Origin of the sequence: Nocardia pseudovaccinii (assembly GCF_050942345.1) — a bacterium.
GTDB classification, from domain to species: Bacteria; Actinomycetota; Actinomycetes; order Mycobacteriales; family Mycobacteriaceae; genus Nocardia; species Nocardia pseudovaccinii.
Genome location: NZ_CP192074.1, coordinates 2,925,024 through 3,040,366, shown reverse-complemented (window position 1 = coordinate 3,040,366; position 115,343 = coordinate 2,925,024). Strand labels below are relative to the sequence as shown.

Annotated in this window: 50 protein-coding genes (2 of these 50 cut by a window edge); 14 read left to right on the top strand and 36 right to left on the bottom strand. The window is 64.3% G+C overall.

From position 1 onward, the window contains the following. The 4 genes from eccCa to ACQPZ2_RS13500 form a co-directional block, all read right to left on the bottom strand. Nucleotides 1–2,014, bottom strand: the 5' portion of a protein-coding gene (eccCa, locus tag ACQPZ2_RS13515) for a type VII secretion protein EccCa (RefSeq protein ID WP_433525835.1). 1,997 nt of this gene lie to the left of the window's left edge; 2,014 of the gene's 4,011 nt are visible here — the first part of the coding sequence; it begins with the start codon at nt 2,012–2,014; its stop codon lies off the left edge, out of view. Next, on the bottom strand, nt 2,011–3,567 hold the full coding sequence (gene eccB / locus ACQPZ2_RS13510) for a type VII secretion protein EccB (RefSeq protein ID WP_433525834.1): 1,557 nt from the start codon (nt 3,565–3,567) through the stop codon (nt 2,011–2,013). The genes eccCa and eccB overlap by 4 nt, the downstream gene beginning before the upstream one ends. Before the next feature lie 4 nt (nt 3,568–3,571). Then, on the bottom strand, nt 3,572–5,326 hold the full coding sequence (eccA, locus tag ACQPZ2_RS13505) for a type VII secretion AAA-ATPase EccA (protein ID WP_063047744.1): 1,755 nt from the start codon (nt 5,324–5,326) through the stop codon (nt 3,572–3,574). A gap of 530 nt (nt 5,327–5,856) precedes the next feature. Beyond that, nucleotides 5,857–6,825, bottom strand: coding sequence for a C40 family peptidase (locus ACQPZ2_RS13500; protein WP_433525833.1), 969 nt, complete (start codon nt 6,823–6,825; stop codon nt 5,857–5,859). 208 nt (nt 6,826–7,033) lie between these two features. Between ACQPZ2_RS13500 and ACQPZ2_RS13495 the strand changes: the two genes are divergently transcribed. After that, nucleotides 7,034–8,239 (top strand): hypothetical protein, encoded by a 1,206-nt coding sequence (locus ACQPZ2_RS13495; protein ID WP_433525832.1) that lies wholly within the window; start codon nt 7,034–7,036, stop codon nt 8,237–8,239. Nucleotides 8,240–8,544: 305 nt separating this feature from the next. On the opposite strand, the gene ACQPZ2_RS13490 is transcribed toward ACQPZ2_RS13495, so the two are convergent. Next, nucleotides 8,545–10,455 (bottom strand): hypothetical protein, encoded by a 1,911-nt coding sequence (locus tag ACQPZ2_RS13490; RefSeq protein WP_433525831.1) that lies wholly within the window; start codon nt 10,453–10,455, stop codon nt 8,545–8,547. Here ACQPZ2_RS13490 and ACQPZ2_RS13485 point away from each other — a divergent pair. Beyond that, nucleotides 10,454–10,705: a hypothetical protein gene (locus ACQPZ2_RS13485; protein WP_433525830.1), complete on the top strand. Its 252-nt coding sequence runs from the start codon at nt 10,454–10,456 to the stop codon at nt 10,703–10,705. The two genes, ACQPZ2_RS13490 and ACQPZ2_RS13485, sit on opposite strands and share 2 nt — an antisense overlap. 102 nt (nt 10,706–10,807) lie before the next feature. Here ACQPZ2_RS13485 and ACQPZ2_RS13480 read toward each other — a convergent pair whose 3' ends face one another. Beyond that, nucleotides 10,808–12,724, bottom strand: a complete 1,917-nt coding sequence (locus ACQPZ2_RS13480; RefSeq protein WP_433525829.1) for a type VII secretion target — start codon at nt 12,722–12,724, stop codon at nt 10,808–10,810. 187 nt (nt 12,725–12,911) lie between these two features. On the opposite strand from ACQPZ2_RS13480, the gene ACQPZ2_RS13475 reads away from it, so the two are divergent. The 3 genes from ACQPZ2_RS13475 to ACQPZ2_RS13465 all read left to right on the top strand — a co-directional run bounded on the left by ACQPZ2_RS13475 (nt 12,912) and on the right by ACQPZ2_RS13465 (nt 73,450). Beyond that, nucleotides 12,912–14,555, top strand: coding sequence for a hypothetical protein (locus tag ACQPZ2_RS13475; RefSeq protein ID WP_433525828.1), 1,644 nt, complete (start codon nt 12,912–12,914; stop codon nt 14,553–14,555). 54 nt (nt 14,556–14,609) lie between these two features. After that, nucleotides 14,610–15,041, top strand: a complete 432-nt coding sequence (locus ACQPZ2_RS13470; protein ID WP_433525827.1) for a YbaB/EbfC family nucleoid-associated protein — start codon at nt 14,610–14,612, stop codon at nt 15,039–15,041. Between the two features lie 146 nt (nt 15,042–15,187). Further along, nucleotides 15,188–73,450, top strand: a complete 58,263-nt coding sequence (locus ACQPZ2_RS13465) for an MFS transporter (protein ID WP_433525826.1) — start codon at nt 15,188–15,190, stop codon at nt 73,448–73,450. Between the two features lie 48 nt (nt 73,451–73,498). On the opposite strand, the gene ACQPZ2_RS13460 is transcribed toward ACQPZ2_RS13465, so the two are convergent. Both ACQPZ2_RS13460 and ACQPZ2_RS13455 read right to left on the bottom strand, forming a co-directional pair. Beyond that, complete coding sequence (locus ACQPZ2_RS13460) at nt 73,499–73,687, bottom strand: hypothetical protein (RefSeq protein WP_433525825.1); 189 nt, start codon at nt 73,685–73,687, stop codon at nt 73,499–73,501. Between the two features lie 93 nt (nt 73,688–73,780). Continuing rightward, nucleotides 73,781–74,527 carry a hypothetical protein gene (locus tag ACQPZ2_RS13455; protein ID WP_433525824.1) on the bottom strand — a complete coding sequence of 249 codons (747 nt, stop codon included), beginning with the start codon at nt 74,525–74,527 and terminating at the stop codon, nt 73,781–73,783. 224 nt (nt 74,528–74,751) lie between these two features. On the opposite strand from ACQPZ2_RS13455, the gene ACQPZ2_RS13450 reads away from it, so the two are divergent. The 3 genes from ACQPZ2_RS13450 (at nt 74,752) to ACQPZ2_RS13440 (ending at nt 76,732) form a co-directional block, all read left to right on the top strand. Beyond that, the gene (locus tag ACQPZ2_RS13450) at nt 74,752–75,636 is read left to right on the top strand and encodes a helix-turn-helix domain-containing protein (RefSeq protein ID WP_433525823.1); all 885 of its coding nucleotides are present in this window, start codon (nt 74,752–74,754) and stop codon (nt 75,634–75,636) included. Then, a complete protein-coding gene (locus tag ACQPZ2_RS13445; RefSeq protein ID WP_433525822.1) occupies nt 75,626–75,835 on the top strand; it encodes a DUF397 domain-containing protein in 210 nt (69 codons plus the stop codon). The genes ACQPZ2_RS13450 and ACQPZ2_RS13445 overlap by 11 nt, the downstream gene beginning before the upstream one ends. An 84-nt stretch (nt 75,836–75,919) precedes the next feature. After that, on the top strand, nt 75,920–76,732 hold the full coding sequence (locus ACQPZ2_RS13440) for a Uma2 family endonuclease (RefSeq protein WP_433525821.1): 813 nt from the start codon (nt 75,920–75,922) through the stop codon (nt 76,730–76,732). On the opposite strand, the gene ACQPZ2_RS13435 is transcribed toward ACQPZ2_RS13440, so the two are convergent. From ACQPZ2_RS13435 to ACQPZ2_RS13375, 13 genes are all read right to left on the bottom strand, one after another. After that, on the bottom strand, nt 76,671–77,045 hold the full coding sequence (locus ACQPZ2_RS13435; protein ID WP_063047626.1) for a PIN domain-containing protein: 375 nt from the start codon (nt 77,043–77,045) through the stop codon (nt 76,671–76,673). The genes ACQPZ2_RS13440 and ACQPZ2_RS13435 overlap by 62 nt on opposite strands. Beyond that, nucleotides 77,042–77,287 (bottom strand): hypothetical protein, encoded by a 246-nt coding sequence (locus tag ACQPZ2_RS13430; RefSeq protein ID WP_063047625.1) that lies wholly within the window; start codon nt 77,285–77,287, stop codon nt 77,042–77,044. Before ACQPZ2_RS13430 ends, ACQPZ2_RS13435 begins: the two co-directional genes overlap by 4 nt. A gap of 39 nt (nt 77,288–77,326) precedes the next feature. Continuing rightward, nucleotides 77,327–77,704, bottom strand: coding sequence for a hypothetical protein (locus ACQPZ2_RS13425; RefSeq protein WP_433525820.1), 378 nt, complete (start codon nt 77,702–77,704; stop codon nt 77,327–77,329). After that, nucleotides 77,701–78,876 carry a PLP-dependent aminotransferase family protein gene (locus ACQPZ2_RS13420; RefSeq protein WP_433525819.1) on the bottom strand — a complete coding sequence of 392 codons (1,176 nt, stop codon included), beginning with the start codon at nt 78,874–78,876 and terminating at the stop codon, nt 77,701–77,703. Before ACQPZ2_RS13420 ends, ACQPZ2_RS13425 begins: the two co-directional genes overlap by 4 nt. Before the next feature lie 76 nt (nt 78,877–78,952). Then, on the bottom strand, nt 78,953–79,405 hold the full coding sequence (locus ACQPZ2_RS13415; RefSeq protein ID WP_063825072.1) for a cupin domain-containing protein: 453 nt from the start codon (nt 79,403–79,405) through the stop codon (nt 78,953–78,955). Between the two features lie 306 nt (nt 79,406–79,711). Next, complete coding sequence (locus ACQPZ2_RS13410; protein ID WP_433525818.1) at nt 79,712–82,279, bottom strand: hypothetical protein; 2,568 nt, start codon at nt 82,277–82,279, stop codon at nt 79,712–79,714. 7 nt (nt 82,280–82,286) lie between these two features. After that, nucleotides 82,287–82,598 carry a hypothetical protein gene (locus ACQPZ2_RS13405; protein WP_433525817.1) on the bottom strand — a complete coding sequence of 104 codons (312 nt, stop codon included), beginning with the start codon at nt 82,596–82,598 and terminating at the stop codon, nt 82,287–82,289. A gap of 29 nt (nt 82,599–82,627) precedes the next feature. Next, nucleotides 82,628–82,981 carry a hypothetical protein gene (locus ACQPZ2_RS13400; RefSeq protein ID WP_433525816.1) on the bottom strand — a complete coding sequence of 118 codons (354 nt, stop codon included), beginning with the start codon at nt 82,979–82,981 and terminating at the stop codon, nt 82,628–82,630. Between the two features lie 9 nt (nt 82,982–82,990). Continuing rightward, nucleotides 82,991–83,728, bottom strand: coding sequence for a hypothetical protein (locus ACQPZ2_RS13395; RefSeq protein ID WP_433525815.1), 738 nt, complete (start codon nt 83,726–83,728; stop codon nt 82,991–82,993). After that, the gene (locus ACQPZ2_RS13390) at nt 83,725–84,075 is read right to left on the bottom strand and encodes a YbaB/EbfC family nucleoid-associated protein (protein WP_433525814.1); all 351 of its coding nucleotides are present in this window, start codon (nt 84,073–84,075) and stop codon (nt 83,725–83,727) included. The genes ACQPZ2_RS13395 and ACQPZ2_RS13390 overlap by 4 nt, the downstream gene beginning before the upstream one ends. After that, a complete protein-coding gene (locus tag ACQPZ2_RS13385) occupies nt 84,072–85,568 on the bottom strand; it encodes a PE domain-containing protein (protein ID WP_433525813.1) in 1,497 nt (498 codons plus the stop codon). The genes ACQPZ2_RS13390 and ACQPZ2_RS13385 overlap by 4 nt, the downstream gene beginning before the upstream one ends. Nucleotides 85,569–85,596: 28 nt before the next feature. Beyond that, on the bottom strand, nt 85,597–87,288 hold the full coding sequence (locus ACQPZ2_RS13380; protein ID WP_433525812.1) for a hypothetical protein: 1,692 nt from the start codon (nt 87,286–87,288) through the stop codon (nt 85,597–85,599). Between the two features lie 14 nt (nt 87,289–87,302). After that, a complete protein-coding gene (locus ACQPZ2_RS13375) occupies nt 87,303–87,917 on the bottom strand; it encodes a hypothetical protein (RefSeq protein ID WP_433525811.1) in 615 nt (204 codons plus the stop codon). Nucleotides 87,918–88,350: 433 nt separating this feature from the next. Between ACQPZ2_RS13375 and ACQPZ2_RS13370 the strand changes: the two genes are divergently transcribed. After that, a complete protein-coding gene (locus ACQPZ2_RS13370) occupies nt 88,351–89,844 on the top strand; it encodes a C40 family peptidase (RefSeq protein WP_433525810.1) in 1,494 nt (497 codons plus the stop codon). An 18-nt stretch (nt 89,845–89,862) separates the two neighbouring features. On the opposite strand, the gene ACQPZ2_RS13365 is transcribed toward ACQPZ2_RS13370, so the two are convergent. From ACQPZ2_RS13365 to ACQPZ2_RS13315, 11 genes are all read right to left on the bottom strand, one after another. Then, nucleotides 89,863–91,038 (bottom strand): transglycosylase SLT domain-containing protein, encoded by a 1,176-nt coding sequence (locus tag ACQPZ2_RS13365; protein ID WP_433525809.1) that lies wholly within the window; start codon nt 91,036–91,038, stop codon nt 89,863–89,865. Between the two features lie 17 nt (nt 91,039–91,055). Next, nucleotides 91,056–92,327: a DUF4226 domain-containing protein gene (locus ACQPZ2_RS13360; protein WP_433525808.1), complete on the bottom strand. Its 1,272-nt coding sequence runs from the start codon at nt 92,325–92,327 to the stop codon at nt 91,056–91,058. 260 nt (nt 92,328–92,587) lie between these two features. After that, the gene (locus ACQPZ2_RS13355) at nt 92,588–93,505 is read right to left on the bottom strand and encodes a hypothetical protein (protein ID WP_433525807.1); all 918 of its coding nucleotides are present in this window, start codon (nt 93,503–93,505) and stop codon (nt 92,588–92,590) included. Nucleotides 93,506–93,538: 33 nt separating this feature from the next. Continuing rightward, nucleotides 93,539–96,097, bottom strand: a complete 2,559-nt coding sequence (locus tag ACQPZ2_RS13350; RefSeq protein ID WP_433525806.1) for a hypothetical protein — start codon at nt 96,095–96,097, stop codon at nt 93,539–93,541. A gap of 14 nt (nt 96,098–96,111) precedes the next feature. After that, a complete protein-coding gene (locus tag ACQPZ2_RS13345) occupies nt 96,112–98,640 on the bottom strand; it encodes an ATP-binding protein (protein ID WP_433525805.1) in 2,529 nt (842 codons plus the stop codon). After that, a complete protein-coding gene (locus ACQPZ2_RS13340) occupies nt 98,640–99,176 on the bottom strand; it encodes a hypothetical protein (RefSeq protein WP_433525804.1) in 537 nt (178 codons plus the stop codon). The genes ACQPZ2_RS13345 and ACQPZ2_RS13340 overlap by 1 nt, the downstream gene beginning before the upstream one ends. Then, nucleotides 99,173–99,445, bottom strand: a complete 273-nt coding sequence (locus tag ACQPZ2_RS13335; RefSeq protein ID WP_063044592.1) for a hypothetical protein — start codon at nt 99,443–99,445, stop codon at nt 99,173–99,175. The genes ACQPZ2_RS13340 and ACQPZ2_RS13335 overlap by 4 nt, the downstream gene beginning before the upstream one ends. Nucleotides 99,446–99,461: 16 nt before the next feature. After that, nucleotides 99,462–100,472, bottom strand: a complete 1,011-nt coding sequence (locus ACQPZ2_RS13330) for a conjugal transfer protein (protein WP_245721140.1) — start codon at nt 100,470–100,472, stop codon at nt 99,462–99,464. A gap of 69 nt (nt 100,473–100,541) precedes the next feature. After that, on the bottom strand, nt 100,542–101,657 hold the full coding sequence (locus ACQPZ2_RS13325; protein ID WP_063044590.1) for a GAF domain-containing protein: 1,116 nt from the start codon (nt 101,655–101,657) through the stop codon (nt 100,542–100,544). A gap of 446 nt (nt 101,658–102,103) precedes the next feature. Next, nucleotides 102,104–103,015 carry an ROK family protein gene (locus ACQPZ2_RS13320; RefSeq protein WP_433525803.1) on the bottom strand — a complete coding sequence of 304 codons (912 nt, stop codon included), beginning with the start codon at nt 103,013–103,015 and terminating at the stop codon, nt 102,104–102,106. A 29-nt stretch (nt 103,016–103,044) separates the two neighbouring features. Next, a complete protein-coding gene (locus ACQPZ2_RS13315) occupies nt 103,045–103,521 on the bottom strand; it encodes a hypothetical protein (RefSeq protein WP_433525802.1) in 477 nt (158 codons plus the stop codon). A gap of 265 nt (nt 103,522–103,786) precedes the next feature. On the opposite strand from ACQPZ2_RS13315, the gene ACQPZ2_RS13310 reads away from it, so the two are divergent. Both ACQPZ2_RS13310 and ACQPZ2_RS13305 read left to right on the top strand, forming a co-directional pair. Next, on the top strand, nt 103,787–104,488 hold the full coding sequence (locus ACQPZ2_RS13310) for a MerR family transcriptional regulator (protein ID WP_063044586.1): 702 nt from the start codon (nt 103,787–103,789) through the stop codon (nt 104,486–104,488). Between the two features lie 278 nt (nt 104,489–104,766). Continuing rightward, entirely contained in the window at nt 104,767–107,037 is a 2,271-nt protein-coding gene (locus ACQPZ2_RS13305) for a hypothetical protein (RefSeq protein ID WP_433525801.1), read from the top strand. Between the two features lie 222 nt (nt 107,038–107,259). Here ACQPZ2_RS13305 and ACQPZ2_RS13300 read toward each other — a convergent pair whose 3' ends face one another. After that, the gene (locus tag ACQPZ2_RS13300) at nt 107,260–108,714 is read right to left on the bottom strand and encodes a class I adenylate-forming enzyme family protein (protein WP_433525800.1); all 1,455 of its coding nucleotides are present in this window, start codon (nt 108,712–108,714) and stop codon (nt 107,260–107,262) included. A 338-nt stretch (nt 108,715–109,052) separates the two neighbouring features. Here ACQPZ2_RS13300 and ACQPZ2_RS13295 point away from each other — a divergent pair, with 338 nt between their 5' ends. The 3 genes from ACQPZ2_RS13295 to ACQPZ2_RS13285 all read left to right on the top strand — a co-directional run bounded on the left by ACQPZ2_RS13295 (nt 109,053) and on the right by ACQPZ2_RS13285 (nt 112,122). Beyond that, nucleotides 109,053–109,649 (top strand): TetR family transcriptional regulator, encoded by a 597-nt coding sequence (locus ACQPZ2_RS13295; protein WP_433525799.1) that lies wholly within the window; start codon nt 109,053–109,055, stop codon nt 109,647–109,649. 106 nt (nt 109,650–109,755) lie between these two features. Beyond that, nucleotides 109,756–111,012: a cytochrome P450 gene (locus ACQPZ2_RS13290; protein WP_433525798.1), complete on the top strand. Its 1,257-nt coding sequence runs from the start codon at nt 109,756–109,758 to the stop codon at nt 111,010–111,012. Nucleotides 111,013–111,228: 216 nt separating this feature from the next. After that, nucleotides 111,229–112,122 (top strand): IS982 family transposase, encoded by an 894-nt coding sequence (locus ACQPZ2_RS13285; RefSeq protein ID WP_433523944.1) that lies wholly within the window; start codon nt 111,229–111,231, stop codon nt 112,120–112,122. A gap of 21 nt (nt 112,123–112,143) precedes the next feature. On the opposite strand, the gene ACQPZ2_RS13280 is transcribed toward ACQPZ2_RS13285, so the two are convergent. The 3 genes from ACQPZ2_RS13280 to ACQPZ2_RS13270 form a co-directional block, all read right to left on the bottom strand. Next, complete coding sequence (locus ACQPZ2_RS13280; protein ID WP_433525797.1) at nt 112,144–113,502, bottom strand: wax ester/triacylglycerol synthase domain-containing protein; 1,359 nt, start codon at nt 113,500–113,502, stop codon at nt 112,144–112,146. Nucleotides 113,503–113,638: 136 nt separating this feature from the next. Then, nucleotides 113,639–114,568, bottom strand: a complete 930-nt coding sequence (locus ACQPZ2_RS13275) for an aldo/keto reductase (RefSeq protein ID WP_433525796.1) — start codon at nt 114,566–114,568, stop codon at nt 113,639–113,641. 10 nt (nt 114,569–114,578) lie between these two features. Further along, a protein-coding gene (locus tag ACQPZ2_RS13270) for an amino acid adenylation domain-containing protein (RefSeq protein ID WP_433525795.1) crosses the window boundary here: on the bottom strand, nt 114,579–115,343 show its final stretch. It continues 13,245 nt past the right edge of the window; 765 of the gene's 14,010 nt are visible here — the last part of the coding sequence; its start codon lies off the right edge, out of view; it ends in the stop codon at nt 114,579–114,581.

Here is a 115,343-nt window from a genome sequence, read left to right as displayed (position 1 = left end):
TCTTCGGCAGATGGTAGGCATCCGCGGTGCCGATGGCATCACGGGAGTCGGCGGTCTGGTTGGTGCGCAACGCGATTCGATACGACAGATGCGCCTCGAGCTCACCCATCCGGTTGGCGGGCACCTTCTGCGACGCGAGTAGCAAATGGATGCGCAGCGACCGGCCGAGTCGGCCGATGGCCACGAACAGCTTGGAGAAATTCGGATGCTGTTCGAGGAGTTCCGCGAATTCGTCCAGGATGATGAGCAGTGTTGGCAGCGGCGGCAGTTGTGCGCCCTGTTCGCGGGCCCGCTCGTAATCGGCGACGCTGGCGAAATTGCCCGCGTCGCGCAGAATCCGCTGCCGCCTGGCCATTTCACCATTGATCACGTCCTCCATACGAGTGACGAGATCGGCTTCCTCTTCCATATTGGTGACCACGGCGGTGACGTGGTGCAGCCGGTCGAAGCCGAGGAAGGTCGCACCACCCTTGAAGTCGACGAGCAGCAGGTTCAGCACATCCGGCGAATGCGTCGCGACCGCCGAAAGCACCAGTGTGCGAAGGAATTCCGACTTTCCGGAACCGGTGGCGCCGATGCACATACCGTGCGGGCCCATACCCTCCTCGGCCGATTCCTTGATGTCGAGGAAGACGAGCTGGCTGGTCGGATCGTGGCCGAACGGGATGTTGAGCCTGGCGCGGTCGCTGTCGCGGCGATTCGGCCAGTGCAGATCGACCGAGATATTGCCCGGATCGGAAATGTCGACCATGTCCTCCCAGGAGGTGCCGCCGCTGGCCTGTTCGGCGGCCACCGCCTCCACCACGGTCGACAGACGGTGCGGAGAGATGTTGCGCGCCAACGCGATTGCCGCGGGCACCGACATGGAATCGGACGTGCCGACCCGGCGCGGCCCACGCGCGGTGATCTCGTGCAGATCCCGGTTCTCGCTCACCGAGAACTTCAGCGCCCGCGGCAGCGTCTGTTCGGCCGCGCCGAGCCGCAGCCAGGTGCAGCCGTCCACACCGGAGATATCGCGCTCATTGGCCGCGCCACCCACATCCACGATCAAGATGTAGTGCGTGCGGTCGAGTGTGGGTTGCGAGTTGGCCGAGAACGGGCCGCGATTCAGACCGGCGAGAACCTTTGTGCGCAATTCCGATACGGACCGGTACACCATCCGGCTCGATCCGATGGCGTCGGTCTCACTCGGATGCTGCGTGTGCGGCAACCACTTCAGCCAGGACCAGTCCTGTCCGTCCGGATCCGACAGCACCGCGGCGATGGCCACCTGGTCGGGTCCGTGTAGGACCGCGATCTCGGCGATCATCGCGCGCACGAGCGCCGCCACCACGTCCGCGTCACCGTCGAATCCGACCTGTGGCGCCGAAAGCAGATTGATCGCGACGGGCATACCGCCGACGGTCGAATAGGCCTTCGCGAACCGGGTCACCTCGACAACGCCGACCGGATCCAGGTCCGAGGTGGGCGCCGCCTCCGGCACGATCACCCGCACCTGGTTGGCGATCCGGCCCCGGCCCACTCGCACCCGCAGGAACTGCGGACTCGCGACCTGCACCTCCCACATCCGGGTGCCGCCGACCAGCCGGGAGATCTCCGCGGGGCCGGGATGGGTGTATCGCAGGAAGGCGAAAAGCTCCGATTCCGCCGCATGAACGGTCTTGCGGTTATCGGCGATAGAGCGCAGATAGTCCTTGCGCTCCTCGTTGAGCGAGGCCGCGTTGCCACCGCCACCGCCCGCCATCGATCCGCCCATCATGCCGAACATCGACACCAGCATCATGACCGGGAACATCATCATCATCGGTGACATCTGCCCGCCGTTGCGGAACATCATCACCATCATTCCGCCCATACCCGCGACCATCACCACGGGCATGATCATTTTGATTCTGGACGGCGGCACCGGTTTGGGCAGCTCGGTGGGCGGCTGCAACCGCAACTCGGTTACGGCGGGCGCCTTGGGACCGCGGACGGCGCGCGCCGGGCGCACGAATCGACGCGTGGTCGTCATGACGTACCGCCGGTCTTCAGGCCGGTGGCCGATTTGTCGGTGGGAATCCCGTCGTGCTGGACGCGGGCATCCTTCTGCGACAGCACCGGACCGACCGCGAACAATGAGACGATGCTCCACGGCGCGGGCACCGGGCTGCGCAGTCCCAGTGCGGTCAAGGTCTGGTTACCGTTGTCACCGGTGCCGACGTCGATGCCGTAACGCACTCCGCTGTCGGAGATCCAGTACAGCGATTCGCGCAGCGGCGACGTGGGATCGGCTCCGGTGACCTGTACGAAACGACCGCTGCTACCGGGCAAATAGGCCGAATCCGCAGTGGCGCCACCCGAACTCGGCGCGGTCACCAGGTCGACGACGCGAACCTGATCCCCGGTCGTCAACGGCAGCTGCCTGCCGACCAGCAGCTCGGTGCGGGCATTCGGATCACCGTTATCGCGTGACCAGTGGTAGCAACTCACCCCGAAACGAGTGGGGTCGACGATCTTGACCGGGCGAGCCGGGTAATCGGCCGTCCCCGGCCAGGCCCCTGGCCGCATATTGGCCGTGATGATATCCGGCCCGACCGCCGTCGTCGCGGGCATACCGTGTGAGTCGGCATTGCGGACAATCGCCGCCAATACCGCGCTGACCTGGACCAAGCCCGATTGGGATACCAGGTAGTACGAGGCGCCGCGATCCGGTGTCGACATGCTCAATACCGATCCGACCGTGACCGACAGTCCCGAACTCAAGGTCGTCGAACCGCCCGCGCCCGGTACATCCGGCACTCGCACCGGGGGCACCTCCGGCGTCGCATCGATGAGTCCGCTGGACGCATTGGGCACCGGCGTGGTCGGGTCGATGCCGAGTGCCAATGTCACCGCGGAGTCGGCGAGGCTGATCGCCGCGCGGACCACACCCTTCTCACCGTCGTTGTACAGCAACCAGGTGTCGTTGCCGTTGCGCACCAGCCGGGCATCGTCGGCACCGAGCGTGCGGATGCTGTCGCCGTCGACGGTGAGCGAGCCGCCGATCGCGGTGGTCCGGACCGCGGAGGAGGCGGTGGTGGGCAGCCCGGTCGACTGATTCACCGGCGCGGCCGAACCGATGAACGTGGTATCGCAGATCGTCCACGACGAATCCCGGGTACCACTGTCGACGATGGTGCCCGGCGCCCCGGGGATACCGACCCACGGTCCGCGCGGATACTTCGCCAGCACGTCACGGGAGACCGGCACCGGATTCTCGGCGGTACCGAGGATCAATCGCGCCGAAGTCAGATTCAGTGCCGGATACAACCGGTTGTTGAGGCGCACGAATAGTGCGCCGCTGTCCTTCTCCGAGACGATATTCGAGTTGCCGACCTGTTTCGCGGGCTTGAAAAACGCCAGCACCGCCGCACCGGCCACCATGACACAGGCCAGTGCGATGCCGATCGACAGTGCGGTGGATCGCCCGCGTTGCGGGTCGTCGACCATCGACGCATCGCGACGCACCAGGGCATGTTCGATACGGCGCAGGAGGAATCGCCAGCCGGATATCTGGTGTTTGGTCACCACCCGGAAACGCGCCACCGGCTCAGCCTGTCGGCGCCAAACCTGCCAGCGCGGCCGTAATGTCGAACGCGTCGATGGTCATCAATTCTTCGTTGCTCATCGACGCGACATCCACATTCTCCTTGGTGAAGCGATAGTCGCGCTCGGCCTCCGCGGCCTCGACGACGTTGCGAATGAAACGACCGTTGCCCGCCAGGTCGATCAGCAAGCGACCGTTCTTGGTCTGTCCGGACAGCTGCTCGCAGCGATCCCGCAGGATCTCCCGCGCCGATTCCGACAGCAGCGAATCCTTTTTGCGCGCAATATGATCGGCGATCTGCGTCAGCTCGTCGGCGCCATAGCTGGAGAACCGGATCCGCTTGGTGAAGCGCGAGGCGAGGCCGTCGTTGGAGGCCAGGAACCGGTCGATCTGGTCCTCGTATCCGGCGATGACCACGACCAGCTTGTCGCGGTCGTTCTCCATCCGTGCCAGTAGTGTGTCGACGGCCTCCTTGCCGAATGCGTCGCCGCCGGACAGACCCTCCTGGATCAGTGTGTAGGCCTCGTCGATGAAAAGCACCCCGCCGAGCGCGGAGTCGATCAACGCATTGGTCTTCGGTGCGGTATGGCCGAGGTGGGTGCCCACCATATCGTTGCGAGAGACCTCGATCACCTCGGAATTCTTCACCACACCGAGGCCGGCGAAGATCTTCGCGATCACCCTGGCGATGGTGGTCTTGCCGGTACCGGGCGGTCCGGAGAAGATCAGATGCTGCGACTTGGATTCCACGGCCAGACCGCGCTTGGCCCGCACCTGGTCCATCAGCACACCCGACTTCAGCCGGTCGACCTGCTCCTTGACCGAATCCATGCCGATCTGCGCTTGCAGTAGCTCCGAGGCCTCCGTCAGCAGCGTCTCCCGCTCCTCGCGCGCCGCCGATGCCGCGGCCTCGGCGGGATCGGCACCGGTCTTCGGATCCCATTTGTCGGTGCGCGAGGCGAGCAGATCCGGCGTGGTGATCTCGAGCCGATACGACTTGTCCTTGACCGCGCGCTGCCACTCTTCCCGCTCGGTCCACAGGCCGGATCCCTGCAGCCCCTTGAGGATTCGGTCGGCGTTCTCGTGATCGCCGTTGTGCCGGTACAGCATGCCCAACAGGAAGTGCGCATCCGCCCAGAGGTAGGACAGATTGCCCGAAGCGGCATCCTCGGCGATGCGCTGTGCGCGCGGCATGGCCTCGCCCATCCGCCCCAGATGCGCCAGCGATTGGGCGGTCATCAGCTCGGCCGCGATATCCAGCAGTCCGTCCTCGAGCACCGGCTTCGCATTGCGCGCACTGAGTACATCCAGCCACTGCTTGGTCCGGAAGAACAACGACATGCGGACGAAATCGGCCACATCGTCGCTGGGCACCTGATCGAGAATCGCGGCGGCCTCTTGCCACTCGCCGCCCTCGGCGTATGAACATGCCTGCGCGATCGCGATCTGATCGCGATCGGCCATCGCTACCCGCAGCCCGTACATGCCGATCTCGACCTGACACCACAGTGAGCGGTCGACCAGACCCGCGCGCTGCTGGTCCCGATAGAGGTTGTGCACGGAGCGGTAGGCACCGTAGATCACCTCGGAGGTGACTTCACCGGCCATGGCACAGCCGAGCCAGGCATCGCACATATCCGGATCAAGATCGGTGGCGGCCCGGAACGCGGCCACCGCTTGCTGTTCGTTTCGCACTCCCCCGGCGACCAATCCCAGTGATTGAACACCTGTATAGAACGCGTCCTCGGCCGCTGACACCTGGACATCCCTTCCGCCACTCTCGCCTGCGGGAACCATAGACATTTCGCGACTGCCGCCGTTTCCACCCAATTCCCAACACTGGGAAGCCTCTTGGGCAGGGGAAATGCATCCCTCTAGACAAGTAGCCGTTATCGATAGTGCCATCATTTAACGGCAATATCAACGTGAGCGCTCCCCGAGCACACACCTTCAGGCGCAGTTGATCCGACCCGCCCCAGGTACCGGCCGCTGTCGTTCACGGCTATCAATCATCGACCAGACAGGGACCTACAGATTCAACGGCACACTATTGATCGCACCGCTATTTAGCGGTATAGTTAACAGCGGGCTGGCGGTCCTCATCCTGGCAGCCCACAACCTCGAGCGGCGGCCTGGAGTCGCAACCCGGCAACAGGCCGCCGTGCACAACGGATTCCCCACATCCGTGGTGAGTCGCCGAACCCCCATCCCCGACGGCTCCCCTGGCGGCCGGTGGCACTCAGGCAGCCACCGGCCGCTGTGATGTTCGCCTGAGGTGTTCGCACACTTCAGATCACTCGCACAACGACGGCGTCGCTGGACATGCGCGACCATTTGACCGTCGAACCCGAGTACGGCGCCTCGATCACCAGCCCGTTGCCCGCCGCGAGCTGGACGTGCTCCGGCCCCCGCGCGCTGAACGAGCTCGCCGGGAAAACCAGGTCGCCTGGCCGCACGTCGTGCGGAGAAATTCGAACACCGGAGTAGATCTGGTCATAAGTGGTGCGGGGCAGTACGACTCGGCCGTCGGTGGCCTGCGCGACGGCATACTGGGTCAGCCCGGAACAGTCGAAGCCGCCGCCGGTCGGACCGCCCGCACCGCCGCCGCCCCAGATGTACGGCGTGCCCAGCCAGGCACTGGCCGCGCTGACCGCCTTGCCGCCGGCGGTTCCGTCCGACGGAACGGGATGCCCGGCGATGGCTTGCAGTCGAGAGGTCGCGCGGCCCGTGGTGCGCGCACGACTCCGGCGCCGACGACGGCTCCCACCGCCCGTCACGCGACCGCGCGTGACCTGTGGTGCGGCTGGCGGCATGATCTGAGCCGCCTGGTGCCGCGCCGCCGCGACATCGGCGTCGACCTGCTTGGCGACCTTGGTGATGGTGTTCTGGGCGGCATCGAGCAGCGCCGGACCGCTGAAGCGGGTATCGCCGACCGTCGCGATCGCCTGCAGGCGAGTCTGCAGATCGGCGATCTGATTGTTCACCATGTTCCGGCCGACCATGGTGCCGTCACCAGCGGACGCCACCGCCCGGTTCACGATATTGTCCTTGCCCGCATGGGATTCGGCGACGGATTGATGCATACCGCGCATGTCGCCGTAGCCGACCATCAAAGAACCGCGATGACCGTCCTCGGTGCGGGCGGCAACCGACGACACGGCGGTCGCCATCGTGCTTGGGCTCGGTTGGCCCGAACCGTAGAGTCCGAGTAGGGAGTTCAGGACCCCGTTGAGGTCGAGTGTGAGTTGCGGCGTCATCCGACCGACTCGCCATCGCTCATCATCGACCGCCTTCCGAATCGACGCAGCTGTCGTGTCGCCGACGAAATGTAGAAGCTTCTCGAACTACGAAGTCGCACACGACTATGCGGCAATCGCGGCGGGAAACGGAAACGATCCCACTTCCCAGTTGCGGGAAGGCTGGACAATGGTGGGCGTCGGGTGGCGGGAAAGGATCTGATCGCATATGGCGGACGGCAGCACGGAAATCGACCCTGGCGTATTGGGTCCGCTGACGAACCAGCACCACCAGGTCGCGGCCGATACATTCGCCTGGGCCAGTGCGCCGACCAGCACCACCGATCACACCACCGGTACCGACAAGAAGCTGCCGCCCGATCCGCAAGGCCCGCCCCCCGGAGGGCAGAACTCACCCGACGGTAAGAATCCGCCCGACGGAAAGAATCCACCGCCGGATAAGGACAAGCAGCCTGATTGCCGCGACAAACCGCCCACCGCCACGAAACACTATTGGCCCGTCGAACTGGATCCCCCGCCGGGCGCGTCAACGGCGCTGAAATCGTTTGTCGCCATGGCGGAGGCCGCAATTCAGTCCGCGGTCGATCTGCTCGGGCGCGGCGTTCCAGAACCGCCGCCCGAGGTCGGTGATCTGCTGCGAACCGTGGTGTACAAGGCGCTCGGCAAGGGCGAAACCACCGTCGCCTACCAGCAGGCCCTGTCGGCCGTGCAGGCCCGGCAAACCTCACTGCTCAGTTACGACAACGAGGTCGCCAAGACCGCGATCGAAGTGGCCGCGAAGAAGGACGAGACGCTCGCAGCCATCAAGGAAATCGTGCACGCCCTGCAGACCGACCTGAAGGTGCCGATCACCGGTAAGCACAAGGCCGAGCAGGAAATGAAGCTCATGGAGAAGATCGCCACCGCGGTCGAGCAGGTGTACCGGAAGGTCGAGGCGGTCTACCAGAACAATCAGAACATGGCCGGAAACGGCAACGACAGCTCTGGTAGCGGCAGTTCGGACAAAGATTCCTCCGGCAACGGCTCCTCCGGCAGCAGTTCATCGGGTGGTGGTAGTAGTTCCGGTGGCGGCGACGGCGGAATCGGCCAGATCTTCCAGACGCTCGCGATGTTGGTCCCGGCGGGGGTGATGGTGGCCAGCACGCTGTGGCAAAGCGAGCAACAGCGCAAGGAACGCGAAGAGCAAGAGAAGGCCAGGTCCGAGCACGCGGCGCCTGGCACACCCGTGCCTGGCACACCCGCGCCTGGGGAGCCAGCCGCCACCGCACCCGCGACGACCGATCCCAATGCGACGGCCACCGCGCCGCCCGCGGCTGCGCCAGGAGTGACCGCACCTGCGACCACCCAACCTCCTGCCGCGACACCGAGCGATCCGAGTGCACCTGTGGCCGTCACGCCCACAGCCCAGACCTGACCTGGCGCCTTGGATGCCGCGTCGAGATAGCTTGTGAGGTATCGAGATCCGTCGAGCGCAGTCTTATGGCGGTGCTGCGGGGCGTGTGGTGCAGCGTTTCGGCTGCGCTCGGCGAGCGAGTCGGACCTGATAGCGCGGCAACCTATCTGGACGCGGCACTAACACAGGGCCGGGCGCGGGTTGCCAACCGATCGGGTGCAGCCCGAAACATGTTCTGGCAGAGTCGTTCGCCATCACGATGCGGACGTGCGGACTCCTGAGTCTCGCGGCGGAAGTGGGCCCCACCCCACCGCGAGATGAGGTTCTCAGGCCTGGGCCGTGGCGGCGGAAACCGGCGGCGGCGACGACGGCGCCGTTCCTGCGGTGGTCACCGGTGGCAGCGCGGCCTGTTGGGTGGCATTGCCGACGCCATCGAGTCCGGTGGGGTGCTTGAATGTCATGAAGCTGCCGAAGCTGGCATCCGGTGGAGACGCGGTGTCGAGCGGTATCGCGCCTCCGCCCACAATGGCGAATATCTTATTGTGCTCGTCGACATAGACCAGCGCGCTTCGGTGTTCGAATTGCACCACATCCCCGGTTCTTACTTGGCCCTCTCCGATATTCGCCCACGGGCGAGTGTCGGTTTCCTGCCCGGCCGTGCCCGTATACGCCGCGTGCGCGTCGGCACCGTTCGGATCGTTGATCGCATGGTTGAAGGCTTCGGCGAGCGTCCCCGCTGGCAGCTTCACATCTCCGAGACCGGGTATTTTCGCGTCGACCATCGCGTTCGGATTCGCTGATACCGGTGTGGCCGTTGCCGCGGAGACCGCGCTGTTCGCCGCATTCGTCAAGGTCTGCGGATTGGTGGCAGCCGCCGTCGCCGCCGTGGCCGGATTATTCCCGGCCAGCTGCGAGTAAGGGTTCGTGCCGTTCTGCACCTGTTGCGGCAGATTGTACGGATTCATCATCGAGGACAAGGGGCTCGACCCACTCCCGTACGGATTACTACCCATACCGTACGGATTGCTCATGCCACTCGAGCTACCACCGGACCCACCGCCGCTTGTCGACCCACCACCGGTAGCCGCGCTTTGGATCTGTGCGATGGCGCTATCGATCTTCGATGCGATATCCGAACCCGTGCCGGTGGATCCGGTCGTGTCGGTGGTGTCCGTCGTGCCGTCGGCACCGGTGAGCTCGTCGGAGGTGGTCAGACCGTCGTCATCGCCGAAGGCGCCATCGCCGAGGCCGTCCAGGCCCAGTTCCTTATTGAAGTCGATGGGGTCGGCGTCCGCGGTCGGGGTGGGGGTCGGAGTGGGAGTCGGCGTCGGCGTCGGCGTTGGCGTTGGGCTGGGGGTCGGCTTAGGCGCCGGCGGATCCTTGACGTCATCGCCGCCCTTTTCGTTGGCGTGGTACGTATCGCGGATCTGCTTCTCGATAGCGGTGATCTTGGTGGTGAGCTCTTTTTGTATCTGCTGCTCATAATCACGCCGGATGCGATAGTAGTAGCGGTCTTCCGGGGGCAGATGCGCCCGCATCTGCGGCGTTCCTTCCACCTCTTTCCGCTCATAATTCTCGGGCTTATCGGCACCGTTCAGCAGATCATTCAGCTCGTCCCGGGCGGTAAGGGTATTCCGAAAGACGTCGGTAGATCGGACCTTGGTATCGTACGCCGTAGCGTCGATCTTCTTGTCCAGGTCCTTCAGGTCGTCCTTGAGCTTGCCGATGTCACTGACTTTGCTATTGTACTTTTCGACCATATCCGCACTGTCGTCGAAATCCGGCAGACCGTTGTTGTGCAGCCACTTCGAAAAATCGGGTACATCCTTCGCATCGCCGGAACCCGCCAGATCAACCGCCTTCTGCAAGCTGTCCTGACCGTGGTCGATCAGGAATTTCGATCCCATCGACTGATACTTGGGATGGTGCAGAACAATAAGCTCGAAATGCGGTTTGAGATTTCCGGGGACTATTGTTGCTACATCACTGCCATTGTAGGAAGTTTTTATGCTGCCATTGGCCCCCAGAATTCGATCGAAAGCCATCGATTCCAGGTCACTACCGGCACCCGAGTAGCCCCACATCGGCTTGTCGTTGGCATCGGTCAGGAGATAGTCGCCGTCTTTATTCCGGGAGAGAGTGTAGACGACATTACCGTCATCATCCTTCTTTGTGATCTTATCGCCCGGTAGGAGGGTATACCCGGCATTGATCCGGTCACCCGCCTTTCCATACATGTCCGCGTTTGTCAGAGTGGGTGCGGAATCGCTCGGCGACGTCGAGGCCGACGGCGAACTGGACGACGACGGCGAACTGGTCGTCGTCGGCGAAGGCGAACTGGTCGTCGTCGGCGAAGGCGAACTGGTCGTCGTCGGCGAAGGCGAACTGGTCGTCGTCGGCGAAGGCGAACTGGTCGTCGTCGGCGAAGGCGAACTGGTCGTCGTCGGCGAAGGCGAACTGGTCGTCGTCGGCGTTTTCAACGTCTGATTCGGCACCCCGTTCACGTTCGTGAATGTCGGGTCCGCCGGGCTGTATGTCTTCGGTGTCGATGTCGGTGTCGGTGTATCACCCATGCCCGCGATATCCCTCTCAGGCCGGTCCGGTTACGCCCGGTGGTGCCGAATCGGGCGCGGCGACCGCACCCGTGGGTGGCCCGGCCGTAACGTTCGGGGCGGTAACGGTCGGCGCGGAAACCTGGCCGACGCCAGCCGCCGGACGGGACACCGTATCGTCCACCGACGTCGAAACCGCCGCCGGAATCTCCACGAATCGTGGATGTTTCACGATCTGCTCATGCGCGTAGACCGCGTCGCGCAACTGCTGGCGAGTGGTTTCCTCGGCCAGCAGCAGGACCAGCTCATTGCACCGCCGCTCGAATACCATCGCGCGCAATCCGCCGTCCGCATCGTCGACCCGCAAATCCCCGGGCTCGACCCGGCCGACATCGACGCGGCGCGGCATGATCGAGGCCGCGAGCAGATCGTCGGCGTCGCGCAGTTCGTCCCACCAGGATCTCGGGATGTCGCGTCCGGATTGGATCGCGCCGAGAATGCGCTCCCGCACTCCGCGCGCGCCCGCACCGTCCGGCGGAAGGTCGCGAATCCGGCTCACCTTGGCGTGCGCGTCCGCCGCCAATTCGATGCACCGCGCGCGCAGACCGGAATCCGGTACGGCCGCAATCTTTTCCAGTGCGTCGACGGAGCCGGCGAGCGCGAGCCGATCGGCGGTGTCGGGGGTCGGCACGCGCAGATCGACATCGTAGGACGGTCCGACCATGCCCTCCATCGACACATCGTTGAACCGCGACCGCAGACCGGAATCGATCGGTCCGGACGACACCACCGCCGATAGCGAGGCTCCGGCCTTCGCGCCCCAGGCCAGTCCGAATTCCACCAGGATGCGGGCCGGATCGGATACGCCCTCCCACGGCGATGCCGCATCGGTGGAACCGGCGCCGAGCAGTTCGTCCCACAGCCATGGTGTGGACACCTCGCGCGGCAGATACAGGCCGGCGGGGAACCAGCCACGGCCCTCGTTGGAGGTGATGAATACACCAGCGCCACCCGGACCGCGCATCACGGCCACGGCCCAGTGCAGGCCGAGGACCGACGAGTCCACCGCCGCCAGCACGGCGCCGAGCAGGGTGCGCGCGACCACCAGATCGTTGTCGACGGCATCGCCGACCACGTACGCAGGCGCGGCCTCCTTGTCCTTCGCGGAGGCGACGGCCGATGCGAACGGCGTGGCCATGGGAACGGGCGGCAGATCGCCCGCTGCGGTGACACCGGACGACCGGTCCGCTGTCCGGTCGTCCGGACCGGGGCCGGAAGGTCCACCGCCAGGTCCCGCGGAGACTGGCGACATGACGCCTCCGGGCGGACCGGAGGGTCCGCCACCGGGGGGTCCGGAAGGTCCACCGCCGGGGCCGCCGCCAGGGCCGCCAGGCGGCACAGTGCCCGTCACCGGCGTCGACACACCCGTCCCGTCGGGCCCGGCGGGCGGCGCACCGTTTGTCGTCGGTGCAGTGACGGGTCCGACACCGACCGGTGAGTCGTCCGAGCCGGGGGTGGAGCCAGGCTGCTGGGTACCGCCGGGCACGTTCTCGGACGGACTGGTGTTGACGGGCGCCTGCCCGTTCGGCGAGGTGCCGTTCGGCAGCGGCGAGGTGTGCGGCTGACCATGCGCGCCGGAATCGTCCATGATCCGGCGGATACCCGCGCCGCCGTCCAGGTCGGCGTCTTCGAATGCCCGAGCGGCCTTACGCAAATCGTCCGCGGTCTTCTTGTGCTCGCCCGCAAGCGCGCGACCGGCGCGTTCCCGAGCGTCGTAGTAGCCTTCCAGGGCTTTGTGCACCGGGTGGGCGATCGCGCCGTAGCTGTCCGGAAACGCATTCAACCATGCCTCGGGCTTCTTGGCCCATTCGAGCGTATCGTCATGGACCCGATCGTGCTGATCCGCCAGTTGATACAACACCTGAGGGTCGATTTCCATGCTGCCGTCCGGCATATGCAATCAGATCCTTTCCCGCCACCCGACGCACACCATTGTCGATCCTTCCCACCGCTGGGGATGCCGGACAACGTCCTCGTACTGGGAAGACTCGACAATGGACGGCCGAATGGATTCGGATATACCCCGCGCGCGAGGCGGATTGCACGAGTCCGATCAGCACGAGCACACCTAGGAGATCGACGTGGCCGAATCGCTATGGGCCGATCTCGACGCCATGCGCGCCTCCTCGGCACAGCTCGATGGGGTCGCCGACGAGGTCGCGCGGATGGTGGCGGACCTGAAGGCCGATCTCGCGCGCGAAGGCGAGTTCTGGGGTAACGACGATCCCGGAAAAATGATTGCCGATTCGTATGTGCCCGGCGCGGACCGCGCCATGGAAGGTATGCAGAATCTGGTCGAAGCGGTGCGCGCGATGCAGAGCCAACTCGCAGGCGCGGCCGAGACTTTCGCGCAGCAGGACCTCGGCGGCGCCGAACACATCGACAATGCGAACCCGACCACGCTCACCACAGAACCCGACGGATACGACACGGGTGGATATCGAACTCCGATTTCGGCACCGATCACCGCCCAGCCCACATCGCAAGGGTCGGTACCCGTATCGAATCCCGACCCGACCACCACCGATGGTCCGAAGGTCGACGACTCGGCCGCGCAGCACAACACCGGGCAGTCCCCCTCCGCACAGTCACCATCGGCGCAATCCGCTACGCCGCAGTCGGATTCACCGGCCGATGACAATGGACGTAACCAGGACACGGGCGGAAACGGTGGGACCGATGGCTCCCAGGATCCCACCGGCGATCCCGAATCCACCGGCGATATCGCCACGCCCGGCAGCACCGGCGCAGCCCCCGCCGCGAATACTGCCGCAGCGAATCCCACCGCCAGCGCTGCTCCGCGGGCGAATCCGGTGTCCGCCAAGGAGTCCGGGCCGGCCGCGCGCGCCGCGGGCACACCCTGGTCGGGAAATCCGGCGAACACTCCGTGGTCGAAGTCCCCGGCCGCGTCGTCTCCGACCTCTACCCCGTCGAACGGCGCGCCACCACGGGTTTCCCCGCCGCGCCCCGGCGGTCGCCCGGGTACCGACAAGGATGCGACGGACAAGGGCAAACAGAAGCGCACCGCACCACGGCGCGCCGTGGCACGGCGGGCCGAAACCGATAACGAGGCAATGCGGATCGCCAGTGAGATGGCCGCCAGGCACAATCTCGAGATCCGCGGCTTCGAGACGGCGGGAATCCACGAGACTACGGTGCGCGAGATGGCCGCCGCCCTCGACACCGTGCTCGATCGATATACCCTGCCACTGCACGGGATCGAGATCACCGATCTGGCCGGTGACCCGTCACGTGTCGAGAATCGAAACACGGCAATGGAAACCGATGATCCGTCGCCGTGGATCGTGCTGGATCGAACGGCCGCCGCGAATTCCCACCTGCCGGGCGTCACGGCAGCACCATCGCCGAAAGTTGGCCAACCGGAACGACCGATGTACGCGACGATGATGCGCGCTCTCGGTGGTGTGCTGGATGTCAGCGGCGGATTCCAGGCGCGCGCCGAGGCGCAGCGCGCGCTGATCACCGAGTATCTGCGTATTCACGGTGCAAAAGGCGACACGCTCGCACGGGTCGTCAGCGGATACAGGCAGTGGCGTAGTGCGTTGAGCGAGCACAGCTTCCGCAACGGCGTATTCGCGCCCGCCACGGCGCTCGCGGAGGCCTTCGCCGCCGTCGAGTTGGACGGCGAGGCGGCCAGCGGACCCGCGAAGGCTCTGCATCGACTGCTGGTGACGATGGCGAAGGCATCCATCTTCGACGAGTAATGAGCGGTGGGTGCACCACCAGTGGCAGAACCGGTGTCTAGAAAGGAGATCGGCGTGGACCGATGGAAGAGGGAAGGCCTGCGGTCGGCCAACAGCGGATTGCGCAACCAGATCGAACATCTCCTCGACACCTACGAGCAGCAGCAGCCTCGGCTGGCCGAGGTGTTCCGGCAGATGGAAGCTGTTCGCGCACAAGCGAGCTCACCGGATCAGTCGGTTCAGGTGGTCGTCGATGCCAACGGCGTGCTCACCGATCTCACACTGACCGACGCCGCGGTGCGAAAATCCCCCGACCAGCTCGCCCGCACCATTCTCGATGCGGTCCAGGAGGCGGTCGGCCAGGCCCGTGAACAGCACACGGCGCTGACCAGTCCGGTCGGCACCGAACTCGAGGACATGCCGGATCTTTCCGATATCGCCGACGAGGCGCCGAACCTGCGCGAAGCCCGTGCTTTCTTCCGTGGCGAGGAGAACCGGGCCGACTAGGCGTCACCGCGCGCGGTGACGCAGCGCTATCCCCATACATGGGAACTCACCTCGGAATAGGTCAAAATTGGGCGTGCTGGATCGGTTGCTGGTGGAAAAGGCGGGAGTTTCCTGGGCGCGCGGGGTGTGACGGGGTCAGACCGTAGATGACGCTGACTCTTCCGCCGGGTTTACCCGCACCGGTGATCGACTGTGTCGCCGGGCATTTCCCGCGTGGCGATGAAACCTCAACCCGACGCACCGCCGACTACTGGTCCGACAAAGCCGAACAATGCCGCGGCTACGCCGACCACCACGTGGCCCTCGCCGCACGCACCGACAACGAACTGCGCGGTGACACCGGCACCGCGATCGCCAAGAACCACCTCGACCTCGCGGAGAAGTTCCGCTCACAAGCCGACTTCATCGACACCCTCGTCGAAGAACTCTACGAAGCCGCCAACAACATCGAGAACCAGAAATGGACCGTCATCGGCTTCGCGACGATCCTGGCCTGGCAACTGGCCCGCGCCGCACTCATGTTCTCCCCCGTCGGCGCCGCTATCGAGTTCCGCATCGACCGCATGGCCACCGACACCGCCTGCCAGGTCGCCAAACGCCGATTCATGATCTTCCTGGCCGGGCAGTCCGCCAAATACGCCACCCAGCGCGGCACTATCGTCCTGGCCGGCAAAGCCATGTTCTGGGGAGCAGCGCAGATCGGCGGTATCAGCGCCGCCGTCCAAGCCGGACAGATCCTCGCTGGCAACCGTGAGTCGATGGACTGGAAGTCTGTTGGAATCGCCGCCGCTGCCGGCGGTGTCGGCGGCGGCGCGGGCGCGGTCGCCGGGGCATGGGTCGGTGGACGCTGGATCATCCCGAGCACGGTCGCCCGCGCCGAAGCAGCCACCAGCACCGCCGGGCGGGTGGGGTTCCAACTCGCCGGGACCTCCCTCGTCGGTGCGTCCGGCGGCCTGGTCGGCGGCATCCTCGGCGCCCTCACCTCCATCCTGCTCTCCGGCCAACCCATCACCACCAAAGCCGTCACCGAAACTCTCATCCCCGCCATCACCGGCGGCTTCCTCGGCGCCGCCGCCCACGGCGCCGCCGAAATTCGCAGCAACACACGGACACCGGAGACCGCGGTACCCGAGGTCACCGTGCCCGCCGACACCGCAGCCAACACCGGCACCGGCCAACGCCCACTCACTCAGGCGCTTGTCGACGCACTCGCCGACCACGGCATTATCACCCGCGACTTCGACCCGGCCGACCCGGCCGGGTCCCAGCAACAGCAACTCAACCAACTCGTCACACGGCTGCGGCAACCGGCGAACGACTTCAACACCGCACCCGCGCCGTTCATGCGCGAGGACTACAACATCGGCATCTGGAAGCCCAAGGATCCGCAGAATCCGCTTCCCGATGTCGTCAACAACACCCATGTCGACGAAATCCAGCACCCCGCCGCAGTGGTGGTGGCGAACGAGGCACCGCGTCTCCAGAACGTGTACGCGCCTCACGTCGCTAGCACACCCCCGATAAACACCCAATCACCCAGCGCACCAACACAATCCGCCAATCCGCAAGCTGGCGACGGCCCGGTGAACCATGCCGCTGACGGGGGCCCGCGTCCACGCGCCGCGGATCCGGCGGCGAGTGGCCAGCGGCCGACCCCGCACCCCGCCGACAACGAACCGGTCAACCTCCGTCAGCACTCCGACGAACCAGCGGCGGGCAGCCAGCGGCGGCATCCTGGCGACAGCGGACCGCCCAGCGCCCGCCAACATCCCGACGAGCCGACCCCGCAACCGATTCGCCAGCCCGATCCCGCGCCGAAGGACCCCGGCACCTCGGAGCAGCCGGTTGCCGTCGGCCGCGGCTCGGCGCAGGACCCCGCACCTGCTCCGGTACCGCACCCCGCCGAGGGCCAGTCGGCCAATGTCCGCACCACAGACGAACCAGCAAGCGGATATCCGGCTCAGCAGGACCGTCCCACGCCGGACGAGGCCGCCGCATCAGACAGTCAACGCCCTACCGGCACCGACGGTGCGCGGCCCCATCCCGCCGACAACGAACCGGCCGATGCGCGCGCTCATGCCGACGAACCCGAGGCCCAGCCGGAACCTCGAGACGGTCCGACGCCGGATGAGGCTCTCGTATCCAGCGGACAACACCCAGCCGACTCCGATGCCGCTGACGGCGCACGACCGCACCCCGCGGACTCCGACACCGTGGACGGCCCACGATCGCACCCCGCGGACTCCGACGCGGATAGTGAACAACCACAACCGGTTCCGGCCGCGGCCGCGCCCACCGGCGCTCGTTCCGCCGACGGGGCGGCGGTTGCCGCTCGACCGGCCGATGCCGCGGCCACGCATCCCGCTGATGGCGGTCCGGCCCGGTCCCGCCAGGACAATCCGGCAGGACCGCAGCGACGAGGCCGGGACCGCCAGGCCACGCCGGATATGGGAACACCGCGACGTGGTGGTCGTCGCCGGGTGGTGGCCCCCGAGATCGGCACCCCACCACCGGATCTCGCCATAGCGGTGCCACACGACCAGCACACGAACCCTGCCCTCGTGAATGCGTTCGGTCCGGACAAGGCGGGCTGGGTGGCACAACGCCCCGCCGATTCGCCGTCGAACAGGCCAGCGGTGACGGCCGATGCCGACCCCGCGGCAACCTCGGGGCGCTCCGGCACTACCCACGACCCCAACGCCACCTCGGATCACACCGGCGCCCCCGAGGTGCGGGCCGAACCCATCGATACAGCGACGGAAGGGCAGCGGCCGACCCAGCATCCCGCCGACGACAATCCAGCCAGCGTCCACCTCGACGAACCAGTCGGCGAACAACCGGCTCAGCACAACGATCACGCGCCGGACGATGCGCCCACAACGGTCGGGCAGCACCCAGCCGAACCCGAAACAGCCGATGGCGCGCGGCCACACCCGGCCGACAACGACCCTGCCAACACCCACACCAGCACCGAAGAACCAGCGCCCCAGCACAATCCGACACCCGACGAGACCCACACCAACCACCAACCCACCACACCCGAACCAACCAACGGCACCCCGCCACACCCCGCGGACAACGATCCGGCCAGCGTCCACCCCGACGAACCAGTCGGCGCACAACCAGCTCAGCACAACGATCACGCGCCGGACGATGCGCCCACAACGGTCGGACAGCACCCAGCCGAACCCGAAACAGCCGACGGCGCGCGGCCACACCCCACCGACAACAATCCGGCCAACACCGAAGAACCAGCGCCCCAGCACAATCCGACACCCGACGAGATCCACACCACCGGCAAACAACCCGCTGCAACCGAACCGGCCAACGGCAAGCTTCCGCACCCGGCCGACAACGAACCGGTCAACACTCACACCGAAGAACCAGCGCCCCAGCACAATCCGACGCTCGACGAGGCTCACACCACCGGCAAACAACCCGCCACGCCCGAAGCAACCGACAGCGCGCGGCCACACCCCTCGGCCGCCGATAGCGAGACGACTACAGCGGGCGCGACCGATAAGACCGAAGTCGATGCGGCCGAACCAGCTGCGGGCCGACAGACCGCCGAGGACGCCCTGAAGGACTACGCGGATCGCTGCGCACCGGATCTTCCGGAAGAACAGCGCTTGGTGAACGCCTCCGCGGAAACCTTGGTGGAGATGTTGCGCAGCGGCGACCAAGCCGAGGTGACGGCGGCATTGATCGAGACCATCCGCCGTGGCGAGAACAAGGTGCTGCGCTGGACACAGGTCGCGGCCATGCTGGCGATGCGGGACGGTCCGGTGAATATGGATGCCGGGGAGGGCAAGTCGCTGGTCTTCCTCGCCCACGCGGCCCGCGATGCCATGGAACACGGTGCGGTGCAGGTGATCACCACCCGCGATAACCTTGCCAACCGCGAATTCGTGCGATACCAAGAGGTTCTGGGCCCGCTCGGTATCGATGTGGTACGGATGAATCCGGACACCGCGCCGCCACCTCCCGAGCCGGGTAAACCGACGATCTACATCGGCACCCAGCAGGATGTGGGTTTCGCCGCGCTGCGCGATAACTGGGTGCCGGGTCGGCGCGCCTCGATCGACGAGATCGACGAGGCGCTCGTGCACGCCGATACCCAGTACATCCTGTCCGACGGCGCGGGCCAGCTCGCCGACCCCGAGGTCGCCGCGCAGGTCAGCGATGCCCGCGACTTCCTGACCGAATGTCTGGACCGGGGCGTCCTGAAGGAAGCCGATTTCGGCCGCACAGCGGACCAGCGCGGCGGCCCGGCGAATCTGACCGAGACCGGACGCCAGACCCTGGAACGCCAGCTCGGCCGCGCGCTGACCGACGAAGAGCTGACCCGGCTGAACATGGCGGCCTCCGCCAAGTGGGAATACGTCGAGAACGTGCACTATGTCCGGCACGAAATCGATGGGCAGGAACGGATCTTCATCATCGATCAGACCACCCACAAGGTGATGTTCGATCCGGAAACGTCCACCGAGAGTCGCTGGAACGGCGGCCTGGCCCAGGCGGTCGAGGCCAAACACGACCTGCCCATCCGCAACGACCCGAACAGCTCGAAATCCATTACCGCGCAAAAACTCTTCAGCAGTGAGAACTACGACCACATCACGGGTGCGTCGGGCACCGCCGAAGGCTCCGCGGGCACGCTCAAGAGCCGGTTCGGCATGGGCGATGTCGTCAAGATCGACCGCTTCACCGAATCGAAGCTCGAGGTCAGACAGGACGCGATCTCGTCGGACGAGGCCGCGAAACTGAAGCAGATCGCCGCCGACACCCAGACGATGCAGAAAACCGGCCGCCCGCAGCTGATCCTGTGCGACCGCAACGACCTCGTCGCCGCACTGTCGAACGTCATGAAAACCGAGCACCCCGACGTGGAATTCGTCGCGGTGGACGCGAAATGGTTCCTCGAGCACGGCACCAGAGCCGAGGACGACCTGCAACTGCTCTTCGACGCGGCGGGCCAAGAGGGCAAAGTCCTGATCATCAATATGCAGGGCGCCCGCGGTGTCGACATCCCGATCAGCGCGGCGGCCCGCGACCTCGGCGGCCTGCACGTCGCGGTCACCGGCCGGTCCGCGCTGTCACGCGATATCGATATCCAGGCCGAGAATCGCGCCGCCCGCAACGGCGAACCGGGCAGTGTCCAGTACTACATCTCACCCACCGACGGCCTCTACGCCCCAACCAACAACCCGCTGGTCAAGCAGGTCGTCGTCAAGTACATCAACGAGTACAACCAGGCCGCCGCCGAACATCAGGCGGCGCCGACCACCGAGACGCGAGCACGGCTCACCAAGGCCGAGGAGAACCTGCGCGACTTGGTCACGCCGCTGCAAGAGATGGCGGACGCGCAGCATCAGCTGGCTCGGGGCGGCGGTACCTCCGGTCCGAGCGCGCATGCACCTCCGACAACCCAGTCGGACGATCCGAGCCGAAGACACTCGCCCTTCATAAATCAAATGCCACCGACACTGTCCGGTGGCGCCCTCGACGCGGCGACCGCCGGGCAACAGCAGATCCTCGACGACAAGATCGGCAAGTCCGGCAAGGCGCTGGTCGACGACACAGCCACTGTGCTGCGGCAGGCACAGGCTGGCGACCCTGCCGCGACACAGGTGTTGCAGCAGCGCTTCGGGGACGCGACCTTCGAGCATGTGCTGACCGTGCTCGGCTGGGATCCGGCGCACGGCATGGCGCCCGAGCCGGTGCAGCAGCTGGCGCACGCGATCAACGCGGCCGGGTACCACACCGCGCAACTCAACGGATGGCAGCTCCCCGCAGGCCGTGAGCTCGGCGACTACCTGGGCGAACATTTGCGAAATGCGTTGCTGGACAGCGTAATTCACATGACCGACGGGCAAATCGCCTCGATCGCCGACGTACACGACGCGCTGCGAAACGGCGGCGAGCTCAGCCCACTCCAGGTCGGCGCGATCCATGCGATGACCAAGGCGGTACAGACGCAGTTCCCGACGGTCGCGGTGGGTGCACACACTGCCCCCGGGCAAGCGGAGCACGCACAGCATCGCGACGGCGATCCGGCGCCACTGCACCACCAGGCCGACGAACAGCACGTGAGCGCCCTGCAATCAACGCCGCCGACCTTCAAAACTGCAGCAAGTGGCGCGACGGCCGACGAAACCGGCACAGTTGTGGATTCGGACCCGGTACCGGACTTCAAAGCACCGCTCGCGGCGGAACCTGTCGCCGCGGGACCACAGGCACTCGCCCTGTTCCGGCAAAGGCTTGTAGCGGCTTATACCGATCTCGAAGGTGTTCCGGCATCCGACCCGGTGGCCACGGCCCTCGCCAACATGACAGTTTCCGCGTTCGAGCGGCATTTCAACGCCCTGTCACCAGCCCAGCAGGCGGCACTCACCCTTCGATTCCGGCACGAACAATCGGATGGCCAGACGGCAACGGCCTTGAACAACAGCATGACCATGGCCCGCCCCCTCCGGGCCGCCGCGGTGCGGACCATCACCGCAGGCGCCTTACGCTGCCTGGCCAGATCCGTTGCCACGGCACTCCGCGTGCCCGGAATCGGACAGAACCTGACCGGAGATGAGGTCACCGTTCTGTACGGGACGGCGCAGGGCTTGCTGCCGTTCGAGATCGCGGCGCTGGAGCAACTCGATTGGTCACGGGCGCAAGCGATTGCCGCCGTCAACCAGGTCGCCGACAAGCTCGACACCGCCAACCGGGCCGCATCGGTGGCCGCGGCAGTCCGGCGGGGCGACCTCGATATCACCAACTTCCCGATGGCCGAGCAGTACGGGCCCGTCGAGTTGTCCGCAATCGAACTCAGCGTCCTCGCCTTGGTTGCGAAGGGCCTGACGGACGAGGCCATCTCCGAACACCTGCCCCTGTCGGAGTCGCGGGTGAAGAACTGCCTCGACGCCATCGGCACCACGTTCGGAGTACGCGACCGTGCGGGCATGGTTGCCGTTGGACTGCGCGAGGGCCTGCTCGACGTCAACGGTGCCGCGTGGACGATGTGGGCCGACGTGAGCACCGACGAGCGCACCCTGTCCGGGCGGGAACTCGAGATTCTCGCCCTTCTCGCCGACGGCACGACGAGTGCGGCGATCGCTGCCCGTCTCGGACTGTCCGGGAAAACCGTCCGGACCTACCGCAAGCGGATCCGCGCGAAGCTCGGGGTAGCCGCGGCGGATGACCCGGTCGCGGCGGCATTCGACAGAGGCATCGACCTGCCCGGCGTCGCGCGCGAGAACTACGCGGGCGCAAGGCCTGTCGGCGGCACAATTACGGCGGTCCATCCCGGCGGCAGGCCGAGCGCAGCGCTCGACCAGGACTTCGTCGAGCAGTTGCGTCGACCGTACGGACACGACACTCTCCGGCAGCTACTGACCACCCTCGGCTGGGATCTCCAGGACCACGAACCCGAAATCGATGACAACCTCGACCAACTGACCGTCGCCGACCGCGTCCTGCTGGCAGGCGCGATCGGCATGATGCGCTTCGGCCGAGATTTGACCGAGGAACAATTCGCCTGGATCCACCGCATCACACAGCGTCTGGCTGATCGAACACAGCCGAACAACGGCGGACTGACCGGCACCGAGCTCGCGGTACTCACCGAAATCGCCACCGGAAAGACGTACCGCGAAATAGCGAAACAATTGCAGCGCAGGTACCGCGATGTGCAGAGCGACGTCGCGAACATCTTCACCAAGCTCGGTGCCAGCGACCGGACCCATGCCGTGGTGCTGGCACTGGGCATGGGAATCTTCGAACTGCACGACCTCCCTGAGCCGGAGACCGCGCCGCCGCGTCCGCTGACCACCCACGAGACCGAGATACTCGGTCTCGTCGCCGTCGGCCGTTCGGACGATCAGATCGCCGACGCTCGCGGTGTCTCTTCGGCAACCGCGAGATCCGCAGTGCACGTAATCATGGCAAAGCTGGCTGTTGGCGATCGCACCGCAGCCGTCGTCGAGGCATTACGCCGCGGTGACCTCGCCCTCCCTGGCCTCACCCGAGGGCACACCGCGGACGATGTGCGCGCAATGGGCACTAACCAGTCGCAGTCGACTAGGCCTACCCTCGGACCGAGCACCGAAAATGATTCAGCCGCACCGGGTTCGGATATCCGTGCCGCGCGTCGATATGTCCTGGACTGTGCCATCCGCGTCGCCCGCACAGTGCGGGCCCTCGGTCACGACGAGGCACCCGAGCCGGACGAAAACGATCCCGCCTGGTTCGCCGATGACAACTGGCGCACCCTCGAAGCGGGTATCCTCACCCAGCTTCGAGTCGAGCCGAAACCCGCCGACGGGACCGACCCCATCGCCGCCATCGCCGAACGCATCCGCAGCGGGGAGGGCCCGGATACCGCCGCCATCGTCGTCGACGACGGCGAGAACGCCCACGGCTTCGTCATCACCAGAGTCGGAGACGAGCTCATCGTCTTCGACACCCTCATCGAGGGCGCCGCCCCGCGCGTCCGAAGCTACGACGAGTGGGAATCCACCTACAGCACAGGCACCGTCTATGTCGCCGAGCTGAAAAACGACGGTGGCGTACTCACCGCACTGAACGAACCGCGCGACAACCACGAAGAGGACCCACACCCGAACAAGATCACCGGTCCCCCTGCCGATCGAGAGCCCGCGGGCACCCGGGGCATCAATATCACCGGCATCGCTCACGGAGATTCCGCGAAAGCCGACCTGGTCGAGGAAAACATCACGACCCTGCTGCACGACTGGTCGGACGAGGACTACGTCCGCGCCATCGCAGACGCCGTCTCCGCGTCCGTCCGATGGGGCCACGGCATCGTCGATGTCGTTGCGGAGGTCACCGACGACGCGGTGCATATCGAAGTGACCGACACAACCGGTGCACACAGCCGCACCCGGGCGATCTGGCACCTCGGCCGCACACCCGGCCCGGTCGAACGCGCCGCTCGGCCGCCGAGTACCCAACCACGCCCACAACGTGCTGGCGCGCAAATGGGAGATGACCGCGCAACACCGCTGCTGGCAGAGTCGTCCAGCGATCGGCCCGCTTACCAGCAGCGGATCGGCATCGAGCGACGTGCACTGTCACGACGGCTGCAAGACGAGCACCCGTGGCTCTCCGACGAACAGATCTGGGCAATCGAGGAGATGTTCTCCGAACTGCTCACCAATGCCGAGGCACACCTCTATAACTACGCGGAGACATATGGCCTGAGCACGGAGGCCGTCGTCGATGTCCAGGCGACCGGCACTGTGGGCGAGCTTGTGATTCGAGTGACGGTAAGCAACGACCTCGCGCCGAACCATGCTGAGCGGCTGCCGAAATTCGTTGTAGCCGAACAAGATTCTGATCGGGAAGGAGGACGCGGCACCGAGGTCGTGCTCAAGCAGAGCGATATGTCCATCCGGCAACTCACCTTCTCCGATGGCAAAATCACGATCGAGCAATCATTCGAGATCCGCCAGTCCGCCGGAGGTGTGCGACAGCAGACAGATGCGGCATCGTTCGCCATCGACCTGTCGGACTTCGGCCTCGACGACTTGGGGCTGGACCTTGACGGACTTTCGACCGACACAGCCCAGTCGAACAACCCGGCGACAATCCAGGGATCAAGAGACCCGCTGGCGCATGGATTGACGCCACGTGAGCGCGATGTGGTCGGCATGCTCGCGCAGGAGATGACCAACCTTGAAATCGCTGCGGCTCTCGGCATATCGGAAAGCACGGTTAAATCCCACCTCAAAAGCATTCACCGTAAGCTCGGCACGAGCGGGCGTGCGGGCTTAGCCGCCACCCTGGCAGGCGAGAATGTCACCCCGGTCGGCGGCGACAACGCCGCTACAACCGAACCCGCAATGAGCGACCGCATCACGCTGTCCCAACGTGAGCTCGAAGTGTTCAGCCTGGTCGCACAGGGAATGCCAAATCGAGAAGTCGGTGCGGCATTGGGCATATCTCCCGGGACGGTCAAGGCCCACCTCGGCCACATCGCCGACAAGCTCGGAATCGGTGTGCGAGCAGGTATGGCCGCGTTGGTCGCACATAACGGTGAACAGCGCGAGCGGGAAGATAACCCCACCGTATCCGAAACAATTCAAGAACAACACGGAAGAGAAACCCTCGAATACATATTCAGCCTATTAAATGTCAACCTCTCACCGGGTATACGGCTACCGAGACCACTTCTGCTGTTCGCGCAATCGGTTAATCGGACCGTATTCGATGAAGCCGAGGCACAAGGTTCGACATTTGCCGAGGACGGGAATATCGCCGAGGCTCTGCGTCGGTTGGCGCACGATACCTTGGCGCGGCGCCTGCGTGCACTGAGCCGCATCAACCGGGGTGTAATCGCGGACGCGTTGGCCGAGGCCCGTAACAACGCACAAACACTGGCCCCTGCGGACCCAGAACTTGAATCTGTGCGCCGCAATCTGACCAAGCGCCAGGCGCAGGTGCTCGCGCTGGTCGCCGAAGGCAAAACCAACGCCGAAATCGGTGCCGCACTTGGCATCGCGCCGAGCACGGCAATGATCCACCTCGTCAACATCCGTCACAAACTGAGGGTCAGTGGTCGAGCGGGTATGGCGGTGACAGCCGCACGCGCAGGTGCGCTCCCCGAACAGGACCCCGCCGACATCGAAACCCCGCTGACCGACCGGGAAAAGGAAGTCCTCGCTCTCGTCGCCGCCGGTAAGTCGAACCCCGAAATCGCCACCGCACTCGGCATCTCGGTGCACACCGTGGAGACCCACCTTGCCCGCGCGACAGGCAAACTCCCGGTCGGCGGCCGCGCGGGCATGGCGGTGACAGCCGCACGCGCGGACATCCTTCCCGAACAAGCCCCCATCGACGACCAAGCCCCGCTCACCGACCGCGAGAAGCAAATCCTCGTACTTGTCGAGGAAGAACTCACCAACATCGAAATCGGTGCTGCACTAGGAATATCGCCACGGACAGTCCAGACATACCTGTCCCGCGTACACGCCAAACTCGGTGTCGCCGGTAGAGCGGAAATGGCCGAAGCGGCCCGAAACGCCGACCTACTGCCCAGCCCGAACATGTTGTCCGACGACGAGGCCGACATGCTCGACCTCACGGCAAGCGGGAAAACCGATAAGGCCGTCGCGGAAGAACTCGGGCTGTCCGAGGCCATCGCATCGGACCGGCTGACCAGCATCCTGCACAAGCTGGGTGCGCGTGATCGTGCGGTACTCGTCGAGGCCGCGCGGCACCGCGAGAACAGACTCCCCCGTACCGATAAAGAAACCACCAGGTACCGCCAGCGGACGGGTCTTATCGCAGCCTTCATCGCCGCTCTCGGGATCGGGCCGTCAGCCCCTGTGCGCGTCGCGCTGGCGCAGCTGACCGAGGCGGATCTGCAGCAGCGCCTCGATCAGTTGGATGCCACCGAGCGCACACGAATTACGGAGGCGATGGAGTCGGAAGAGACTCCCACCCCCGCTCAATGCGATGCCGTCAAGTCCTTGGGCGATCTCGTCGTCATGGGACGGCAGCCGAGTTCCGACGATCTGAGCAACCGCGAAATCGAAGTACTCAGCCTGGTAGCAGAGGGCATGTCGAACGTCGAAATCGGCATCGCACTCGAGCTGTCGAGCGCCACCGTGAAGGTGCATATTGCCCGCATCGGCGCGAAGCTCGGCATCAGCGAGCGGGCAGCTATGGCGGTGTCGGCAATCCGTACGGGCAAAATTCCACTCGCGGGAACGTCGCGCACCCTGTCGGCCAAGTTGACCGAGCGCCAGACCCAAATCCTCGGCATGGCGGCAAACGGCATGTCCAACAAAGAGATCAGCGCGGACCTGACCGTGGCGGAGCTGACCGTGAAGGACACCCTGGCGCGGACATCCGGCAAGCTCGGCATCGGCACTCGGGCCGGTATGTCGGTGGCGGCGCTGCGCGCCGGGGCACTCTCCAGCGCCGATCCCGCTGCCGTACCCCGACCTGTCGGCGGACGTTTGACCGCGCGCGAGTCCGAAATCATCGTCTTGCGCGCGCAGGGTAAGACGATCACGGAAGTCGCGGATGCCCTGGGGATTTCGGTGACGACCGTAGGCACCCATTTGGACCGTATGGTCCGCAAACTCGGCCTCGGTGACCGTAGCGACCTCGAGCAGGCCGCCCGGCGGGCGGAGTGCGTGATCCAACTCGTTAAGGCACTCTGGGCACTCGGTCACGACACCACGTTCGAACCCGAACTCGGCGAAAACCTCTGGCCCCATGTGGAAAACGCCATAGCCGCACAGCTCGTCCCGGTCCCACTACCGGATGCCACTACCCAACAACCCGAGAACGCCGACCCGCTGGCCTCGATCGTCGACGATATCCGGAACAAGCGCGGCGGCGCGGACACCGTCGTGGTCGTCGTCGAACGCGGCAACAAGTCCCACGGGTACGTCATCACCAACGTCGACGGCGAAATCGTGATATCCGATTCGCTCGCCACCCCGCAAGTGCGCCACTACGACGAATGGGACCCGCCCTATCCCGTTGTCGACAGGGCATTCGTCGCGTACTTCAAGAACGTCAACGGCAAACTATCGGCCCTCGATGAGCCCATCCCGGACGATATCCCCCGAGCACACCCGCAAAACCCGATCACCGGGCCATCAGACGACCAGGGCGCAAGAGAAACCGGGAATCACCAGGATCCGACTGCGGCCCAAGGCAGAGTAGCGCAATCGAATACGGCACGGCCGTCATCGGAGTCGCCGCGGCTGGATGACGAACAGCGCACACACATCCCGGACAGCGATGCGACAGCAGCGGAGCGACCTGCAGACTCGGATCCAATTGGACTCCAGGAGATCTTGACCCGCATCGATGAGATCGGCATCGATCCGGCGATGGCGGAACAGGTCAAGCAAGTCATCCTCGGCCGCTATGAGGGGCAGCGCCGGAAGATCCCCGGGAGCGGCCCGGCACAGGACGGCATCGCCGCGGAACAGACCGCCCGGTGGGCCGACGACATCATGCTCTTGCGAGCGCTGCGGGATCTCGCATCCTCGCCTGGTCACGAGACCACACAGGCTGCGGCGCCTACCGCGCACCACATCACGGCGCAGGAACTCGCTCATGACACCAGTCAGCTGCCGACCGGCCTGACCGCGACGCTCTCCCAGATCGAGAGCGCCAGCCACGATGCGACGGTCACCGATCAGGCGAACCTTGCCGTTCTCAATATCTACAGCGAGTACCTGCATACAGCCACCCAGTCCGTATACGGCGATCACCAACTGAGCAAGCACGCTGTCGCGTCAGCGGCCGACTTCCCGGAAAACGTCGCGGCAGGATTGGCCAAGACATCGGCCGATGCCTTCATACAGACGCAAAAGGCTCGCGGACTGGCCGTGGATATCGCTATACGCATGACGAACCAGTGGGTCGACAAGACTCGAAGAAGGGCCGGGCGAACCGGCAGCAATCTCGCAGACCTGCTGGCCGATATCTACCGGCGGAATCACCAGCCCCTGTCCGAGGCGCAGCGAGACGAACTCCAGGATCGGACGCGTGCCGTGCGAGCCGCATTCGATGAACTAGTGCCGCGGCGGAACGCGATCCTGGCACGGACACCGAACATGTCGAAGGCGGACGCGGCGCGCTGGCCCGCCGGTTTCCACACCGGGCGCGCTGAGGCCGAACAGCTTTCCAAGGCCGTCGAGGCTTGGATCGCCATCGGGGTACCGATCACTTTCCGCATGGTGAAAGAGATCGCGAAAAGCGACCCTGCCCAGCTCGGCGGAATCAAGGGGGAGATCGGGCTAGCCGAACAGTTCGAAGTGATCCATGCGCTGGGCACTCCCGTCCACCTCGAAATGCCGGATGGCGTTCTGCTCGAGAGCGAGATCGATATCTCGACCGACGAAGGCCGAACGTGGCACGAGGCGAAGGACTACGACCTCGACAGACAGCTTCAAAGGCAGACCAGGCTGGAGGCGCAGGCACGCAAGCAACTCCGCATCGCGTATCTGAATCGCGAGTATTGGGTGGACGGCGTTCCACCACAGATCAAGTGGCATTTCATGAGCGGCGTGCATCCGGCGATCCGGACCGCCCTCGAGGCCATTCGGATCGAGGACGAATCCGGGCGGGTCATCGACTACCGCATCGAGGTGATCGACGGTTCCACCACCGAAACCGACAACATCGCGCCGCATCAAGGCGGCGCGCCATCTGCGACAGGATCTGTTCAGCCCGATGCGCCGAATGGCTCGCCCGCGCAGACCGCGGCTCGTCCGAACGATGCGCCGGATCCGAGCATGGCATCGGACCAGACGCATTCGGATACAGCGGACAACGCACGCCCGAGGACATTGACTCCTCGCCAGATCGAGATCCTGAAGTTGGTCGCGCTCGGCGAAACGAACGTGCGGATCGCGCTGATCCTCGGATTGTCCTACACGACGGTGGACCAGCACGTGGCCAATATCGGCCGCAGGCTCGGTACCGGGGGCCGCCGAGAGTTGATGGTGGCGGTGGCTATGGACGCGGGCCTGCTGTCCCCGTCGGAACCGTCGGCGGTTACCGGAACCGTAGACAATCTCCGAACCGCGCTGTGTGCCGCGCTGAGGACGGGTGCGCAACAGCCCGATCCGGAACAGATCCTCGCCGAGGCGTCCACGGAACAGTTCGATGACGCGATCCTCGGACTCAGCGTCCACCAGCGGAAGGCGCTGCGCCTGCTCCGGCAGGGGGCACCAACTGGTCCGACGATCCGGAACACGGCAATCCAATCCGCCGCCCAACTGGTCGCAACGATTTCCACCGCGTACGAGCAGCGTGAGGCGATATTGAACAGGGCTTTGGCGCAGGCGAGCCCTGAGGAGTTGCGGGAGGCACTCGGTCGGCTCACACCTCTGCAGCAACGGATCGTCGTCGGTCTCTACGCGCGCGGACTGTCGCCTGCCGCCATGGCTTCGGCCTTGGGCTACGACAACGAGTCCACCGTCACGCATTTGGCGCAGGGGGCGGTTCGCCGGATGGCGAAACGCATCGGCTTCCGGCGCGGACAATACCGCCCACCCGCGCTGACGGCTGTGACCGTTCCGGTTGCTGCGCAGCGGACCGACCAACCAGAACTCACCGCTGCGGAGATGGAAGCGCTCATCGAATCCGCCCGCGCCGACGAACCCGAAGTTCTGCAATGGTGCATCGAATGGACCCATCGCGAGGGCATTCTCGATCACGAGGAACTTCCGGTCGCCCGGTTGCTGTTCGCGGCGGGGTCGAGTGTGCCCGAAGCCGCCGCCGCGACCGGTATGACCGAAATGAGAGTCGCGCAGGTGCAGGTGGAAGCGCGGGCGAAGCTCGCGCAACCGCTATCGGCACGGCTGGGTATTTCCGAGTCGGCGCCGTATGAGCAAGCCTTCCAGCACGTGAGTGCGCAGGCAACGCTGCCCTATTCGGCCGACCCGACGGAAAATACGGCACACGAGCTACTTCGTACCGTCCTCGACTGGTTGAACAGACGGTTTCCGATCGATCCCGCAATCCCGTCCCGCCCCGATGCGGGTTCGGCGATGCCAGCCGAGCGCCCTGCAGGACACCGTGCGCTGACCGAACGTGAGGCCAATGTGCTACGCCTCGTCGCAGCTGGTCTGACCTACCGGGAAGTAGCGCAGGCACTGCACATCGCGGAGCCGACGGTCCGCACCCACATGCGCCGTATCCGCGGCAAACTCGATGCCGCCACCCTCGCCGACGCCATACTCGCGGCGCGTAACCACGGCGTCGAAATCGAAATCGGCACAGAAGTCGACCTCCGCGTCGTCGGCACTACGCCGCCCCGTGCCGCAGCCGAAAGTAACTCGGCCACAACGACTTCCGTTAATCCTGGCGAACCAACGGATACGCGGTCGACACAGGCGCGGGCCGCGGCGACGGCCCAGGTTCGGCAGGACTGCATAATCCAGCTGGTCAGAGCACTGTGGTATCTGGGCCACGACAGTGCATGGGTGCCCGGTGAAGGCGAAAACCTTTGGTCCGACCTGGAAGCCGCCATCGCCGCACAGCTCGTCGAAGTGGAACTGCCCGCCACCGCCACCGAGCCGAACACCGAGCAGTCGGAGATCGCCGATCCCCTGGCATCGGTCGTCGACATCGTCCGCAACAAACGCGGCGGCGTGGACACCGCCACCGTCGTCGTCGAACGCGGTAACAAGTCTCACGGCTACGTCATCACCAATGTCAACGGCGAAGTCGTGATATCCGATTCACTCGCCACTCCACAAATGCGCCACTACGACGAATGGAGCCCGCCCTACCCACGCGTCGACAGGGCATTCGTCGCCTACTTCAAGTCCGAAAACGGCGTCCTCTCCGCCCTGCACGGCCCCGGCCCGGAGGATGATCCCCGAACACATCCCCAGAACCCGATCACCGGCCCAACCGATGACCCGGGCCCGGGCGTGGGTCGAGGTTCCGAACCGAATCTCCCTGCGGTCGCGGATCTGTTGGCAGCTGTCGATACGGGACAACTGGCGGCGGTACGCGAAGCCGCCGTAGCGGAACGTCATGCCGCAGTGGTGGATTCGCGCGCGGCGGCGGGTGAAGATCTGGAGCGCTTCCAGCAGCTGAGCCGGACAATTGATCTGCTCGGAGAGTTGACCGATGCGATGGAGCATCCGGAGGCGGTTGTCCCGGAACGGCTCAGGTCGCTGGTGCATTTATTCCATGCGGAAGCCGAACGGCAAGCCGCGTTGGCCGACAGCACAAACCATCTCGGCGGACAGGATATCCGCGATCCGCGACGCAGACAGGAGGCGTCCGATCGTTTGGCGGCCGCCGCCGAGCGGGTCGACCAGGTCGCGGCCGCGTTGGAGACGGCACAAACAGGCGCCCCGGCAAACATCGACGTCCGGACTTTGCTGGCAACAGTGGATTCCGGCGAGTTGGAGTCGGCATGCACGAATGCCGAAGCCCAGCGTCGAGCCGCGGTTGTGGATCCGCGCACCGCAGCGCCCGAAGAACTCGAGCTTTTGCGAAAGCTGCGCCGGAATGTCGAACTGCTCAACGAATTGCGCGATGCCGTCGACCATCCGGACGCACTTCCCCCGCAACGGCTTCGTCTGCTGGTGCATTACTTCCACGCCGTAGCCGAGCGGCAGACGGCGACGCGGGCACTGGCAGCGGTCGAGCGCTATCGCGCCGCCGCCCACCGAGTCCGCACGCTGGCGAATGCGCTGAACTCGAGCAGCCGCGACGGTGCGGCGGCCGCCCAGTCAACCGCGGGACCGGAGGTAGGGCCCGAGGCAACGACGCACAGGGCAAGCATCGAAGCAACCCGTGCCCCGGATCCGCACGATTCCACCGACCAGGAGTTGCACAACTGGGCCGCAACGCTTTCCGACGATGACGCACAGCGACTGCTCGCCGATACAACAGCTGAAATCGCAGCAATTCTCGACGCTTTCCGCCGCGGCGAGTCACCATCGGTCCGAACCGCGGTCGGCGCCGGGCGGTTGCTCAATGTCGTGTTGTGGGAGCAACTCCGCCGATTCAAGACGAAGACTCATTCCGGCGACATCCCCGACTACCCGACGCTGTTCGCCGTCGCCCGCGACATCGCGGCTCGGCTGCCGGAAGCCCGGGCGTTATATGCCGCGGCGAACGCACTGTTCAACCTCGCTGGTGTGTTTCCCCTCGGCGCGCCGCTGATACCCGATCTCTTTCCGGCTCCAGATAACGAGCTGAATTTTCTGGACAGTGTTCCATCGCATATCGGGCACATGGTCGAGCTTATGGAGAAGACTGTACAGTCCGTACCCTGGGCCGAAGAATCTTCTCTTCCAGAGAATGTCCGACCTGCATCAGGCCACCGCAAAGACACCGAGGACTCGACCGAGAAAGCAATCGGACTCGGCAGACACCTCGACGCACAAAGGGCCGACGGTACCGATTGGGCCGACTTCATCGACAGGTATCTTCTGGCCAGATCGGTCGACGGATTCGATGCCGATGTAGACCAAGCTTTCCAGTCATTGCAGACGGCATTGGCGGAATTCGACCGCGCGCAAACCGGTTCGAGCCAGAACGTAGCCGCAAGCGCGGCATCCCTCCTGCCCGTTATTGCAACGGCGGCCGAATACTTCCTGGCCCGAACCCTGCAGCCCGACCTCGCATTGGACATCGCCCAAAGAATGGAACGGGCGTTTGCCGCGATCGCAGCCCACGCGCCTGATCTGCAGCCGTTGCATGCTGCGGCGCGAATAGTGCGCGATCTACTCGTTGCCATCGCTGAACGCGCGGCGAAGTTGCCGGGTTACGGTCACCCGCTCGCGATGCGAACACTCGCGTTCAAGCATCTCGCGGACGGTACGCCGTTCCGCGACTTGCTGCAGCAAGCAGTACGCGAGCTGCGCGGAGCAGAACCGGCACCACAGCACGATGGCAGTGCTGCGGCGCAATCAGAACATGAGGCAGGCGCGTGGCCGCTGCCGCAACCTCGGGTCGAGCTGAATCTGGGTCCTGTCGCCGCGGTGAGCGATATCGGCGTTGGGCCGGAAAACGGCGGGCATGACACCAATGAGGATGCTTTCAGAATTGCGGTGGCGACCGGTCCCGACGGGCAACCCGTCTACCTCGCGGTGGTGGATGACGGCATATCGAAGCGGCCGCGTGGCGATCATGCCGCGCGGGTCGCGGCAGACGCTTTTCATGATCACGCGATCGCAGCGTTGGCCGCGCTCGAACCCGGTCAGCCTTGGGATCCATTGTCGATCGTGCAGCAGGCGACGGCGGCCGCCGATAAGGCAGTTCGCGATCTGGCGAACCTGCCCGAGTACGCCGGTGTCGGACAACCTCCGGCTTGCACGATCGTCGGCGCAATGGTGGTGGGGCGGCGACTAATTCTGGACTGGAAGGGTGACAGCCGAGCGGCCTGGCTCGCCCTGGACAACGGCCCGTCCAAGTGGCTGACCGCGGACGATACGAATATCGCGCAGATTCGGAGCATGTTCGACGACTGGACCGAAGAGCAGGCCAAGACATCGTCGATGTACAGCGGACTGGAGCGTTACCTCGGTGCGGGCTCGAAGCCCGGCGAATCACACGCGACGGTCATCGACGACCTGGCCGGTGACGGTATTGTCGGCCTGTTTTCCGACGGTGCGCTGGAGGCGATTACCGGCGAAGCATCGCCCGAGAAACTCACCGAAATCATCAAACAGGCCCTGGCCCAATCCAATGGGAACCTGCTCGCGGCGTCGCACGCACTCCGGCAACGCGCCCTCGCCGCCGGAGCAGATGACAACATGACCATTGCGTTGATAAAGGTTCCCGCACCTGAATCCGCGCCCGGCACGCCCGCGTCGGCAACACAGGAATCATCGGAGGCACCGAAGGAGTACCGCGGTACCGGCGACTCATTCGGTACAACACCAGGTCGCGCGCCCCGAAATGACGGCGGCCACCTAGAAGCGGTTCCCAGCACGAAGAAGGGGACGCCGGTCGAAGGCTTCCTCTCATTCATGGCACCGCCCGACGAAGTATGGGGCGCCGGGCGTGCCGCTCGACGAGCACCCGCAACACCGTCAGGCGACCTATCCACCACGCAGCCATCCGCCACCGAGGGCTTACCCGCTGCCAGCCAGCTACCGGCGTTCCCCGGTCGGCCGACCGATGCAGCGGTGGAATTGTTCGAGCGAATCCTCGATGCGGAGGCTGTCGGCGATCCGCAGGCCCAAGAACTTCGAGCCGAGGCGGAGCGTGTCATCACCGACGATGCCAAGCGTGCCTATGCCGAGCGGTATGTAGGGAATGCCCGCCGTGCCGCAGCGTTGGCCGCGGAATCAGGAATCACGCCTGAAGAGCTCGATGTCTTGATGACCGAGGAGTTGAGGCAGGCATTCAGCGGCGAGATCGTCATTCGCGTCACAACCGCGACCCTCCGCAAGATTCTCGCCGACGGCAGGTTCAAAACCCTGTTCGAAGTCGTCGGAAGGAGCAGACTCGCGCAATTACCGGTCGCGGCAAGGGCACGACTCGAACAGGAGTTGTTCGGGCATCCGCTCGACCTGCCTGCGCAATCGCGACCGGTCCACGGGCGCATTCGCACGGGTCGGCGCTCCTGGCTGAGCGAGGGCAATCTCCCGACCATTCGCGAATTCGGCGACGTGGATATCGTCGTTGCTCGTTCGGAGCGAGGCAGGACAACGGCATGTGTAGGCAGTCCGACCTTTGTAAAGGCGATACCGAGCAGTGTCGACGATCCGCAGCCCGAGTCGTTCGGCGCAACGCCGAGCGGGCACGGCCAGTTCGGATATTTCGGCCTCGAAGGCATCGACCGCGACTATGACGGAAAGCGATTCCGTGACAACGCCCATATTCTGACCCAAACTCATGGCGGCATTTCGGTTCCCGACATGGCCTTCATCGTGTTCCACCGTGAACTCCCGGACGAGGGTTTGCAGGAGGACTTGGCGGCCGCTGGTATCCAGTGGGCCCACGCCGTCGATATGGATACAGCGACCGACGTGGAGCAGCCCGTACTCACTGTCGTCGAATTTCGCGCCGGCGACAATCCGGACGAAGTGCAGCGGAAACTGCAGGAGCTCGTCGGCGACGTGATGTCGGGGCAACCGGCCGAGGCTCTCGAGGCAGGGCGCGCGATGGCGGCCATGATGGTCAATGCCATTTACAACGATGGCGCCAGGGTCGACAGCGCACAGTTGTCTGCGCGGCTCGTCGACCGGCCGGGCGGCGGTGCGGAACTCGAAGTCGCGATGTCGGACAACCTCGGGCGCCGGGTGGCCGGCTATGTGGCCCTGGTCGAACAGCTGTCGGCCGCGGACACTCGGATAGAGCGAAGCCTGAACGTGGTGCGCGTCGACGGGGAACTGCCGTCCCTGGTCAACACCATGGTGTGGAACTGGCACGATGACACGCAGTCCATTGCGATGGACAGTGTCGCGGATCAATTGACCCTCGGCGCCGCGGACGACAGTTGGTGCGTCCTTCATATATCCCACCTCGCAGCCGGTGCCAACACCATGGCAATTGTGCAGGGACGGGGCTCCGGTCGACGTGAGACCGGGATGATGCTGGCCGCCGGACCGGCCGATGCGGCGGGCGCAACGGTGCGGGTCGCGATGGCGATCGATCCCGACCAACCCGTGGACACGGCTGTGGCGAAGCTGCGGACGGTGGTCGGCGAACTGACCACCCACTGGACGACCGAGCAACGCCTGCTGGCCGCCGATACGGCCCAGCGCATGCTCCTCGACGCTCGCCCTGCGGCCGATCCGGATCAGACGGGTTGGTTCCAGATCGAGATCTCCGGCGAACCGGGCAGTCGGCTCATGGAGTTCCGAGTGCTGGACGGCCAGGCGTCGCTGACGACCGATCGAGATGCGATCGAGGAGGCACTCCCGACCGCTACCGAGCAACCGGTCGAGGCGGGGCCGACTCCCCTCGCCGGTGCGGAGCTGCGGTTGCTAGCGATCGGGCACGGTGCCGCGAACCGGACCGAGATCCGAGCCGAAGCGGCCGGCCTGGTCCGAGATCTGCTAGCGAGCCAGGACGCCTGGCCGGCCGAGCAGTCCGGCACGGCAACGCTTTTGGCCGACGAGCTGGTAGGCGCCGTTCCGGATGATCCAGAGGTCGATGCCTCCTTGGTCCTCACCACGGTGGCAACGGATGAGGGTACGGCGCTCTGTCTCGAGTTGCACGTTCGTGGTACCGCGGACGCCCCGGCGTTGCACCTCGCCGAGATCTATGCCGAACACTCCGGGATCGAATACGTCCAGGGGGGCTACACCGTGTGGGCGGTGCTCGGCGACAGAACTGATGGTGCGGCGGAAATTGCTGCCGCACTTGCCGATCGCGATGATCGGGTGCCCGACCCGGATGACCGACTCGCCGCCGAACCGATACCCGAGGAGTTGCCCGGGGACCTGCACTCGGCGACGCAACGCGAAGCGAACAGGCTGGCCGCGATCGCGCTCGGCCGCTCATCAGATCAGCTGGAGCTGACCACGACCGTAATCGAGCCCGGGCATGTCCGACTGACTGTCGTCACCGCCGCAGCACGACCAGAGAACGCCGTCGGCGAGGAACTCTCCGAAACGACCACCCCGGCACCGCGTTCCTCTGTCGCCGACCTCGCCGCCGCCGTAGACGACGCGCGGAGCGGGCAGGCGCACATCAATACCACCGACCTCGAATCAGCGCCCACCGCAACCGATTCCGGCACCTCTGAGATACCCGAACACGTCCGCAAATGCCTCGTCCAGACCGTGCGCGCCACCTGGGCCGTCGGCTACGACGAAGCAATCATCCCCGACGAAAACGCCGAAACCTGGCAGCAACTCGAACACAGCCTCCACGCCGAACTCACCAGAACCGCCATATCAACCACCACCTCCGACCCACTCGCCCACATCATCGACCGCGTCGAAGACCCCGAAAGCGACGTCGACACCGTCGTCATTGTCATAGACAACGGCACCAACGCCCACGGCTACATGGTCACCAACATCGACGGCACCGCACTCATCTTCGACACCCTCATCCCCCAAACCACCGAACCCAACCGAGAACAACGCACACCACGCGTCCGCACCCGAACCCAGTGGGAACAATCCCTGCCCCGAATGCGAGCCGACTTCGGTGAAACCACCGACGCCTTCATCCTCGAATTCACCAAAGAAACCCAAGCCACGACCAACAAAGGACGCCTCCGCCCCGTCCGCCGACCACGCACCGACGGACCGACCCAAGAACAACGCCGACACCCGATCCTGGGCAACCAAAACAACACCCCCGACAATTCGGACGAAGCATCGGTACCCGATGCCCAGCACAACACAAGCGAGTATTCACCGGAGTCGCCGCACGCTCAGGCGCTCTCCCCGGTAGCGAATGAGACCGGTGCCGAGCCGACCGAAACCGAGGAATCCAGCAAAACAGAAGCACCAGAAAATACCGAAGAAAACCAGAAGAGCCATTCACTGCTGCACCTGGTTCGCACCGACCCCTATGTCGGCATCCGCCTCGGCGCCGACTTCTTCAACGATGCCGGTTTCGAGGTCATGGCGACGGTTACGTCCCTCTACTTTCTGGAGCACGGCGGACCGGGAGTGGCGGGCGCCGTCGGGTGGGCCACCCAGCTGCCGTACATCGGCGGCGCACTGATCGCAGGACATCTGACCGACCACACCTCACCCAAGATATTGCTGATGGGTAGCCAAGCCGTGGCCGCGGCTGCAGGACTCACAGCAACGGTCGCCCTCGCATCCGGAACGTCCTACTCCGTCCCCATACTCGTCGGAACAACACTCGTCGAGGCGGCCGCCACCGTCGTCTACGGCAGCGCCGCCAGCAAGTGGCTCGTCGAAAGGGTCGGCGATGCGCAAGAGGGACTGGTCCGCTACAACAACCTGAAAATGAACGCCACCCGCGTTCTGGGGAAGGGCCTCGGCCCCATGGTGCTGAAAGCCGGTGCATGGACGGCTCCCCTCATCGACCTCAGTTCGAACGTTGTGAATCTGATGAGTTTGTCGCGGTTGCCGGCCTCCCCGAACGCCAATCCGAGCGAATCTCAAAGCATTCGTGAGTCGATCGCGGAGGGCGTGCGTGCCGTCCAGAATCTCCCGGTGCGGCGACGCTCCAACACCAACTTGGGTTTCACCAATTTCTACTTGGGACTGCAGTCACTACAGTTCACGTCACTGATCGCCAGCTCAGGTCTTTCGGCGTGGCAGCAGGGAACTGCACTGTTGCTCACCCCGCTCGGCGGCGTGATCGGGAACGTGCTACCCAAGAGCTGGTTGGAGAAAACCAGCATCGACACGCTGCTCACGGCCAGATTGGCCGGTCTGGCCGGGCCCGCGATTCTCACGGCAACCACCACCGACCCCTGGATAGCCACGGCAGGACTCGCCAGCACATGGGCAGTCCTCGGTGCGTCTGGGATACCGATCAACACCTACTTGAACAAGACGACCCCGTCCGAAGTGCGCGGACGAGTGAGATCGATCGGCGTCGTGACGACCCGAGGCGCGTTCGCGCTGGGTCCAGCGGTCGCCGGTGGCGCAATAGCGCTATTGGGACAACAAACCACCGGGACATCCATCGCGGCGACATTCGGCACCATCGCGGGCTGGTCCCTGTACAACCGGCTGTTCAAGGCCCGCAGACTGCTGGACTGCATCAACCAAACATCCCAAGCAACCTGGGCACTCGGCCTCAACACGGGAATCAAACCGAAGAGACGGCAAAAGAGCCCGGAACACCTCCGGCGAGCCATCGCAACCCAACTCGTCAAAATCGAGTCCGCCTCCGCCACCGACCCTGTCGCCAAGACCATCGATACCGTCCGAAACCTCGAGGACGGAGCCGACACCGCCGTCCTCCTCCTCGACGACGGCAAGAAGATGCACTCCTTGACCATCACCAACACAGACAACAAACCCGGCGGCAACGTCGTCATCTTCGACACCAACATCACCAACCCGGACGACCCCCATACCGACCCCAACGACCCCGAGCGCATCCCCCGTGTCCGCACCGCCGACGAATGGAATGAGGCCTATCCCGACATCAAAGAGGCCTTCGTCGCCTTCCTCACCACCGACGAGGAAGACAACCTCACCAACCGCTACCCTCACGACCCCGCGCTGAAAGCCCCGCGCAAGGACGGCAGAGTCCTGGGGCCGATGCAGAGTCCGTCGGACAAGGGCGCGACGCCTTGGGATGGAAACCGTTCCGGCGGAACGGAGTCAGCGGATTCAGCACCGAAGACACCATGGAACACACCTCGGTCCGGTGGTGCGGTGCACTCACCCGAGGGATCGGTTGACGGCGAGCCCGCCAGCCCCCGGTCGGGAGTACGCGCCGGCGAGGTCGAGGACTCGCGGGCGCGATTGGTTCGCCAGCGCGAGCAGGCGCGCGAAATGCGCGACGCCGCAGCCGACATGCGAGACGACGTCGATACCGCAATGTTGGAAGTGGACCCCGCACAGCCCGACAAAGGTCCACGCCGACTCGAAACCCTGGTAGACAACGCCGACGAGGTCAACCGGCTGGACTCCGCGCGGCCCGTGGACGACGACCGGCCGTTCGTATCTCAGCAGGCACACTGGCCGGAACGAGAGTCACGAGAGTCACGGACGAAGCCCGGCTCGCCTACACCGTGGTCCGGAGGGAAAGGCCAGCAGGCCGAGTCGAACCCGCCCCACACTGCCGCCCAGCCGACGCAAGCATCGCCGCAGACCACTTCCACCTTCGACCTGTCAACTCAGGATCTGGCGGCAACGGCTGCACAGACCGGTTGGCGGACGACCGTCACCGAAGCGGTCCGCACCCTGATTCGATCTGGCGCGATAGCTCCGGGAGCGGTGCTTCCCTCGGCCCGCGCACTCGCCGAGCAGCTGGGAATAGCGGAGCCGACCCCGGTGGCGCGCGCATACCAGCAACTGTCTGCCGAAGGCTACGTCGCGAGCAACGGTGCTGCCGGCACTCGGGTGAACAGCCCAGACCGCTGGCCGAGCGACCCGGACTCGAATCATCCGATCACCGCGGAACGACTCCTGGCGATCTTCGCGGATGCAACCTCGAGCACGGAGTTGGCGGAGGCCGGCGCGCGCCGAGGCTGGCGGGAAACGGTGGTATCCGAACTGCGAGAGGCGATTCGGTCGGGTCGCGTGCCGGAGGGAGGCGTGCTCCCCAAAGCACGTGACCTTGCAAAGCAATTGGGGCTGTCGTCGGACACCTCGATCGGCAAGGCATATCGCCAGTTGGGCAGCGAGGGGTACGTCCTAAGTGGTGGGCGCGGGGTACGCACCACGGTCGCGGCTCGCGACCAGTGGCCAACCAGCGGCGACCGGGCCGCCCCGCCCACACAGCGCTCCTCGGACGCACCTTCCGATCGGCTGCGCGACGGGTTCGAACCCGAGGTTTTCCAGCGGGCGCTGGTCGCCGTGGCGAACCGGGTTCAGCAAGGTTCTCTCGAACTCGACGCGGTACAGCAGAAGCAGCTGGCGCGTGACATCACCGACGAGACATTCCTCCTCGCACGCGACCAGATCACCCCCGACGCCTCGGATGCCGGTCGAACGCTGGGCACGATCTTTGGAAACGTCACCCGCGACCACCTCGAATCGGCCCGATATCGGCACAGCATCTGGTCGGTCCTGCCGGAATACGCGCGCGCCGGACGACTCGGCCGCGCTCTCGGCCTGGCCACCCGCCAGGATCTACGGAACCGCCTCGATGCCCTTCAAAGGAACAACCCGACACAGTATCGATGCCTCACACTCCGACATGTCGAGGGATTGTCGCGGGAACGAACCTCGGAGGTGATGAGGTACGGAGTCACGACGATCCGAGCCATGGAGTACTACGCCGCGCACGCCGTCGCCGGAATACCCCCCGAGGACAACATCGAATTCGATGAGGAACCGGATGAGCAGTCGGCCAGCCCGCCGAGGCCGACCTTGGAAGGCGGCACCGTCGATGAAATTACCGAGGCCTTCCGGACGGCCCTGCGCGCGGCCGATCTAGGAGACACCGCGCTGCTCGACACGCTGCGGAGCGCCGTCCGGCGGCTCGACAACCCTGAATGGGCACTGTGCCTGGAACTTCGGCATGAGCGCAGCCGGACATACGCCGAGATTGCCGTCGACATGGGCGGAGAACGCACCGCCAACGCGGCCAAGAAGCTGCATCGCCGCGCCGCACAGGCACTGCGCACGATTCTCGACGCGAGAAACTCCCTCATCGGCGAGCAAACGCAGCACGAGCTTGCGGCCGATGCCGCGCAGATCGGTTGGCGACGGGCAGTGTCGGACACGGTCCGCAGAGCGATCCGCGTCGGCGCTGTCCCCCCAAACTCTGTGCTTCCATCGGCCCACGAATTCGCCGAGCACCTGGCGATACCGGAAATCCACATCGCCCGCGCCTACCAGCAGCTTTCCGAGGAAGGCTACGTGGTGAGCAATCGGGGAGCCGGGACGCGGGTGACCGGCCCGGAGTACTGGCCGAGCACACCCGCACCCGATCGGCCGGTAACGGCGGGACAGATGCTCACGATCTTCGCGGAGGTATCCCCGGCCGATGACCTGATGCGTGCATGCGCCGGTGGAGTGTGGCAGCCGATCGTGTCGGCCCTCCACGAGGCGATCACCTCGGGCCGGTTGACCGAAGGACGATTGCTCCCCCCTGCACGCGAGCTCGCGAATCAGCTTCGCATTTCGGAAAGCTCGGTGCGACGCGCTTATCGGCAGGCGGGCAGCGAGGGGTACCTGGTCAGCAGTCACGGGGTGGGCACGTCGGTGGCGAGCCCGGACCTGTGGCCGGCGCGACCGCTCGCAACCGAGAGTTCCAGTCGCCCGACCGATCGAGCCCGACCTCCCGTGCCAACGCCCTGGGAACAGCCCCGCTCGGAGGCCAGGGGCAGCCGAGCCGAAGATACCGACTCCAATACCGAGCCGCACACCGAATCAGCGTACACCGCAACAGATTCCGGCGATCCCATCCAGGTTTTCGACCAACCCGCCGCACCTGTCGAAAACAGCCATGTCTACCACCGACTCATGGCCGAGCTGGGCGACCCACAAATAGCACGAAACCTCACCGCCAGAGTCCACGCACGCGCTGCCCAAGAACAACTGCCCACCGAAACCCAAGACGCCGCACAACGATTGTTCCAGATCGCCGAAAACATCCTGGCCGAACATCGAGCCGCCATGGCACAACTCGAAGCAGTGGTAGAAGGCAAGCCCGCACTCGGAAAACAACATCCTCTCGCGTCCTTCCAACGCGGCGGTGTCTTCTTCCACAACCTCCCCGACAGCCAGCAACCCGGCGAACAGCCGCCGCGACGTGCCACTGACTCGACTGAAACCAGCTCCGCCGGACACACAGCCCGCGAATCAGTGCCGCCCACCGATTCGCCACAGCCGGGCGAAACCGATCCGGCCGAAAGCGGCCCCCAGAGACAGAACACCGATGACGCGGACGAGTTCTGGCGCCGAGATCCAAGACTGGTCGACTTCAACGGCACCATTTCCCTGCAAATCCCAGTGCGAACCAATAACGGCCACGAGGAGTTGGTAATCACCGCGAACACCCTCGACTGGCAAGCCCAGGAGCTTCTCGGTCAGTTCCACTGTCATTGGCTCGCCGCCGCCCTGCACACCCTGACCGGCTGGGACATTGTGGCGATAGATCGCCTCGACGACGGAAAATGGACGCCTGCGACCAGCGCCGTACGCACTCCCGACGGTGACCTGCTGGACATCTTCGGTCGCGCCGATGTGGACGTCGTCGAGCGCAAGTGCGCGGGCTCGCGTCCGGTCCGTCACCGGACCGTGGCCGCGGATCGCATGCCCGGCGACGTGCTCACCGATATCGACCATCTACGCGGAAACGAGCTGTGGTGGTCCGCCGAAGCGCACGTATATATGGTCGCGATCTACGTCCATTTCGCACGCTATCTGCTACGGCACAACGGATTCCCCGACCTGGCGGCCGCGGCCGTCACACAACCTGGCGCGGACAGGCAGGCGGAGACTCGGTGGAGGACGGGTACCGACGATCCGCCCGGTGCAGCCGAGCACGCTGCCGCCACATCCCAGGCGCGAGATTGGCTGGTCGGGCAGATGCCCGATTGGCCACCCGAGATGGTAGAAGACGCGTGCCGGAAGCTGGCCGATCTGATTGCCCCGGAGGCGGCTGAACGGGGCAATGAAATACGCATCGTGGTGCGCGTATCCGGCGAGCGAGGTAGCCGTCTGCTGCGTGTCTCAGGTGCCGGTTCAGGCTTCGAATGCAACGAAGCGAGCCCAGCGCCCGCGTCGCCGAGCGAGACTGCTCCCAAGCCATCGACGATCGCTGACGACGAGACGGAAGACGATGACGGTAGCGACAGTGGCGGCAGCACTGCATCGTCAAACCCGGATCCGCGTGTCGCGAACCTTGCCGAGCTCGACGGCGACGGCGGTGGCGAACAGCGTGTTGGCGAACCCGAACCGCAAACCGCGAATCCCACAGCCGCACCACGTGCCAACAGCGGCGATAGCGAATCACCCGAATCCAATTCGGCAGCAAGAAGTTCCGACACGGCCGAGGCTGCACACCACGCCCGGGAAAACGAACCTATCGACGGCGTCACCGATGGCGATTCGCGCGGGGAAATCGCCGACGCGGCGACTCCGGACCTATCGTCGGTTTCGCCGCTCGGCGAACTCTTGGACGTTCCGATACAAGATCGCGATGACGCGGTATTGACGAGCAAACTCAGCGGACTCGCGGGGCGCTACGGGCCCTACTGGATAGGAGAAATCGCTGCGTCGTACGTAATTCCGGATCCATCGGTTTACCATGACGATCAAATCCTCGGTACGACAACGACCGGCACCACGATTCTGGCTTCTGGCATCAGGCTGACACCAGGCGTTTTCATCACGATGTCCGGCAAGATCTTCGACGATAACGGTGTCGAAGTCGGCCAGTTCGAGCGAACGTTCTATCGCGATGAGCGCGACCGCATAGTCGTTCACAACATCGACCTCCACCTCGAGGAACATGCCCGTCGAAAAGGATTCTCGACCGCCTTCGCCGCACTGGAGGACTACTACCGCCGTTGCGGCGTCGCGGGGATTTACATCGAAGCGGGCGGCACAGACGGTGGCCGCGTCTGGGTGAAGGCCGGATACGGCTGGGACCTCGAACCAGTACTGCTGGCCATTTCGATCGGCAACGTCAAGCGAAGCATCGGCAAGATCCATGCCAAAGCCACGCCCGGTGATCAGCGGTTGTTGGACGCCATCCTGCAGCGACTCGATGGACCGGACTTGCCGTCACCTCAGGAGATCGCCATCGTCACCGGCGACAACCCGCGGCTCGGCGAGCTCGTGATGCAGGGGGCCATCTGGTTCGGAATGAAGGTCCCGCGCGAAACACCGACCAAGGCAGCGCACCCCGGGACCTCCGAGTCGGCCACGAGCGATTCCGTCGCGACACATCGCGCGTCGGGCAGCACGCGCGCTGACGGTACGTCGATCGCCGCAGGCAACCACACCGCCCGCCCGTCAGACGATGAAGCGCGCCAGGCACCCGAATCAGCCGCCACCGCAACCGATTCCGGCGCGGAAGTACCCGAGCATGTCCGTAAATGCCTCGTCCAAACTGTCCGCGCCACCTGGGCCCTCGGCTACGACCGCGCCACCAGCCCCAACGACGACGCCGACACCTGGGACGAACTCGAAAACAACCTCCACGCCGAACTAACCAAGATCCCCAGAGCAGCCACCACCCCTGCCACCGACGCCATCACCCATGCCATCGATACCGTCGAAAACCCCGGCAACGACATCGACACCATCATCGTCGTCATTGACAACGGCACCAACGCCCACAGCTACACCGTATCCAACGTCAACGGCACCGCCCTGATATTCGACACCCTCATCCCACAACCCACCACAGCACCCAACGAAGAACAACCCGACCACTACACACCGCGAGTCCGCACCCGCACCGAATGGGAACAAACCCTCCCGGAAATCCACCACGCCTTCGGCGAAATCAAAGACGTCTTCATCCTCGAATTCACCGAGAACGCCACCGGCCAACTCGAACCCATCCACAAATCCGATACCGACGGCCCGACCCAGCAACAACGCCAACACAAAATCCTCGGCACACCTCAATCGGCTGCTCGTTTTGCATTGGACACCGACGACATCGAGGAGTTCGTCACCGGCCTCGCGAACATGGTGCGTGATCAGCCGTCCGGCCGTGTCGTGGTCGATCTGTTCTACAATTCCTTTACGCCCGCCGATCTCGGCGCGAGATTACGACAGCAACCGGTAATCCCCGGTCTGGTCGAAGTCGTCGCGATCAACTACTCCGGCAAAACGATTCCGGTCTTCTCTCGCGATGCGGTCTTCGAAACCGCGCCCGATGTGTCCGGCACAATTGTCCTGCTCGACACACCTCCCGCACTCCAGCAGATCAGCGACACGCGTGGCGAGGTGACGTCGGGTCTGGTCACCGCCGCCCGAACCGATAGTCGGACTACGACAAACGAGTCCGGGACGAACACGAACGCCCGATCTCTGACTCTGTATTTGGTTCAGGCGCAAGGAGTCACACACCCGCAGATACGGGAAGCGCTGGAATTACCCGCCCCGCCCGATCTCGAAATCCAGTGCAACGATCTCACCGTACGGTGCGCGATCATGCTGTATCGCCGGGCGGACAACGGACTCATCGCCTACATCGCGTACCACGAACCCGCGATCGACAACCCGGAATTCGACAACATCCGTCGCATGATCGACGACGCGCTGCTGGAGCATTGTCCAGATGAGGCAATAACGGTCAACGAGTTCTACGACCATGGCCCCAACTTCTCCGATCAGCCCGACGAGCCACGGATGATCGGCCCTCGGCCAGCGGCCGATCCCATGCACAACGCAGCACCGAACCACGCGACCGCTCCCGAAACACATCACAACACTGGCGTGATCGGGCGCGTATTGCCAGCCGCGATGCACGTTGCCGAGATCGTCGGGAATGAGCGCAGTTCCGCGCTGAACGTGCGGTTGTGCGCCGAGCGAGTGCTCGAAGAGCTCGGTCTGGGCGGTGCGCCGATACCGATGGGGCCCGACGGCGAGCTGCAATGGCCCGAGGGGCTGATCGGGATAGTCGTCCGAGCCGAGAACCTTACGGCCGTAGCGCTTGCCGACGGCGCCAAATTCCTTGCCTTCAACATCGATGCCAAGAATCATGTCGGACTTCACACCAACGTGATCATCGGGATGACGCAACACGGGGAACGCATCCACCTGAGGGAGCTCAGCGCGGCCCACACGGGAACACATTGGGATCAAGTACTCGCCTCCGCCAAGGCCAACATACTCGACCTGTACGGGCGGCTCACCGGGCACCAACTGAGGCACGACCAGGTGGTGGTGACGATCCACCCGAGCGCCACCGATGCCCATACCGGCACGTTCGAGGCAAGACTCACTGATGACACAGCGCCATCCGAACCCGCATCTCCCTTGTTTGCTGGACGTTTCGAGGTCAGCGACAACAACGTGGTCACGTCGATCGTGCTGCGGCACGAGAATCTCTCTGAGCGTCGGAGCAACGACGAACTCGTAGCAGCCGCGCGGACGGGAGACGCGCATGCTTACGGCGAGTTGTACGAACGACACGCCTCCACCGCGCGCAGGGCAGCCGAACGTCTCCAAACCCCGGCTGACAGCGTGGACGATGTTGTGTCCGAGGCATTCCTCAAGGTGTGGGAGACGCTACGTAAAGGCGGCGGACCCGTGTGGGACTTCCGTCAGTACTTGCTCACCACGATCTATCATTCCGTGAACACCGGACGTTTCCACCCCAATACCCGTCTGGTGCTCAGCGGCGATATGCGCGACCATGACATAACCGAGCCATACACCGACACCGCGTTGGTAGGTCTTGAAACTTCCATGGCAGCACAGGCATTCAATGCCTTGCCGAAGACCATGCGGACCCTGTTGTGGCACATCGAGATTCAAGGTCTCACCACAATCGGGACAGCCGACCTGCTGGAGTCGAACGCGAACGCGACCGCAGTGGCTGCCTTCCGGGCGCGTGAGCGCCTGCGCCAGCTATATCTGCAGGCGCATCTGAAGCAGACCACCACCGAGACGTGCCGCACGACCGTGGAAAACCTGGGCGCCTGGGCGCGCAACGGTCTGCGGAAACGGGCTGACGCCAAGGTCTCGACCCACCTCGACGACTGCGAGAACTGCCGGAAGCTGGCGGCATACCTGTCGGAGGAAAACGGCATCCTGGGCGGACAGCGACGCGACACCGCGGCCGAGCTGGTGTCGGCTGCTAGCCATGATCTTGAAACCGATTCGGCAGCACGGAGTTCCGTCCCCGAATACCTCCGCAAATGCCTCGCCCAAACCGTGCGCGCCGCCTGGGCCATCGGCTACGACGACGCCGACATCCCCACCAACAACAACGCCGAAACCTGGAAAGAACTCGAAGACAGCGTCCACGGCAACTACACCAGAATCCCCACAACCGACACCCCCAACGCCATCAACGACGCCATCGCCCACGCCATCGACACCCTGGAAAACCCGAACAACAACATCGAAGCCATCGCCTTCGTCATCGACGACGGCCGAAACGCCCACAGCTTCCTCGTCACCTCCGAAGGCAAAGGCAAAACCCTCGTCTTCGACACCAACATCCCCACACCCAACGAACAACAAACCACCACCACACCCAACCAACAACCCAAACGCATACCCCGCGTCCGCGACCGCGACCAATGGGAACAAACCCTCCCCCAAACCTTCCCCGACATCAAAGACGCCTTCATCCTCGAATTCACAAAAGACGAAGAAGGCCGCCTCCACCCCGAACCCCGACCGAACACCCACGGCCCCACCCGAGAACAACGCCAACACAAAGTCCAAGGCCCACCCACCCACAACCCCGAAAACCCAAACCAACCAACCGAACCGAACCCACAAAACAAACCCACACCCACCGGCCACGACGAAAACGTCACGAGCCCAGACAGTTCCGAGCGTTCCGCCGCCGAGAATCAGCCCGCGCAGATACCGGACGATCCGGCCGCCGAAGGGCCGATTTCGAAACGACAACTGCTCACTGTCAACAAACCATTCGCGAGATTGTTGTTCGGCGATTGGATAGGCAAGGACGTCAGTTGGCTGCCGCGCAAAATCGGCAACAAGATTCTGTGGCTGCCGGGCGAGGTCGCCAATCAATTCGGTTCCGTCGCTGCGCAGTACGCGTTGCCATATGTTGTGCTGGATGCGACGGAATCAGAGATCGCCGCCGGTGCGGCGATGGCCGCGTCGGGGCTCGCGAGATTCCTCGAACTGCACGCCGGTGTCGCCGCCGATCGTTACGACCGGAAACAGATCATGCTCATGGCACAAGCGGTCGGCGCGGCGGCCGCGGCGGCCGCGACCGCCCTGGTGCTGATCGACGCACCCGATCTCGCACTCGGGCTGACCGTGACAACGATCGTCGAATCCATCGCTGCCACCTACTACTTCCGCGTCTTTCAAACAGTCGTCCGGGATTTCCTCGCCGACAACCAGCGGAATACCGGAAACCGATTGACGGGTTCCACTGGATCCGCCGCTGGTTTCGCTGGTCAATCACTGGGCCCCGCTATGGCGGGATTCGCGCCCGCGGCGCCATTCGGTCTGAACTTCCTGTCCTATTTGGGAAATTTCGCGAACATACTGGGATTGCAGTTCCCGACCCAGGTCCACGCGAAACCGGACAACCTGTTCAGAGAGATCGGCGAAGCCGCGCGGGCAGTGTGGCGGAACAAATTTCTCCGCGAACTCACCGCAGTCAGCACGATCAACAACGCCGCATGGGCCATGCTCGGGCTCCGCACCGCCACCGTACTGCACGAAGCCGACCTGTCGGACTGGGCTAGAGGCGCTGTGGTCGCCGCACCCGCGGTGGGTGCGATGCTGAGCGGTTACCTGCCGGAATGGTTCGACAAGATCGACGTCACCAAGTTGTACCCGGTGGCACTCGCCAATATGGCCGCGCTGTTCACGCTCCAGGCATCGTCCACCAACCCTGTCGTGATAGCGCTTGCAGGATTCTTCGACACGATGCTGATGGCGGCAACGAACAATAAGATCGGCACTTACCAGCAAAATGCCTTCCCCGGCGAACTCCAGGGCCGCACCGGGAGTGTGCGCGGTTTATTCCAGGGAACCAGTCTCCCGATCGGCGCATTTCTTGCTGGCGTCTTGGCCTCCGCGTACAGCGGCGACGCCGTCGCCGATCTGGCCGCAAACATCACCGTGGCCACTGCCGCAGGCTACGGCGCCCTCACGCTGGCAAGGCGGAGCCGCGATATCCTCACGCCCCTCGAATACGGTCTCGGCATCGTCGCTCTTCCCTGGGATACCGCCCAAGTCCTAGCCGTCCCCGCGGCCCGCGCGGGCGAGACCGCGCAGCCGGACACCGTCGACCCCAACATCCTCCGAAACTGCGCCCTCCACACTGCCCGCGTAAACCGAGCCCTCGCACTCATCGACGACGACACCCCCGAACCGGACGCCAACAACCCCCAATGGCACTCCGAAAAGAACTACAAACCCCTCGAAGCCGCCCTCGGAGCCCAGCTCCAACCGGACAAATACGACGGCGACCCCTACCTCACCGCCATCGCCGAAACCGTCCGCACCAAACAAAACGGCATCGATAAAGTCATCCTCGCCGTCGACGACGGCACAAACGCACACATCATCACCTTCGTCAACATCGAAAGCCAGATCCCGAATGTCGAAGACCAAGTCCTGGTCTTCGACACCCTCGTCGACGATCCTGACAACACCGACCACCACATCCCCCACGTGCGCAACTACCACGGCGACGAAAACGGCGAAAACAAATGGCAGCCCAAATACCACAAAATCAAGAAAATCTTCCGTGCCGACTTCACCACCGACGAACACGGCAAATCCATCCCCGCCCGCCGCCGACTCCCCTGGTACCGACACACCCAACACCCACACAAACTCGAAGGACCACCCAGCAACCAACCTGACCACCCCGAATCCACCCCACCGACAACCGAACCGGCAGCGGAAGCCAGTACCTCGCAGGGCGGCGCAACCGACCCCGGCTCGCCGATAGGTTTCCGCGCAGAGACCTCTGGAGTCGCCGCACCAGACGTCGGATCGGATCTCACTCGCGTCCGGCAGCGGGGGCTGTGTTCTCCACCACCGGACCGCGCGACATTAACCGAGGCCAGGCAGGCTTTTGAACTGGAACTGAGGCAGCGGTCCGCGGCGCACGAAATTGATGAGGAGATGCTGGAGGAGCGGTGGTCCTTGCTGCGCCAGTACGCGATCATCGACTGGCGTATCGAAAAGATGGCGGCTTCGCTCGGCAGATCCAGTGCCGAGATGCGTGAGCAGATGCGACGTGAATTGAAAGCCGCGCTGGATGGGAAGCCGATTGGTATCCGAGTGCGCGAGGAAAATTTGGTGGCCATCCTCGACGAAGGGCGGATCAGGGGAAGTCGCAACCCCTTTGGCGAGCGTGCCGATGCCGAAGCCGAGTGGTTCGGCTCGCACGTCCATGAAAACCCTCCCGTCTACGGATTCGTTGCCGTGGACGGGGTCCGCCCTTCGCAATCCGGCATAATCGATGCATTGTCGGAGCTCGACTACGGCGATCACCAGATCTATCTCAAGCCAGAAGTGAAATCCCGAACGACGATCACCGTTGGCGACTCGATCGTAGAGAAGGACAAGACGGTACCCTCACCGTTGGATAATCCGTCGGAGTATTCCTACGGCGTTGATATGCACAACCCGCCTATCGGTCGCGACTATACTGGAGCTTCATTTCGATCCGGAGTTTTCATCGAAGCTCAGATTTTCGACGTCACTACCTCCGACATAGATTTCATCACGCTGCACCAGGCGCCGGGTGCGGCGCTGCGGCAAGCGCTGGATCGGTCCGGAATTAAATGGCGCATACTGACAAATCGCACAATTGCAGCTGAGGGTAGCTCTGCAGAACGAGCGGCCGCAATCGAGCGGACGAGCCAGGATCTGGAGCGTCTTCGAGGGTTTATGCGTAGTCACCCCGACTCGAGCGGGGTCGCTCCTCTTCACGCGCAGCTCTCAGCAGACCTGCGTGCGTTGAACGATTCCGATGCCGCGGTTCCGGACAATGCTGGCGCACCGAGCGCACAACCACGCCCCGAAGCCCCGGCGACACCCACGAGCACCGGTGATAGCGCGGCCGAAGCACGACCTGCCGATAGCGACGAAAGTGGCTCGACCACACCGGAAGTCAATGACGCGCGCACGGTCACACCGACCGAAACCGATGACGCACATCCAGCACAGACCGAGCTGGACGACCGCGAACGGCAGGTCCTCGGCTTACCGGCCCCCAATCTCTCGAACACCGCCACGGCAGGGGAACTGGAAATATCGGGGCGCGCAGTGCAGCACGTCCGATCTCGCCTGCGCACCATGTTCGGCATCAAGGACACCGATGCGACACGAGCACAGGATCCCGATGGACACATCAGCGCCGAAGTCGGGGATGCACAATCGGATACGGCGGTCACTGGAAAAAGCGGCTCCGCAGCGTCACCCACATGGGTTGCGGCGCAATATCAAAACCTGGATGACGTTGAATTCGGATTCACGAAGCACCATTACCCCACGAAGGTGACCTGCAATCCGAGAACCGACCTGGAAGCATTTCAGGTGTTCACCCAAACGTTCCACGACCTACACGAAAAGCATTCTGCGGTGGATGTCCGCACAATGGGCATCGCCCGCCTGGTCGACGGCTCAGCCAGCAGTGCCGTTCCGCAGTTCACCGGGTCGAAGGTAAGTACGTTATCGCTGTATCTGGACGCTGGTTTCGTAGCCGGGTTGAGGCCGGATCAAGTTCGCGATGCCACGACCCAATTGTTCGCCGCGGCAATGGTGTACGCGGGGCGATGGCGGGCGGAGGCGCACGCCATGAACGCCTTGCGGAACCGCTTCCAACCGGCAGGCGGGGAGGTGGACGAGGAAGCGTTTCGCGCGTGGTTGAGACTGCAGTTCCCCGATTCCTACTTCACCGAGGAGGGGAACCTGATCGTCCGCGGGGCTCTGGTGTGGTCGTTCCGGGATGTTGAGCTAGGAAGCCCGGGCGTCACCGCGGGCAAGCAGACTTTGTACAAGCTGCTGGTCGACCGAGCACACGAACTGCGTGGGCGTGCTCCCCGCACGTCGACGAGCGACGAGGGGGCGACATCGGCTCGGATCAAGAAGCTGGCCCAGGATCTGGAACGCGACTTCGACGTCAAGGTTGTCGGGTCCGACTGGGCCGATCTCGACGCCGATATCTTCGAGCAGTTCATCAGCAGGGTCCGCGTTCTGCTCACCGACCACCCCGATCTGCTTATCGCCGATCCGAAGGAAGGTCGGCCGGTCATCGGAATTGGGCCGTATGCGAAAGAAGCCGCCATGGCTTGGACGAATTGGTCGACGATCAACGGCCACACCCGCGCCACGGGGTTCATGTTGAGCGAACGATTCGCTGTCAACGCGCCGCTATTCCATGAGACTATGGCCCAGCAGGTAGAAGTCGGATTCTTGGTCGGCGACGGTGCTCGGCCCGGTGACTCGGTCATGGGCCATGAGGGCGGCCACGCGGTTCATTTCCTCAGCGGACTCCACGACGACCCCGACGACTTCGACAACATCATGCGCGAGCTGGTGCAGCTTTTCGTGCGGACCAACCGGACAACCTATCTGGACCCGGATAAGTTCGTGACTTGGCTGGAGGAACAACTCACCGGGTACAGCTTCGGCAAGGACGGAAAACTCAACCTGTCCGAGTTCTACGCCGAGGTCTACAACGCGGTGACGTTGCACGGGAAGCTGGCAACCGACGCCCAGAAACTGGCGTATTCGCGGATCATGACCGGCCTCCGGCCGACGACACCGCCGCAGCAACCCCAAGCCCCAGGCGATCAGCCCGACAACGATGTGTCGGTAGTGAACTCGGATACGAACGACGATGACGACGATCCCGGTGGCGGCACGACCAGGCCGCGACCGAATCCCGAACCACTCCCCGGCGGGCCATCGAACGAAGCATCGCCGCAGGCCGACGAAACAGTACGGGAACGGATCGGGTTGCCCGCCGACGCCGACCCCATGCCATCTGCGGCCGACCGGAATGTCGACGTCGAGCGGAATCTCGCATTCCTCGCCCGCCACCACGACCACTTCCCCGTCGAATACACCACCGACCCGGGACTCGTGTACATCCCCGACCCCGGCTACCCGCCGACCGAAGTACTCACGACCGGCATTACGCCGAGAGGAGAAGGCCCACTCACCACATACCGCGACATCGACCAAGCCCGCCGCTGGTCGGTAACCGGACGTGTTTATGCCGCACGCCCCGAGGCCGGATTCCCGCGCGCCGATCCGGATCGATCCGTCCAACTCATCGGCGGAATCACCGGATCACGAATACTCGGCTACTACCACTTCGGCCCCGAGGTACCGCTCACTCTCCCATACGGATTCACCACCCCCGCCCAGTACACCGGCGACTGGATCCCCAACACCGTGCACGGCGATACACCCGCACCGCCCATGCCGGTCGACCACGTCGACAACAACCCGCTCGACGCCACCGAGGTACCCGAGTACCTCCGCAAATGCCTCGCCCAAACCGTCCGCGCCACCTGGGCCATCGGCTACGACAACGCCACCATCCCCCACCACAACGCCCAAACCTGGAAAGAACTCGAAAACAGCCTCCACGCCGGATTCACCAAAGTCACCACGACCGACACCACCACCCCCCTCACCCACATCCTCAACCTCCTCGACACCCTCCAAAACCCCGACAACAACATTGAAGCCATCACCTTCGTCATCGACGACGGCACCACAGCCCACAGCTTCCTCGCCACCTCCGAAGGCCTCATCTTCGACACCAACACACCCCAACCACCCACCACCCCAGGAGAACAACAACCCACACAACGCACACCCCGCGTCCGCCACCACACCGAATGGCAAGAATCCCTCCCTCAAACCTTCCCGCACATCCAAGACGCCTACTACCTCGAATTCACCAAAGACACCCGAGGCCGCCTCCAACCCAACCCCAAACCACACCCCGACGGCCCAACCCCCGACCAACGCCAACACCCCATCCTCGGCAAACCCGACAACCCAAACCAACCCAACCCACAGAACAAACCCACACCCACCAGCAACGACGAAAACACCACGAGCCCAAACGATCCCGGAACCAAGCAACCGGAAAGCCCGGCCGACCCCTCGTCGCCCGCCGATCGACCGACGGCGCCCTCTGTGCAGCCAGAGGAACAAGCCGCGCCGCAGCCCGAAGTAGCCGAACAGACCGCACAGTCGAAGTCATCCGGGCCGGTCGCCGGTGGCCTCGAGGGCATCCTTCGGCATTTGCAGAAAACCGTCACGACGGCATATATGGAGCTCGAAGGTGTTGGGAACTCCGATCCCATTGCCGAGGCACTGGCCAATGCGCCCACCGCGCAGTTCGGAAGGCTTTTCGGTCAGCTCCGAACGACCCAGCAAGCAGCCCTGATCCTTCGCTACCGACGAGGAAAGTCGGAAACCGAGACGGCGCATGTGCTGAACACGGTCGCGGCACCGGCCAAACCTCTCGGAGATGTAGCGACCCGGACCTTGACGGCGGGCGCGGTACGGCGACTCGCCCGTTCAGTGGCCACCGAATGCGGTGTACCGAATACAAATGACAAGCTGACTCCGAATGAAATCAAAATTCTCGAACTGCTGACGCAGGGGTTGACAGCCAAAGAAATTGCCGAGATCGTCGATAGTTCCCCGAGGACGGTTACTGGGGTGACCGATGGAATTATCATGAAGTTCGGCACGGCGAACAAGGTTGCGGTCGTAGCGGAGGCGATTCGCAGAGGGGTTTTGGATGTCCTCGATCTTCCGTCGGCGGTTCGACAGAATCCAATAGCGCTCGCATCGGATGAGACCACCGTACTGATCATGAACGCGAAGGGGATGACGGGTGAGGCGATCGCAGAGACGCTGACCGACTCGTGGGCGCGGCAGGTTTCGCCCGGCCAAGTGAAAGCCATCATGGATAGAATCGGCCGGGCGTTCGGAATTCCCGCTGGAGCCGGAAGTCTCGTACCAGTTGGACTGCGGGAGGGAATCATTGATTTCACCGGTCCAGAATGGTCGAGGTGGAACACTCCAAACAATGCGGAAAAAGAACTGTCCGGGCGCGAAATCACAGTATTGGAATTGCTGGTCAGGGGCATGACAAATCCGATGATTGCGAAGCAACTACACGCATCCGTGGGCTTCGTCGCAACCTGCCGCCACCGGATATACAGGAAGCTCGGGGTCTCGGCACAGGCCGATTTGAAGTCGGCAGCCCGACATCGCGGCATCGAGATCAATGATGGGCCGCAGTACATTCGCCCAATATTGAACGGTCGCCAAATCACGTTACTTCGCCTGGCGGCCACGGGGATGACGTACGACGATATCGCCGCCGACCAAGAAATAACGGTCGGAGCCGTCAAAATCTCCTTTATCAGAATCCGCAGGAGACTCGATGCCGCCGCTGGCGAGGACTTGGTGCAGGCGGCACGCGACAAAGGTATCGACCTCGGCATCGAGACCCCCGCAGATGCTTCCGTACCCGCTGACGACGAATCGACGATCGGTGCGCCTGCAGAACTTTCGCAACCGACGTCGGCGGCACCTTCCGCGGAGCAGCGGTTCGTCGGCTGGTTCCGAGGACGAAAAGCAGGTCAGGGGCAAGACCTGGCCGACTACATGAAGATGCACCACTTACTGCCATCGCAGGTCAACCGGTGGCTGTCGCGCGCGGGACTCGAATCGACCGAGCCGTCCTCACCGCTGCCGACGCAATTCCCCAGCCCTGTCGGTATGCAGGCGCCTGCCTGGCTGGCCGCCGTGCGCCGCTACCTCGGCGTACCCGCCGAGCAAATGGACGAACTGATCGGCGCGCCCCCGGGAACCTGGCAGGCAGCCCAACGAGGGCGAAGTGACCTCGAGATCACCCATGTCCGCGCACTGCTGCGCCGAGTCCCCAGCGCCTGTGCGGCGTATCCGGACGCCGCACGACTGTTCCCGGAACTATTGACGGCGACCGGTCGGCCCGCCTACCCCGAGGGGTACGAACTCATCGGTAAATATTTCCAATTCGTCCGAGATTATCACAACAATGTAATCGAGGAATTCTTTCTGGCAACCAGAGAGTTTGACAAACACGATACATACACGCGGCCCAGTGTAGCCGCTCTAGGAACTTTCAGCGCGAATGCATACTATCTTATCGAGCACGACAGGGTCCACCCTTCGAAAGATACCGTCGACAGCCTGATGGCTGTAATACCACCGCCGCACGGTGTTACCAGAGACGACCTTTCCGAATGCTACTCCGAGTTGCCGCGGGAATCGTTGATATTCCCGGGCACATCTGCGACAGAATCTTTCGGCGAATATCTGAGATACTTCCGAGGAGTCAACAATCTTGCGCGAGGGGAAGCCGCTGAGATATTCGGCCTCTCCGGGCATGCTGTGCATTTGCACCAAACCGGTGGAACTCAGCAGGTCGAAGAGCTGCAGATGCTGCACCACTACGATCACGTGCTGCACAAGGCGGGACCCTGGAACGATCTCGCCGTGGCGTGGGGCTATACCTATCGAATGAACCCCGCGGGAGAGACCGATCCCGACTCTGCTGAATATAAAACTCTGTACGAATGGATCCGAGCGGAACGCTTGTACCGTCGGATGACATTGACACAGTTCGACGAGCAGGTCGGCAGCGCTGGGCTCTGGCGTAACCTCGATTCAAAGGGATATACCCGACGACTCGTCACTATCCGAAAAATTCGCGACAAGCTGGGCATTCCGAACGAAACAGTTACAGCCGTAATTACGAACCACTATCGACGCTCAAATCTTCCCGCCGTAGATACAGCCGACGACCGACTCATCTGGGATCTTATCGCGACACCCGTCGGATCCCCTGAGGAAGAAGCTGCGCGTAATCCACTGGTCGAAAAATATGCTTGGATCGCGACTACAGCAGCCAACCGCTGGCGAAATGCCGATGAGTACGACGATCTCGTCCAACGCGGTCTCCAGGCGATCATTGTCGCCACCGGATACATCATTCCGGGAAGCAGCTTCCCGAGGCTTGCCTGGTCTCATGTCAACTTCAGAATGCGCGACGCTTATGTTGAGAGCAGGCAAGCGGATGCGAACAAGGAATCCCGCGAGTTACTCCGCACGGTTAAGGCGTACATTAGTCAGTACGCCAACGACAACCACCGGGAACCGGATAACGACGAGATCGCGGCAGCGACAGATCTCACCGTATCCGACGTAATCGAGGCGAGGGACATCCTGAGGCACGGGATGGACTCATTGGATGCGCCGATGACTGAATCCGGCATAGACCTGCACGATCTTCCGGCTCAGTCGATATTTGCGGGCAGTGATCACCCCTCCTTCGGCGATCCGCAATTCGACGAGGACGACAATTCACAATTCGAGGATGCCGTCGCGGAGGCACTTGCGGACCTGCCCGATTCCGCTCGCGCCAGGGAGTTCGTAATGCTCCATTTCGTGGACGGCTGTCCGCTCGGCGAAGTAGCGGAGCGTCTGGGGATCGCACTACCGGCGGCGGAGCAGCTACGCGATCAGGCGATCGGACGGCTCCAGACCGCATTCGCCGACCGCTGGCGCCTCCTGATCGGGACGGCGACACCGCAGATTCAGAATGACGCCACCGATGAGACCCGCACGGAACCGGACAACCGCGGCGCGGAAACCACCGCACAGCCCAGCGAAGTACAAGGGACTACCGACCGCCGCACCGGCGGACTCCCGGCCAACCCACTGCCGCCCGGGGTCGAGCTTTTCCACGACACCGTCCCCAACCCGCTCGACGAGCACTTCCCGCACACGGGCTCGGCGAACAAACGACGAAATCTCAACAATGAGATCCTCGAATTCCACCACCAAAACAACGGTGACGACCACCGATTCTGGGACCAACCCGAACCTGCACCCACCCCCGACACCCAGCCCGGAACAACCAACGCCGCCGCATCGGCCGCGACCGGGGGCCCGCTGCCGGTTGGCAATGCCGCCCCGGCAGGGGTGTCGATCGTGTCGGTCGAGGATCGCTTTCTGGAGTGGTGCCGGGCGCGACTGAGCGACGAATCCGGGCAGCCGGGGCAGAATCTCGCCGATTACATCGCCATGCATCACCTGGAGATGGGGCAGGTGAGGCGCTGGTTGACCAACGCGGGCCTCGACGCGACCGCTCTCGACAACATCGCGGCCGAACCCTTCCCGGTCCCAGTCGGCGGCGAAAAGGCGGTTTGGCTGGCGGCGGCGCGCCGCTACCTTGCGGTGTCCCCGGAGCGGATGGACGAGTTGCTCGGCGCCACCTCGGGCACATGGCAGGCCGCCGAACAGGGGCAGAACGAGTTGGAAATCGCGCAAGTGCGAGCCCTGCTACGCCGCGTACCGGGTGCCCGGGATTGCTATCGCGGCGCCGCCGCGTGCTACCCAGGTCTACTCGACGCCGACGGAAAACCGGAATTCCCGGAAGGCTATTCCACCGTCGGCGAATACCTTCGATACCACCGCAATTCGGAAGGTTTGACACAGCGCCGGTACGCGGAACTGACCGGAAGTTCCAAGCTCAGCGTCACCGACCGGGAGACCGGGAAAAAGAAGCCTTCCCAGGCGGCGCTGCTGTCGATCGCGGCAGCCCTTCCATTCCCGCATGGCGTGACTTACGACGAAATCGCCGAGAACTTCCTGTACCTGCCGAGGGCGACGCTGCTTTTCCCGGCTTTCGCAGCGACCACATCGTTCGGCGAGTACCTGCGTTACTTCGGGCGGCTGAACCATCTCGAGAAGTGGACTGTGGGAACAGTTCTGGAGCTCCCGAATTCAACCGTGCGCGACCACTACAACGACGCCAGCGAAACGCTCGAAGATCTCGTCGTGCTGGATTTCTATACCCGCGGTCTGCACCGCGCCGGACCGTGGAACGACCTGGCCGAAGCGTGGGGATACAGCTATCGGATGGATCGCGGCGGAGAGACGATTCCCGATCCGGCCGAATATGATTTGCATAATTGGGTGAAGGCAGCACGCCTGTATCGCAGATTGCCCCAGCACGAATTGTCCGCACTTACCGGGCAATCGCAATCGTCGATCAGCCAATTCGAGACCGGCTCCAGACCCGACGTTACTTTCCTGCGCACGCTGCGCGATGCACTGGATATCCCCAACGAGGTGCTGGTCGAAGTGCTTCGGCGGCATTACTCGCACGACGTCCCAGCGGGCGACGCGACCGAGGAACAGTTTTTCTGGGAATTGATCGCCACCCGTCCGGGGTCCGACGACGAGAAGAATATCCGCGGCCGAATCTGCGAAAAGTACGTATGGGTCGCGCAGACCATGGCCAAACGCTGGCGTATTCCGGGCGAGCAATTCGACGATCTGCGTAATATAGCCTTTGCAGCGATTCTCGTCGCCACCAAGAACTTTGTCCCGCCCGGTGATTTCGCCCCAGCGGCCTGGTCGGCAGCACATCACGCCATACGCAGGGCTTTCTTCGAATACCTGTATCCGAAAGTGGACCAGGAGACACGGCATCAGCTGATGCGCGTCCAGGAGTATGTCAGCAGACGTTCCAGCGCGACCATGACCGAATCCGATGTCGCCGAAGTGGCGATGGCGCTGGACCTCGATCCGGCGGAAGTCACCGAGCTACTGACGATGCTCGGTTACCGAGAGATCCGGACCGACGAGCCGATCAAAGGTAAACGAGGTACCCACACCCGCGAATTCGCCGATCAAAGGGCCGAACTGCCGTTCGACATGGCGGACTTCATAGACGTGCTGAGCACGGCTGTAGCCGACATGCCCGACTCGGATCGAGTCCAACAGGTCATGGAGTTCCTATTCGTCGACGGCTACACCGAAGCAGAGATAGCCGGAATGCTGCGGATGAAACTCGCAGCCGTCCGGCGCATGAGCGCTGCGGCCATCGAGAGGCTGCGCATCACCGTCGAGCGAGACAACCTGTCCGACCGGCCCGACGAGTCGCGAGTAATCGGCCCACGCCAACTGTCGGCCGCGTCCGGTTCCACCACACAACCCGCCGATGCCTATGCCGATTGGCTGCAAGAGCTGACCGATCGGGGGGTCGATACCGAACGGACGATGTCGGACCTGGCGATGATCTGGGAGTTCCTCCAAAATGATCCGAAGTGGGCGTTCGATCCAGAACGGGACTATGGTGCCATCGTCGTGTTCGGTAGCCCGGACGACGGTGCGCCTGCCGTAGTCACAAACTTTGTTCTGGAGCAGGGGCTCGATGAAATCCCGGTAGTGTTCTCCGGTTGGAACTCCGAGGCCGCCAAGTTCAGATTGGGTGCGCAGAAACTCGGCCTTGGCTCCCACCGCATCATCGAGGAACCGCACGCCCGGAACACCAGGCAAAATGCGGCGTATTCGGTAGCTCTGCTACAGGAACATGGTCATGATGTCGAATCCATCATTGTCTTCTGCACCCCGCAACACGCTCGGCGGGTGTGGGCGACCGTCAGGCAGCAATGTCCTGACGTCCAGAACATTTCGATCGTCGGGGCTCCGGTTTCGGTGGAAAACTACATCCGCCACGGACTGCGATCAGATTCCCACCCGGAGCCGACGCCACACGAAGTCGTAACGGAGATCCTGGCCGAGATAAAGGGCCTACTGGAGTCTCCTAGCAAAGGGCACATCGTCGAGCAGGAAATCCCGCGCGAAGTACTCGCGGCATACCGCAACGCGACCGAGACGTTGGGTATCCCCGCCGCGAGCAATCTCACCGAGTATGTGGCCCGCCAGTCAGGGGGCAGCGGCACGACAGCCGGCGACGGGATCCCCGACACCGTGCACGGCGATGCGCCCGCACCGCCCTTGCCGGTCGACCACATCGACAACAACCCGCTCGACGCCACCGAGGTACCCGAATACCTCCGCAAATGCCTCGCCCAAACCGTCCGCACCACCTGGGCCATCGGCTACGACAACGCCACCATCCCCCACCACAACGCCCAAACCTGGAAACAACTCGAAAACAGCCTCCACGCCGGATTCACCACAACCACCACAACCAACCCCCTCACCCACATCCTCGAACTCCTCAACGCCCTCCAAAACCCCGACAACAACATTGAAGCCATCACCTTCGTCATCGACGACGGCACCACAGCCCACAGCTTCCTCGCCACCTCCGAAGGCCTCATCTTCGACACCAACACACCCCAACCACCCACCACCCCAGGAGAACAACGCACACCACGCGTCCGCCACCACACCGAATGGCAACAAACCCTCCCCCAAACCTTCCCCCACATCAAAGACGCCTACTACCTCGAATTCACCAAAACCACCACCGGCCAACTCGAGCCCATCCGCCGATCCGACAGCAACGGCCCCACACCCGAACAACGCCAACACCCCATCCTCGGCAAACCCAACAACCCAAACCAACCCAACCCACAGAACAAACCCACCAGCAACGACGAAAACACCACGAGCCCAAACGATCCCGGAACCAAGCAACCGGAAAGCCCGGCCGACCCCTCGTCGCCCGCCGATCGACCGACGGACCCCTCGACGCACGCGCCTGCGCGGCGCACAGATTACGACGCGGTAACCGTACCGGCGGACGATGATGCGCTGGATGTCGATCTCATCGAGGTCGATGTGGATTCGCGCGGGTGGGTCTGCGCGGATGGCGAGCCGTACCACACCGAACACCCATTGGGCGACAACTTCGTACTGCTTTCGACGGGCGTGCTTCTCACCGCACCGGATACATCACACGTTGATCTGTACCTCGCATATCTCGAAAGGCACTCGATCGCACCGGATTCCGAGGACGCGCCCGGCGTCAGCGGATACGGATTATGGCGAACCAGCGGCCGTATCAAGAAGGTCGATGCGTTCTGCGAGGGCTTCAGCAAGTGGAACGACGATCCGATGTTCCCCGCACAAATTCTGGACTCACTGCTCGATAAAGGGGCGGACCTCACACGCTGCGAATTCAATACCGAGTTCAGCGCCGATCACCAGGGCTTGGTGTGGCGCGGTGAGTCGGCCCAGATGCCGGTCGGGCAGGTGCTCCGGGACCGCGGCCGCGACGCGGGAGTGCTGGCGAGCGGTTACGGCGATCTGTTACCCGTCGGCCTCCGGATGGCCTTCTGGATCAATCTCGCCGGGCTGGAGTCCACACCAGATGGAATCGCACTCACCTGGGTCCTCAATCCGGTTCGCTCCGACCCCGGCCGAGTCGCCGTGACGTTGAGCCGGAACGGCGACGTCGTGACCGCCCGGTACCAAAACGTCGATCTAGGCCGAGATCCGGCACGAACCATCGCGATACTGCAAGTCCTGCACGAGCGATTGGCATCGTGGCTGACCGAGTCGGGTGCCGTGTGGGCCGAAGGCAGCGGAAATCCACCTACGGAAAACATACGCGCGGAGGAGATCCACGAGCCGCGCCCGGACGTTGCGCCGCCTTATGCGGAACTGATGGTGCGCGCGAAGGAGCATGGCGCGTACAACACGGAGGCCGCCGAGGAAGCGAAAGCCTGGCTGGCCCAACAGCATCCGGACCTGCCAGCCGGGGAACTCGAGGTCGCCTGCGCCACGCTCGCCGCGATGGTCGACGACGCACTCCAACACCGCATCGGCAAGGTCCATGTCAGATCACAAGTAACCGACGGAGTGCTGCGCGTAACTCTATTCGATACCACCAGCTCCGCTGCCCCAGTCCCCGAACCAGTTGCGGCAGAAGGGTATTCCGTCTCGATGCGATCCGGCGTCGACCTTTTCAGGCATTCCGATTCGGGCTGGCGGCAAGCGGTGTGGTTCGAGATGACACCCCGCACGCCCAACATAATGGCCACAGGTGAACTCCTCCACCTCCCCAGCAGCACCCTGACACCACCACCCAGCGAACTCCGCTTCGGCGCAGACCCCCGGCCCGCACCGGAGCAGATCAGAAACCGGATCAAACAGCATGTCGCACAAGGGGATTCGGATCGAGCCATTCTTCTGATCAAGAAGAAATACGGCGCCAGGGTGTTCGGATGGGTGTCGGCCGATATCGGAGAGCACCAGGCGGCACGGGATATCACCGACAAGGCCTGCGCAAATGCCGTCGCCCGCTTCGGCCAGATCGGCAACCTCAGCGTCGAGGAATGGGTCTTCCGCAACGCCGGTAACCTCATGACAGAACATCGCAGGTTCGTCCAGTTCCGTCAGCGGATCTGGGATATCTTCGTCGCCAGCGCCGACGTCGAGGCAGACGGACCGGCAAGCCGCGCGCTGGCCGTGGCGGACCGCAGCCGGATACAGGACTGCCTCCGCGCGAACCTCGCCTCCGACCAGCAGCGGAAGATTGCCCTGCTGTGGCAGACGCGGCCCGACGCCTCGACAGATCCGTTGCCACCCGCCGACGTTCAGAACGCGGACCCATTGCTGTGGGGCGCTGTTCGGAAGTTGGCCGTCGCGATTACTGCCGCACACACCGGGACGAATCTGGCGGTTGCCCGGGCCTCCGCATTCGTGACCCCGGCGCGCGAGTCGAGCCAGGACGACGCGGCGCTCGCATTTTCCGAGCAGCAGCTCGAAATACTTCAGCTGGCAGCGCGCGGATTGTTCCCGCACGAGATCGGGAAAGTCCTCGGAATACCACATACGACCGTAGAAGAAGACCTCGCGAATATATCCGGTGAACTGGGGGCCGATGATCTCACTGCCACGTTGGACGAGGCCAGACGTGCGCATCTCGTCGACGACGAACACTTCACGCCGACCGACCAGCAAATCCGGCTTCTGGAGCTGGTTGCGGAAGGCAAGACGAACTGGGAGATCGGGGAAATCCTCGGCCTGACCCCGGGCACCGTCAACGTGTATCTCAGCCGTCTGGAAGCCGAATTCGGCACCGGTACCCGGGCGGAGCTCGCAGCCACAGCCATCCGGATGCGGATCATCGAAAATCGAAGCAGTTCAGCGGCCGACGTTGTGAGCGTGGACGATGACCTGCGCCAAGTCGAATTCGACCTGCTCGCAATGACCGCGAAAGGAATGTCGAACAGACTCATCGCCGAGATTCTCGGCATCCACGAGGTCAGCGTGGGCCGTTACTACCGCCGGATCAAGGACAAGCTGGGCAGCGAGAGCCGGGCAGCACTGGTAGCGAGGGTCCTGCCGCGTCTCGCCGCCCGTACCGTCGACGCGGACACCGAGCTGTCCGATCTCGAAAAACAAGTCCTTCGTCTGGTCGTGAACGGCTTGCCGAATACGAGTATCGGGAATGAGCTGGGACTGCCGGAGCACGCGGTACCCGGTTACCGGGCGCGTATCGCCGTCAAACTGGACCTCTCGAGTCTGAACGCGATGATCGAGGCGGGACGGCACATGATATCCGGCGATATTCCCGAGCACCTCCGCAAATGCCTCGTCCAAACCGTGCGCGCCGCCTGGGCCATCGGCTACGACGACGCCGACATCCCCACCAACAACAACGCCGAAACCTGGAAAGAACTCGAAGACAGCCTCCACGGCAACTACACCAGAATCCCCACAACCGACACCCCCAACGCCATCAACGATGCCATCGCCCACGCCATCGACACCCTGGAAAACCCGAACAACAACATCGAAGCCATCGCCTTCGTCATCGACGACGGCCGAAACGCCCACAGCTTCCTCGTCACCTCCGAAGGCAAAGGCAAAACCCTCGTCTTCGACACCAACATCCCCACACCCAACGAACAACAAACCACCACCACACCCAACCAACAACCCAAACGCATACCCCGCGTCCGCGACCGCGACCAATGGGAACAAACCCTCCCCCAAACCTTCCCCGATATCAAAGACGCCTTCATCCTCGAATTCACAAAAGACGAAGAAGGCCGCCTCCACCCCAAGCCTCGATCGAACACCCACGGCCCCACCCGAGAACAACGCCAACACAAAGTCCAAGGCCCACCCGCGAACGAAGAATCCAACCAACCAGCCGACGCGAGCGATGACCGACAGCGAACGAGCGAGTTGCAGAGCGAGTCGGATGAGTCGCGGACCACGCAAGGGAGCGGCGAGACCTCGAATAACCCCGGCTCGCATGAGCCTGCCGGTGCGGCCGAACAGCCGGACCACCCCGACACGCTGCTCATGCGGGTCGTGCTCCAAGAAGTGCGAGAGCTGGTAGGCGCCGACCTCGTAGCACAGGACATTGCGGCCGAGGCATTTTCGCAGGCGGGCGAGCAGGGTGCCGAGGCGCTGCTCGCCGTTGCCCGCGAGCTGGCAGTAGATCATGTGCGCTTCGCCCGATTCCGGCAGGCTCTGCTGGTCGCTCTCATCATCGACGCCAAGGTCGACATTTCCGATCCCATGGTTCGCGCCCTGGCCGAGGCGAGCAGAAGCGAGCTGGAACGCTGCCTTGCCGAATTACCTGACGAACGTGGCGTTCTGCGGGCACGATTCTGGGACGGGCTCGCTCGGCGACAGGCCGCTGATCGGCTGCAACTGGACAAGGCACCGTGGGCGGTGGAACGCCGCGCACTTCGGCGCGTCGCAACACAGCTGGCCACGATCGTCGCCCTGCCGGAGTCGGACGACCAGGTATCCGAATTCGCACCGGCCCCAGCGACCACGCGCCCGATACCCGGTCCCCTGATCGAGGATCTTCGCTTCCTGGGCGGTGGAGACGGTGTCGATATGCCACATGAGATGGCAGAGGCGATCATCGCGGAAGCCCTGCGCAACCTGTCGTCGGCTTTGGACGGCAACTACAATCTGAATATCCGGGTCGGCTCATTTCTGGTGCGCATACGGAAATCGGGCATCGACAGTATGGACACCAGACTTACTTCCGAACCACGAGTGATCGAGTGGCTCGCCAAACGCGGGATCGACGTAAAGATTCCACGGCTGTACTACATCATGAACGGTGTCGTGCTGCCCGATGGCACTGTCGTCGACGGCGTGCAGATCCAGGGATTCGTGGACAATGCACGCCTATTCCACGATCTGCCGGAAAAGCCGATCGCGATCGTGGTGGCGAGTATCGCAAAACTGCATGCACAGACCAAGGGGTCCGGAAATAGGCTGAACCTCCTGAGCTTCGTCCAGAGACTGGTCGATGAGAAAATGTCCGTCTTCGCGAGGTCGCGCGAACAATACCGGGATACTTTCGACGCGCTGGGAATCCCGAGCGATCCCTTCGCACCCGTTCTGGCGATGGTGTCGCCGGGACAGAATATCGATCCTGTTCTCATACACTCGGACGCGCATTTCAAGAATATTCTCTACGATCTCGACAGCACGGTGACGCTCCTCGACTTGGAACTCGCCAGGCCGGGCGACCCAGCTCTCGACTGGGCCCGCCTTCGCCTGCTCGAGGGGGCCGGCCCGAGCGCGGAACTGCTCCGGCGGCTGCTGCCGCGAACGGAGCGCGATGACATATACGACCTGCTGTCGCAGATCGAGCGAACCCTCATCGACACCGTTCGACACAGGCGCGCGGCGATGTTCGGTCTGCTCACTCCCGAGATGATCCATTTCGCGGAAACCGAGTTGGCGAGCGCGTTCAGAGCGGCCAGACGGAGCCAAGGAATCCGCGGCCCCTTGTCCAGGCAGCAGTATTTCGAAGCCATCGGAGTTTGGAGCCCGCCTCCCGCGCAGATTACCGGCCCTGAGATGCTGGCCACCGACATTGATCCCCTCTATTACGTCATCGGCCCGCCCGGACGGGCTGAAACCGCGATACCCAGCTTCACCGACGCGTCATTCGATGAATTATGGGAATGGGCTCACCAGTTGCCGTTCGATGAGCTTCAGCAAGTCTTGGCTACATTGCGCGCCGAAATCACCGCTGTGCTGGCAGATTTTCACCGTGGTATGAGGTCACCTCGAGTACCGACAGGTCCGGCACGAGCGCTGAACACGATTACGTTTGTACTCTGGGAGAGAATCTCCGAGGGAATAGCGTTCCTCGGCGATGCTCAGTACCTCGAACTGCTCGACGACGCAGCGCTGTCGGAGGTGACGGAGTATTTCGCGGGGTGGGCGCCGATTGTCAGCGAAATGCACCTCGGGGCACGCGCGGTGTTCGACTGCATCGGCAGCCTCCGGATGCACTATGTGCCACCTCCACTCCTTCACGAACTTTCGGTATCGGCTGGGCAACTCGCGCATAAGCTGGAACTGCTGGCCGGGTCGGCGGACCCCGGAGATACCCCTGGTCCCGCCGGTGCGGACGATTTGAGGACAGCACGCCTCGCGCACCTGATTTCGGCGATGAAAACCGTCGGGTACCCACAAGAAACTGCTTTCTACACCGATGTCGCCGACACCTATCTGCGGTCGTTGCGGCACGAACTCGACCCGGCGGTGGCCGACGCCTTCAGCAGGCTGCCGGACCTCGCGACAGTGTTCGCTCGCGCACAAAACGGCGCCGAGCCGGACTTCGCCGCGGCGGCAGCGGCCTATCTGGAGTGCCTGGCTACGGTCACGCGATACTACTTGCTCAGGACCAGTGACTACGCATCCGGTCTCGAACATCTCGGCCGTCTTTCCGAGACCCTGCACGCTATCGATGCGCGTCTGCATGGACACCAGGCGGCGCACACCGCCGCCGCCGCGCGCGAACTGCACGAACAACTCGAGGCATCGCAATTCAGGTCGTTTTATGTGCGGCCACGAGTGATGGCCACCCGCGCATATGACCGGCTCTTCCTCGACTCATCTTTCGGCGACGCGATGGATCAGACCCTGGCTCTCCTACACGGGATAAGCAATCCTCCGGTGGCGGACCTGCCGACCCGCCGACCCGGGCCTGCCGCTGGCGGCTCCGGCACACTCCCCGGACACAACGCCGCCGAACCCGAGCCCTTCCACCATCCCAGGGACAACCCGTTCGCCGCTGAACGCCACCGCCTCGCCGGTGGAAAACGACCGCAGCACCTCGGTAACCAGTTCCTGGCCTTCCACCACAACGACGACGTTCCCGGCGACCCCGTGCAATGGGATAAACCGCACCAGCATCGCGACGTCCCATCGGAGCCGAACGAAAATGCCTCGGGCACAAGCGCATTAAGCCGAGGCGACCAGCAGGCGGCGGCACAACCACCAGCCGACGATCCCGCGAGCCCGGTGGAACATGTACCGCCAGAACCTGACGAAACATCGTCGCCGCATACCCACGAACAGTTCGTCGTCCGCGACACCACCGATACGACCGAGAACCAGACCATCAGTGCCGCCCATCCGGCGCGCGACCGACTACTGCGGTTGCTGGGCGAACGGTTCACCTGGCTCACCGACGAGCAGGTCGCGGCAGCGAACGTGCTGTTCACGCAGTTGGTTACGAAAGCGAGGAAGCAGCCGGACACCCGGATCGAGGCCGTCGTGACGGCGACGGACGAACAACACACTCGCAAAACGCGCGTCGAAGTGGTCACCATCTGTGCGCCTGGGAGCACCGAGGCGCAGATCGATGATGAGCCCACCATTGCGCTCAGGGCTTTCTCGGACGATTTCGGCACCACTCGATCCGAAAGCGGCACCCGGCATTCCGCCTGGTTCGAACTCCATCACCAGTTGGAGACAGCTCCCGAACAAGCACCGCCGCCCGCGGCCCGGGTCGGGAGAAATCCGCATTCCAGCGACCTCGACGAGGATGCGGTATCCGGTGTGCTGGTCGTCGACTCGCGTTCGCCCCGGCCGGAAACTCGCGAACGGCCTCTCGGAATCAGCGGGACCGTCGTCAGCGCGGAGACGCGGTCCGGTGTGCTGGTTCTGCATGCCTCGGAAACCGTGCGGTGGCGCGAGATCGATGATGGACCCCGTAGTACGACAACAATCACGATCGATACAGGAACCGGAGATCCCCCAGTCGACTGCCGAATCGAATACGCACTCGACCCGCAGGGCACCGCCCACGCGTGGATCGAGTTCTACGGTCCGGTTGTCGCCGGTCCCCACTTCGATCGAGTGTCGAGGATGATCGATGCGGCCTTGCACACCCGTTTCCCAACCAAAATGATCGCGGTCCAGCACGGCCGGGATTGGTTGGGTTCACATCGGTATATCCGACCAAGAACACTTGCGCGGCAGGCGACACGGGACGCGGACACCCGCATCGAAGTGGCACACAGCCCATCAGGAACAGGAACCGAGGCCCCAGCCCGCGGTGCCGATCCGCGCGATATAACTCAGGAGCAATTCCGCGGTTCGTACTGGCGAGCGGTATTCGCCGCGAAGTGGTTGGCAACGAATCAGCTCTTCGAACGCCATCGCCTCCATCGATTCTCCTGGCCAGCGGCGGCGCACGGCGCCGCAACGACGGATCTGACCTGGTCTTTTACGCTATCTGACGCCATCCGGACCGATCCGGCTGTCGAGCCGCTGTTGCAGGCATTCTGGACCCTGTTTCCCATGGATGAGGGGGCTCTGACCGCGCAAGCGGTGCGGGTGACGAACACCGCCGACTTTCCGAAAATCTTCGAGATGTGGCCCGAGGAATACAGCTTGTACAGGCAGTACGGGTCTCCGCTCGGCGCATCGGCGGAAACCGTCCGCCGAGTCGCAGCGGACAACGTCAGCCTCGCGCGCCTGGAAGCTTTGGCCACTACGGCGCAAGGACCTCGGCTCGCGCAGACACTCCGTCGGTTGGCCACGGAACTGGCGCAGTTCCCGGCCGACCCAGGCCCGATCTTCGAAGGCTTGCACGATGAAAACCGCGCCGCATGGGCATGGCCGACCCAACTGCGGTTCGACTTCGAACAGCGCAGGTCTGAATCCATCGAGCCGATCCATTTCCCGGTGCCCGACGATCTCGTCACCATCGCGACCACGCCGCGAATGCGGCCGACGGAACCGGTAGCCGCCTCGGCTACGGCCAGCCGACCGGCGCCCCTCACGCCCAACGATCTAGCGAGAATCATCAACCGCCGACGCCCGGCGATCGCGTCTCCAACGCCGCTCCAGGACATAGTTTTTCGACAGGTACAGCCCATTGTGGGCTCGGCCGAGGCGGCCGATGCCATTACCACGGAGGTGCTCGCGGATCACGCGGACAACGCCCCGGAGATGGTCATCGTCCACGCCCGCAATCGCGCGGTCGACCACGTGCGATCCGAACTCTTCCGACAGGCCATGCTGCGCGCCTTGATCGAATTCGTGAAGGTCGACCCCGCCGACCCCTTGGCCCGCGCGCTGGCACCCGGACGGAGCAGCCGTGAGGTCGAACGCGGTCTGGCGACCCTGTCCGATCTCGAGCGCGATTACTTGACCGCAAGGTTCTGGGACGGCTTGACCCGCAACGAGACAGCCCACCAGATGCAGGTCGACGAACCTCCGCGCCAGTTGGAACGTCGCGCACTACGCCGACTGGCGGCGGCAGTGGCAGCGGTCGCTCTCGAGAACGAGGGCGACGCCCCAGAGCACGCGAGCGGCGCGGTACCGGAAGCCGACACATCCATACCCAACCTGCGTACCAATGATCAGTACATGCCGATCGGTGGAACGACAGGCCAGACCATGCCCGACGAGATCGCCGCGGCCCTTCTCGAGCAGGGACTCAACAGCCTGTCGACCGCGATGGCGGGGAGTAAGAACGAAAACGTCCCGGTCGGCTATGTCGACGGGAAGCCACAATTCATGGTGCGCTTTCCAGCGGCCAGCGGGGACGACCTGGACAAGGTCAAGCTCGTCGAATGGCGGGTCTATCGGAAATTCGCAGAGGCGAACGAGCCATCGGTGCCGCGGGTGTACCGGGTGTTCAACGACGTCCAAATGCCCGACGGCCGCCGGATCGACGAGGTCGTTCTCATGGAGTACCTGGATGCCGAACAGCTCGCCGAGGTAATGGATCGCGGGGGCCTGACCGACGAAGTGATCGACGAGGTGGTCGAACTCTTCAACGCTCTGCACCGGCAGACCTTCCTGGGGACCGGGGACCGGCGAAAGCTCATCGACGAACTCGTCGCCGAGGAAATGGCCAATATTCGAGCGGCGCTGCCCGAACTCGCCGATTGCTTTGCCGCGCTGGGGATCCCGGAAAAACCGTTCGAACCGGTGGTGCGTTGGATCCATTCGGGCGTCATGTCGTCGGAGTGGTTCGCGCCGTTCGCGATCGTGCATCTCGACGCGCATTTCCGGAACTTGCTCCGCATTCTGCGCGGCAACCGAGCCGGTAAGGTGGTCGCGGTGGACTGGGAGCTGGCCAGGCCCGGGGATCGCGTCATCGACTTTGTCCGCATGTATCACCTGACCGGTGCCGGACCGGCCGCACAGCACTTGCGGCAGACGGTGTCGGCATCGCCGAATGTATGGGATGTATATTTCCTGTTCTTCGAGATCCAGCGCATCATTCACGACCTCATCCGACTTCGGCGAGCAGCGAAGTACGGTCAACTCACCCCGGAGCAGATCCAATTCGTCGGCAACGAATTGCGCAGTGCCTTTGCGACTTCCAGACCGGCATGGGCGCAGCACCCTGATCTGCCCAGCACACGGATCTTCGACGCCCTCGGCGCTTCGGTGCCGCCCGCGCGATGGTTTCCGCCGGGCGACCGTGCGACGGCACCGGCTCGAGGCGACGACGCCGATACAACAGAGATTCCCCGCGCGATGCCATTGCGGACGGACATCGCGATGCCGGACCTCACAGCCACCTTCGAGCAGCTCGAGCAGTGGGCCTCTGCGCTGCCCTTCCACGAGGCTCGACTGCTGATGGCGCAGACCCGGCAACAGGTCACCGCCCATCTGGCGGCATTGCATCGTGGCGATCCACCACCGATCGCGGAGTTGACCAGCGCGGCACGGGTACTGAACGCACTGACTACCGCATTGGCGAAATACCTCGAAAAGCAATTCATCGCCGCAAGCGAATTCGGACTCGACCCGGGCGTCTTGAACAACGAAGCACTGTCGGAGATGTTGTTCACCATCGCTGGCTGGAAGCCTGTCGCCTATGAGATGTGGCTGAGCGCGAGCCTGGTGCTCGACAGCGTCGGCGCGGTGCGCGACCCGCGGTCCAGGCCGCACCCGCTACACCACATCCCGGTGCCGTTCTGGGAAATTCATCGCCGTCTGGAACAGATTGTGGAGGCGGCACACGAGGCCAGGGACGTCGTCTCTGCCCGCAGCTCCAGCCGGGACGACCCCCGCCGCGAGCGCTTGATCGCGCTCCTCGAGCAGACAACGCATGGACTCGTGGAATTGTCCGGTCTGCGTGTTTCCAACCGGTACCACTCGGCTGATATCACCTTGCAAGTGCACTCGGAGGGGAACTTCGCCCCCGAACTCGTTGATGTCTTCGGAAACCTGCGCGGCCGAGCTAGGAAGTATCACGACAACGGGTTGGCGCGAGACCGCAATGATCAACGTTTCGCCGCCACAACCGAACCTTATCTGCGGAGCTTGATCACGGCGGGAATGTACGTCACGAACCAAACCAGTCGCTTCACCTCCGGGCTCCACCACTTCGGCCAGGCTGCCGATGTGCTCGACGAGACCGCGCGTCGCTTTCCAGTGCACTGGGCGCCGCGCACGGCCGCGCGCGAAATCCGTCGCCTGCATGACGAACTCAGCGCACTCCATCGCGAACTGCCGCCCGGACTGCGCGGGGAGCGGATGAGCGAGGCTGTGGCCGAGCGACTGATCTACCACGCAGAAGCCGATGAAGCGCTTCAGGAGACCCTGCAGCTGCTCCGCCGCGAAGCGGAGGCACCCCCGTCGTCCTAGTGCCCGAAGCGGCTGCCAGGCGTTCGAGGATCGGAGCCCGTTCCAGGTTCAGGCCGATGTTCCAGGTGGGCGCGGACGGCGATGTGCCGGAATGGCTTCGGTCCAGAAGTCGTGGCGGACGGCGTCCCAGAGTTTCGCGAGTTCGGGCAGGAGTTCGCGTGCCTGGACGAGATCGGGATAGTCGCCGGGTTCGAAGGAGGCGATCGCGGTTGAGTCGGATGTGTTGTGTACGAACATGATTGCGATCTCGTGGCGCTGGTTCAGGTGCCATATCGCTTGGAGGCCGTCGACTTCGGTTCGGTGGATGCCGTCCATACGGGTCGGCGGCGGTTATGACCGGTTGTCTCTGGCGGCGTGGGAATCCGTGACGGTTAGCGCGTCGAGCACATCCAACAGGGTTGCGAGATCGGGGCCGCGCCATACCGAGGGCCGGGTGCTCGGTGACGGCGTGCCGGGTGCACCGAGCGCGCGCCTCGGCGGGAGTTCATTTCCGATCGGTTCGAATGGCAGGCCGCGGGCCGCGGCGCGTTCGCGCGGGCTCATTGCCGGTGGGACGAGCGCGCCTGCGCGGACCAGGCACCTGAGAGCCGCGGACTTCAGTGGGCAGGTGATGGCGCGACATGTTATGTGCCGCTGCATGATTCGGTGCGATTCGGCGACCGTGAGTGGATGGTCGGGGTGGGCGTGGTCGGGTGTAATGCTGCTGTGCACGGCGCGCGCCCATGTCACCGGTGGGCAGACCGTTTCGAGGTCGCAGGTTTCACAAACGCGGGCGGGGGTGTTGTCCACGGTGGTCAGGTCGTAGACGATCAGGGCGGCTGCTTGCACACCGGTGGCGATGGTGAGGCCGTAGCCGATCGGATCGGTGTCCGGGTTCTCCGGTGGCCGAACGGTGTAGAGGTACTCGTATCCCAATTGCTCTGCGTGGCGGCGGATCTCGGCCGCATGTCGCGGCGCGGCCAGGCCGGACACGCCGGTGCGGACCAGGCCGACCGCTTTGGGTCTGCGCGCGTCGCCGACGTCCGGCCGACTGCGGACGTAGGCTGTATCCGGCTGTCCCGCTTGTATGTTCGTCATTGTCGCGAACCTTCGCCTCGGCGTATCGGTGGTCAATGGTGGCGCTCGACCCGAGGGACCGGCCGATCGCCACGACTAGGACACACCGCCCGCGGGGGTCTTGGAAGGCGAAAACGGGAACCCCTGTCAATCGGCGAAAAAGCCCAGCGCAAAGCCGAAGTTTGTGGGAGGGTCTTCCCGATTCTGGAGCACATGTCGGCTCGAAATAAGGGGGCAATTCATTGGTGGACAGCGATAGCAGCATCACTCGCCGACAGCTCGGGCGATTGCTGCGCGAAGCACGTGACGAGATCGGATTGACACTGGAGGACGCCGCCCGGCTGATGGAGTGGAGTAAGAGCACTCTTCAGCGGTACGAGAAGGGGCAGAACCAGAAGATCCGGATGCGGGAACTCGACGGGATGATCGATATCTATCGCATCGATCCCGAACGCGCGGAAGGGCTTCGGGGGTTGGCGAAGCAGGCGGCGGAGAAGTCTTGGTGGCATGAGTTCGGGGATCTGATTCCCGAGAACTTCAGTGTCTTCATGGGGTTGGAGTCCGCTGCGGAGAAGTTGACGACCTACCAACCGGATCTCGTTCCGGGACTGCTGCAAACGGCTGACTATGCGCGGATCATGGCGCGTATCGCCAGTCCTGGTGATACCGACGAAGAACGCGAGCGACGCGTCGAGATGAAACTGCGTCGGCAGAATCTCATCACTCGCAAAACGAGGCCCGCCACGATCAACGTGATCCTCGGCGAGACGGTGTTGCGCCGCATAATCGGCGGTCCGTCGGTCATGGCGGCGCAGCTAAAACACTTGGCAGACGCCAGCACGATGCCTAACGTCAGTATCCGAATCCTGCCGTTCTCCTCAGGAATGCCGACTGGTGAGCTGATCGGAACCTTCGTGATCCTGGAGTTCCCAGTGGACAGCCGGGGCAAGCCGATCGAACCCACGATCGTCTACGCCGAGAACTACACCGGCGATATGTACTCGGAAAAGGTCGGTATCGTGCAGCGGTATAGGCAGGCGTACCAACGCATTGAGCAAGCCGCGTTGGATGAGGTCAGTAGCAGAGCACTGCTGCGGAAGATGGCAAGGGAGTATCAGCATGAACGTTGACCTGTCCGGAGCCCGGTGGTTCAAGAGCAGTCGCAGCGGCGGGACCAAGGACTGCATCGAAGTCGCCTTCCTCGACACCGGCATCGTCGGCGTCCGCGACTCCAAGAACCCAACCGGCCCAGCCCTGACCTTCACCCCGACCGAATGGGATGCCTTCACCGCGAGCGTCCAAGCCGGAGCCTTCAACCACCCCGCCTGAACACCCACAACGGAGCAGAAACCCAGAGCGGCCGCAGTCCGAATACAGATCGGAGTGCGGCCGCTCGGCCTCTATCATGACGGCGTGTCCCTTCCGCGTATCGAGCGCCCGGACCTCCCCGAGTACATGACCTGGGAGGAGCTGGAGCGACTCCCCGAAGAGATCGCCGCACAGATCGAGCTGTGGAACGGGCGCGTGGTATGGGTGCGCCGCGGCCCCGCGGAACATCAGACCTTTTCGAACCGTCTGTGGAGCACGATCGAGCGCTGCGCACGAAAGACGATGTCGGAGCATCCTGAGCACTGCTGGCGGGTGACCACCGAAACAAACGTCTTCCTCGGGCGCAACGGCAAATCCGATTTCTTGACACCCGGCTTCCTCGTCCATCGGTGCCTGGAGTCCCCTTACCAGGATCTTCGGAGTGCCGCCGTCGTGCTGGTCGGCGAGGTCCTGTCTCCTTCCAACACACAGACCGATATCGAGGCGAAGAAAGGCCGCTACGCGGGCGCTGGGATTCCCTGGTACTGGGAGGTGCGTCTGGACCGCGAATCCAGCGCGATCGCAACAGTCCGCGCCTACGGCCTCGACATCGGGCACGCCCAACTGCCGGACGGCGTCCACCCCTTGCGCCCAGCCAACTACATCCTGGCGAGCGAATGGACCCACGACAACCCTGACGGCATCGCCATCGACGCCCCGTTCCCCATCCCTGGACCGAACTCGAATACTGACCGCGGCAATACCTTTCGCCCCGGATTCGCACCACGGTACCCGTCCGCCACGGTCGAAAGACAAGCGGCCGCACTCCGAAGCTGTTTCGGGCGACCGCTCGGGGTCACACGACTTCGAGCCGGATGTTCGGGTCGAGGGCGCGAAGATCATCGGGATCGGAAGTGATCACGGCGCGGGCCCGCGTCAAACGAGCGCATACGATCACGTGCGCGTCGACAACGTCGGCGGTACCGGAACCGGCGAGGAGTGCGCCTACGGCTTGGGCGTGACGACGGTCGAGGTCGATGATCTCCACACTGCCTGCACCGAGCAACCGCCCGATCGGATGCTGGCGGGGGCTATTGCGCCACACCTGTGCGAGCACGGAGGCAGGTACGCGGACAGGGAGCCTCGCATTAACGGCTTCGTCGACCAGCGCGACAGCTCGGGCGTTGCCCTTCTCGATGCCGATCAGCGCACCGGCATCGAGAATGATCACGCGGCACCACCCATTTCGGCTTCATCCAAGCCGAGCACGCTCCGCGCCCATTCGCGATCCTCATCCGTCACACCGGCCTCGCGGGCAAGCTCGGCGGTTATCTCCCGAGCGGTGGCCCAGTCGGGTTCGCGGCGGGCGATATCGGAAAACCAGGCGGAGACCGAGGAGGCTTCGCCATGGGTGACGGCAGCCTCAGCCTTGGCGGCCACGTCATCGGGAATGCTGATAGTAATCCGCTTCATACTCCAATCATACCATTGAGTATGAGGGTGTTCATACCGCTATAGCGACACCGGACATATGAACCGGCGGCCGGTGAGGGTGGCGGGGAGCGGGCCGCGGCAAGGGGTGCCGGACAGGTCGTAGAAGGTTGCGCTTGCCGAGCCGGTGAATTCGTCGCCGTGCACGATCAGGTCGAAGCGCACGATTCCCTTCTGCACCGACGCGGGATCCGCACGGTCCACGGTGAATTCGAGGAATGCGCCCGATACTGTTGCGCCGTCGGCCTTCCAGGTGCCCATGCCGTTGCTGTCGCTGGTGGCGCGGTTGCCGTAGTCCGGATTCGATTGCGCCATGGTGCCGTCCGCGTGGAAGGTCATCACGTGGTAGCCGAATGGTGCGCCATCGGCCACCACTTCCCAGACGCCGACGATGCTCATGCGCACAGTCCGGCGAGGAGTTCGATGCCGGGTTCGATGCAATGTTCGGGCACGGTGGCGAAGCTCAGCCGCAGCGCGTTGCGTGGGGCATCGGGAGCCGCGAAGAAGGCGGATCCGGGCAGAAATGCCACTCCCCTGTTCAACGCTGGGGCAACCAACATATCGGCGTCGAAATCGGCCGGGCCCTCCACCCATACGAACATGCCGCCATCGGGTTCGGTCCAGCTGAATCCGGACGGCAAATATCGACCCAACGCGGTCACCACCGTATTCAGTTTTGCCGCATAGGATTCCACGAGCAGACTCAGATGCGCGGATCCCACCGGCGTGCCGAGGAATTCGGCGGCGATCGCCTGATTGAAGGCGGAGGTCTGCATATCGATGCCCTGTTTGAGGGCGAGTACCGGCTCGAGCAGGTCGTCCGGGAGCACCGTGATGCCGATCCGCAATGCCGGTGCAAGGGTTTTCGACAGCGAGGTGATATAGGCCGTACGGTCCGGCGCGAACGACCACAGCGTCGGCACCGGCTCACCGCGGTACCGCAGGTCGGTATACACATCGTCTTCCACGACCAGCGCCCGGTGCCGGGTGATCACCTCGGCGACCCGCGCGCGCCGGGCTGCGGACATGGTCCGGCCGGTGGGGTTCTGGAAGGTGGGCAACAGGTAGACGAACGCCGGATCATGGTGTGCCAGTGCACTGTCCAATGCTTCCGGCAGGATGCCGTCCGCATCGGAGGCGACCTCGACCACCAGGGCGCCGTGGCTGCGGAACACCTTCACGGCCGGACCGTAGGTCGGGGTCTCCACCAGCACAACCCCGCCGGTATACAGCAGCGCCATGCAGATGTTGTGCAGTGCACCGGATCCGCCCGTGGCGATATGTACCCGCTCGGGCGAACACCCGATTCCACGACCGGACAACAGTATTCGCGCCTGCTCCAGCAACGGCGGGAAACCCTGTGTGAGCCCGTACTGCAATGCGGTACTCCCGTACTTCGCGATCGCGGCCGCGGCCAGCGAGGCCACCAGCTCACCCGGCAGCAGCGCCGGATCCGGCGCGCCGACCGCGAACGAGATCACATCCGGTCGGCGCGCCAATGTCGCGAACGCGTCGTCGATCGGCCCGCTGCGCATGGCTGTTTCTCTGCCGAGCGCGACACCCGTGCTCACGCCTCCACCTCGCTGGCGCTCGGCTCCGGCACGAGCACGCTCGTGGCTGTGTTGTTTGTTCGCTCGCTGCGCTCGCTCATACCCGAGCCAACTCCCGCCGCAGTCGCGCGGCGATTTCCACTGCCGCCACATCGAATTCCGGCGTCAACACCAGATCATCGCTGAACAGCGGATCGGTGCGCACATCCACCGCCACCAATCCCTCGGTGTCGCTGAGATTCACCGCCACATGAACCACACCCTGGGGGATGTACAGGAATTCGCCGGGCCCGTGCGCATAGGGCTCCAATTCGGGGCCGATCAGCGTCACCGCCCGTCCCGTCACGCAGAACACGATGGTTTCACTGTGCTCGTGCAGATGCGCCCGCGCCACCTTCCCCGGCGCCATATTCACCAGGGCCGCCGAAATTCCCTCAGCCCCACAGGTATCCCTCGTTATGCAGGGCAGTAGATGCTGCTCCTGCGGTCCCACAACCTCCGCGACGTCGGCTGCGGCAACCACGCGCACGGACTTGGTATATTTCTCCATCGAACATCCCGAAACATTGCCGTAGGAAAGTCAATTTCTGACATCGGGAACGCTATGGCAGCGACAAACCGAGAACATCCGCCGCACCGGACCGGAATATCCGCACAATCCCGCAGAATATCGATATCCACGGCCGAGACTCCTGGAATTCCCGCACGGACGCCTCGGTGACAGTCGATCGGCGCGGGCGCCGACCCCGGAGGGCATTCGTGTCGATCGCCCACGAACATCGGCTGATTTACGCCGTCACCGACCGAGATCATCGTGGTCGCGGTCGGTGGGCATTACGACGAGCAGCTCCCGGATTCACCTCGTCGGAGGTGCGATGACCGACGCGCGGCGCGGCGCGGGCTGTGGCGTCTGGGAAGACATTTGGGTGAACGCCGGATGATCGACGAGTTGTCCGTGCGCGTAGATCGCATCGCGCAACCGCTGACGGGTCGGCTCCTCGGCCAATAGCAACACCAATTCGTCGCAGCGCCGTTCGAACAGCATCGACCGCAGCACCGACGCATCCGAGGCGGAGCGGCCCACGGCAGTTTCCGATCGCAACTCCCCCAGCGGAATTCGCGAAACATCCGCCTTCAGCGGCAGCATGGACGCCACCACCAGATCATCGGCATCGCGCAGCTCATCCCACCACTGTTCCGGAACCGGTTCGGCCTGCCGGAACGCCTGCAGGATCCGCTCGCGCACGGCGGCGGTCCCGAGCGCGGTCGCGGCATTCGGTCCCAGCCGTGCCGTGCGCGCATGCGCGTCGACGGCGAGTTCCACACAGCGCCAACCGATCCGGTCGGCGGGCACGGACACGGCCCGCTCCAGCAGTTGCGGTGCACCGACCAGTTCCAGTCGGTCCACCAAACCCGTTCCCGGACCGGCGAAATCCATCATCGCGGCGGCACCGACCGAACCCGCCGTCGGAATTTCGCCCAGTTGTCGGCTCAGCGCGTCCTCGATCGGTAGCGACGATGCCAGTGCCGTCAGCCGAGCCCCGGTTTTCTTGCCCCAGGACAATGCGAATTCCGCGAGTACCCGGGCCGGATCGGCGATCCCCTCCCAGGCCGGATCCGAGACCGACCACATCCACGGCGTCGAGAGTTCCCGAGGCAGATACACCCGCGCGGGTAACCAGCCCTGCCCCTCGTTCGAGGTGACGAACGCGCCGACACCGCCGGGATGCCGCATGATCGACACCGCCCAGGCCGTGCCGACCGTCGCGGATTCGGCCGCCGCGAGCAGGCTGCTCAGCAGGGTGCGCGCCAGTGCGAGATCACCGTCGACCCGTTCACCGACCATGAAGGTCGGGGCCGCCGCCGCGATCATCGCGGCACCGACCGCATCGCGCATATGGTCACTGCCGGAAGACTTTTCGGAGTCGTCGGGCGCCGCATCGGACTGGACCGGAACCCCCGGGGCCGGACGCACCGGTGGCGCGTTCTTGCCGGGTGGTACCGAAACACCCGGGGCCGAAACACCGGACGCCGAAGGCGATCCCGGCGAAACCCGTGGTCCCGCACCGGAAGTTCGCGAATCGCCGCCCTGGGGCGCTCGCGTATCCGCGCCTGGCGCCGAGGGATTCGCGGTGGCGCCTGCCGCGGCGGGCGGCGCGGTAGTGGGCGGTGCCGTAACCGTCGGCGGCCCGATGACCGGCGACGGCGCTACCGGACCCGCGAACGCGCCCGGCATGGAACCGAGCAAGCCGCCCGGCGCCGATTCGGAGTGTTTGCCATCGAGCTCAACCCCCAGCGACCTATCCGTACCGGACTTCGACGCCATTCCTATTACGTCATGGTCGGTGGAACCGCCCTCGGACGTCGAGAGAGTTTCCGCCGCAGTGGGTGTCGAGCCACTGTCGCCGGGGCTCGTCGAGCCCGAGTGCGATACGCCCGAGTCCGCCGCACCCCCGGATTCACCGATACGCTGCGGTCCGTAGCCGGAGTCGGGTGCGGCACCGTAACCGGGCGCACCCATGCCGGTCGACGACGCATCAGGCGCCTGCGACTGCGGCACGTCACCCGGCTGCGGTCCCGTCGGTGGCTGCGTCGCAATTGGGTTGTCGGTGCCGCCCGGCCCGTGCGGTCCGCCGAGATCACCACCGGGCAGTGGTGAGAACGGCCGCGGCAGCCCGAGCTGATCGAACAGCCTGTTCAGCGCATCCAATGCCGGAACCCGTGGCACACCGAGGCCATCGGGCAGACGCCAGCCATTGGGCCAGCCGGGAATACCGGGCGGCAGCTGCGAATTCCCCGGGTGGCGCGGTCCGTGCCCGGCATGCGGATCCGAATGCCGCCGATTCCCAGGTCCTCCTCCGGAAGAGTGGCGATCCGATGGCCCCGGCTTCCCCAACGCCGCCGCGATAATCGGCAACTCCGGCAGGCCACCCGGCCCGATCAGTGTGAGCGCATGCCTCGCCACCTCGTCGACCTCGGCCCGTGCCTGTGCGATGGTCTCCCTGACCTTGGCGCGTTCCTCATCGGCGGTCGAGCCGTCGCCGTCCTCGTCGGAGACCTCATCGGGAATAGCGCGGATTTTGCGGTCCGCGCGATAAACGATGTCGAGAATGTGGGTGCGCGTCCGGTCGACGATTCCGGCGATCCGCTCGAAGGTGTCCGCGGTGGCCACCAGCGCATCGACGAAACCGCGCAGAGTTCCCTGCTGGGCGCGCAGATCATCCTTGATCGGATCCAATCCGGCACTGGAGCGGACGCTCTCGTCGAAGGCACGGCGGGCACGATCGGCCTCCGCAGGATCCAAAGCCTCGGCGCCCTCACGCGCCACCCGCTCGAGCGCACCCCACTCGCGCGGCGAGATCTCCGGCCAGTTCTCGCCGACAATGGCCTTCCAGTGCGGACTGTTGCGCTCCTCCGGGTCCATCCGGAAATCAGATCGACCCGGATACCTGGGCACCGCCCGCGACATCGCTGCCGTGGAGGGCTTGGTTGGTCTCGACGACATATCGATGCATCGAGCCGGCATGGTCGTTCAGATCGTCGACCGCGTCCCCGAACCAGCCGACGATCTGATCGCGCACCCTGACGGCCCGATGATCGAGCTCCGATACCGGGCTGTGCTGCAACGCGAAGGCATCGGTGGTCGCACTGACGTGGCCGGTGCTGGAGGTCACGACCCCGAAGTGTTGGCCGTGGGTCGCCGTCACATCGTCCGGGTCGTCCGTATCCAGGATGTAGGTCATGGCGGGTCCTGTCTGAAAGATTCCTGCGATCAGGAAGTGGTGCCGAATTCGGCGATCTCGGTTGCCCGATAAGAGGATTCGGTGGGCAGATCGAAGGAATCGATGGTGTACGGGCGGGTGCCGTTGTGCTCCATCTCGGCCCGCAGACCGACCCGTGACTTCAGATGTGCCAGCCGGGCGAGCCGGACGATTTCCGCGGCCAGCCAGGTGTCCCCGTTGTCCCTGGCGTCGTCGGTGATGTGCAGCCCGACGACCTCGCCGTCACGACCACAGGCGACACCGACGGTGTGGTCCGGATTGAACACCTCATAGATCAGGTTGCGCCAATCCGGCGGTGCGACCTCGTCGAGGTCGTCCTGGTCCAGATCATCGAATTCGGTCATCGGCTACTCCTAGGTGCGTGCGACAGTGCCGGGCGGCGCGATCACTCGGTCGGGCGGGCCCGCGGCGGGTTTCTCCGGAGCCGGATCATCGGCGGCGGACAGCTGCTGTGCCAACGCATTCCAGGCGGCGTCACCGATGGTCATGACCTGACTCAACTGCCAGAATCGGGCGCCGAGATACATTTCGCCGGTGCCGTCCGGAGCGATGTCGAGATGGTCCGGCCCATCCGTGGTCGGATTGAGGCTGATCGTGGTAGCCGGAGGAAATTGATCGTCGACGTTGATGATCGTCGCGCCGCCGCCGGGGATGAAACTCTGCCGACAGCGATCGCTCGCGGCCACCGCCAGATCGGAGCTGTTGGTGGTGAGAGTGACGTCCGGATTCAGCAGCAGCTGCAGCACCCAGGAACGGGCCGCCTGCTCCGGATTGTCGGCATTGATCGAGATGGTCAGTGTCGCAGCCAGATCCACGACCAAGACGGCCTCGGCGCTGGTAACGCCCACGACCACCAACCGCTTCGGCGAACCGGCTGGATACGGCAGATCGTCCGCGGCCAAGGCGATCACATCCGAACCGACACCGACTCCGGTGACCGGATGCGCGTTCACCGTGCCCGTCGCCACATCGATCGCGTACGCGCACAACAGATCCGGGGTGCGATCCGCGACCCCGGCCAATCGGACCAGCCCCTCGCGGTGCAACCACCGGACGGTATCGGCGACGGTGACGCCATCGCCATCACTCATGACTTCTGCTCCGCGCTCGCCGCGGCCGGTTCCGCTTCCGGCTCATCGGCCCAGGGATCCTTGTCCATGAGCTGCTCGTACTGGCGTGCCGCATCGGCGGTGCTCTCCCGGATCGCGGCGACGATCTCGGTGACCAGTTCATCGCTTTCGAGCCGGTCGACAGTGCCCGGAGCGAGGTAGAGCCCGACAAGTCGGCCCATGGCATCGACCTCGGGAATCACCGCGCCGCTCGGCGACGGCCGACGGGCGCGGATGCCATCGATCTTCTCGCGCAAGTCGGCGATCTTGTGGCGGAGTTCGCGCGCGGCATCGAGCGCCGCCTGCACGTCGGGGTGGATATCACTCATGCGGAACCTCCGGATTGGGACGCCTGATTGGGCTGGGACGGCGTCGGCGGTGTCACGGTCGGCGCGATCGTCGGCTTCTCACCGATCACCTGCTCGGTATGCGGTGTGTCGTCGACATACATCAGCCGATCCGGATGCCAGGCCACCACGCGGTTGCGTTCGTTATTGCCACCGCCGGCACCGCCCATGCCGGGCGACATCGGCATGTACGGCATCATGCCGGAACCGGTGCCCGCCGCACGCGCCGCACCGGCCGCCGATGTCGACAGCGGCTCGATCACCGATGTTCGCGGCAGACTCGACGAACCGCTCGCGACACTGCCCGAGGAACCGACCATCGGCATCGGGCCGACGGTGAACGACGAGGACGTCCCCGATGAATTCATCGCACCTGTGATATCGGAGATCGGCGTCGCGCCGCCACTCGAACCGCCGCCGCCCAGTGCACTGTAGTCGGTCGAGCCGTAGTCGCTGGAACCGTAATCGTCCAGCCCTTCCGTCGTCGAGTCGGTGCTGTTCTGATTCAACAGACCGGACGACATCAGCGAACTCATCACGGTCGGCAGCATGGACGCCAGGCTGCTCAGCATCTGACTGGCCTCGCCCGAACCGCTCGAACCGCTCTCGTCCGAACCGGTTTTCGACGAACCGGCGTTTTCCGCGTTCTTGGAGCCGACGGTGGTGGCGTAACCGGTGATGGTCTCCGCCGAGCGCGCGTTCTGCTCCTGGAACTTCGCCAGCGCGGCCTGGATACCGACCTCGTTCTTGGAGCGGATCGCCTTCAACAGTTCCTTGCGGGCGGCGATGATCTCCTCGGGCGTAGGGTGTTTGGCCTTCGCCGTGGTGAAGGCATTGCTGTAGGTGTCGATGCCATCGACCAGCTTGCCCAATCCGGTGCCGAGTTCGTCGAGCCAGCTCCGATGTTTGGTCAATTCGGATGCAGCGGCGGAGCCTACCGGAACCCAATGCTGCATCGTCTGTGTGGCCGCGTCCACGCCGGCGAGAGCCGCGGGATGGAAGCCGCCGAGAAAGCCGCGCACATCCGTCGAGAGTTTGTTCGCCGGACCCGTGCCGGGTCCGCCACGCAGTTGCTGCGCGAACGTCAGCGGATCGACGCTGGCACCGGCCGCGGGGAAATTGAAAGCTGGCGGTTGCCGCACATTCAGCGGCATCGGTTCCGCGACGGGATTGGCCAAAACCTCACCGCCACTTCCATTTATCTCGCGCGCGCCCGCGTCGTCAGCGGCGGTGTAATCCGCCGCCGCCGTACCCAGCTTCTGCGCCGTCTTGTGAATCTCACCGAGCACACCCGACATTCCGTTCAGCAGATTGGCGGCGTGGGCATTGAGCTGTGGCACCGCCTCGGCCGAAATCGGGTCGCTACCCGCGGGCAGCACCCAGCCCTTGGGTAGCGATTGCCCGGTGGCATGCGCCAGCGCGGCGAGTTTCGCCGCCGCGGCGGCCAGCTCCGCCGGATTGACGTCCAACGCCATCACTGTCTCCTCTCACCCCAGCGCATGCTCAGGCAGGCGCCCCTCCCGTAGCCGCGAGCATCGGTGCGCCGGACTGGTCGCCCGTCGGGGCGCCGCCGGGCGCCTGGCCGGACTGGTTGCCCGCCGCGGTTGCCTCGATGCCATGTGGGTGGGCGAATCCGGAGAATTCGCCGAATTCCCCGGCGGTGTCCGACAACTGGTTCAAGTTGTCGGAGGTCAACTCCGTCAACTTGCCGCCGATAACCGCCTCGAGAGTGCCACCGGAATCCGGGGTTCCGAACTTCACGACCACGGCCGTGCGGTCCTTCCAGACCGCGACGTCGCCTGTCATCAGCTGGTTCGGATCCACAGAGTCGCCGATCTGCTTCTTGTCCGACCACTTCGCCGGTGTCTTGCCGTAGGCGGCCTGCGCGTCGGTGCCACTCTGGTTGCCGAACGCGGCATCCAGCGCCTGCGCGACCACCGCCGGGACCTTCTGCGTGCGGCCGTCGGGGAAGGTGTAGTCCACCATGCCGTCGGTACCCGGAGTGTGGCCGGGCACCGGGCCACCGGGCTGTCCCTGGCCGGTCTGCGACGAGGAAGTGCCGGGAGGCGGCGTCGACGCCGGGGTACCAGGTGCGGTTGTCGACGCTGGCTGGGCCTGGGCTTGGGGCTGCGTGGCGACCGCAGGCTGCGCGGCGAGAGGTTGCTGCTGGGCCAGGCCGTTCTGGCCGTACTGATTCATCATGTCGCGCATCTGCTGCTGCTGCGCCATCTGCGCCAGCTGCTGCCCGAGCGAGTTCATCATGTCGCTCATACCGGAGCCGACGCCCGAACCCATCCCGGAGTCGGGATAGCTCGCTTGGGTCGGGGTGGTGCTGCTGGGGTAGCTGGAGCCGGTGTCTCCCGACCCGACCGAACCCGCTCCGGTGCCATCCGAGCCGCCGGTCCCGGTGCCGGTCGACGAGCCGTCGCCGGTGGAGGAGCCATCGGCACCGAGGTCGATGGGTTTCCAGGTGTCGTCGGCGCCGGTGCCATTGCCGGTGCCATTGCCATTGTTTACCGGCTGGGCCTGGCCCGGATCGTAAGTATAGTCGCCATTACCGTTACCGGTGCCCGTACCTTTCTTCTTCAGGTCGTCTATTTCCTTCTGGAGCTTATCGGCCAGCGCGCTCCCGTCCTTCACCTTCTGCGTCAGGTCGGCGATTTGCTTGGTCTGGTCGTCGATCTTGGCTTTGCTGGCAGACATTTTGTCCAAAGTGTCTTTATAGATTTGCGCTCCGGCCTCGAGTCCATCCGCAACGTAGCCCATGATATAGTCATCCATGGTCGTGCTACCGTCTAGCGACTTCGTGGCACAATCACTCAGACCGTTTATCAGCTGACCCATCTGGCTCTGATATTGCAGTCGGTCTTCTTTCGTATCCTTCGTCGTCTCTTTCACTACCGCAGTGAACTTGACCTGCAGGTCATTGAAGGCAGCCTTGAGCGAGCTCGCCTTCTGCACATAATTGCTGATGGCCCCCGACCGCAACTGACTCAATTGGACCTCGGAAACCTGACTCACCGAATCAGCGTCCGGCAGATCGGACGTCTTCCCGCTGCCGAGGGCATCCCAGTTGGTGATGAGAAATTTCAACAGCCGGTTATCTACGAGCTGTTTGGAAGGCTGCGATATCTGGTAAGCCTTCCCGTCGGGATAACCATTTCCATGGTCATCCGGCACCCAGAGAATGGGCATTTCCGGAGTAGCCGTCACGCTGACACCGGCCACGGCTGCTGCGACTTACCGTCCGCGTCGTAAGCGCCAATTACCGCCTTCGAATCCTTGGCCCCATAGTAGTTGCCACTCATATCCGCGCCCGCAGGACGAGTCGATATTGTGACAGACTTATCCGCTCCGCCGCCTCCGCCGCCATTGCCCGGCCACCAACCGGCCTCATCGAGGCGACTCCCGGCGTAGGCACCCATGGCGCGACCGGTGGCGCGCCCTGCCGATCTGCCGACCGCTTTGGGAGCAAGACCACCGAACGTTTTGCCGGACTTCGGGAGATACTTCGGCATCGTCATGGAATGGTTAGCGATCCAATCGAAACCCTTGCCGATCAAGCTGTCAGTGGCAGCCTTGCTCGCAAGCTTCTCCGCGATCGGACCGCCCACCTTCGCGAGTATCCCGCCCGCGAGCTTCCCACCCGGAATCGCCGACATCGCCCAGGTTGTCGCACCGGCCGCGAGTCCTTCTTTCAAACTTCCCGTTTCGGCCCAGGTCAAACCTGCATCGAGGAGACCGGCCGCCGGAGCACCCACGCCGGGAACCAAGGAAACCGCGGTTACAGCGACATCTTTCCAGTCGAGGCCGAGAAAGCCCATCTGTTCACCTACTCAGTACGGGGTCGATGGCAGCACCTGCGACCTGAACAACGAACCGGCAATCGGCCATCCCGGCGGGACCGGTGATCCAGGCACGGATGACGTGGTCAGCGCACATCGCCATAACCGCATCCACCTTTCGATCGCGCACTCCGCCCAAGAACGGACCCTGACCTGCAAATTCAGCGTCGATAGACAGTGCCGCTCGGGCAAGCCCTCGACGAACCCATTGTCGAGGATTCCCAACGTTGGGAACTGTGGTGGAAAGCGGCGCGGTCAGGATAATTCTGGGAAGACGCGCACGAGTTGCCGTGGCCGCCAGCATGTTCGCCCGGCCCGGTGACCGATGGGAGGAAAACCGGATGAGTCGCCACCTGGTACTCGAGATCTCCGCGCTGCGTGTCATCCGTATGCGGGCGTTGGGTGGTGGGTTATGACGAGTCCTTTGGTGGAGCCGGTTGTCGCCGATCCTGAGCTCGATCCGGAGGCGGAGGCTGGTACAGAAGAGGGGGATTCACCGGAGTCGGCGACGCCGTGGACGCGGTTGGGGCGGCGCGGCGGTACATCACCGGGGCAGCCGAATGTCACCGCGCCGGGTGGGAACGGGCAGGGCTCATCGACGGATCCGGGTAGTCAGAGCGCAATACCGGGACAACCCCCGGCCGGATCCGGATCCGGTCAGGCGGGTTCGGGTAAGGGTGTGGTGCCTCCGGCTGCTGGGGGTGGTGCGCCGGGTGTGGCTGGGCCTGCTCAGGCGGGCGCGCCCGCTCAGGCGGCTCCAGCGCCGGGGGCTGCTGGGCAGGCGGCGCCTGCTCCGGCGGGTGCGGTGGCGCCGAATACGGCTCGGACCACTGATGATTCAGCGGCCGGGGATCACGCGGGTGGGTTGCTGGATCCGGAGACGCTGACCGCGATGGCTCCGACGGCGATGATGGCCGGGGCGATGATGCTGCCGATGATCGCCTCCGCGCTGGCCGGACTCGGCGGCGGTGGCGGATCCGGTTCGGGTAGTGGGGGTTCGGGCGAGAGCGGGGCAAGCGGTGGACTCACCCCCGAAGCGCAGAAGGCCATCGACGTGCTCAAACAATTGAAAGACGTCTACGGCACCAAAGACGCCGACGACTCCGAAACCCCCACCGGCGGAAAACAACTCGGTACCACCACGACCAGTGGTACCGGATCCGGGACGACCGCGACCAAACTCAAAGCCCACCAGCTGTATCAACGCAACGCCGCCACCGCGTTCAACAACCTCGACAACGAACTGCTCAACTACATGCGCTCCATGGCGGGCAACCACAAGGTCGACAGGAAAGCCGTCATCGAGCTCATCCGCGACGTGGACACCCAACTCGCCGAAATCGGGTCCGCCGCCTACACCAAAGCCGGACAACAAAAAGTCCACCAAATCCTCACCAACGCCCTCGCCAAAGCCGCCAAAATCGTCTCCGGCGGCAACGCCACCGCCACCGGCGCCGCCGCCGAAATCAACCGCCTCACCAACCAATACATCTACAACCTCGCCGGACGGGAATACAAAGCAGCCAGCGGCAGCAGCGGCGCAACCACGGCGGCCGCACAGCAAGCCGTTTCCGTGGCGATGGCCCAGCAGGGCGATCCGTATGTGTGGGGCGCGGAAGGCCCCAACTCGTTCGACTGCTCCGGACTCATGCAATATGCGGCCAGGGCCGCCGGAGTCAATATTCCACGAGTGGCCGCGGACCAGTACCGTCAGCTCCCCAAGGTCAACCCCGCTGACATCCGTCCCGGTGATCTGATCTTCCCGGATTCCGAATTCAACAACGGCAACCCGGGCCACGTCATGATGTATATCGGCAACGGGAAATGCGTCGAAGCGCCGCGCACCGGTCTGAATGTCCGCGTGATCAACCTCCCGAGCAGCTATCACGCCAGTCGGTGGAGCTGATCCGGATCCACCGCGGCTTCAGTAACCCACATACGCGCCGCCGTGGTGCAACTTCACGATGCCGGGCACATTGGCCACCGAGCCGTAGCGATCGATCGCGTATCGCACCCCGGCGATGATGTTGTCGACGGGATTCCAGATATCGCGATGTCCGGGTAGGGCGTGGGCATTGAAGGTGGAATCGATGGTCTGCATCAGCCCCTTGGAGGGATGTCCGGCCGCGGCATTACTGTCCCAGCCATTGATGGCGTGTGGATTGCCCGCGGATTCGTGCTGGATGATCGCCGCGATATCGGCGGGGTTGATCTGGCTGACGTCATAGCCGTTCTGGCGCAGGATCTGCAGGGCCGAGTTGATCCACTGCCCCACTTCACCACTGGGCTGCGCGCTCGGCGGGCCACCGCTGGCGGCGCGCGAATATACCTGCGGTCTGGATCGCCCGGAGTCCTGGACGTACCGATTGGCCAGTGCGGCAACCTGTTCGGCCGAGACGGCCGCGGCCGACTGCCCATTCCCGAGCACCGCTCCGGCCCGCTGCAGGGCATCACCGAGTGCGACCATCACCTGACGCTGGGTCGCCGCGGAATTTCCGACCGCACCGAGCGCGGTCAACGCGGCATCGGCCTCGGCGATGATCGAGGCGATCGCCGCCCGCCCCTGGATGGTGTCGGCGGCGGCACCGCCGAGAATTCGACCGAGTTCGGCGTTCAGGTTGCCCAGCGCGTCGTTCTGTTGGGACCTGTTCTGACTGCTGGCCGAATACTGGGAACCGAAAGCGCCATCCCAGCGCACCGGTCCGGTGGGCGCTCCATTGCCGACCAGCGGCGGCGCATTCGGCTGGCCGGTGCTGGACGTTGGCATGCCGTCACCATATTGGGCCGAGATCGATGCGAGCGCGCCCATCGCCGCGGCCGCCAACGGACCGGCACCGGCTGCGGCGGCAGCCAGGTCCGACCCGCCGCCGACGGCCGAAGTGCTTGTCGGAGCGGATAATCCGGACACAGGACTCGTCGATTGGCCGCGCACTGCGGCGGCTGCCGAACTAGAGGTGGCGGCGGTAGCCGCACCGGCCGACTGCAACGGCGGCATGCGCACCAGACCGCCCCGGGCCGGGGCGGCAGGGTTGCGGCGCGGCTCGGACGTTGTGATCCCAGCGCGGGCGTCCCGGGCATCGTCGACACTCGGTTCCGGCACTTCCCGATCCGGTGGCATCAGTACGGCTCGTACGCTCGACCGTTGCGGACCGCGACGACACCCGGCACGTTCTGTACCGATCCGTACCGATTGATGGCATAGCGGACGCCAGCGATGATGTTGTCGACGGGGTTGCGAATATTGGTGTGCCCCTGCACTGCCCACTGATTGAAGGTCGGCCCGATGGTCTGCATCAAGCCGATCGACGGAGTCCCGTTGTCGGCGTTGCTGTCCGTCAGGTTCATGGCGTTCGGATTACCATTGGATTCGTTCTGAATGATGATCGCGATGGCTTCGGGGTCGATCTTGCTGATGTCGTACCCCATCTGCTGCAGCACCTGCAGCGCCTGCTGAATCCACTGCCCGACGGTGCCGCCGACTGTCGTTCCCGTGGTTGCGCCGCTGCTGCCGCTGGCTGCTTTGTATTCCCGTCCGGCGAGGTTGTAGATGTATTGGTTGGTGAGGCGGTTGATTTCGGCGGCGGCGCCGGTGGCGGTGGCGTTGCCGCCGGAGACGATTTTGGCGGCTTTGGCGAGGGCGTTGGTGAGGATTTGGTGGACTTTTTGTTGTCCGGCTTTGGTGTAGGCGGCGGACCCGATTTCGGCGAGTTGGGTGTCCACGTCGCGGATGAGCTCGATGACGGCTTTCCTGTCGACCTTGTGGTTGCCCGCCATGGAGCGCATGTAGTTGAGCAGTTCGTTGTCGAGGTTGTTGAACGCGGTGGCGGCGTTGCGTTGATACAGCTGGTGGGCTTTGAGTTTGGTCGCGGTCGTCCCGGATCCGGTACCACTGGTCGTGGTGGTACCGAGTTGTTTTCCGCCGGTGGGGGTTTCGGAGTCGTCGGCGTCTTTGGTGCCGTAGACGTCTTTCAATTGTTTGAGCACGTCGATGGCCTTCTGCGCTTCGGGGGTGAGTCCACCGCTTGCCCCGCTCTCGCCCGAACCCCCACTACCCGAACCGGATCCGCCACCGCCGCCGAGTCCGGCCAGCGCGGAGGCGATCATCGGCAGCATCATCGCCCCGGCCATCATCGCCGTCGGAGCCATCGCGGTCAGCGTCTCCGGATCCAGCAACCCACCCGCGTGATCCCCGGCCGCTGAATCATCAGTGGTCCGAGCCGTATTCGGCGCCACCGCACCCGCCGGAGCAGGCGCCGCCTGCCCAGCAGCCCCCGGCGCTGGAGCCGCCTGAGCGGGCGCGCCCGCCTGAGCAGGCCCAGCCACACCCGGCGCACCACCCCCAGCAGCCGGAGGCACCACACCCTTACCCGAACCCGCCTGACCCGGCACCTCACTCCCCTGCCCGGATCCAGCCTGCGCAGACTGACCGGGTAAGGCGGGCTCATTCTCCGAGTTCGAACCCTCCTGCGGCGCTTGTGAATTCCCGCCCGAACCGGGCCCCGGCCACCCCGCCCCAGGGCTCGCGCCCTGCCGAGGCTTTCGTGTCCAGGGCGTCACCACCCGCGCTAGGTCACCATCACCCGAATCCCCCTCCACACCCGGATCATCGACAACCGGCTCCGCCTCCGCGGCCCACACCAACGGACTCGTCAAGAGTCCCCCTTCAACACCCGCTTGACCCGCACATCACCTCCGGTCGGCAGCACCTGCTCGACAACCTGCCCCGAATCCGGATCAACGGTGATAATCTGGGTCGCGTCGACGGCGATACCGACTCGGGTGGGAGCGTTGGATCGGTAGTCCCAGAAGACCAGATCCCCCGGCGAGATCGCCGCAGTATCGACCCGCTGACCGCAAACACCTTGGGCGGCAATGTCACTCGGCAGCACGACAGCCGATCGAGCGGTGGTTGTCGAACTCGACGGCCGCCCGCAGGCAACCTGCGTCGACCCGGTCCGCGGTATCGCGGCACCCGATGACGAGCCGACCGCACCGGCACTTGTGCCCGCCGCCGCGAGACATTGACCCGTCATCGCCGCATCCGATGCCACATCGATGACACTCTTCGTCAATGTCGTGGCATCGGCGGTGCCCGGCGAACCGTTGCGGCCGGGCTCGAGCATCGCCGGATTGCGGGCCACCGCCAGCGCGAACTGCCGCGCGCACTCGACGGCGAGCCCGGTATTGACGGTCTGCAGTGGTGGCAGCTGCCAAGATGCCGACCGCATCGCGGACGCGCAGGATCGCTGCCAGTTCGAGGCATCGGAATCATCTGGCGCGATGGTCCATTCGGCGTACGGGTTCGTGGTCGGCGCTTCGGACTCGGGAAGGGTGTCGGCTGCCCGGCGCGAGGTGGTAGCGCTCGATGGGGTTGTCGTGATGGCCGGATCCGGGCCGACGGCACTATCGCATTGATAGTGCAGATCCGCAGTGGACGACGTGGATGTGTTCCCCGCCAGCGTCATAAGCATCCCACCGCCCCCGCAGACTCCGCACACCCCCACCACGGCAATGAGAACCCACGCCCACGCAGGGATCATCGCGATGATTACCAGGCGATTGATCATCGAACCCCTCTCTGTGCAGGCCGAGTAGACGAATTAATTCCCGATCGCTCTGTTCACGGGGTCCATGCCTTGCTGGAAATTCGGATGAGGGGTATTTCCGCCAGGGGGAGTCACCATAGTCGGTCCGGCTCCGGTGCCGCCATCCATTATGTGGCGCGTTCTGGTGGCCCGGTAGGCCGCGGTCCGCATACCACGATGTGACCCCGGATTGGTTACGTCCTGCCGGAGCGTATCGAAGGCCTCCTCCACCTCCAAGGCATGCTCGTTCTTGATCCACTGCTTCATGCGGTCCGACGTCGGCGCATCCACATTGGCGTTCTGCAACCAAAACCTGTGGAGGGCAGTGGGCGAGGCCGGATCGTACGCCACGCCTGCCGAGACCTCATTCAGGGCTTGCATCATCAGCTCCGCACGATTGGGATCGGCGACAATGTTGCCCATGTATTCCCGGACGTAGCGGAGCTGAGGCCGCCACCCAGATGTGGCACCGCCGTCAAGGGCAACACCACCCGAGTTGTTCCCGCGGTACTCCCGAACCGCCTGCTGCAGGGTCCCGATGTGGGCCGCCGTCTCCTCGATATTGCGCCGCTGCTGCAACCGAGTACCCCCTCCGGTGACTACCAGTCGCGACGAATTCTCGACCTGTCGCACCGCAGCGGCCACGAAAGACAAGTCGGCATCCCGCAACGGAGTGTTGGCCGCGGCCCTTCTGATGCTCTCGACCGAATCGACCGACATTCTCGCCATTCTCTCATCCCGCACACCGGCACCTCTGAGTGCCGCGAATGCTTGGCCCGAATTAGCACCGTTTTTTGCCATCACACCGTACACACCACCGGCATTTCCCAAGTACGTGTCCAATCCGCCGTACGCCCGAGCTTCCTCCTCAGCAGTCCGCGCATAAAGCTCCCAGGGCATATATGACTGGGAATACCAGCCCATACGCCCACCGAACCGCCCGTCCTCGGCCCAAACCCCGCCCTGTGCCTCCGTTATCGCCTTCTTCAGCTTGGATTGCGGATGGAGCGATCCGGGCAATCCCAACATCAGCCATTCGGTCAACGGCGAGTTGGCAATCGTGCTCGCACCACCCATCAGGGCCATCATCCCCATACCCGACATCTTGTGGCTCGCACCGATTTGTCCCATGCCGAGCGCCATCGCACCACCGCCGCCGGAACCTGCGCCCGCGCGACTTCCACCGTTCTGGACCGCGAGCGCGAAGCGGTTTGCAATCCATTCATTCCCACGGTCGAGGTTGCCGGTGAAACGCCTGGCCTGTAGGAAGGCGACGATCATCACCACCGCGGTGAAGAACAAAACCGCGATTTCCCGGCCTTTCGCCTGTTTCAGCATCTCGTTCTCGATCAATGCTATGACCGCGACAAAAGCGATTTCGGCGGCCATCCGGAAGAACGAAAAGAAACCGTGCACAATACTGCGGATCGTGAATGTCTGCGTAGGACCGTAAACATAGCCACCCGCGGCGAAGCCGAAGAGTCCCATAAATGCCCAATAGATCGAATCGAGCCCGGACCAGACAATCCTGATGGACATATATCCGAAGAAGGGTACGATCCCGAGCAACATCAATACCAGCACCAGCAGACCGGCGCCGATCTGTCCCATGCTCGGATTGTCCGCGGCCGAGGCAGCGGCGGAATCACCGCATGACTTCAAACCCTTCTTGACCTGGCTGTCGCTTCCGGCCGACATGCCGGACGACCACGCAGCGGCACAACCCGGCCGATCGTCGACGACGTGGCCGAAGTTCCACACCTGTAGCGGGTGCCGCACGAAATTGTCGACCATGCTCTGCTGCATGGTCTGTGCCAGCGCCGCAGGATTCGGGCTGCTGTCACCGTTCACACCAGCCGCCACCGAAAGCCCGACGTCGCGGCCCTGAGCCAGCATGCCGTGCGGGGACAATACCTCGTCGAGCGGATCTCTGAGGAACAGCGCACTCAAGCTCGCCAGCACCAGCAGGGTCATGATCTGGAACGAAGCCTTGGCGAAAAAACCACGAGCCACGAAATAAGCGACGAAGAATGCGCCCAGCGTGACGAAGAAGAAGAACATCGCCGTCGTCGCGATCTGAGCGGTGACGCCTTCGGCAGCCCCGGACAATGGTGCGCGGAGCCAATCGAGCCAACCCAGGCCGACCGCGGAGTCGTACCCCCAGATCGGCAGGACCACAACAATAAGGAATAACGCGCACATAAGACCGAGGACCGACGCCATCACGGTCGTTATCGGATGGAATATGCTTCCGTCGCTCGTAATATACGTATATCGCGACACCGGGACACCATACGAATCCCGCATATTCGTGAAGCCGAGCGCGCTGTTACCGCCGGACTGCGCGGTATCGGTGTCGGTTTGCGCGCCCGCCACCGCACCGAGCGCGACCGGCAGCACGACGAGCACGAAGAAAGCGACGAGCCCCCAGAAGATCCAGCGTCGGCGTCGAGTCGCCGTGATCCACAGCCAACATCGATGCGCGAGCACCCTCGGCTGCCAGTGGACAGGATCCCAGGACTCCAGCTCGCTGCGCAGATCGGACCCATGCCACGCGCGCGACCAGGTGGGCACGGTAGACGGGAGTCTCATGCGATTTCCTGACGTTGCGGCAATGCGGAGCGAGTGCCGCCCTTCCCCGAGGGCGTACTGCTGATCGCCTCGGCGCGATCGGCGCGCGCCGGACCGAGCACCTTGCCACGGCCGATGCGGTTGAGCGCGTCCCGCATGAACATCTCGCCGCGCCGTTCCTCCGGCACCTGCCGACCTTGGCCGACCGGGGGCGAGGTCTCTTCGCGCAGGATCTGCAGCAGGAACGGCGCCTCCTCCAGATCGACGCCGAGCCATTCCAGACTGTTGCGGGCCAGCGTTTCATCGCGCTGCCGGAAGACGAACCGGTTGGGAATCAGGTTGTGCGCCGCGCCTTGGAAGTCCGTCGCCGGATCATGGGATGCCAATCCGATTGCGGCCAAATGCTTTCGACCGTCACGACTGAAGTCGGAGGTCACCGCCGAGCCGACCTGGGTCTGGGTGAAATGGTGCGCCTCGTCGCCGACCAGCAGACCGAATCTGCCGTTGTCGGTGAGGAACGCTTCCCGGGCGGCGACGCCGACCAGCTCGTACAGCGCGGTACCGAGACGCTTGGTCAGCGGCAACCGGTTGTACAGGTGCGGGGTGGTGAGTTCCTCCGCGGTCGGCAAGGCGAGATTGTGGCTACGGACCACCGTCGCCGCGGCATCGAGCCGCAGTGGTCGCAGCTTCGGATCGAACAACACCGGAACCCGGTCGACCACCGTCCCGAGCCGCGCCGCCAGATCAGCGTAGTCCTCGCCCACCCCGGGTGTGTCCCGCAGCCGCCGGACGACTTGCAGGAAGTCCAGCAGACTCCGAATGCCGTGCTCGGCAATACCTCTCGGCGAGAGCAGATTGCTCGCGGCCGCGCCGGCGCCGGATGTCGGCGACAGATCCAGCAGCGGCAGAATCGAATCCAGCGCCCGCTCCCCCGCGATCCGTGGATCGAACAGGCGCAGTGGGTCCAAGGACACCGTCGGATTGGCCAGATCGATGATGACCGCATTGTCGATCGAGGACGCGAAATGCTCCCATTCGCCGACCTGACTGCGATCGATGGCCAGGAATTGCCCGCCCATATCGTGGACCAGCACGGCCATGAGCTTCAAGAAATACGACTTGCCGGACCCGAGCTCGCCGGTGACCGCGAACGAGGCGGACAGGTCGTGCAGCGCCGCCTCCATGATCCCGAAATGGATCGGCTCGAAATTTCCGGACAACAGATTGACCCCGATCACCGGTCCACTGTCATCGCCGATCTGGCTGGTGGTGAACGGTACGAAGCCCGCCCACATATCGGAGGGCACGATATGCGCGAAATCGTCATAGGCCCGCCGCGCCGGACTGCCCGGGATGAGCATCGACCACAGATCCACCTGTGCGCCGACCGGCGCGGTCATCTCGACATTGAAGCGCCGGTACCGACGTTTGAGCATATTGACCGCATCGATGGTCGCATCGCGCGATGCCGAGCCGATCGCGATCACGGTGGTGAAGGAGACTTCGGATTCACCGCCGTTGACCTCGAAATGCTGGTTGTACTCGCCCAGCATCTGGGCCTTCGACATCAGGGTGTTCTGCGCGAAGGAAACCTCCTGATCACGCTGGTCCATCTGCTCACCCAACCGCCGCAGACTCAGCTCATTGTTCTTGAGCACCTGCTCCGCGGGCTTCGTCGATATCCGCATGCCCCAGTCGACCGTGACGTCCTGGATTCCCTCGAGCACACTGAGAAATTCGCTGCCGCCGGGAAAGGACATGCCCGTGTACGGGAACGAGCGCGGAGTCAGCACCGCCTGGTAGGAGGGTTGGAAAACCAGATCCGGCTGTACCACCTTGATCACCGGCACGAAGGAGGGGCGGATGCGCCGATTGCTGTCGGCCTGCGCTCCCTCATCGAGGGCGGCCGAGCGGAAGACAGCCGATGTCGCGTCGTCCAGCACGCCGGCCCGAGTCGGGGCGACCGGATCGCCCACCGCGCCGCGGCTCAGATAGTGCTCCCACAACCATTGGAACAGCGCGGCGGGCACCGGAATCGGATCGAAATCGCCGCCGATGCGCGAGAGGATCTCATTGGCCTTGTCATCGTATGCATCCAGGTCGGCACGAGACAGCGCGGCGGCGTCGATGGTCGTGGTGGTGCCACGCCACATCCGGGACAAGGCCGAAATACCCGAATTGCTGGCTCCGACGGGGATCGACAGCAGAAATATCCGGGTCTGCGGCAGAATCGCACGCACCCGCTCGAAGGAGGAAACCACCTCGGTGGCGTAATCCTCGCACTCGTCCAAATCCACGCCCTCGACCATTTTGCTCAGCACGTCGAGGGTATTGAGACGAGCCTGAATACCGAGGAGCAGTGAACCGTTCGGCAGATTGTTGATCAGCGAATGATGGGCCGCCTTGACATCGAACTTGTCACTGGCCTTGCGCAACCCGTAGCCCAACGGACTGATGAAGTAGTTGGCGGTAACCAGACCACCGTGCGTGAATTGCAGATGCCCGCGAATGGCGGCCGTGGGCTGCAGATCTCGTTCGAATGCCATCAGTTCCGCCCTCCGGGTAACGCGCCATCGCCGTTCTCAGTCACCTGCGGCAATGTCTTGCTCCATTTTTCGAGAATGTTGAGCGGACGCTCACTCGCCAATACCGCTACCGCCGCGCGGTCATCGACCGCGAGGACCCTCCGGTCGGGCAGGAGGATCACCACGCTCTCCTCTACGAACAGCGTGTGCCGCCCGGACTCCTCGCCAACCGGCATGCCCGACGCGGAAACCGGCCTGCGAACGATGATCAGCCGACCGATCCACAACATCCGAGATGTCAACCGCACGCCTGTGTAGGGCACCAACCCCAATGCGAAGACGGTGACGACGGCGAGGACCGCACCCACCACGAAAGTTATGGCGGGATTGACCGGCAGCGTCATGGCGAGCACCGAGGTGATCACCAGCAGCACGCCGCCACCGACCAACTGCGGCAAGGTGTATGGCCCGAACGGGAGTTTCTGCCCGTTCTGGGCCTTGCCGATCATGGTGGGGACCCGTTTGATCGGCGTGAACACCTTGACGACTTGGGTCACTGGCGGTACATCCCGCCGATCGGTTGGTCTTGGACGATCCGGCTATTGGAGTCGACGCGCGCGTAGTTGAGCAGGGTGGGCAGCGTCCAGAACAGGATCCCCGCCATCAACGCCGAGAGGGTGACGCCGATGAGCTTGCCCGGCGACAGCTTCGACTTCACCCCTTCGGAGATGAGCAGAACCATGCCGCAACCGGCGATGACGATCATCCCCGCCCAACGTATGAAGATCAGCCCGTTGTAGAGGATGATGCTCATTTGACTACCCATGAGGATGCCTTTCTGTTCAGTTCTGTGTCGCCGGTGGGATCGACACCGCGGAACTGGGTGCTGAGGTCGCTGTGCTGGTTGGGGCGCCGCCCGACCCTTCGTTGGCGGCGACGACCGTCATGGGTTCGCGAAGCTCGGGCATCGAATCCAGGTACTCCACCTGCCACTGCCCAGCGGTCTGGATCATCGTCAGGGGATAGGCCAGAGTCGGCGCTGCGCCGCTGGCCGTCTTCGGGTTGACCGTGACCAACACGCGGGCGTTCGATCCGCCGACACCGCAGCCGGCGTCGTCCGATGAGACCGTTGTGGTCTCCGCCGAGGTGAACGGCGCGGGCCGCAGCGCGGCGATGCCGGAGTTCGGTACGGTGTAGCGCGCGATATCGCCGGAGCCGGTGAGATATGCCGATAGAAATCCGGAGGCCACCTGCGCCAGTGGCGATTCCGCGCCACACGGGTTCTGATATCCCAACACCAGATCGATACCGCGTCCCGGCGGCTCGACCGCTGCGGGCACCGCCAAGGCACGTCGCCTGCCGTCCGCCGCCACCGATACCGCGACTCGGTAGTACTCGCGATTGCCGCTGGCTCCGGCACCGGTCTTGGCTACCCGGACCGAAACCGTGACCGACCAGACGTCGAATGCGTCGGTACTCAGATTGCGTGAGGTGAACACCACGATCGGGTCCGACACCTGTCGCCCGGTCGCGGGCAGATTGATCTGTTGTCCACCACCGACATACTCGCCGAGGCGCTCCTGCTGTCCGGACGAGGCGCTCAGGTAGGTGACCACGAACTCCTCGGCGAACGACTCGGCCAGCCTGGCGTGGCCGATGATCGCGGTAGACATCGTGTCCGGCGACTTGGCGACCGGCTTATCGGCGAACCAGCCGAGGATCGTACGACCACCACCGAGCACAGCGAGCACGGCGATGACGGCCACAATGGCATTGTCGCGGCGGCGGCGTGCGGCCATCCGGCGAAGTAATTCCTCGCCCGAATCTGCCTGCCTGCCAGCCGTTGTCCGCACTCTCGAAATGGTAGAGAGCCGAACCGCTCCCAATTGCCCTACTGTTCCCGCGCCTGGGAATAACGCCAATCAGTAGGCAGGGGTGCGTTTCATACGGTCGACCAGCCAATGACGCAGCTGATCGTCGTAACCTACCGGCGCGTGCGGCTCGATAGCCTGCTGGTGCGGCTCCAGCACGGGCACGTCATCGGCGACCCGTACCAACTGCGCGATCGCCAGCGGCCTCGTCGAATATCCGGGGTACGGATACAGCAGCAATGACGTCGGCGTATAACCGCCGCCATAGTTGAGCGCACGCATCGTGACCCCAGCGGTTTCCCCCACCCGCAGTCGATCACTGATCTCGATCAACCGGACCCGATCGTCCGGATGAAATACGTCGATTGGCTGAAACAGATAATCCCAGCGCACCCATGGCGCCGGATCGGTGAGCCAATGCGAAATGCTGGTGTGTTCGAGTTGCACAACCGCTAGGTGAGTTCCGGCACGACGATGCGCCTCACGCAACCCGACCCGCTCCAGCGTGGCCCAGGAGGCGGGCTGATCGTCGGCGGAGACGTCCTCGATCAGCCACCAGGCCCCTCGGGTCCGCTCGTCGTCACGGGCCCGAATCGTGATGCGCCAGCGCCCAGCTCGGCCGGAGCTGTGCGGCACCGTGACATCGAACTGCAGTTTGTCTCCCGGCTTGGGGTCGTAGAGCAGATCGAGCACCTCGGCGTGCCGATCGAACGCCGACATCCGGTGGAACAGCTCAGCGATCGACATCCTCGGCACATATTCCTCCGGCGCACTTCCGGAGAGCCGGGTGACGCCGATGGGCTGCTGAATGGTTTGGGAATTCAGATCCCAGATCACGCCCACCGCGGCGCGCAACTCCGGCGCCCGCGCTGCTGTCGGTCCGAGCCAGAGCCGGATCGCGTGCACATCGCCCGCGGGCCCGAATATCGGCCGGATCTTCAACTCGTGCATACCCGAACGGGTCGGGATCCGCAGATCCACATCCTCGGCCTGGTCGCGTGCCGCCTGCATGGCCGCGGCCAGCCGCGCGGTTGTCAGACTGTCATAGACCGCAGGCATTTTCGCCAGTAGCCGTTGGAGAACCCGCGGCCAGCCCGCGAACTCACGCGGTGCTTCCCCCACCGACGCCACGGACATCGTGTCCGGCGTCAACGTTTCGATGGTCACCCATGGGATTACTGCGTCGCTCCGCATCTCGCTTGCCCGTACCAGCCGTTCCTCCGGAGTCATGACTCAGCTGAGCCATGATCGTGACCTGCTCAATGTACCGTTGTTTAGCGGTCCAATCAACAGGTCAGGAACAGGTTCACCTGAACGAAGTCTTGTGATTCATACCGGACGGAGCAAACCGAATGCTGGTTTCTTAACCTAGTCCTAAGACAAGATGAACAGCGGCACAGGCATTCCCGGGCACACGCGTACGCCGCCGATCAGCCAAGGAGCCTTGGTGACCTGCGGATACTCCGCTACGCAAGGGCGTTCGGACAATTCGAACGACGCCGCGCCCGAACGGGTGATGACATGGATCGAGCGCCGCGTCGCCACCGCGGCCTTCGCCTGCGAATCGCTCTGTTAGCCGCCGGTTTCCCGGTGGACATGTCGGCCAGGAACGACTAGTCGGCGACCTGGGCCGCCGCCTCCTGGGCCATCATCGCGAGCAGACCCGCGCCCGCCAGTACGCCGAGCAGGTCCAACTCCGACGGAACCACGCGCAGTGCAGTCAAGAAGCCGAGGCGGGCGTGCGTCGCCACAGACGCGGCGAGCGGCTTCCACAGTGCCGGTCCGGATTTCGCAACGGTGCCGCCTACGGCCACCAGATCGATATCCAGCAGAGACGCCACCGAGGCGATCGCACGGCCGAGGGCCGTGCCAGCCCGGTTCAGCGCGGATACAGCGATCTCGTCACCGGCCTGCGCGGCCCCGACAAGGGCCTCCACGGAGTTCCCGACCCACCCTTGACTGTTGGCCCACCGCAATATCGAGGCTCCACTCGCTACCGCTTCCAGGCAGCCGCGTCCCCCGCATTCGCAGAGGTCATCGAAGCCGGGCACCAGAACATGACCGAAATGCCCGGCATTCCCGGTGCGCCCCACCACGACGAACCCACCGACCATGACTCCGGCGGCGATCCGGTCCGAGACGACCACCGAGAGGGAATCCGAGACCGCGCTGGTAGCACCGAAATTCCGCTCGGCCAAGGCCAGACATACACCGTCGAGTGCGAGTTGCACCAGCGCGATCGGAAAAATCTTCTGCACGGCGTCCACAAGGGCGAAACCAGCTCGCCACTCCGGGATCTGAGTCGGCGCCACCACACCGGCCGCCATGTCGACCGGCCCCATCGAACCGATGCCGACGGCGGTGACTTCGGTACCTTCGGCGCACTCGAGCAGCAGATCGCGACAGGCGGCCCACGCGCCGCCGGACGGTATGGGAATCCTGCGAACCTCGTCGGGATCGACGTCGTCGGCGACGCGAGTCACCGCGAACCCCGCGGGACCGATCTCCAGAGCCAGAATTGTCATGAGCCACTCACCGCCACAAGAATTTCCACTTACTGCCCGGACGCCAATTCGGAACCACCTGTCCCGGCCGACCGTAGCCGATGCCCGAGCACGATACGCCGTCGCGGGGTCGCGGGCACAAGATCAGCGCACACCGGCCGGGTGCTGTTGCGAATAATGCGAAGTGGCCGCTTGTGATCGATCGGGGCGGTGCGGTGCCGATCGAGGTTTTCCACTACCCGGCCCGCGCTGTCGTAGGCCACTCCGGCCCAGATCATTGCCCGCGGGCCGTCGCCGCGCGCGGTGAGTGTCTGCGCCAGCTGCCCGCACTTGGCGAATAAGGGGCAGTGATGGCAAGTCTGAATGGCGGCCCGCCAGGATTCCGGGGTGCCGACGTCGAGGTCCCAATCGTCCGGACCATCCGCGCAGGGCGGGCGGTGCGCGGCCTTGGCCGCGGTGGGGATCGCCGAAATCTGTGTCGCCGTTTGCGATCCGATCGCTGGCCGACGTGCCTGCATGATGCTCATAGCCGTCTCCGAGACTGCCGAGGGGTACACGTCGCGCAAGACGTGCCCCGATATCGGGCGGGCATCAGGGCTGCTCAACAGTCCCCGGAAACCGGCAGTGAACTGCCGTACGACGAACGTTAACTTACGATCCGTTACCCGGCAACCGTTTTCGCCGCTATGTAACGGCACATTGACCAAGTAGTGATCCCGACGTATCGTTGGTTAACGGCACGTTCATCCACGGGCCGAGTTCTACGGGGTAAGTTGTGGTTTCCTGTGAGGTATGGCTGTGCAGTCGGAATACACGATCGATGAATTGGCCCGGGTAGCCGACACCACGGTGCGCAGCGTGCGCGTCTACCACGAGCGCGGCCTCCTGCCCTCACCCGAGGTGCGTGGCCGGATCGGTTACTACCGCTCCGACCACCTGGAGCGACTGCAGACCATCAGTCGACTGCTCAGCCGCGGCATGAAGCTGAACGGCATCCGAGAACTGCTCGAGGCCTGGGATCGCGGCGACGGTCTGGCCGACGTACTCGGTGTCGCGGCCGACCAATCGACCGCCGAGCCGCCGACCACCCCACAGCACGCGGGCGCCGCCCGCGATGAGCAGTCGGCCGAACTGCCGGAGTACGTGAAGCAGGCCCTCGCCTCGAGCAACGATCCGCTGGAGGCCTACCGCCTGACCAATCCGCGCTGCTGCGATCTGGCCACCCGGCTCGTCGATGTCGGCCTCCCGGCAACCGCCGCATTCGAATTGGTCGAGCGGCTGCGCGCCGATTGCGATCGGATCGCCGATCGCTATGCCACCGAGATGTTCTACAGCCTGGCCGGGCGCGGCTACGAGCAATCCGAGCGCACCCCCAAGGATCGCACCAAACTCGAGACCGATCTGGCCATTGCACGACTGATCGCCACCCGCGCGACATCGGAGTTGATCGATCAGGCCTTCGCCAGACACTCCGAATTGCCGCCGACCGCATAATAATTCCAGTCAGCAAACGGCTCGGCGCCTATCTCGCCTCGCGAACGCGCAGCACATTCAGTCGTATGACGAAATTTCTCTCCGCCGACCAGGAATTGCCGCGCCGTCGGCGTCGTTCGCTGAATTCCATACGCTTCCCATACGAATCATCCTGAGTTCAATACGTTTTCGATTCTCGGCCGACCATTATATTTGTCTCCGTGTTCGGGCAATCGGATGATCTTGTTGGCAGGCGACTCGGGGCGAACAAGACGAAGCGCCCAAATGCATTGTCGGACTTGGAATTCTGGGACACCACGCGTTGGCGGCCGCGCGCGGTGATCAATCGATGCGGACACTGGATCGGCGCGACCCGACTGCGCCGAATTACGGCGCGGCTGCTGCTCGGCGTGCTTGTGCTGTTCGTTGTTCCGATGACGATCGGCGCGGTGGCGTCGGCGCAGACGGGAACCGCGACCGCTGGGTCCTCGACGATCGATGCCGTCGGCTGGATGAATGTCCGGGATTCGCACGGGGTTCCGCTGGCCAATTATGTCTTCGCCACCAATCACGGCAGTATTCTGCATCCCGGGAATGCCGCGTTGTCGACCGCGCTGGATCTGGAATTCGCGGGGTTCATGGCCACCGAGGTCACCGGTATCTGGGCGATCGACTATGTGGTGAGCTTTCGCTGGCTCGACCTGGTCGCGGAACCGCTGAGCCGGGTCGCCGACACCCTGGCCGGTCAAGTCGGCACGCCCATGATCTTTGTGCTCGCGGTAACCATCGGTGGGATACCGGTGGCATGGTTCGTGGTGCGCGGATACTTCTCCAAGGCAACCATGCAGGTGCTGACGATGATCGCGGTCGCGATGTTCAGTGTGCCCTATCTGGCGCATCCGCTGGCCGACGTGCTCTCCTCGGACGGGCTGCTCGCACAGGGACGCGACGTCGGTGTGGCGGTAGCCGCGGGCCTCAACGGCGAATCGAATCCGAGCCCGAATGCGGTTGTGGACTCGATAGAGGGCACACTCGCCGACAACTTCGTGCGTTATCCATTGCAGGTGTGGAACTTCGGCCATGTCGTGGACGATTCACCGGCCTGCCGCGCAGCGTGGTCGGAAGGGGTGTTGGCCGGTAGCGATGACAAGGTCACCAGCGGTATGAAACGCTGCGGCGACACCGCCGCTTACTCCAAGACACAGAATCCCAATGCGGGCCAGATCTGCACCGGCCTGCTGTTGCTGATTTTCGCCGCGGTCCTGCTGATGTTCGGCGTATACCTGTCCGGAAAGATCGTGGTGTCCGCGGCGGAGGCGGTCTATCACGCCTTCATGGCCATCTTCGGCTTCGCCGCGGGCGGATACATCTATGGACCGAGCCAGAACTTCCTGGTGCGCAATCTCGTCGATGCCTTCGTATCGTCCGGGAAGATGGTCGCGTTCACGGTCTATCTCGGCATCTACGCCCTGGTCCTCGGTGATGTGTTCGAACAGGCGAAGGGCCACGGCATCGCGGTCATCTTCATCGGCGGATCGTTCATGATTGTCGGAATCGTGTTGTTGCGCCGGATGAGTCATGGTCTCGCCGCCGGAACCGGGCGGATAGCCAACCAGATCACCGGTGTGCTCGCCAGCGGGCACACCGGCCAGTCCGGTGGTGGCTCAGGCGGGGCGACGCTGGGATCGGGCGGCAGCATGACCGGTACACAACGGCTTGTCACCGGACTCGCCGCGCTCAATACTTTCAACGCGTCGCCGGTGACCGAATACCTGATGGGCCGTACCCGATCGCCGTTGAGTTCGCGCTCCGGGATGCGGCAGCGAGCGGAACTGGCGAATATGCGTATGGCAGTCGAGGCGGACCGGTTCGGCTGGATTCGCAACTATTACCGCACGCGCGAGCAGATCATCGACTCCGCCAGGTCGGCCGCGGCACAGTATGGCCACACCCCGCTCGGCGCTGCCGTCGCGATCGACCGGGTAGTCGACCGGGGCGGCAGCCTCGGCGATGCCGAAGCGGCCATGTTCAGCGCCGGATTCGGAAATAAGGAAATGCGAACCAATGCTCTGAAGGCATTCAATTACCGAACGAGCTGGGGCCCGAACATGTGGGACGGCGACAAGCACGTCGGACAGGCCATCGCCTCGCTCGGCGTGCTCAAACTGGGCCGGACCCCGGCCAACGTCGCACTGTTCAGACGGACCGCCCACCGACTGGCGAACCGTCGCTTCGCCGATCCCGATCTGCAGTTCACCAGCTTCACCGCGCCGGAGCAGCAGTTCCTGCGCGACTACTTCAACAACCCGACCGAGCCGGTCATCCACGCAATTCGGGATGTCGTATCAGGCACCGGGAATGCCTTGCCCAATCTGACCGGCACCGTGACACGGGAGCGTGCCGCCTTGATGAACCGCTTCATCAATGTGCACCTCAGCCGGGAGTACCTGGCCGCCGCCGAAGCCGAGAACTTTGCGGCGGCATCGGGAATCCTGCAGAAGATGGCGCTGCCCGAGTACTGGACGGGCAGCAGCACCCTCACCCCATCGAAGGCCATACCAACGTTCTAGCGCCTCGCAACAACCGTGGCTGCAGGTTGTCCGGTGCTACCACCAGGTACAGATCATCGGGATCAGTGGCGCTGCGGCGGCCCGAAGCCGACCGAGGGTAGTCGAAGGGCGGTTTGGCGCTGACCAGCCACAATTCGACTACGCTCGGCGGTCCTCGGCCCTCGGAATGCGCCACGGTAAAGCCGTGCAGGACAGGATGATTCATCCGTCCGGTCGGTTGTTTCAGCCCACTTCGAACAACTGTGCCGCCATACGACGGCTGGGCTTTCCATTCGGCAACTGGGGTAGCCGCTGCACGATGCGCAACTGCCCCGGAATCTGGTGCTCGGCCAAATGCGCGTGGCAGTGGCGCATGATGTCGCGCTTGGTGGTCTGCGAACCCTCGCGCAAATGGACGACCGCCGCGACATCATCGCCGAGATGCGGATGCGGCACCCGCGTGGCGAGCGACGAGACGACATCGGGATGTTCGTCCAGCGCGGCCTCGACGTCGACCGGTGCCACCGCGTGATCGCCGCGGTGCGCGATTTCGCTGAGCCGACCCAGGATTCGCAGGCGCCCGTCTTCTTCCCGGCGCGCCACGTCACGCGTGCGCAGCCAGCCGTCGGCAGTGAAGGCGGCGGCGGTGGCCGCAGGATTGCCGACATACCTGCTGAACAGTGCCGTGCCGCGGACTTCCAGTTCGCGGCCGCCCGCGATTTCGTCACCGGCCAGACGGAATTCGACGCCGGTCGGGGTGCCGACCGTACCCGGCACCCGCTCCCACGACGGCGGATCGGCCGCCGCCTGGTGGCTGGTTTCGGCGAGTTCCAGTGCCTCCACGACCGGGCAGTCGAGCAGCCGTTCCGCGCGTTCGGCCGCGAGGCGAGACAGCGGGGCCGAGGCGGTGCGCAGGAAACGCATGCCGCGCGCCCGCTTTCCCGATGCCACCAGTCCCGCGGTGATACCGGCCAGCTGCATCGGCATCACCGTGAGCCAGGTCGGCGCCGCCGCATCCAGTAGTCGGTGCGTTTGGCGCGCCTCGCCCGCGGCGGGCAGCACCATGGTGCACCGGCTGCGCAGTGTCGCCATCAGGTTCGCGAACAGGCCGTGGCTCTGCGCCCACGGCAGCAGTGCGATGGTGCGGTCGTCCGGTGTGAGTGCGAAATGGTCTGCGACAGCGGCGATTCCGGCGGCGATATTGGCCTCGGACAGTGCCACCGCCTTCGGCGCTCCGGTGGAGCCGGAGGTGAACAGGATCAGCCGGTCGTCCTCGTGGACCGTGGGCGCGGGCACTGTCGGCATCCAGCCCCCGCGGCGCGCGGGCGCGGCCGGGATCCACTCCAACTGCGCTGGGGGCTCGAACGGGTTGCGCCACAATAGCGTCGGCGAATCGATCGAAGCGAGAGTCGACGCGACCACCGCTCGAGGTCGAGCCAGTGTAAAAATCTGCTGTTTCTCCCGCGCACTCAGCCGCGGATCCACCGGCGCGAATACCGCACCGATATTCCAGGCGGCCGACATTACGACGGCAAAAGCAGGCGAATTCGGTAGTTCGGCGACCACTACATCACCCGCGCCGACGCCATTCTTCTGCAAACTCCATGCGACGGTTTCGGCCCACGCCTCCAGCTGACGGAATGACAGGAGCGGATCGGCATCAGCGGAAACAAGAAACGGCCGATCGCAGGCATCCATCAATTGTCCTTCCGATGGCGCGGGTGGTGTCCCACTCCCGTTGCGGAATCGAGATTCCGCAAGCGGGAGTGGGGTCACGAACGGCACCCATCGCAGGTCGCGGCGGCTTTCCCCGGCACCTCCCGGCAAGGGGGAACAAGAGGTGAGCAATGGAACCCGAAGGGCCGCGCGACCAACGCCTTTCCGCATCGTGACGCCTCCGGCACCACATCGAGGTCCAATTCTCAGCGGTGCCAGGGCAGAACAGTACCGCCACAACATCGCCGCCCGCACAATCCCCGTTCCCATTTTTGGGAACGCGACTTACGCTGCACTGTCTGGGATCAACCGGAGGGTGCATGTCTGATCAGTACGAGCCCGTCGGCCGCAAAAGGGATGCGGCCGCAACGCGACTCGCCATTTTGGCGGCGGCACAACAACTGTTCGCCGAACGCGGCTACGAGCGCGCCACGGTACGCGAGATAGCCGCACGCGCCGGGGTGAATCAGGCGCTGCTGTTCCGGTACTTCGGCAATAAGGACGAACTGTTCCGTGCGTCGATAGCGGACCGGGGTCGGCGTGTACTCGAGGAGGGACCTGCCGAAGCATTGCTCGGCCGCCTACTGGCACGCGCGCTGGAGCCCACCGGCTCTGCGGCACAGGCACATTGGCTACAAGCCGCACTGCGCTCCAGCGGACATGACGAGGGTGCGGCCGCGGTGCGGCGGGAACTGGGCGACGAGTACGTAGGCGCGCTATCCGCACTCACCGATGGACCTGATGCCGAGTTGCGCGCCGATCTCCTGCTCGCCTGGTTGCTCGGCATCGGCTTGGTTCGTTCGGTACATCGCCGGGATCCGCTGGCCAGCGCCGATCCGGCCGCGGTTGCCGAGCATGTGCTGCGCGCCGCGCGGGTGTTACTGGAGCGGGTGGATGTGAAATTTCCACCTACATAACAGGATTCATCCGTTGACGGGCCGACGTGCCCTTCCTACCATCAGTTGTAAGCACTCGCTTACATTGCTCGGGCACCCCACTGCCGCGTTGCGGAAGGGAGATCTGATGTGGACAGCATCGCGCAGCGATTCGATGGGGGGTGGCGGTCGGGCGACGGGTGGGCCCGTCGACCACGAGGTACGGAGCTTCCCCTTCGGCACTCCGGTCCGCCTGGATATGGATCCGCTCTACGCGCGGCTGCGCCGAGAGGAACCGATCAGCCGCGTACGACTCCCCTACGGCGGCGACGGCTGGCTGGTCACCCGCTACGAGGACGTCAAACAGGTACTCGCCGACCCGAGATTCAGTCGCGCCGCGGCGGTCGAACGCGAGGACATTCCGCGCACCACGCCGGAACCCGCGCGCCGCAATTCGCTGCTGAGCATGGATCCGCCGGAGCACACGCGGCTACGCAAACTCGTGGTCAAGGCATTCACCGGCCGCCGGGTCCAGGCGTTGCGCCCGCGCGCCCAGCAGATCGTGGACGAGCGTCTCGACGAAATCGAGCGATCCGGCCCACCGGCCGATCTGGTGCGACTGCTCGCCTTGCCGCTGCCGGTCACCGTGATCTGCGAAATGCTCGGCGTCCCACCGCAAGACCAGCACCGCTTCCGGGATTTCTCCGATACGGTGCTGTCCACCACCGCATACACTCGCGAACAGATCAGCACCGCACGCGCGGGCCTGGAGGCGTATCTCGCCGAGCTCGTGGCGCAGCGTCGCGAGCAGCCGACCGACGATCTGCTCGGCGCATTGGTCGCCGCGCGCGATGACGAGGACCGGCTCAGCGAGCCGGAGTTGGTCAACCTGGGTATCGGCTTGCTCATCGCGGGCCACGAGACCACGGCCAATCAGATCGCCAACTTCACCTATGTGCTGCTGACCGAGCCCGAACACTGGGAATTGCTCTGCGGCAGGCCAGAACTCGTCCCCAGTGCGGTGGAGGAACTACTGCGCTACGTCCAATTGGGTGCGGGCGGTTCCTTTCCCAGAATCGCCACCGAGGATCTCGCGCTCGGTGGGGTCGAAATTCGGTCCGGTGAGTCGGTATTCGTCAATACCCAGGCCGCCAACCGCGACGAGACCGTCTTCGACGACCCCGAAGACCTGGACCTGACCCGAGAACGCAACCCGCACATGGCCTTCGGACACGGAGCACACCACTGCCTCGGCGCGCAACTGGCCAGGGTTGAGCTGCAAGTAGCGCTCGCGTCGCTGCTGCAACGATTCCCGACCCTGCACCTCGCCGTACCCGTCGACGAGGTGCCATGGAAGTCCGGTCTACTGGTGCGCGGACCGAAAGCCCTCCCGGTGGCCTGGTAGCCCAAGATCACTCGCCGCGCCATAGCCTCCGGCAGCTCGCCGAGCATAGCGATATGGCGGTCGAATTTGCCGTGGGCGACCACCATTCGACTGCGTTCGACGGAACCCGAGACCGAGCAGTGATACGGCAGAAGCTATCTGGACACCGCACTAGACGAGTAAGTCCGAAGTCCCGGCGTTGCCTGGACATGGACGGAGGGCGCCGAAGACCATTGTGTGACGAACGACCTTGACGCCCTCCTGACCGCACTGTACGTGAAAATCGACGATGAATTGGCGGGTCCACGCTGGACGGGGCGGCCACCGGTGCTGACCGACTCGGAACTGGTGTGCCTGGCGGTGGCCCAGTCGCTGCTCGGATTCACCTCCGAATCGCACTGGCTGCGGTACGCCCGCAAGCATCTGACCGGGATGTTCCCGTACCTGCCGCAGCAGTCCGGGTACAACAAGCGGCTGCGCAACGCGTTGGGACTGGTCAAGCGGGTGATCCGAATGCTGGCTCGCGCCAGCGATTTCTGGCTCGACGACTGCTGGATCGTGGACTCGACTCCGGTGCCGTGTGGCATGTCCCGACCCACGGTGAAGCGGTCGGAGCTGGCCGGGTGGGCCGGCTACGGCTACTGCGCTTCCCACTCCCGCTTCTACTGGGGGCTGAAACTGTATCTGGTGTGTACCCCGGCCGGAATGCCGATCCTGTGGGCCCTAGCAGACCCGAAAATCGGTGAACGCGAGGTGCTTTCGGCCATGCTCGAAGTCGATTCAGCTGTAGCCGCTGAGCACGAGGGCATCCTGTTGATCTGCGATAAGGGCTTCGCGGGCCGTGAGTTCGAAACGCTGGTGGGCGAGTACGGGATCACCATGCTTCGCCCGTCCCGCAAGGACGAGAAAACCCGATACGGTGAGCCGTTACTGAAGAAGGTCCGCCAGTTGATCGAGTCGGTCAACGACACTCTCAAAGGCCAGCTCGACCTGGAAGACCACGGCGGACGTTCCTACCAGGGCGTGGCGATCCGCGTTGCCCAGCGCATCCTGGCGATGGCCACCGCGATCTGGCACAACACCCTGATCGGCGCACCAATCACCCGGTCGCTGATCGCTTACGATCACTGACCGGCCTTCGGACTTACTCGTCTAGTTGCCGAGGGCGCCTGCGACCTCGTTGCACGACTCCCGCAGTAGGTCGCAGTAGTCGTCGAGATCCGGGACGATCTCGGGGTCACACACCACCGATACGGTGAAGGTGTCGCCCGCGCCGACGAACGAATGCGCCAAACCGATTTCCGGATACACCGGCGGCAGCATGCCCGCGAAGCGAAACGGCTTGCCCGCCAGTGACCATTCGACGGTCGGCTCACAGCGAATGCTGGTCAGGATGGTGTGTGCATAGGCAGGAGTATCCGGGTCGGCGGGCGCGAGCGTACCGAATCGTGTTCGGTAGGTGCGACTGGGCAGCAGGTCGATGAGTCCGAGTCGATTCAGTTCCCGGCGACCCGACGGCGAATCGCGGCGCACGCGAAGTGTGGCGTCGACCGCCCGTGCACGAGCGGCGACGTCGGGTTCCGCAGCGGCCAGCTCGACCGCGGCGGCCCCGACGTAATTGACACCCATCACCGGCGCGTCGGGCACCGCGACGGTCACCAGGACCGCGAGGTCGTCAGGACACGACCCATCCCGCTTTTCGAGATAGCGTTGCATGGCGCGGGATATCGCCGTCAGTCCGAGGGCCGTCACCGTGATCCCCGGCGCACGAACGTCCCGCAGCTCCAACGGAATCGACCGCATGGCGCGTCCCGGCCCGATCCGGCGATTGAGCACAGTAGCGGTGACCGGTGGCGTGTTCGGGCCGCTGTCGTCGTTTTCACGGGCGATCCTGCGCATCTCACGCCGGACGCGGACGTTGAACCGCAAGGCCTGCCATGGCCAGCGCAGCGCACCGGCCATGGCGGCGAGCGCCGGATGTGGGCGCTGAGTGGCGGGACCCTGCCCCTCGATCCGCAATGGCACCGAGGCGAACAACGCCTCCGACAGCGACGTCATGGCCGGACCAGCCAACAGCGCATGACTGACATGCATCAGCACAACAGCACCCGTGCCGCTCGGCGTCGCGATACCGCTCACGTTCGGAAATACGTGCAGCTGCCAGGCACTGACCCGCGCATCCAGCGGCTGCGCCAGAATGCGCCCGATCTCGTCCTGGCACTGCGCCCAATCCAGTTGCGCCACAGCATGCGTGACGATGTGGGCGTCGATGGGACTGTCGTCGGCCACCCAGAACGGGTGCCCGAGCCCGCCGGGCACCTCCTGGATCCGACGGCGCAGCGGTTCGAGCAGATCGGCCCGCGCACCGAAATGATCGGCGATATCGGCGGCGGTCAGCGGTGTGTCGCCGTTGTCGAATACCCACCACATCGGCCAGTCGGTAACCCGGCCCGAGCAGGCCAAGTAGTAATAGGCGGCGTCATTGGCCACCATCTGTGCTTCATCCATCATGCTGCTCTCGTCGATCCGATTGCTGCACTATGCCATCCGTCATGGGCGATCACGTCTGCCGGAATCCACATCGGGTGTCGGCGCGACCGATCCAGCTCCGGGTCCCCGGCCGCATCCCCGGGAACCCAGCGCTTCCTCAGCCGCGCGACACTTTCGGCAGCAAGGAACGCCAACCGCGAGCACCACCCGCTGCGGGGGTACTCACCGCGGACAACGCGGCGAATTCGTCGTCGGTGAGCGTGATGGTGGCGGCGGCGGTGTTCTCCTCGAGATGCGCCACGCTGGAGGTGCCGGGAATGGGCAGGATGACCGGCGAGCGGCGCAGCAGCCACGCGAGCGCGAGTTGGGACGGGCTCGCATCCTCGCGCACGAGGCTGTCCAGCGGACCACCCGGACGCGCGAGATCGCCGGTGGCCATGGGGAACCACGGGATGAAGGCGATGTTGTTCGCCTCGGCGTATTCGAGTACGTCCTCCGCGCTGCGGTTGGCGAGGTTGTACTGGTTCTGTACCGAGACGATATCGGCAATCTTGCGGGCCTTGTCGAGCTGAGCGACGGTCACCTCGGACAGGCCGATATGGCGGATCTTGCCCTCTTGCTGCAGCGACGCCAGCTCGCCGAGCTGGTCGGCGAGCGGCACCTGCGGGTCGATCCGGTGCAGCTGGAAGAGATCGATGCGGTCGACACCCAGATGACGCAGGCTCAATTCCAGCTGCTGGCGCAGATATTCGGGGCGGCCGATCGGCACCCACTCGCCGGGACGGGGCCGGGCCAGCCCGGCTTTGGTCGCGATGACCAGGTCGTCCGGATACGGGTGCAGGGCCCGGCGGATGAGAGTTTCGCTGACGAACGGACCGTAGGAATCCGCGGTATCGATGAGGGTGATACCGAGCTCGACGGCACGACGCAGTACGCGCACGGCCTCATCCGGATCCTTCGGGTCGCCCCACACACCGTCACCGGTCAGCTGCATTGCGCCATAGCCCAGGCGCGTGACCGGTAGGTCACCACCGAGGGCGAAGGTGCCCGAGGCAGCGGCGGGACGGGACTGGGCTTCGGCGGTCATGCTTTCCTCTCTACAGCTGAACGTCGCTCGGGGCGGGGAAGAAACCCGCATCGATGAAGGACCTGACATAGGCGTCCAGGGCCGCGGCATCGATGGGCGGGCAGTGGATACCGTACTGCGCCAACTCGATTCGGGTGTCGGTGTCGTCGACGGCAGCCGCGGCCCCACCGTAGTTGCCGCTGACCAACGCGGCGCGCACCAGCGAATCGTCGCCGGTCGCATCGCGCGCCGCCGCTTCCTCGGCCAGTTTGGTCGCGATCTCCTCGATCGATGCGATCTCGATCGGAATACCGTGCCTGCGCAAGGCTTCGAAAATATCGCCGATCGCCACCGGACGAGCGTTCACCAGGTGATAGGCCGCGCCGACCGGCGACTGATCCGCCAGCGCGACGATGGCGCCCACCACATAGTTCACCGGCACCAACGACATGGTGGCGTCGCCGATCTCCGGGGCGAGTCCGAGAATGGCGGCCGCCCGGATCATGTTCCAGAACGAGTCGTCGACGCTGTTCACTCCGAGCCGCGGATCACCGGACACAGTGCCGGGACGGTAGATGGTCACCGGCACACCGCGTGCACCGGCCTGGCGGATCAGTTGTTCGGCGACCCATTTACTCGCCACATAGCCGTTTCCGGAAACCTCGTCGACGTGCAGTTGCACATCCTCGCGGGCGATGAAATCCGGTGCGGGCGCATTCGGAATCACGGCATTGACCGTGGAGACGAAGTGCACCGGCTTGATTCGACCCGTGGTAGCCAGCCGCAGCACCTCACG

Excerpts from the sequence above, each read along its gene's own strand:
- ACQPZ2_RS13400 (WP_433525816.1), bottom strand. The coding sequence starts at position 82,981 with ATGACCGAATTCGATGATCTGGACCAGGACGACCTCGACGAGGTCGCA.
- ACQPZ2_RS13345 (WP_433525805.1), bottom strand. The coding sequence starts at position 98,640 with ATGGCATTCGAACGAGATCTGCAGCCCACGGCCGCCATTCGCGGGCAT.
- ACQPZ2_RS13395 (WP_433525815.1), bottom strand. The coding sequence starts at position 83,728 with ATGAGTGATGGCGATGGCGTCACCGTCGCCGATACCGTCCGGTGGTTG.
- ACQPZ2_RS13405 (WP_433525817.1), bottom strand. The coding sequence starts at position 82,598 with ATGACCTACATCCTGGATACGGACGACCCGGACGATGTGACGGCGACC.
- ACQPZ2_RS13295 (WP_433525799.1), top strand. The coding sequence starts at position 109,053 with ATGTCTGATCAGTACGAGCCCGTCGGCCGCAAAAGGGATGCGGCCGCA.
- ACQPZ2_RS13275 (WP_433525796.1), bottom strand. The coding sequence starts at position 114,568 with ATGACCGCCGAAGCCCAGTCCCGTCCCGCCGCTGCCTCGGGCACCTTC.
- ACQPZ2_RS13495 (WP_433525832.1), top strand. The coding sequence starts at position 7,034 with ATGGCGGACGGCAGCACGGAAATCGACCCTGGCGTATTGGGTCCGCTG.
- ACQPZ2_RS13410 (WP_433525818.1), bottom strand. The coding sequence starts at position 82,279 with ATGGACCCGGAGGAGCGCAACAGTCCGCACTGGAAGGCCATTGTCGGC.
- ACQPZ2_RS13355 (WP_433525807.1), bottom strand. The coding sequence starts at position 93,505 with ATGATCAATCGCCTGGTAATCATCGCGATGATCCCTGCGTGGGCGTGG.
- ACQPZ2_RS13445 (WP_433525822.1), top strand. The coding sequence starts at position 75,626 with ATGAACGTTGACCTGTCCGGAGCCCGGTGGTTCAAGAGCAGTCGCAGC.
- ACQPZ2_RS13430 (WP_063047625.1), bottom strand. The coding sequence starts at position 77,287 with ATGAAGCGGATTACTATCAGCATTCCCGATGACGTGGCCGCCAAGGCT.
- ACQPZ2_RS13385 (WP_433525813.1), bottom strand. The coding sequence starts at position 85,568 with ATGGCGTTGGACGTCAATCCGGCGGAGCTGGCCGCCGCGGCGGCGAAA.
- ACQPZ2_RS13320 (WP_433525803.1), bottom strand. The coding sequence starts at position 103,015 with ATGACAATTCTGGCTCTGGAGATCGGTCCCGCGGGGTTCGCGGTGACT.
- ACQPZ2_RS13375 (WP_433525811.1), bottom strand. The coding sequence starts at position 87,917 with ATGGGCTTTCTCGGCCTCGACTGGAAAGATGTCGCTGTAACCGCGGTT.
- ACQPZ2_RS13490 (WP_433525831.1), bottom strand. The coding sequence starts at position 10,455 with ATGTATGGAAAGGCGGGTGACCGGATCAATGCCGGGTATACCCTCCTA.
- ACQPZ2_RS13485 (WP_433525830.1), top strand. The coding sequence starts at position 10,454 with ATGTCCGCGTTTGTCAGAGTGGGTGCGGAATCGCTCGGCGACGTCGAG.
- ACQPZ2_RS13335 (WP_063044592.1), bottom strand. The coding sequence starts at position 99,445 with ATGGGTAGTCAAATGAGCATCATCCTCTACAACGGGCTGATCTTCATA.
- ACQPZ2_RS13390 (WP_433525814.1), bottom strand. The coding sequence starts at position 84,075 with ATGAGTGATATCCACCCCGACGTGCAGGCGGCGCTCGATGCCGCGCGC.
- ACQPZ2_RS13480 (WP_433525829.1), bottom strand. The coding sequence starts at position 12,724 with ATGCCGGACGGCAGCATGGAAATCGACCCTCAGGTGTTGTATCAACTG.
- ACQPZ2_RS13280 (WP_433525797.1), bottom strand. The coding sequence starts at position 113,502 with ATGATGGATGAAGCACAGATGGTGGCCAATGACGCCGCCTATTACTAC.
- ACQPZ2_RS13460 (WP_433525825.1), bottom strand. The coding sequence starts at position 73,687 with ATGTTCGTACACAACACATCCGACTCAACCGCGATCGCCTCCTTCGAA.
- ACQPZ2_RS13465 (WP_433525826.1), top strand. The coding sequence starts at position 15,188 with ATGACGCTGACTCTTCCGCCGGGTTTACCCGCACCGGTGATCGACTGT.
- ACQPZ2_RS13300 (WP_433525800.1), bottom strand. The coding sequence starts at position 108,714 with ATGGATGCCTGCGATCGGCCGTTTCTTGTTTCCGCTGATGCCGATCCG.
- ACQPZ2_RS13290 (WP_433525798.1), top strand. The coding sequence starts at position 109,756 with ATGTGGACAGCATCGCGCAGCGATTCGATGGGGGGTGGCGGTCGGGCG.
- ACQPZ2_RS13415 (WP_063825072.1), bottom strand. The coding sequence starts at position 79,405 with ATGGAGAAATATACCAAGTCCGTGCGCGTGGTTGCCGCAGCCGACGTC.
- ACQPZ2_RS13315 (WP_433525802.1), bottom strand. The coding sequence starts at position 103,521 with ATGAGCATCATGCAGGCACGTCGGCCAGCGATCGGATCGCAAACGGCG.
- ACQPZ2_RS13380 (WP_433525812.1), bottom strand. The coding sequence starts at position 87,288 with ATGCCCATTCTCTGGGTGCCGGATGACCATGGAAATGGTTATCCCGAC.
- ACQPZ2_RS13370 (WP_433525810.1), top strand. The coding sequence starts at position 88,351 with ATGACGAGTCCTTTGGTGGAGCCGGTTGTCGCCGATCCTGAGCTCGAT.
- ACQPZ2_RS13425 (WP_433525820.1), bottom strand. The coding sequence starts at position 77,704 with ATGAGCATCGTCGGCGTCTGGGAAGTGGTGGCCGATGGCGCACCATTC.
- ACQPZ2_RS13500 (WP_433525833.1), bottom strand. The coding sequence starts at position 6,825 with ATGACGCCGCAACTCACACTCGACCTCAACGGGGTCCTGAACTCCCTA.
- ACQPZ2_RS13310 (WP_063044586.1), top strand. The coding sequence starts at position 103,787 with ATGGCTGTGCAGTCGGAATACACGATCGATGAATTGGCCCGGGTAGCC.
- ACQPZ2_RS13455 (WP_433525824.1), bottom strand. The coding sequence starts at position 74,527 with ATGACGAACATACAAGCGGGACAGCCGGATACAGCCTACGTCCGCAGT.